The sequence below is a fragment of the Kitasatospora sp. NPDC004723 genome (assembly GCF_040609255.1).
Classification (GTDB): Bacteria; Actinomycetota; Actinomycetes; order Streptomycetales; family Streptomycetaceae; genus Kitasatospora.
Genome location: NZ_JBEXJT010000003.1, coordinates 1 through 115,100 on the forward strand (window position 1 = coordinate 1; position 115,100 = coordinate 115,100).

Annotated in this window: 97 protein-coding genes and 3 pseudogenes (1 of these 100 running past the window's edge); 59 read left to right on the top strand and 41 right to left on the bottom strand. The window is 72.7% G+C overall.

The genetic code is table 11. The features are described from left to right. Nucleotides 1-281: 281 nt before the first annotated feature. Complete coding sequence (gene thpR, locus ABZW10_RS04735) at nt 282-881, bottom strand: RNA 2',3'-cyclic phosphodiesterase (RefSeq protein WP_355359932.1); 600 nt, start codon at nt 879-881, stop codon at nt 282-284. A 46-nt stretch (nt 882-927) separates the two neighbouring features. Here thpR and ABZW10_RS04740 point away from each other — a divergent pair, with 46 nt between their 5' ends. Continuing rightward, a complete protein-coding gene (locus ABZW10_RS04740; RefSeq protein WP_355359935.1) occupies nt 928-1,446 on the top strand; it encodes a GNAT family N-acetyltransferase in 519 nt (172 codons plus the stop codon). A gap of 81 nt (nt 1,447-1,527) precedes the next feature. Here the strand turns inward: ABZW10_RS04740 and ABZW10_RS04745 are convergent, their stop codons facing one another. Together ABZW10_RS04745 and ABZW10_RS04750 are read right to left on the bottom strand one after the other, a co-directional pair. Next, nucleotides 1,528-2,817, bottom strand: coding sequence for an MFS transporter (locus tag ABZW10_RS04745; RefSeq protein ID WP_355360889.1), 1,290 nt, complete (start codon nt 2,815-2,817; stop codon nt 1,528-1,530). 373 nt (nt 2,818-3,190) lie between these two features. After that, nucleotides 3,191-3,625 carry a MarR family transcriptional regulator gene (locus tag ABZW10_RS04750; protein ID WP_355359938.1) on the bottom strand — a complete coding sequence of 145 codons (435 nt, stop codon included), beginning with the start codon at nt 3,623-3,625 and terminating at the stop codon, nt 3,191-3,193. Between the two features lie 325 nt (nt 3,626-3,950). Between ABZW10_RS04750 and ABZW10_RS04755 the strand changes: the two genes are divergently transcribed. Next, entirely contained in the window at nt 3,951-4,376 is a 426-nt protein-coding gene (locus ABZW10_RS04755) for a VOC family protein (RefSeq protein ID WP_355359941.1), read from the top strand. Nucleotides 4,377-4,441: 65 nt separating this feature from the next. Here ABZW10_RS04755 and ABZW10_RS04760 read toward each other — a convergent pair whose 3' ends face one another. Further along, nucleotides 4,442-5,365 carry a DUF4231 domain-containing protein gene (locus ABZW10_RS04760; protein WP_355359944.1) on the bottom strand — a complete coding sequence of 308 codons (924 nt, stop codon included), beginning with the start codon at nt 5,363-5,365 and terminating at the stop codon, nt 4,442-4,444. 119 nt (nt 5,366-5,484) lie between these two features. Here ABZW10_RS04760 and ABZW10_RS04765 point away from each other — a divergent pair, with 119 nt between their 5' ends. From ABZW10_RS04765 to ABZW10_RS04780, 4 genes are all read left to right on the top strand, one after another. Further along, nucleotides 5,485-5,934, top strand: a complete 450-nt coding sequence (locus tag ABZW10_RS04765) for a VOC family protein (protein ID WP_355359947.1) — start codon at nt 5,485-5,487, stop codon at nt 5,932-5,934. A 220-nt stretch (nt 5,935-6,154) separates the two neighbouring features. After that, nucleotides 6,155-6,481 (top strand): hypothetical protein, encoded by a 327-nt coding sequence (locus ABZW10_RS04770; RefSeq protein WP_355359950.1) that lies wholly within the window; start codon nt 6,155-6,157, stop codon nt 6,479-6,481. Beyond that, complete coding sequence (locus ABZW10_RS04775) at nt 6,481-7,821, top strand: putative T7SS-secreted protein (protein WP_355359953.1); 1,341 nt, start codon at nt 6,481-6,483, stop codon at nt 7,819-7,821. The genes ABZW10_RS04770 and ABZW10_RS04775 overlap by 1 nt, the downstream gene beginning before the upstream one ends. A 22-nt stretch (nt 7,822-7,843) precedes the next feature. Further along, nucleotides 7,844-8,329, top strand: a complete 486-nt coding sequence (locus ABZW10_RS04780) for a SitI3 family protein (RefSeq protein ID WP_355359956.1) — start codon at nt 7,844-7,846, stop codon at nt 8,327-8,329. A gap of 76 nt (nt 8,330-8,405) precedes the next feature. Here ABZW10_RS04780 and ABZW10_RS04785 read toward each other — a convergent pair whose 3' ends face one another. From ABZW10_RS04785 to ABZW10_RS04795, 3 genes are all read right to left on the bottom strand, one after another. After that, nucleotides 8,406-8,825 (bottom strand): PIN domain nuclease, encoded by a 420-nt coding sequence (locus ABZW10_RS04785; protein ID WP_355359958.1) that lies wholly within the window; start codon nt 8,823-8,825, stop codon nt 8,406-8,408. After that, entirely contained in the window at nt 8,822-9,022 is a 201-nt protein-coding gene (locus ABZW10_RS04790) for a type II toxin-antitoxin system VapB family antitoxin (protein ID WP_355359961.1), read from the bottom strand. The genes ABZW10_RS04785 and ABZW10_RS04790 overlap by 4 nt, the downstream gene beginning before the upstream one ends. A gap of 121 nt (nt 9,023-9,143) precedes the next feature. After that, nucleotides 9,144-10,607, bottom strand: a complete 1,464-nt coding sequence (locus tag ABZW10_RS04795; protein WP_355359964.1) for an NCS2 family permease — start codon at nt 10,605-10,607, stop codon at nt 9,144-9,146. 250 nt (nt 10,608-10,857) lie between these two features. Between ABZW10_RS04795 and ABZW10_RS04800 the strand changes: the two genes are divergently transcribed. Genes ABZW10_RS04800 through ABZW10_RS04810 form a run of 3 tightly spaced genes read left to right on the top strand, consistent with a single transcriptional unit; the run spans nt 10,858 to nt 13,944 of the window. Beyond that, nucleotides 10,858-11,142 (top strand): DUF2530 domain-containing protein, encoded by a 285-nt coding sequence (locus ABZW10_RS04800; RefSeq protein WP_355359967.1) that lies wholly within the window; start codon nt 10,858-10,860, stop codon nt 11,140-11,142. 52 nt (nt 11,143-11,194) lie between these two features. Then, on the top strand, nt 11,195-13,675 hold the full coding sequence (locus ABZW10_RS04805; RefSeq protein ID WP_355359970.1) for an HAD-IC family P-type ATPase: 2,481 nt from the start codon (nt 11,195-11,197) through the stop codon (nt 13,673-13,675). 32 nt (nt 13,676-13,707) lie between these two features. Further along, nucleotides 13,708-13,944, top strand: a complete 237-nt coding sequence (locus ABZW10_RS04810) for a hypothetical protein (protein WP_355359973.1) — start codon at nt 13,708-13,710, stop codon at nt 13,942-13,944. Between the two features lie 27 nt (nt 13,945-13,971). On the opposite strand, the gene ABZW10_RS04815 is transcribed toward ABZW10_RS04810, so the two are convergent. Then, nucleotides 13,972-17,277 (bottom strand): molecular chaperone Hsp90, encoded by a 3,306-nt coding sequence (locus tag ABZW10_RS04815; RefSeq protein WP_355359975.1) that lies wholly within the window; start codon nt 17,275-17,277, stop codon nt 13,972-13,974. A 164-nt stretch (nt 17,278-17,441) separates the two neighbouring features. Continuing rightward, a complete protein-coding gene (locus tag ABZW10_RS04820) occupies nt 17,442-18,323 on the bottom strand; it encodes a DUF3027 domain-containing protein (RefSeq protein WP_355360892.1) in 882 nt (293 codons plus the stop codon). Nucleotides 18,324-18,955: 632 nt separating this feature from the next. Between ABZW10_RS04820 and ABZW10_RS04825 the strand changes: the two genes are divergently transcribed. From ABZW10_RS04825 to ABZW10_RS04840, 4 genes are all read left to right on the top strand, one after another. Then, nucleotides 18,956-20,290, top strand: coding sequence for an MFS transporter (locus ABZW10_RS04825; protein ID WP_355360894.1), 1,335 nt, complete (start codon nt 18,956-18,958; stop codon nt 20,288-20,290). 74 nt (nt 20,291-20,364) lie between these two features. Beyond that, on the top strand, nt 20,365-20,898 hold the full coding sequence (locus tag ABZW10_RS04830; protein ID WP_355359978.1) for a hypothetical protein: 534 nt from the start codon (nt 20,365-20,367) through the stop codon (nt 20,896-20,898). Nucleotides 20,899-20,908: 10 nt separating this feature from the next. Then, nucleotides 20,909-21,682, top strand: a complete 774-nt coding sequence (locus tag ABZW10_RS04835) for a futalosine hydrolase (protein ID WP_355359981.1) — start codon at nt 20,909-20,911, stop codon at nt 21,680-21,682. Further along, complete coding sequence (locus ABZW10_RS04840) at nt 21,675-22,520, top strand: 1,4-dihydroxy-6-naphthoate synthase (RefSeq protein ID WP_355359984.1); 846 nt, start codon at nt 21,675-21,677, stop codon at nt 22,518-22,520. The genes ABZW10_RS04835 and ABZW10_RS04840 overlap by 8 nt, the downstream gene beginning before the upstream one ends. A gap of 18 nt (nt 22,521-22,538) precedes the next feature. Here ABZW10_RS04840 and ABZW10_RS04845 read toward each other — a convergent pair whose 3' ends face one another. Continuing rightward, nucleotides 22,539-22,922 carry a cold-shock protein gene (locus ABZW10_RS04845; RefSeq protein ID WP_350541364.1) on the bottom strand — a complete coding sequence of 128 codons (384 nt, stop codon included), beginning with the start codon at nt 22,920-22,922 and terminating at the stop codon, nt 22,539-22,541. Between the two features lie 470 nt (nt 22,923-23,392). On the opposite strand from ABZW10_RS04845, the gene ABZW10_RS04850 reads away from it, so the two are divergent. Beyond that, a complete protein-coding gene (locus ABZW10_RS04850) occupies nt 23,393-23,629 on the top strand; it encodes a hypothetical protein (RefSeq protein WP_355359987.1) in 237 nt (78 codons plus the stop codon). On the opposite strand, the gene ABZW10_RS04855 is transcribed toward ABZW10_RS04850, so the two are convergent. After that, on the bottom strand, nt 23,630-24,265 hold the full coding sequence (locus ABZW10_RS04855) for an HAD family hydrolase (protein ID WP_355359990.1): 636 nt from the start codon (nt 24,263-24,265) through the stop codon (nt 23,630-23,632). Nucleotides 24,266-24,365: 100 nt separating this feature from the next. On the opposite strand from ABZW10_RS04855, the gene ABZW10_RS04860 reads away from it, so the two are divergent. The 4 genes from ABZW10_RS04860 to ABZW10_RS04875 all read left to right on the top strand — a co-directional run bounded on the left by ABZW10_RS04860 (nt 24,366) and on the right by ABZW10_RS04875 (nt 28,436). Further along, entirely contained in the window at nt 24,366-25,394 is a 1,029-nt protein-coding gene (locus tag ABZW10_RS04860) for an iron ABC transporter permease (protein ID WP_355359993.1), read from the top strand. After that, nucleotides 25,391-26,443 (top strand): iron ABC transporter permease, encoded by a 1,053-nt coding sequence (locus ABZW10_RS04865; RefSeq protein ID WP_355359996.1) that lies wholly within the window; start codon nt 25,391-25,393, stop codon nt 26,441-26,443. The genes ABZW10_RS04860 and ABZW10_RS04865 overlap by 4 nt, the downstream gene beginning before the upstream one ends. A gap of 15 nt (nt 26,444-26,458) precedes the next feature. Continuing rightward, entirely contained in the window at nt 26,459-27,349 is an 891-nt protein-coding gene (locus ABZW10_RS04870; RefSeq protein ID WP_355359999.1) for an ABC transporter ATP-binding protein, read from the top strand. A gap of 103 nt (nt 27,350-27,452) precedes the next feature. Beyond that, nucleotides 27,453-28,436: an iron-siderophore ABC transporter substrate-binding protein gene (locus ABZW10_RS04875; protein ID WP_355360002.1), complete on the top strand. Its 984-nt coding sequence runs from the start codon at nt 27,453-27,455 to the stop codon at nt 28,434-28,436. 7 nt (nt 28,437-28,443) lie between these two features. Here the strand turns inward: ABZW10_RS04875 and ABZW10_RS04880 are convergent, their stop codons facing one another. The 4 genes from ABZW10_RS04880 to ABZW10_RS04895 form a co-directional block, all read right to left on the bottom strand. Further along, the gene (locus ABZW10_RS04880; protein ID WP_355360005.1) at nt 28,444-28,815 is read right to left on the bottom strand and encodes a hypothetical protein; all 372 of its coding nucleotides are present in this window, start codon (nt 28,813-28,815) and stop codon (nt 28,444-28,446) included. Nucleotides 28,816-28,821: 6 nt separating this feature from the next. After that, complete coding sequence (locus tag ABZW10_RS04885; RefSeq protein ID WP_355360008.1) at nt 28,822-30,369, bottom strand: protein kinase; 1,548 nt, start codon at nt 30,367-30,369, stop codon at nt 28,822-28,824. A 492-nt stretch (nt 30,370-30,861) separates the two neighbouring features. After that, nucleotides 30,862-32,067: a hypothetical protein gene (locus ABZW10_RS04890; RefSeq protein WP_355360011.1), complete on the bottom strand. Its 1,206-nt coding sequence runs from the start codon at nt 32,065-32,067 to the stop codon at nt 30,862-30,864. Then, on the bottom strand, nt 32,064-32,951 hold the full coding sequence (locus ABZW10_RS04895) for an RNA polymerase sigma factor (protein WP_355360897.1): 888 nt from the start codon (nt 32,949-32,951) through the stop codon (nt 32,064-32,066). Before ABZW10_RS04895 ends, ABZW10_RS04890 begins: the two co-directional genes overlap by 4 nt. A 283-nt stretch (nt 32,952-33,234) precedes the next feature. Here ABZW10_RS04895 and ABZW10_RS04900 point away from each other — a divergent pair, with 283 nt between their 5' ends. From ABZW10_RS04900 to ABZW10_RS04925, 6 genes are all read left to right on the top strand, one after another. After that, nucleotides 33,235-33,975 carry a hypothetical protein gene (locus ABZW10_RS04900; RefSeq protein WP_355360014.1) on the top strand — a complete coding sequence of 247 codons (741 nt, stop codon included), beginning with the start codon at nt 33,235-33,237 and terminating at the stop codon, nt 33,973-33,975. 177 nt (nt 33,976-34,152) lie between these two features. Beyond that, nucleotides 34,153-34,824: a VC0807 family protein gene (locus tag ABZW10_RS04905; RefSeq protein ID WP_355360017.1), complete on the top strand. Its 672-nt coding sequence runs from the start codon at nt 34,153-34,155 to the stop codon at nt 34,822-34,824. 129 nt (nt 34,825-34,953) lie between these two features. Continuing rightward, nucleotides 34,954-35,694, top strand: a complete 741-nt coding sequence (locus ABZW10_RS04910) for a tyrosine-protein phosphatase (RefSeq protein WP_355360020.1) — start codon at nt 34,954-34,956, stop codon at nt 35,692-35,694. Between the two features lie 82 nt (nt 35,695-35,776). Continuing rightward, on the top strand, nt 35,777-36,226 hold the full coding sequence (locus ABZW10_RS04915) for a GNAT family N-acetyltransferase (protein WP_355360023.1): 450 nt from the start codon (nt 35,777-35,779) through the stop codon (nt 36,224-36,226). 41 nt (nt 36,227-36,267) lie between these two features. Continuing rightward, complete coding sequence (locus ABZW10_RS04920; RefSeq protein WP_355360026.1) at nt 36,268-36,972, top strand: class I SAM-dependent methyltransferase; 705 nt, start codon at nt 36,268-36,270, stop codon at nt 36,970-36,972. Nucleotides 36,973-37,043: 71 nt separating this feature from the next. Next, the gene (locus ABZW10_RS04925; RefSeq protein ID WP_355360029.1) at nt 37,044-37,802 is read left to right on the top strand and encodes a Clp protease N-terminal domain-containing protein; all 759 of its coding nucleotides are present in this window, start codon (nt 37,044-37,046) and stop codon (nt 37,800-37,802) included. Nucleotides 37,803-37,858: 56 nt separating this feature from the next. Here ABZW10_RS04925 and ABZW10_RS04930 read toward each other — a convergent pair whose 3' ends face one another. Both ABZW10_RS04930 and ABZW10_RS04935 read right to left on the bottom strand, forming a co-directional pair. Then, nucleotides 37,859-38,350 carry an NUDIX hydrolase gene (locus tag ABZW10_RS04930; protein ID WP_355360032.1) on the bottom strand — a complete coding sequence of 164 codons (492 nt, stop codon included), beginning with the start codon at nt 38,348-38,350 and terminating at the stop codon, nt 37,859-37,861. A gap of 60 nt (nt 38,351-38,410) precedes the next feature. Next, the gene (locus tag ABZW10_RS04935; protein WP_355360035.1) at nt 38,411-38,848 is read right to left on the bottom strand and encodes an SRPBCC domain-containing protein; all 438 of its coding nucleotides are present in this window, start codon (nt 38,846-38,848) and stop codon (nt 38,411-38,413) included. A gap of 160 nt (nt 38,849-39,008) precedes the next feature. Here ABZW10_RS04935 and ABZW10_RS04940 point away from each other — a divergent pair, with 160 nt between their 5' ends. Next, the gene (locus ABZW10_RS04940; RefSeq protein ID WP_355360038.1) at nt 39,009-39,365 is read left to right on the top strand and encodes an STAS domain-containing protein; all 357 of its coding nucleotides are present in this window, start codon (nt 39,009-39,011) and stop codon (nt 39,363-39,365) included. Here ABZW10_RS04940 and ABZW10_RS04945 read toward each other — a convergent pair. From ABZW10_RS04945 to ABZW10_RS04955, 3 genes are all read right to left on the bottom strand, one after another. Then, complete coding sequence (locus ABZW10_RS04945; protein WP_355360041.1) at nt 39,270-40,250, bottom strand: sigma-70 family RNA polymerase sigma factor; 981 nt, start codon at nt 40,248-40,250, stop codon at nt 39,270-39,272. The two genes, ABZW10_RS04940 and ABZW10_RS04945, sit on opposite strands and share 96 nt — an antisense overlap. A 128-nt stretch (nt 40,251-40,378) precedes the next feature. Further along, nucleotides 40,379-40,654 (bottom strand): hypothetical protein, encoded by a 276-nt coding sequence (locus ABZW10_RS04950; RefSeq protein WP_355360044.1) that lies wholly within the window; start codon nt 40,652-40,654, stop codon nt 40,379-40,381. Nucleotides 40,655-40,791: 137 nt separating this feature from the next. Further along, nucleotides 40,792-41,058, bottom strand: coding sequence for a UBP-type zinc finger domain-containing protein (locus tag ABZW10_RS04955; RefSeq protein ID WP_355360047.1), 267 nt, complete (start codon nt 41,056-41,058; stop codon nt 40,792-40,794). Between the two features lie 77 nt (nt 41,059-41,135). On the opposite strand from ABZW10_RS04955, the gene ABZW10_RS04960 reads away from it, so the two are divergent. Beyond that, entirely contained in the window at nt 41,136-43,640 is a 2,505-nt protein-coding gene (locus ABZW10_RS04960) for a lysylphosphatidylglycerol synthase transmembrane domain-containing protein (RefSeq protein ID WP_355360050.1), read from the top strand. Nucleotides 43,641-43,668: 28 nt separating this feature from the next. On the opposite strand, the gene ABZW10_RS04965 is transcribed toward ABZW10_RS04960, so the two are convergent. Further along, nucleotides 43,669-43,860: a hypothetical protein gene (locus tag ABZW10_RS04965; RefSeq protein WP_355360053.1), complete on the bottom strand. Its 192-nt coding sequence runs from the start codon at nt 43,858-43,860 to the stop codon at nt 43,669-43,671. A gap of 212 nt (nt 43,861-44,072) precedes the next feature. Here ABZW10_RS04965 and ABZW10_RS04970 point away from each other — a divergent pair, with 212 nt between their 5' ends. The 3 genes from ABZW10_RS04970 (at nt 44,073) to ABZW10_RS04980 (ending at nt 45,877) form a co-directional block, all read left to right on the top strand. After that, nucleotides 44,073-44,543, top strand: coding sequence for a carboxymuconolactone decarboxylase family protein (locus tag ABZW10_RS04970; RefSeq protein WP_355360056.1), 471 nt, complete (start codon nt 44,073-44,075; stop codon nt 44,541-44,543). A gap of 123 nt (nt 44,544-44,666) precedes the next feature. Continuing rightward, a complete protein-coding gene (locus ABZW10_RS04975; RefSeq protein WP_355360058.1) occupies nt 44,667-45,311 on the top strand; it encodes a methyltransferase in 645 nt (214 codons plus the stop codon). Beyond that, nucleotides 45,308-45,877 (top strand): TrmH family RNA methyltransferase, encoded by a 570-nt coding sequence (locus ABZW10_RS04980; protein ID WP_355360061.1) that lies wholly within the window; start codon nt 45,308-45,310, stop codon nt 45,875-45,877. The genes ABZW10_RS04975 and ABZW10_RS04980 overlap by 4 nt, the downstream gene beginning before the upstream one ends. 90 nt (nt 45,878-45,967) lie before the next feature. Here ABZW10_RS04980 and ABZW10_RS04985 read toward each other — a convergent pair whose 3' ends face one another. The 5 genes from ABZW10_RS04985 to ABZW10_RS05005 form a co-directional block, all read right to left on the bottom strand. Continuing rightward, entirely contained in the window at nt 45,968-47,026 is a 1,059-nt protein-coding gene (locus tag ABZW10_RS04985; protein ID WP_355360064.1) for an NADP-dependent oxidoreductase, read from the bottom strand. After that, entirely contained in the window at nt 47,023-48,801 is a 1,779-nt protein-coding gene (locus ABZW10_RS04990; RefSeq protein ID WP_355360067.1) for an NAD(P)/FAD-dependent oxidoreductase, read from the bottom strand. The genes ABZW10_RS04985 and ABZW10_RS04990 overlap by 4 nt, the downstream gene beginning before the upstream one ends. 98 nt (nt 48,802-48,899) lie before the next feature. Further along, on the bottom strand, nt 48,900-50,090 hold the full coding sequence (locus tag ABZW10_RS04995; RefSeq protein WP_355360070.1) for a cytochrome P450: 1,191 nt from the start codon (nt 50,088-50,090) through the stop codon (nt 48,900-48,902). Between the two features lie 58 nt (nt 50,091-50,148). Beyond that, complete coding sequence (locus ABZW10_RS05000) at nt 50,149-59,616, bottom strand: amino acid adenylation domain-containing protein (protein ID WP_355360073.1); 9,468 nt, start codon at nt 59,614-59,616, stop codon at nt 50,149-50,151. A gap of 284 nt (nt 59,617-59,900) precedes the next feature. Beyond that, on the bottom strand, nt 59,901-60,779 hold the full coding sequence (locus tag ABZW10_RS05005) for a sterol desaturase family protein (protein WP_355360076.1): 879 nt from the start codon (nt 60,777-60,779) through the stop codon (nt 59,901-59,903). A gap of 194 nt (nt 60,780-60,973) precedes the next feature. On the opposite strand from ABZW10_RS05005, the gene ABZW10_RS05010 reads away from it, so the two are divergent. Then, nucleotides 60,974-62,260, top strand: a complete 1,287-nt coding sequence (locus tag ABZW10_RS05010) for a hypothetical protein (protein WP_355360079.1) — start codon at nt 60,974-60,976, stop codon at nt 62,258-62,260. 313 nt (nt 62,261-62,573) lie between these two features. Here ABZW10_RS05010 and ABZW10_RS05015 read toward each other — a convergent pair whose 3' ends face one another. The 7 genes from ABZW10_RS05015 to ABZW10_RS05045 form a co-directional block, all read right to left on the bottom strand. After that, complete coding sequence (locus tag ABZW10_RS05015; protein WP_355360082.1) at nt 62,574-63,059, bottom strand: nuclear transport factor 2 family protein; 486 nt, start codon at nt 63,057-63,059, stop codon at nt 62,574-62,576. Between the two features lie 56 nt (nt 63,060-63,115). Further along, entirely contained in the window at nt 63,116-65,305 is a 2,190-nt protein-coding gene (locus tag ABZW10_RS05020) for an MMPL family transporter (RefSeq protein WP_355360085.1), read from the bottom strand. After that, nucleotides 65,302-66,708, bottom strand: coding sequence for an NAD(P)-binding domain-containing protein (locus ABZW10_RS05025; protein ID WP_355360088.1), 1,407 nt, complete (start codon nt 66,706-66,708; stop codon nt 65,302-65,304). The genes ABZW10_RS05020 and ABZW10_RS05025 overlap by 4 nt, the downstream gene beginning before the upstream one ends. 51 nt (nt 66,709-66,759) lie before the next feature. Continuing rightward, nucleotides 66,760-69,294, bottom strand: coding sequence for a KR domain-containing protein (locus ABZW10_RS05030; RefSeq protein WP_355360091.1), 2,535 nt, complete (start codon nt 69,292-69,294; stop codon nt 66,760-66,762). 8 nt (nt 69,295-69,302) lie between these two features. Beyond that, nucleotides 69,303-76,952, bottom strand: coding sequence for a cytochrome P450 (locus tag ABZW10_RS05035; protein WP_355360094.1), 7,650 nt, complete (start codon nt 76,950-76,952; stop codon nt 69,303-69,305). Nucleotides 76,953-76,957: 5 nt separating this feature from the next. Beyond that, nucleotides 76,958-78,418 (bottom strand): acyltransferase domain-containing protein, encoded by a 1,461-nt coding sequence (locus ABZW10_RS05040; RefSeq protein WP_355360097.1) that lies wholly within the window; start codon nt 78,416-78,418, stop codon nt 76,958-76,960. Between the two features lie 675 nt (nt 78,419-79,093). Then, nucleotides 79,094-79,384 (bottom strand): hypothetical protein, encoded by a 291-nt coding sequence (locus ABZW10_RS05045; RefSeq protein WP_355360100.1) that lies wholly within the window; start codon nt 79,382-79,384, stop codon nt 79,094-79,096. 354 nt (nt 79,385-79,738) lie between these two features. Between ABZW10_RS05045 and ABZW10_RS05050 the strand changes: the two genes are divergently transcribed. From ABZW10_RS05050 to ABZW10_RS05060, 3 genes are read left to right on the top strand one after another with little or no spacing between them, the layout of a single operon-like run. Continuing rightward, entirely contained in the window at nt 79,739-81,484 is a 1,746-nt protein-coding gene (locus tag ABZW10_RS05050; protein ID WP_355360103.1) for a class I SAM-dependent DNA methyltransferase, read from the top strand. Beyond that, complete coding sequence (locus ABZW10_RS05055) at nt 81,481-82,758, top strand: restriction endonuclease subunit S (RefSeq protein ID WP_355360106.1); 1,278 nt, start codon at nt 81,481-81,483, stop codon at nt 82,756-82,758. Before ABZW10_RS05050 ends, ABZW10_RS05055 begins: the two co-directional genes overlap by 4 nt. After that, nucleotides 82,758-85,907, top strand: coding sequence for a DEAD/DEAH box helicase family protein (locus tag ABZW10_RS05060; RefSeq protein ID WP_355360109.1), 3,150 nt, complete (start codon nt 82,758-82,760; stop codon nt 85,905-85,907). The genes ABZW10_RS05055 and ABZW10_RS05060 overlap by 1 nt, the downstream gene beginning before the upstream one ends. A gap of 221 nt (nt 85,908-86,128) precedes the next feature. Here ABZW10_RS05060 and ABZW10_RS05065 read toward each other — a convergent pair whose 3' ends face one another. The 4 genes from ABZW10_RS05065 to ABZW10_RS05080 are packed head-to-tail and all read right to left on the bottom strand — an operon-like array spanning nt 86,129 to nt 90,606. Then, nucleotides 86,129-87,265, bottom strand: a complete 1,137-nt coding sequence (locus tag ABZW10_RS05065; protein WP_355360112.1) for a hypothetical protein — start codon at nt 87,263-87,265, stop codon at nt 86,129-86,131. A 9-nt stretch (nt 87,266-87,274) separates the two neighbouring features. Continuing rightward, the gene (locus ABZW10_RS05070) at nt 87,275-87,952 is read right to left on the bottom strand and encodes a histidine phosphatase family protein (protein WP_355360115.1); all 678 of its coding nucleotides are present in this window, start codon (nt 87,950-87,952) and stop codon (nt 87,275-87,277) included. A gap of 10 nt (nt 87,953-87,962) precedes the next feature. After that, nucleotides 87,963-88,958 carry a nucleotidyltransferase domain-containing protein gene (locus ABZW10_RS05075; RefSeq protein ID WP_355360118.1) on the bottom strand — a complete coding sequence of 332 codons (996 nt, stop codon included), beginning with the start codon at nt 88,956-88,958 and terminating at the stop codon, nt 87,963-87,965. A gap of 34 nt (nt 88,959-88,992) precedes the next feature. Then, entirely contained in the window at nt 88,993-90,606 is a 1,614-nt protein-coding gene (locus tag ABZW10_RS05080; protein WP_355360121.1) for an ATP-binding protein, read from the bottom strand. Between the two features lie 529 nt (nt 90,607-91,135). Here ABZW10_RS05080 and ABZW10_RS05085 point away from each other — a divergent pair. The 3 genes and pseudogenes from ABZW10_RS05085 to ABZW10_RS05095 form a co-directional block, all read left to right on the top strand. Further along, nucleotides 91,136-92,410 (top strand): helix-turn-helix transcriptional regulator, encoded by a 1,275-nt coding sequence (locus ABZW10_RS05085; RefSeq protein WP_355360900.1) that lies wholly within the window; start codon nt 91,136-91,138, stop codon nt 92,408-92,410. After that, nucleotides 92,407-92,940, top strand: a pseudogene (locus tag ABZW10_RS05090) (flavoprotein); the annotation flags it as partial. The gene ABZW10_RS05085 and the pseudogene ABZW10_RS05090, both read left to right, overlap by 4 nt. Nucleotides 92,941-93,000: 60 nt before the next feature. Further along, nucleotides 93,001-93,372, top strand: a pseudogene (locus tag ABZW10_RS05095) (NUDIX hydrolase); the annotation flags it as partial. 160 nt (nt 93,373-93,532) lie between these two features. Here ABZW10_RS05095 and ABZW10_RS05100 read toward each other — a convergent pair. Further along, nucleotides 93,533-93,940, bottom strand: a pseudogene (locus tag ABZW10_RS05100) (mobilization protein); the annotation flags it as partial. A gap of 588 nt (nt 93,941-94,528) precedes the next feature. On the opposite strand from ABZW10_RS05100, the gene ABZW10_RS05105 reads away from it, so the two are divergent. Both ABZW10_RS05105 and ABZW10_RS05110 read left to right on the top strand, forming a co-directional pair. Then, nucleotides 94,529-94,963: a GntR family transcriptional regulator gene (locus ABZW10_RS05105; RefSeq protein ID WP_355360124.1), complete on the top strand. Its 435-nt coding sequence runs from the start codon at nt 94,529-94,531 to the stop codon at nt 94,961-94,963. Nucleotides 94,964-94,969: 6 nt separating this feature from the next. Beyond that, complete coding sequence (locus ABZW10_RS05110; RefSeq protein WP_355360127.1) at nt 94,970-95,521, top strand: HD domain-containing protein; 552 nt, start codon at nt 94,970-94,972, stop codon at nt 95,519-95,521. Here the strand turns inward: ABZW10_RS05110 and ABZW10_RS05115 are convergent. Then, nucleotides 95,518-95,991, bottom strand: a complete 474-nt coding sequence (locus ABZW10_RS05115; RefSeq protein ID WP_355360130.1) for an NUDIX domain-containing protein — start codon at nt 95,989-95,991, stop codon at nt 95,518-95,520. The two genes, ABZW10_RS05110 and ABZW10_RS05115, sit on opposite strands and share 4 nt — an antisense overlap. Beyond that, the gene (locus ABZW10_RS05120; protein WP_355360133.1) at nt 95,988-96,758 is read right to left on the bottom strand and encodes a helix-turn-helix domain-containing protein; all 771 of its coding nucleotides are present in this window, start codon (nt 96,756-96,758) and stop codon (nt 95,988-95,990) included. The genes ABZW10_RS05115 and ABZW10_RS05120 overlap by 4 nt, the downstream gene beginning before the upstream one ends. 965 nt (nt 96,759-97,723) lie before the next feature. Between ABZW10_RS05120 and ABZW10_RS05125 the strand changes: the two genes are divergently transcribed. The 14 genes from ABZW10_RS05125 (at nt 97,724) to ABZW10_RS05190 (ending at nt 107,791) form a co-directional block, all read left to right on the top strand. Next, a complete protein-coding gene (locus ABZW10_RS05125; protein WP_355360903.1) occupies nt 97,724-98,008 on the top strand; it encodes a hypothetical protein in 285 nt (94 codons plus the stop codon). 101 nt (nt 98,009-98,109) lie between these two features. Further along, the gene (locus tag ABZW10_RS05130) at nt 98,110-99,609 is read left to right on the top strand and encodes a DUF2637 domain-containing protein (protein ID WP_355360136.1); all 1,500 of its coding nucleotides are present in this window, start codon (nt 98,110-98,112) and stop codon (nt 99,607-99,609) included. A 17-nt stretch (nt 99,610-99,626) separates the two neighbouring features. Next, nucleotides 99,627-100,016 (top strand): RNase adapter RapZ, encoded by a 390-nt coding sequence (locus tag ABZW10_RS05135; RefSeq protein ID WP_355360139.1) that lies wholly within the window; start codon nt 99,627-99,629, stop codon nt 100,014-100,016. Nucleotides 100,017-100,032: 16 nt separating this feature from the next. After that, entirely contained in the window at nt 100,033-100,263 is a 231-nt protein-coding gene (locus ABZW10_RS05140; protein WP_355360142.1) for a hypothetical protein, read from the top strand. Between the two features lie 52 nt (nt 100,264-100,315). Continuing rightward, nucleotides 100,316-100,810 carry a hypothetical protein gene (locus ABZW10_RS05145; protein WP_355360145.1) on the top strand — a complete coding sequence of 165 codons (495 nt, stop codon included), beginning with the start codon at nt 100,316-100,318 and terminating at the stop codon, nt 100,808-100,810. Then, nucleotides 100,811-100,996 carry a hypothetical protein gene (locus ABZW10_RS05150; RefSeq protein WP_355360148.1) on the top strand — a complete coding sequence of 62 codons (186 nt, stop codon included), beginning with the start codon at nt 100,811-100,813 and terminating at the stop codon, nt 100,994-100,996. Between the two features lie 911 nt (nt 100,997-101,907). Further along, nucleotides 101,908-103,185, top strand: coding sequence for a hypothetical protein (locus ABZW10_RS05155; RefSeq protein WP_355360151.1), 1,278 nt, complete (start codon nt 101,908-101,910; stop codon nt 103,183-103,185). A 14-nt stretch (nt 103,186-103,199) separates the two neighbouring features. Further along, the gene (locus tag ABZW10_RS05160; protein WP_355360154.1) at nt 103,200-103,697 is read left to right on the top strand and encodes a hypothetical protein; all 498 of its coding nucleotides are present in this window, start codon (nt 103,200-103,202) and stop codon (nt 103,695-103,697) included. Nucleotides 103,698-103,787: 90 nt separating this feature from the next. Then, the gene (locus ABZW10_RS05165) at nt 103,788-104,621 is read left to right on the top strand and encodes a hypothetical protein (RefSeq protein WP_355360157.1); all 834 of its coding nucleotides are present in this window, start codon (nt 103,788-103,790) and stop codon (nt 104,619-104,621) included. Next, the gene (locus ABZW10_RS05170) at nt 104,618-106,000 is read left to right on the top strand and encodes a transfer protein (protein WP_355360160.1); all 1,383 of its coding nucleotides are present in this window, start codon (nt 104,618-104,620) and stop codon (nt 105,998-106,000) included. The genes ABZW10_RS05165 and ABZW10_RS05170 overlap by 4 nt, the downstream gene beginning before the upstream one ends. A gap of 175 nt (nt 106,001-106,175) precedes the next feature. Beyond that, on the top strand, nt 106,176-106,367 hold the full coding sequence (locus tag ABZW10_RS05175; RefSeq protein ID WP_355360163.1) for a hypothetical protein: 192 nt from the start codon (nt 106,176-106,178) through the stop codon (nt 106,365-106,367). 20 nt (nt 106,368-106,387) lie between these two features. Beyond that, the gene (locus tag ABZW10_RS05180; RefSeq protein WP_355360166.1) at nt 106,388-106,897 is read left to right on the top strand and encodes a hypothetical protein; all 510 of its coding nucleotides are present in this window, start codon (nt 106,388-106,390) and stop codon (nt 106,895-106,897) included. 25 nt (nt 106,898-106,922) lie between these two features. Next, the gene (locus tag ABZW10_RS05185) at nt 106,923-107,075 is read left to right on the top strand and encodes a hypothetical protein (protein ID WP_355360169.1); all 153 of its coding nucleotides are present in this window, start codon (nt 106,923-106,925) and stop codon (nt 107,073-107,075) included. Nucleotides 107,076-107,185: 110 nt separating this feature from the next. Beyond that, nucleotides 107,186-107,791, top strand: coding sequence for a hypothetical protein (locus ABZW10_RS05190; RefSeq protein WP_355360172.1), 606 nt, complete (start codon nt 107,186-107,188; stop codon nt 107,789-107,791). On the opposite strand, the gene ABZW10_RS05195 is transcribed toward ABZW10_RS05190, so the two are convergent. Next, nucleotides 107,781-108,431 (bottom strand): hypothetical protein, encoded by a 651-nt coding sequence (locus tag ABZW10_RS05195; protein WP_355360175.1) that lies wholly within the window; start codon nt 108,429-108,431, stop codon nt 107,781-107,783. The genes ABZW10_RS05190 and ABZW10_RS05195 overlap by 11 nt on opposite strands. A gap of 229 nt (nt 108,432-108,660) precedes the next feature. Here ABZW10_RS05195 and ABZW10_RS05200 point away from each other — a divergent pair, with 229 nt between their 5' ends. The 7 genes from ABZW10_RS05200 to ABZW10_RS05230 form a co-directional block, all read left to right on the top strand. Beyond that, entirely contained in the window at nt 108,661-109,800 is a 1,140-nt protein-coding gene (locus ABZW10_RS05200; RefSeq protein ID WP_355360178.1) for a DNA cytosine methyltransferase, read from the top strand. Further along, complete coding sequence (locus ABZW10_RS05205; protein WP_355360181.1) at nt 109,797-110,048, top strand: hypothetical protein; 252 nt, start codon at nt 109,797-109,799, stop codon at nt 110,046-110,048. The genes ABZW10_RS05200 and ABZW10_RS05205 overlap by 4 nt, the downstream gene beginning before the upstream one ends. Before the next feature lie 13 nt (nt 110,049-110,061). Then, nucleotides 110,062-110,307: a hypothetical protein gene (locus tag ABZW10_RS05210; protein WP_355360184.1), complete on the top strand. Its 246-nt coding sequence runs from the start codon at nt 110,062-110,064 to the stop codon at nt 110,305-110,307. Then, the gene (locus ABZW10_RS05215; protein ID WP_355360187.1) at nt 110,304-112,163 is read left to right on the top strand and encodes a DNA polymerase; all 1,860 of its coding nucleotides are present in this window, start codon (nt 110,304-110,306) and stop codon (nt 112,161-112,163) included. Before ABZW10_RS05210 ends, ABZW10_RS05215 begins: the two co-directional genes overlap by 4 nt. A 10-nt stretch (nt 112,164-112,173) precedes the next feature. Then, nucleotides 112,174-112,659, top strand: coding sequence for a single-stranded DNA-binding protein (gene ssb / locus ABZW10_RS05220; protein WP_355360190.1), 486 nt, complete (start codon nt 112,174-112,176; stop codon nt 112,657-112,659). 83 nt (nt 112,660-112,742) lie between these two features. Next, entirely contained in the window at nt 112,743-113,681 is a 939-nt protein-coding gene (locus tag ABZW10_RS05225; protein ID WP_355360193.1) for a bifunctional DNA primase/polymerase, read from the top strand. Continuing rightward, a protein-coding gene (locus ABZW10_RS05230; RefSeq protein WP_355360196.1) for an ATP-binding protein crosses the window boundary here: on the top strand, nt 113,678-115,100 show its 5' portion. 326 nt of this gene lie beyond the right edge of the window; only the first 1,423 of its 1,749 coding nucleotides appear in the window; it begins with the start codon at nt 113,678-113,680; its stop codon lies off the right edge, out of view. The genes ABZW10_RS05225 and ABZW10_RS05230 overlap by 4 nt, the downstream gene beginning before the upstream one ends.

Sequence of the window (115,100 nt, forward strand, 5' to 3'; positions counted from 1 at the left end):
TTCCGCGGGGGCCGCCCCAACCGGGGGGGGGTGCCGCCCCCCGCCGTTGTTGCCCCCCGCCCCCCCCCCCCCCCGGGCTTTCGCCCCCCCCCCCCGGGGGGGGCCCCCTTCTCCCGTCTCCGTCCTTACCGGTTGACCAGCGAGCTGACCAGCACGGTGACCAGCAGCAGGACCAGCGCGGCGGTCACGATTCGCATTCGAGTCTTGGGATCCACGGTCAACGAGCGTACCCCCGGCCGGTTCGCGGCCGAACGCCGAGGCCGCCGATCCGGCCACCGCCGCTACTGCGGCCCGGCCTCCCAGCGGGCCAGCGGCAAGGAGCACAGCGAGGTGTAGCGGACGGGGCCGCCGCCCTGCTCGCTGCGCATCAGGTGCAGCTCGGCGGCCTCCCACTCCGGCCCCCGGTAGCCGTCCAGCGCCCGGGCCAGCGCGTCCAGCTCGGCGGCCGCCAGCCGCTGCTCCGCCCGCCGGCGACCGCGCGAGGAGCCGGCCCGGGCCAGCGTCAGGTGCGGGTGGAAGCTGAACGCGTCCGTCTCGCCGACCACCTCCGCGGTGGCCCGGTACACCGCCTCGGCGATCCGGCGCAGCGCCCAGTCCTGCCCCTCCACCCCCGCCCAGAGCACCCGGTCCCCGAACCGCCCGCCGCCGGCCAGCCGCAGCGTGTGCGCCGAGTGCGCCTCGGCGACCTCCGCCAGCGCGGCCTCCAGCTCCGGCACCCGGTCGGCCGGCACCTCGCCGAAGAAGGCCAGGGTCAGGTGCCAGGCGTCGGCCGCCGTCCAGCGCAGCCGGTCCGCCCCCGGCAGCCCGCGCACCGGGGCCACCGCGTCGGCCAGGTCCTGCAACGCCTCCACCGGAGGCAGCACCGCCACGAAGAGCCTCATGGGGCCATCTTCCCGCGCGGGACGGTTTGGACTAGAACGGATTCCCATGAAGATCCGTAACGGGGGCCCCGAGGACATCCCCGACATCCTGTCCCTGCTCGACGGCGCCGTGGCCTGGCTGGCCGCCCAGGGCCGCACCCGTCAGTGGGGCGACCGGTCGTTCAGCGGCATCCCCGCCCGCGTCGAGCACATCGGCCAGTACACCGGCGAGGCGTTCCTGATCCGGCTCGCGGTCGACGCCGAGGGGCGCACGGTCGGCTCCTGCGTATTGTCCGAGCAGCGCCCCGACTACGCCACCCCGGTGGACGAGCCCGAGCTGTACATCCGCAACCTGGTGACCGACCGGAGCCGCAAGGGCTCGGGGATCGGCTCGGCGCTGATCGCCGACGCGCTCGACGAGACCCGCCGGCGCGGCATCGGTCTGCTGCGGGTGGACTGCTTCGGCGGTGACGACCGCAAGCTGGTCGGCCAGTACCGGGCGCTCGGCTTCACCGAGACCGAGTCCTTCGAGGTCGAGCAGCCGGCCGGCCCCTGGCCGGGGCAGATCCTGGCGATCCGGCTCTGAGCCGACGGGCCCGGTCCCGGAGCGCCGTCATGGCGTTCCGGGACCGGGCCCGCAGGACATCGACAGACTGCCGGCGGCCCGTCAGCAGGCTGTGGCCAGCTCCGGCTTGGCGCTCGCCGCCGGACGCGGCACCAGCGCCACCACCCGGCCCCGGCGCCCGGGGTGCAGGTCCAGCCGCAGCCGCAGCTCGGCGCTGCGGGCCAGGACCAGGCCGACCGCACCGGCCGCCGCCGCCGAGACCAGGCCGCAGGCCAGCAGTCCCACCCGGGGCCCGTACGAGGCGGTCACCCAGCCCACGATCGGCGCGCCGATCGGCGTCCCGCCGGTGAAGACCAGCATCAGCAGGCCCATCACCCGCCCGCGCATCTCCGGGTCGGTGCCCAGCTGGAGCGAGGCGTTGACCGAGGTGTTGAAGCTCAGCCCGAACACCCCGATCAGGGTGAGCAGCAGCGCGAAGGTCCAGTAGCCGGGCGCGAACGCCGCCACCACCTCCAGCGCGCCGAACGCGAGGGCGGCGCCGACCAGTCTGCGCAGCCGCGGCACACCCCGGCGGGCCGCGATCAGCGCGCCGGTCAGCGATCCGACGGCCATCGCGGTGTTCAGCAGGCCGTACTGCCCGGCGCCGACGTGGAAGGTGTCGGAGGCGAAACCCGCCAGCAGCGTCGGGAAGTTGAAGCCGAAGGTACCGATGAAGCCGGCCAGCACCATCGGCCAGAGCAGCTCGGGCCGCTCCTTGACGTACCGCAGCCCCTCCCGCAGCTGGCCCTTCTCGCGGGCGATCGGCGTGGTCGGGCGCAGTTCGCTCTCCCGCATCGCGAGCAGCCCGCCGATCACGGCGGCGAACGACAGTGCGTTCAGCGCGAACGCCCAGCCGCTGCCGACCGCGGCGATTAGCAGACCCGCGACGGCGGGGCCGACCAGCCGGGCGGTCTGGAAGTTGGCGGCGTTGAGGCTGACCGCGTTGGCGAGGTCCTTCGGCCCGACCATCTCGGAGACGAACGCCTGCCGGGTCGGGTTGTCGACCACCGTGACCAGGCCGAGCAGCAGCGCGAACAGGTACACGTAGTACGGGGTCACCACACCGCCGACGGTCAGCACGGCGAGGCCGGCGGCGAGCAGGCCCATCGCGCCCTGGGTGAGGATCAGCAGCCGGCGCTTGGGCATCCGGTCGGCGAGCACCCCGCCGAACAGGCCGAACAGCAGCATCGGCAGGAACTGCATGGCGGTGGTGATGCCGACCGCGAGCGGGCTGCCGGTGAGGCTGAGGACCAGCCAGTCCTGGGCGATGCGCTGCATCCAGGTGCCGGTGTTGGACACCACCTGGCCGGCGAAGTAGTAGCGGTAGTTGCGAACGCGCAGTGAGGAGAACATCCCCCCGGGCCTGGTGAAGGCGGCGCCGGTCGGCGAGTCCGCCGTGGGGGACGCGGCCGCGCGGGTGCGGCCGGGAGCGGCGGGGTCGTCCGCCGCGGTGCGTTCGTCGGGGTCGTCGTCGCCGTTGCCGGGCAGCCCCGTCGGGGCGGGTGCCTGGGCGTCGGCGGCCACGGCGTTCGCCGCGGCGGGGTCGGTGGTCTGCTCGTCGGTCCGGGTACGGGTGGCGGCGCTGGCTGCGGCCGGCGGTGTCACGGTGGTCTCCCCTCGCGGCGCGACGGCCCGTGGCATGGCCGTCGCGCTCCTGGTGTCGGTCTTCGGTCCTGCGGTGATGCGGTTCTCCTTCGTCCTCCGGCGGCTACCGGATTCGCTGTGCCTAGAGGTGTGCGAGCTTGTAGAGCACGGGCGCGGCCTCGCGGAGCTTCGCCCACTCCTCCTCGTCGAGCCCCTCGGCGAGCTCGGCGAGCCAGGCGTTACGACGCCGGCGGGACTCCGCCAGGATCGCCTCGGCCTGTTCGGTACTGCTGACGACCACCTGCCGGCGGTCCTCCGGGTGCGGTTCGCGCCGCACCAGGCCCTTCTCCTCCAGCATCGCGACGATCCTGGTCATCGAGGGCGGCTGTACGTGCTCCTTCCGGGCGAGCTCGCCCGGCGTGGCCTTCCCGCACCGGGCGAGGGTGCCCAGCACCCCGATCTCGGTGGGACTGAGCGACTCCTCGACCCGCTGGTGGCGCAGTCGACGGGAGAGGCGCATCGCGGACGACCGCAGCTGACTGATGGCTGCGAGGTCCTGCTCGGACATCTCGGGCATGTTCTTTAGCCTACGTCATTACTCTGGCTAAAGAAAATTGGATTCCGACCGTCCGCGGCCCGGCTCCTTCGGCAGGTCCGGCGCCGGGCGTCGGCGCCTTGATCCCGTTCTCCCGGGAGCCGGCCGTCGCCGCGTCAGCGATCCGGAATGCCCCTGACCGATCTGCGCTGGTCAACGGCCCGGGGCCCGCTGCCGAGCGCCTTGCTCCCCCCCGCCCCGCTCCGGCTGGCCGTGCTCTCCGTGACTCCCGGTGCGATGCTGGTCCTGGGACCCGGTCCGCGCGGGCCCCGGCGCCGCAGCACGCTCAGCAGAAGGGTCGACAGCCATGACCGACGTCGCCTCCGAGCAGGCCACCATGGTCGACCCGACCGGGCAGGACGACACCGGCTTCGCCCGCCTCGCGATGGTCACCATCGACTGCGCCGACCCGGTCGCGCTGGCCGCCTTCTACGGCGCGCTGCTCGGCTGGGAGACCCGGCACGTGGACGAGCGGTTCGCCATCCTGGACAACCCGGAGGGCGGCAGCCCGCTCGGCTTCGGCCGGGTCAGCGGGTACCGGCCGGAGCCGTGGACCGAGCCGGACGGCGGCAAGCACTTCCACCTGGACTTCTACGTGGACGACCTGGAGGCGGCCACCGCCCGCGCCCTGGCCCTGGGCGCGACCGAGCCCACCTACCAGCACGGCCGGACGCTCAAGGTGCTGATCGACCCGGCCGGCCACCCGTTCGGCCTGGCCCCGCTGGACGCCTGACCGGGCGGCCGGCCCCGTCCGGCCGGCGCGGGTCGGCCCGGCATCGGCCCGCGATCGGCCCGGTGTCAGCGCGGGAAGGCCCGCCGCGCCCGCCAGGTGGTGTGCTCGCGCGAGACCGCGTCCTCCGCCTCGGCGGCCAGCCGGGCCCAGCGCTGCTCGGCGTCCGGCATCCGCGGGTCGAGGTCGGACAGCTGGTTGCCGACGTTCTCCAGCTCCCGCGCGGCCAGCTGGTACGCGGCCGCCAGCGGACGGAGCTGCTTCAGCTGCGTCCAGGCGATCACCGCCGCGGCCGCCGCCGAGGTGGCCCCGAAGACGTGCACCTGCAGCGCCCCGGTCGCCTGCGCGATCGCCGCCGCCGCGCCGACGATGATCAGCCCCGCCACGCCCAGCCCCCAGGTCACCGCCTGCGACTCGCAGGACTCGGCGCGCGAGCGGTACCACGTCCGCTGCCCCTCCACCCGGGTGCGCAGGTAGAGCGTCCGCCGCGCGGTCAGCGACTCCGCCCGCACCCGGCGCATCTCCGGGGTGATCTCGGCGACCGACTCCGGCGGCACGATCGCCGGATCCTCGAACGCCCGCAGCACGTCCTCCACTTGCAGCAGGTAGCCGCGGTCGACGTCCGCCGACTCCGCGTCACCCTCGAACGGCCGGGCCCGCACCGAGTACTTCCAGGCCAGCGTCTTCACCGACTCGGCCGCCGCCCGCGCCTCGTACCAGCGCCCCTGCGGATTGCTGCGGCGCAGCCGCGCCCAGAAGTAGCCGGCCACCAGCAGCGCCACCACCGAGAACAGCGGCGTGATGTCGGAGGCCCCCTTGTCGTCCGGCCCGGGCAGCGAACCGACCGCCGCCGCGAGCACCAGCATCGAGATGAGCCCCCGGTACCAGCGCAACGTCTGCTGCTGCCCGGACAGTGACGCCTGGTCGGCCGTCCGGAACAGCTCCGGCAGCAGCTGCGCCTCGACCCCCGCGGGTGGATCCTGTCTGACCATCGAACCGCTCCCCTCCCCCGTCTCAGCCCGGAGTATGCCCACCGTCAACTCCCCTACACCGAGGCCCCCTTGACACCCCCACTTGCCACGCCCCACCCGCAACCCCTATAACCGGTTACATGCCCATGCACTGGAAGCTCGTCATCGACGCCACCGATCCGCACCGCCAGGCCGCCTTCTGGGCCGCCGCCCTCGACTACACCGTCGAGGACCACAGCACCCTGATCGCCAACCTGCTCGCGGGCGGCGCGGTCACCCCGGACCAGATCACCGAGGTCGACGGCCGGCACGCCTGGCTGACCCTGGCCGCCGTCCGCCACCCCGAGGACGCGCACGACCCCACCAGCGACACCGGCCTCGGCCGGCGGATCCTCTTCCAGCGCGTCCCCGAGCCGAAGCAGGGCAAGAACCGCCTCCACCTCGACCTCCACCCCGGCCCCGACGCCCGCGCCGCCACCGTCACCCGCCTCACCGCCCTCGGCGCCGCCACCCTGCGCGAGGTCGCCGAGCCGGGCGGCTCCTGGACCGTGATGCAGGACCCGGAGGGCAACGAGTTCTGCGTCCACTGACGCCTCCGCCCACCGGCCGGCCCCGGAATTCCCGCCCCGCCGCGAATTCACTTCCGGCACACCGGCCCCATTCTCCCCAGCCGAAACCGGAGTTCCCGCCGGCAAATCGATTTCCGCCGCCTCCTCCGAAATCGCCGCACCGGAAGCCAATTCGCCGTGCTAGCTTCGGTGGTCCTTGCGGTCGATTCACACCCGGCAAGCCCGGTAGGGGGAGGGGCTCGTGGCGGACGGATTCACGGTGGACCTGGCGGCCTTGGAGAAGGCGGCTTCCGGGATCACCGGCACCGTGGCGAAACTCCAGTTCAGAAAGGTGAGCGATCTCGACCCCAAGAAGAGCGAGATCGGGCACGGGCACCTGGCCGACGTCCTGGAGAAGTTCTGCACCCGCTGGGAGATCGGTGTCGAACACCTGGTGAAGGACGCCGCCCAGGTCTCCCAGCGGCTGACCGCGAGCGTCAAGGCCTACCGCGAGATCGACGGGACACTCTTCGGTCAGCCCGGCGGCACGGTGACCCGGCCGGACGGCAGGGACCCCGGGGCGCAGTAGTGGCCAAGGACCTCGGGCAGACCGCCGACCCCAAGGAACTCGTACCGGGGAGCACCGAGTCGATCGCCTCGACCGTCGCCTGGCTCAAGAGCTACGGCGACACCCTGCACTCGACCGGCGAAGGCCTCAGGCGCATCGACACCGTCGAGGGCTGGTCGGGGAAGGCCGGCGACGCGTTCCGGCACGCCTTCCACGGCGAGCCGAAGAAGTGGCTGGTGGCCGGCGACTGCTTCCACGAGGCCTCCACCGCCCTGGCCGGCTACCAGTCGACACTGGCCTGGGCCCAGGGGCAGGCCGCGGACGCGATCCGGCAGTGGGACGAGGGCCGGGCCGCCACGGGCAAGGCGAAGTCCGAACACCAGGACGCGGAGCGGAACGCCGGGCACGGCCTGCCGTTCACCGATCCCGGCGAGGCCGCGCGGGCGGCCGCCGCCCAGACGCTCAAGGCCGCGCGGGAGCAGCTCAAGAACGCGGGCGACACGGCGGCACGCACGATCGGCAAGGTCCGCGACAAGGCTCCCAAGGAGCCGGGCTGGCTGGACAAGGTCGGCGACTTCTTCTCCGACGCCGGTGACTTCGCCGTGGATCTCGGCAAGACGGCCGTCGAGGACCTGGCGTCGGTGGGCAACGCGATGATCCACGACCCGGGCGCCGTGCTGGAGGTCGCGGGCGGCCTCAGTCTCGCCGCCCTGGGCGCCGGCGGCGAGGTGCTGGGAGCCGGGCTCGACCTCACCGGCGCGGGCGCCGTGATCGGCGTGCCCGTGAACGTCCTGTCCGCCGGAATGATCGCCACCGGTGCGGGCATGGCCGGCATGGGCGCGAGCCAGATCATCGAGGACGCGGCGGGACCGAACCGCGTCCACATGGAGGGCGACGGCGGGGGCGGGGGCGGCGGCGCGGGCGAGGCCCGCACCCAGCCGTCGAGGGGTCCCGACCCCAACGCCACACCGCAGGGGTCCACCACCCGGATCAACCCGGGCGACGCACCCGAGAACCGGCTCGCGCTCCAGCGCGAGAACGAATCGGCGGAGATCCTGGCCAAGCAGGGCTACCACGTGGAACAGAACCCGTCGGTGCCCGGCCCGAAGAATCCCGACTACCGGATCGAGGGCGAGATATTCGACTGCGTTTCACCGTCGAGCAGCAGCGCCCGGAATGTCGGCTCACGGATCGAGGAGAAGATCCAGGAGGGCCAGACCAACCGCATCGTCGTCAATCTCGCGGATTCGCCCGTGGACGTCGCGGCGCTCAAGTCCCAGCTCCACGACTGGCCGATCGAAGGGCTCCACGAGGCCGTCGTGATCGACCGGCAGGGCAATATCCTGCACATCTACCCCTAGCGCGTTCGAACGGATCCCAGCCATGTCGATTTCCCACAGCTTCAGCCTGGCCACATCGATGTCCGTCACCGAGGTGGCCGACACGCTGAACGACGTCGCGCAGGGCGGCAGGCTGTTCGATGCGACCACGCGGGCGGCGGACCTGCTCACCGAAGGCGTCGCCACCAGGTTCGGCACGTGGATCCGGGTGTTCGCCCCCAACCCCAGGCCGTGGAACCCGCTGGTCACGGACCTCCACATCACCGCGACCGTGTCGGTGGTCTTCCGGCTCGACAAGACCACCGATCTGCGGGGGCAGGAGGACGACGTCGTCCGGCTGGTCTCGGGCCTGCTGGAGCGCGTCCCCGGCGACGCGGTGCTGCAGTACCACTACGAGACCGTCTGGCTGCTGCGGCGCGGCGGCGAGCTCAGCCTCAACGAACGGGACGACCTCTGGCCGGCCGACCGCCTGGCCGTCGTCCCCCGGCCCTTCAGCCGCGAGACGCACGAGTTCTCCGACGAGGACTGAGCCCCGCGGCCCGCGCCGACGACACCGGCCCGCACTCCTCGTGGCGGAGTGCGGGCCGGTGAGCCGTCGCCGGAACTCAGTCGGCCGTTCCCGCCGGTACGACCCAGCGGGTCGGCTGCCCGGTGATGGCCGCGATCATGTCATAGTCGCCGTCGTAGTGCAGGACCGTCACCTCGTGCCGCTCAGCGGTGGCGGCGATCAGCATGTCGGCCATGGACAGAGCTCGGTGATTGCCGCGGAACAGGGCGCGGCGCTGAATGTCCTTGGCCCGGTCCCAGACCTCGTCCGTGCACGGCAGGTAGTCGAACCCCCTGAGCAGATGGCTCAGCCGGTCCGCTTCCGCCGCACTCCGGGCGCTGTGCAGTACCTCCATCTCGACCGCCGCGGTCACCGCCAGGAGCGCACGCTGCGAGAGGTCGTCGAGGACGGGCCGCACCGCCGGCTTGCCCCAGCGCGCCAGGGCCGACTTGTCGATCAGGAAGCGCTCTCGGCTCACGCCGCCGCCGACTTGCCCGATTCCTCGAGGAGGTCGAACTCCCCGCCGGCGATGGCATCGGCAAGCTCTATCCGCCTGGCCAGCTTCACGGCCTCCAGCAGCGCAGCGTTGACCGTGGCGACCTTGGTGGTCGTACCGAACAGTTGCTGGGCCTCGGCCAGAAGGTCGTCATCGAGGTCGATCACGGTTCGCGCCATGGCTGTTCCTCCCGCGGGCGACAACAAGAAAGCGATATCAGCTTACGCGAATTCTCGATATCGAGAACGGCCCCGCGCTCCGAGCGGAGCGCGGGGCCATTGGGGTCCCTGGCGGGGGTGGTCAGAGCAGGCCGAGGGCGGGCATCAGGTAGTAGAAGGCGAAGACGGCGGAGACCGCGTACATCGGGAGCGGGACCTCGCGGGCGCGGCCGGTGGCGATGCGCAGGATGCAGAAGGTGATGAAGCCGAAGCCGATGCCGTTGGTGATGGAGTAGGTGAACGGCATCATCGCGATGGTCAGGAAGGCCGGGATCGCGATGGTGTAGTCGGCCCAGTCGATGTCCCGCACCGAGTTGGCGAGGATCAGGAAGCCGACGGTGACCAGGGCGGGGGTGGCGGCCTGGGCGGGGACCATGGTGGCGAGCGGGGTGAGGAAGAGGGCCACCACGAAGAGGCCGCCGGTGACGATGGAGGCGAAGCCGGTGCGGGCGCCCTCGCCGACGCCGGCGGTGGACTCGACGAAGCACGTGTTGGCCGAGGACGAGGTGGCGCCGCCCGCCGCGGTGGCGATGCCGTCGATCATCAGGACCTTGTTGATGCCGGGCAGGTCGCCCTTCTCGTCCAGCAGGTGGGCCTCGTCGGCGACACCGAGGATGGTGCCCATCGCGTCGAAGAAGCAGGACATCAGGACGGTGAAGACGAAGAGCACGCCGGTGAGGACGCCGACCTTCTCGAAACCGCCGAACAGGCTGACCTTGCCGACCAGGCCAAAGTCGGGAGCGGCGACCGGGTTGCCCGGCCAGGCCGGGACGGTCAGGCCCCAGCTGAGGGCGGGGATGTCGGCGAGCTTGTCGATCACCACGGCGACGCCGGTCATCACGGCGATGGAGATCAGGATCGCGCCGGGGACCTTGCGCACCAGCAGGACGAGGGTGAGCAGCAGGCCGAGCACGAAGACCAGGACCGGCCAGCCGTGCAGGTGGCCGCCGACGCCGAGCTGGAGCGGGACGGTGGTGTGGGCGGCGTCGGGGATGCGGGTGACGAAGCCGGAGTCGACCAGGCCGACCAGGGTGATGAACAGACCGATGCCGATCGCGATGGCCTTGCGCAGGCCGAGCGGGACGGCGCTCATGACCCGCTCGCGCAGGCCGGTGGCGACCAGGAGCATGATCGCGAAGCCGGCCAGCACGACCATGCCCATGGCGTCCGGCCAGGTCATCTTGGGTGCGAGCTGGAGGGCGACGATGGTGTTCACGCCGAGGCCGGCGGCCAGGCCGATCGGGACGTTGCCGATGACGCCCATGAGCAGCGTGGTCAGGCCGGCGGTGAGCGCGGTGGCGGTGACCAGCTGGGCGCTGTCCAGGTGGGCGCCGGTCATGTCCGTGGCGCTGGCCAGGATGATCGGGTTCAGCACCAGGATGTACGCCATGGTGAAGAAGGTGGCGACACCACCGCGGATCTCGCGCGGCAGGGAGGAGCCGCGCTCGCTGATCCGGAAGTAGCGGTCCAGCGCGCCGAACGGGGGCTTCGGCGTGTCGGGCTGGGCGGGCTCGGGCGACTCGGTGGTCGGCTGGGCCACGGGCATGCTGCGTCCTCTGTGGGGGGCGGAGGAGAGGGGGACCCGCCCGGGAACGACGGTGGCACCGGGCGCCCCGGTGGGACGGGCACGAAGCACGATGTCCTGAGCATGCCGCGACCGACCGGAAAAACAAGTATGGGTTCCCCGATCGCTCGTACGCTATCTTCGCGCGTAGAACGAATAACCCACGTAACAAGCGCGGCCAGTCCCCGCACAGAATCGATCGGACGTACGGCCGCACCGTACCCTAGGGCCCATGCCCAAGACGCCACTGCACCCCTCGCCCCCGCCGCTGGAGGCCAACGACGTCGCGATCGTCGGCGGCGGCACGGTGCTCTGGTTCGTGGCGTTCGTGGTCCTGCTCCCGTTCTGGGGCACGCTGTCCGACCACGGCCACGGCAGCTGGCCGTGGATCTGCCTGGCCGGCGGCGGGCTCGGACTGATCGGCCTCTGGTACTGCCGGGCCCGCCGGGACGCCATCGCGCGCAGCCGGGCGGCGGCCGCCGAAGAGGCGCAGAATCCAGCCACCCGGTCGGACTGAATAGTCCTTTAGTAGCACGCATCGGACATAAGGCCCCCGTAGAGTCGGTGCCATGACGCAGCCCGCGCAGCCCGCCGAGGACAAGCCCACCGGTGACCAGCCGGACGGTGCCCACCCGCTCGGTCTGCTGCCCGGCCGACGCGGCGGGCTGACCTCCGCCGAGGTGGCCGAGCGGGTCGCCCGCGGCGAGGTCAACGACGTCCCGGTCCGCTCCAGCCGCTCCACCCGGGAGATCGTCCGGGCGAACGTCTTCACCCGGTTCAACGCGATCATCGGCGTGATGTTCGCGATCATCCTGATCGTCGGCCCGCTCCAGGACGGCCTGTTCGGCCTGGTCATCGTCGCCAACACGGCGATCGGCATCATCCAGGAGCTGCGCGCCAAGAAGACCCTGGACAGCCTCGCGCTGATCGGCGAGGCCAGGCCCCAGGTACGCCGCGACGGCGCCGCGACGCAGGTCGCCATCGGCGAGATCGTGCTGGACGACACCGTGCTGCTCGGCATCGGCGACAAGGTGATCGTCGACGGCGAGGTCACCGAGGCGGACGGCCTGGAGATCGACGAGTCGCTGCTCACCGGCGAGCCGGACCCGGTGCTCAAGCACCCCGGCGACGCGGTGATGTCCGGCAGCTTCGTGGTGGCCGGCGCCGGCGCGTTCACCGCCACCAAGGTCGGCCGGGAGGCGTACGCGGCGCAGCTGGCCGAGGAGGCGAGCCGGTTCACCCTGGTGAAGTCGGAGCTGCGCACCGGCATCGACAGCATCCTGCGGTTCATCACCTGGCTGCTGGTGCCGACCGCGATCGGTCTGATCATCAGCCAGCTGGCGGTGGAGGGCCGGGACTGGCGCGAGGCGGTCCGCCGGATGATCGCCGGGATCGTGCCGATGGTGCCCGAGGGCCTGGTGCTGCTGACCTCGGTGGCCTTCGCGATCGGCGTGGTCCGGCTGGGCCGCAAGCAGTGCCTGGTGCAGGAGCTTCCCGCGATCGAGGGACTGGCCCGGGTGGACACCGTCTGCCTGGACAAGACCGGCACCCTGACCGAGGGCGGCATGGACGTCGTCGACCTGCGGATCATCACCGACGGCGGTGACCAGGGCGAGCCGGCGGGCGACGCCCTGGCGGAGAACGGCGCCCTCAAGGAGACGGTCAAGCAGGCGCTCGGCGTGATGGCCGGCGCCGACGCCCGCCCCAACCCGTCGATGCAGGCCGTCATCGACGCCTACGGCGACGGCAGCGGCGAGCGCCGCGACGGCTGGCGGGTGATCGAGGCGATGCCGTTCTCCTCCGCCCGCAAGTGGAGCGGCGTCCAGCTGCTGGAGCCGCGCGGAGAAGAGGCCAGCTGGCTGCTCGGCGCCCCCGACGTGCTGCTGCCCGCCGGCCACCCGGCACTGGCCGAGGTGGACGAGCTGGGCACCCAGGGCCTGCGGGTGCTGCTGCTGGGCCGCTCGCCGGTCCCGCTGGACGCCCCGGACCCGGCCGCCGGGCTGCGGCCGCTCGCCCTGGTGGTGCTGCGGCAGCGGCTGCGCGAGGACGCCGCCGACACCCTGCGCTACTTCGAGGGCCAGCGGGTCCAGGCGAAGGTGATCTCGGGTGACTCGGCCGTCTCGGTCGGCGCGGTCGCCGCCCACCTCGGGCTGCCCGGCGCCGACCACCCGGTGGACGCGCGCACCCTGCCCGGCGATCCGCAGGCCTTCGCCGACACCGCCGAGCGCACCACCGTCTTCGGCCGGGTCACCCCGCAGCAGAAGCGCGAGCTGGTCGGCGCGCTGCAGTCGCGCGGGCGCACCGTGGCGATGACCGGCGACGGCGTCAACGACGTGCTGGCGCTCAAGGACGCGGACATCGGCGTGGCGATGGGCAGCGGCAGCGACGCGACCAAGGCGGTCGCCCAGATCGTGCTGCTGAACAACTCCTTCGCGGTGATGCCCTCGGTGGTCGCCGAGGGCCGCCGGGTGATCGGCAACATCGAGCGGGTGGCCGGGCTGTTCCTGGTCAAGACGGTCTACTCGGTGCTGCTGGCGCTGCTGGTGATCTTCACCCACTCGCCGTACCCGTTCCTGCCCCGGCACTCCACCGTGCTGTCCACCCTGACGATCGGCGTGCCGGCCTTCTTCCTGGCGCTCGCGCCCAACAACGAGCGCGCCCGCACCGGCTTCGTGCGCCGGGTGCTGCGGTTCGCGATCCCCGGCGGTGTGATCGCGGGGACGGCGACCTTCACCGCGTACGCGCTGGCCCGCGCCGACCACGCCACCGACCTGGAGTCGGACACCAGCGTGGCCACCCTGACGCTCTTCCTGGTCGCGATCTGGGTGCTGGCGATCGTGGCCCGCCCGTACAACTGGTGGCGGCTGCTGCTGATCGGGACGATGTGCGGGGCGTTCGCGCTGGTGCTGACGGTGCCCTGGCTCTCCGACTTCTTCCAGCTCTCGCTGTCCGGCACCCGGGACCCGTGGATCGGCGTCGGCATCGCGCTGATCGCCGGAGTGGTGCTGGAGGTGGTCTGGCGGATCATGCGCCGCCGGACCGATCATTGACCCCGGGACCGGGCGACGGGGGGAGTGCCGCGATGGCACGCAGGGGCGGTGAACTGGAGGCCTTCGCGGCCTTCCTGGGCGGGCTGCTGGCCACCGGGCTGCTGGCCCTGGCGATGGCGGGGGTCGGCGCGCTGGCCGGGATCCACCCCGGACCACGGCTGACCAAGGCGGTCGCCGCCGTGCTGACCGCCACCTGGGTGGTGGCCACCCTCACGATCTACCTGCGGCTGATCGCCCGCGGCCGGACCCGCTCCGGCACCCGCTCCTGACCGGGGCGGGCACCGGAGCCAGGCGGCTCAGCCCTCGAAGTCGCGGGCGGCGGACAGCTCGTACGCCCGGTCCGGCTCGCTGAGCGCGGCCAGCACCTCGAACCGGCGGTGCCACTGCCCGACCGACCAGGCCAGCCCGGCGGCCAGCCCCTCCGGCGTGGCCGCGTGCAGCAGCCCGGGCACCGGCGGCACCTCGAACTCGTCGTCCTCGTCCGCCTCCTCGGCCGACTCCGGGTCGTACGGCGCCTCCGGGGTGTCCGCGGCGGCGTCCCAGCGCCAGTCCACGGTGGCCTCCTCGCCGTCCGGGCCGACCACCAGCAGGTCCTCGTGCTCCTCGTACGCGACCGGGCAGCCGGGCAGCAGCTCCCGCACCACGGCCGGCACCCGGTGCAGGGCGCCCTGGGAGAGCACCCGCCCGCCGGCCACCTCGCTGGCCAGCGAGACGTGCAGCCGCTCGGCGAGGTCGGCGGCCAGCGCCGGGGCGACCGGCAGCAGCGGGTGGTCGTGCAGCAGCTCCACCAGGTCGGGGGCGTCCGCGACGACCGCCTCGGCGGCGTCCACCACGATCGTGCGGTCGGGACGGCGGCCGGTGGCCCGGTCCAGCGGCGGCACCGCCCGCACCACGTCCAGCGGTTCGATCCGCTCCACCTCGATCCGGGCCAGCGCGCTGTGGATGCCGTGCAGCTGGCGGTGCCCGACCTCGGCGGCCGGGTCGGTCAGCCGGTCCAGCACCTCGTCCGGCCCGTGCGGCTCGGCGAGCAGCGCGGTCAGCGTGGTGCGCACCCCCAGCGCGTGCAGGAACTGCTCGTCCAGGGTGGTGCGGGCCTCGTCGTACAGGCCGCGCAGCAGCGGGTCGGCGCCGGCCGCGCGCAGCCCGGCGGGCTCGCGGCCGTCCAGCACCGGGTGGTCGCGCAGCCACCAGGCGGTGTACGGCGGCAGGTCGGCGTACGAGCCGTCCGGCAGCAGCGTGCGGACCGGAGTGACGACGGCGTCCCGGTACGGCGGGCGGGCCAGCGCGGCCAGCGCCTGCGGCCAGGCGTCGTCGTCCACCAGGTCCAGGTCGCGGACGGCGAGCAGCTCGGCGGCGACCGGCGGGACGCCCGCGGTGTCCCCGTCGTCGGCGTGCAGCGCCTCCAGCGCGTCCTCGGCCCAGTCGGCCAGGCCGTCCGGCGCCTCGTCGATCAGCCCGGTGGGGTGGCCGCCGGCCGCCCGGTCGGCGGGCACGGTCGGGTCGAGCCGGTCCAGGTCGTCCGGGTCGAGCACCACGTCCTCGGCGCGGACCAGCACGAAGTCGGCCGGTACGCCGACGGCGGCGAGCACCTCCGGGCCCCAGCGCTCCAGCAGGTCGTCGTCCACCCAGGCCGCGTCGTCCTCGCGCGCCAGCTCGGCGAGCGGGCTGTCGGGGAGCAGCAGCTCGCCGGCGCGGGCGGGCTCGCCCTCGTCGTCGAGCAGGGCCAGCCGGGCCAGCCAGGGGTGCTCGCCGGGCGCCGGGGCGGCTGCCTTGACGAGCGCCAGCACCGCCTCGGCGAGGTCGGCGGCGGCGTCCGGGTCGTCCTCGGCCAGCTCGTAGGAGCGGGCGACGGCGGCCCGCACCTCGGGCGTGTCCAGCACCCCGGCCGGGGTGGCCGCGCCGGCGCCGAGCTTGGCGAGCAGCGGGTGGGCGGCCTCCGGGTGGGCGAGCCGCAGGTCGAGCACGGCGAGCGTGTCGGCCAGCGACTCGGGGTAGCCGGGGAAGGCCGCCCAGTCGGCGGCGTCGGAGGGCAGCAGGACCCGGCGCGGGCCGGTCACCGTCCGGCCGTCGGCGAGCGGCACCGGCAGCGCGCCGAGCGCCTCCGGGTCGGCGCCACCGAGCGCCGCGTACAGGTTGCGCCACCAGGCCGGCTCCCGGTCCAGGCCGCCCAGCTGGTCGACCACCTCGGCGAGCGGGACCCGGCGGACGTTGAGCACCCGCAGTTCGGTGCGGCGCTCCAGGCCGGCCGGCAGCAGACCGGGGAAGATCGGCGCCAGCGCCTCGACCACCGAGCCGTCCGCGCCCTCCAGCAGCGTGGCGTCCCGGGGCCGCAGCGCGGGGGTGCCCTCCTCGACCGGCGCCGGGTGCGGCAGGAACGGCGTACCGGGCAGCCGGGAGAGCACGGCGGCGCGCAGCGCGTTGTCCAGCGCGCCCTGGCCGAGCGGGCCGGGCACCAGGCCGAGCGAGCCGAGGTCGCCGCCGCGGGCGCGCAGCAGGTCGGCGTAGGCGTCGGCGGCGCGCTCGGTGAGGAAGTCGGCGAGCGGGCCGGGGGCGACGTGCCGGCGGGTGGAGTCCAGCGGGTAGGAGGCGATCAGCAGCGCGGGCAGGCCGAGCGGCTCGTCGCTGGGGGTGGGCGCGTGCAGCACCGGGTCGATCGCGGGCCGCTGCGGGTCGCCCTCCTCGGAGACCGGCACCGCCCAGGTCACCGTCCAGAAGGGGCGGGCGCGCTCCTCGGTGGGCCGGTCGGCGAGCAGCTCCGCGGCGAGCGCGCCGGCCGCCTCGGCGGTCTGCCAGACGGTGCGCCGGTGCCCCCCGCCGGCGTCGTCGGTGACCGTCACCTCGGCGACGCCGTCGGGACGCGGCTCCACGGCGGAGCGGGTCAGCGTACGGGTGCCCTCCGAGGTCTCCACCACCACCTCGGCCAGGCCCGGCAGGGTGAGCAGCAGCGCGTCGTCGATGCCGGCCAGCAGCCGGCGGGTGAGGTCCTCGGCGGCGGCGTCGCGCAGCGGCAGCACCACCACCGTGTCGTACCCCTCGGGCGCCGGGCCCTCGGCGGCGAACGGCAGGCGCAGCAGCGGCACGTGACCGTCCCGGCGGCGCAGTTCCTCGGCGAGCGCCGGCTGCGTCCCGGCCAGTGCCCGGGCCTCGCCGAGCGACCAGCGCACGCCGCCGGCCGAACCGAGCACGGCGGGCTCGTCGGTGACCGCGAGGACGGCGGCGAAGCCCACGCCGAAGCGGCCGACGGTGGTCTCGTGCTCGCCGCGCTTGGAGGAGGCGCGCAGGGTGGACAGCGACTCGACGGCGGCGGCGTCCAGCGGCGCGCCGGTGTTCGCGGCGGCCAGCACGCCGTCCGCCAGGGTGAGCCGCAGCCGGCCGGGGCCGTGCCCGGCGCGGACGGCGGCGTCGGCGGCGTTCTGCGCCAGCTCGACGACCAGCCGGTCGCGGTAGCCGCCGAGGGCGAGCTCCTCCTCGGCGTTGGCGTCCTCCCGGAACCGGGCCGGGGAGGCGGCCCAGGCGTCCAGCACCCGACGGCGCAGTTCGGCGCTGCCGAAGGGATCCGCGAGGTGCTCGTCCGTGCCGCTGCCGAGAATCCGAGGTTCCACTGGACCTGCCGCCTTCCGCCGCCCTGTTGTGCCCTACGAGGGGCATTCTTCCCTGCCGGAAGGACTGCCCCGGACACGCCCCCGGCCGCGGCCCGCCCGCACGGGGGCGGAAACGGCGGCGGCCCGCCCCACGGGTGGGGCGGGCCGCCGGAGGGCGACGGTGCTCAGGAGTGGCCGAGCTCCTCGGTGGGCGCGTCCGGCTCGACCGAGCCGGAGAGCCGGTCCGGGTGCAGCGGCAGCGGCTCGACCACCAGCTCGTCCAGGATCAGCTCGGCGGGCGCCGGCGGGGCCGGGATGACGGCAGCCTCGGAGTGCCCGCCGCAGCCGTAGGCGAAGGAGACGATCTGGCCGTCGGCCGGGCCGAACTCGTTGCCGCAGACGCCGAAGGCCTGGCCGAGCGTGCCGCCGATCGGGATCAGGAAGCCGCAGCTGACGCAGGAGGCCGGGGCGGACTGCGCCATCGGCGTCTGCGGGCCGTGCGCCTTCTCCCAGCGGTCGGCGGCCAGGTGCATGCCCAGCCGGGAGAGCACCCGGCTGCGGCCCATGCCCAGCTCGTCGGCGACGGCGCTGATCTGGGCGCGACCCGGCGCCGGCTGGACGTCCAGGTCGGAGACCAGCACGTCCTCCTGCGCGGCCTGGGCCACCGCGGAGTTCGGCGCGGGCTCGTCCTCGCCGGTCCAGCCCGGCTCCAGGCGCAGGTCGTCGGCGTCGGTGGGGAGCAGGTCCCCGGGGCCCATGTCGCCCGGGCGCAGCCGCTCGCTCCACGGCACCCACTGCGGGGCGAGGATCGCGTCGGCGCCGGGCAGCAGCACGACCTCGTCCAGCGTCACGTTCTTGGCGCGCGGGGCGCGGGCCACCGTCACGGCCCAGTGCCAGCCCCGGTAGGCCGCGTCCAGGCACTCGAAGGTGTGGGTCACGACCCGGTCGGCCTCGGCCTGGACACCCAGGTGGGCCCCGACGGTCTCGGCGCCGACGGCGTCCTCGGCGGCCTGGCGGGCGAGTTCGACGGCCTCGGCACAGAGCCGATCAGGGGTACGGCTTCGCATCGCAGCACTCACGGCGTCGATTCTCTCCCAGTTCTTCTGTCGCCCACGGCGAGTTGCCTGTTCCGTCGCGGCTCGGTTTCCCTCGTCCATTCTGCGCGACCGCGGGCCGCCGCGGATACCGGCCGCGCCGCTCGTCTGGTCCGCCGGCGCCGGTCGGGCCCTCGGGCAGACCTTGGGCAGGCTACCCGCCGGTCGGCCGCCCGGCACAGTCCGGGGCGTCCGGAGTGGCTCCGGGACGTCCGGAACGGGAACGCGGGCCGTCGGCAGCGCGGCGCGGAGCGGAATCCCGCGTTGTCGTCCCGAATGTGGGGCAGGATGGGCTTGTGGCGGACGAGAACCCGTCGCAGCACGCAGTGCGCGCCTCGCAGACCGACGGTCCGGACGAGGCGAACGCGCTGCCGCGACAGCAGCCTCCGGTCCACTCCGCGAACGAACCGCGGTCGGTGGACCCCTCGTCACTGCCCGCCGCCGAGCCCTCCGAACCATCCGAACCGGCCGAACCGGCCGTGCCGCTCGGCTCGGCCGCACCGCTCGTCGAGGAGGACGCCGAGGAGGACGCCGGGGAGGAGAACGAGCCGCCCCGGCACTTCCTGGTCCGCACCGCCTCCGCGGCCGGCTCCCGCACCGGCAAGGTGGTGCACGGCACCGGCCGCCGGATCCGCCGGGCCACCGCCGCCGAGGGCGCCGGCGAGTCGGGCCTGGCCAAGCTCATCGAACTGCACGCGCTGAACGCCTTCGGCGACATGCTGATCACCGTGGCGCTCGCCTCGACCATCTTCTTCTCGGTGCCCACCGGCGAGGCCCGCGGCCGGGTGGCGCTCTACCTGCTGGTCACCATGGCGCCGTTCGCCCTGCTCGCCCCGGTGATCGGCCCGCTGCTGGACCGTCTGCCGCACGGCCGCCGGGCCGCGGTGGCGACGTCGATGCTGGCCCGCGCGGTGCTCGCCTGGACGATGGCCGGCGTGGTGGCCGGCGGCGGGCTGGCGCTCTACCCGGAGGCGCTCGGCGTGCTGGTCGCCTCCAAGGCGTACGGGGTGGTGCGCAGCGTGGTGGTGCCCCGGCTGCTGCCCAGCCGGCTCTCCCTGGTGAAGGCGAACTCCCGGGTCACCCTGGCCGGGCTGCTGGCCACCATGGTCGCGGCCGGCGTCGGCGGACTGCTGCACCTCATCGGTCCCGGCTGGCCGCTGCGCGGTGCCTTCCTGGTCTTCGTGGCGGGCACCCTGATGGCCTTCCACCTGCCGCACGCGGTGGACTCCGCCAAGGGCGAGCAGCGCGCCGTGCTGCACGCCGAGGAGCACCCGACGGGCCACCACGGCGTGCCGCCCGGCGACGAGGACGGGACGGCGCCCGCCGCGCAGCGGCCCAAGGCCTCGCTGCGCACCGTCGGCCCTTCGGTGATCCTGGCGCTGCGCGCGATGGCGGCGATGCGCTGGCTGGTCGGCTTCCTGGTGCTGTTCCTGGCGTTCCTGCTCCGCGACGAGCCGGTCGGCGGCCTGCGGCCGACCCTCGCGCTCGGCCTGGTGGCACTGGCCGCCGGCACGGGCAACGCGCTCGGCTCGGTGCTCGGCTCCTGGCTGCGGCCCCGCGGCCCGGAGCTGACGGTCACCGCGATGCTGCTGCTGGCCTGCTGCGCCACGGCCGCCGCCGCGCTCTGGTACGGCACGGTGACGGTGGTGGCGGTCGCCGGGACGGCCGGGCTGGCGGCCTCGCTCGGCAAGCTGTCGCTGGACGCGCTGATCCAGCGGGACGTCCCCGAGTCGGTCCGGACCTCCGCCTTCGCCCGCTCGGAGACGGCGCTCCAGCTGTCCTGGGTGGCGGGCGGCGCGGTCGGCATCCTGCTGCCCCTGAACGGCACGCTGGGCCTGTCGGTGGCCGCCGCGGTGGTCGGCGCGGTGCTGCTCTGGACGCTGCGCTCGCTCCTGCGGGTCGGGCTGCGCACCCGCCCGGCCGCGCCCCGGGTGGCCTGAGTCCTGCGCTCCGGAGGCAACACGTTGCCGACCCCCGCGTAGCGTGATCGCGAAAGCCCGGTAGCCTCTGACGCATGAGCCTCAGCACCCGCGCAGTCGCCGGCCTCGGCGCCGTCGTCGTCATCGCCGCCGGCACGGTCGGCGGGTCCATCGCGTACGCGTCGAACCAGCACGAGATCAGCGACCACCGCGCCACCCTGCTGGTGGGCAACTCGTCGCAGGCGCACGACCCGTTCTGCTTCAACGGCGGCCAGCCGCTGACCGACCAGCAGCAGGAGGAGTGCCAGGACAGGGCCGGCAAGGCCCTGGAAGCCGGCACCATCCCCTCGTCCGACGTGGTCGTCAGCGACCGGATCGGCATCGGCGTCAGCCCGGACGTGGCGGACCGCGGCTGGTGGGCCAACACCAACGGCGGCCAGCAGGGCCAGGGCGGCCGGTTCATCCTGGCCTCGGCGGCGCGCAACGCCACCTTCTCGGGCGCCGTCCCGGCCGGCAAGGCGCTGAACGCCTCCGGCAAGACCCTGATCACCGTGGTCGAGACCGACCCGAAGACGCCCGAGTCGATCTACGCCGTGTGGTACTTCCAGCTGAACACCCAGGACAGCTGACGGTCGTCCGGTGACGGCACGACTTCCCGACGAGCAGTCGGACCCCGCGCGGGCCCGGCTGCTCGTCGTCGTCGCGGTGCCGGCCGAGGCCGACGCCGTGCTGCGCGGCCTGGGCGCCGCCGCCGGGGCCCCTGCGGAGCGGGTGGCGCTGCCGGGCGGGGTGCTGGACCGGGTCGCGCACTCCTCGGGCGTGACGGTGGACGTGCTGGCCGGCGGGGTCGGCCCGGGCGCCGCCGCGGCCGCCGCCGCCACCGCGCTCACCGCCGCCCGCTACGACCTGGTCCTCTCGGCCGGGATCGCCGGCGGTTTCGCCCCCCGGGCGCCGATCGGCACGACCGTGGTCGCCACCGGCATCGTCGCCGCCGACCTGGGCGCCGAGACCCCCGAGGGCTTCGCCGACGTGACCGAGCTGGGCTTCGGGACCGTCCGGCACACCCCGCCGCCGGCCGCCGTGGCGCTGGCCGTCGAGACCCTGGCCGCCGAGGCCTCGGGCGCGGTCGCCGGGACGGTGCTGACCGTCTCGACGGTGACCGGCAGCGCGGCGCGCGCCGCCGCCCTGACCGCCCGCCACCCGGACGCGGTGGCCGAGGCGATGGAGGGCTTCGGCGTCGCCGAGGCCGCCGCCCGGCACGGCGTACCGTCGTTCGAGCTGCGGACCGTCTCCAACGCGGTGGGCCCGCGCGACCGGTCCGCCTGGCGGATCGGCGAGGCGCTGGCCGCGCTGGAGCGCGCGTTCGCCGTCCTGCCCCACCCCGCGCTAGTGAAGGAGGCCGGCCGTGGCTGAACGGCTGAGCATCGCGTACTCGCCCTGCCCGAACGACACCTTCGTCTTCCACGCCTGGTCGCACGGTCTGGTCCCGGGCGCGGAGGCCCCCGAGGTCACCTTCGCCGACATCGACGTCACCAACGGCCTGGCCGAGCGCGGCGAGCTGGACGTCCTCAAGGTCAGCTACGCCGCCCTGCCCTGGGTGCTGGACGAGTACACCCTGCTGCCCTGCGGCGGCGCGCTCGGACGCGGCTGCGGCCCGCTGGTGCTGACCGGCCCGGAGAGCGGCGACGACCTGAGCGGCAGGACGGTGGCCGTCCCCTCCGAGCGGTCCACCGCCTACCTGCTGTTCCGGCTCTGGGCGGCCCGGGCGGTGCCCGGCGGCCTGGGCGAGGTCGTGGTGCTGCCGTTCCACGAGATCATGCCCGCCGTCCGGGACGGCCGGGTGGACGCCGGCCTGGTCATCCACGAGGCCCGCTTCACCTACCAGGAGTACGGCCTGCGCTGCCTCGCCGACATGGGCGAGGCCTGGGAGCGGGAGACCGGTCTGCCGATCCCGCTGGGCGCGATCATCGCCCGGCGCTCGCTGGGCGCGGAGCGGCTGCGGGCGCTCACCGAGGCGATCCGCGGCTCCGTCCGGCAGGCCTGGGACGACCCGGAGGCCAGCCGCGGGTACGTGCTGGAGCACGCCCAGGAGATGGACCCGGACGTCGCGGCCCGGCACATCGCGCTGTACGTCAACGAGTTCACCGCGGACCTCGGCGAGGAGGGGCACGCGGCCGTGCGCGCGCTGCTCACCCGGGCCGCCGCGGAGGGACTGGTACCGCCGCTCGGCCCGGGTGCGCTGGACTTCTGAGCCCCGCCGCGAAGGCCCCTACACGTCGAACTGGTCGGCCACCCCGCGCAGCAGCACGGCGAGCTTCTGTCCGGCCGGCTTGGCCGGGTAGCGGCCGTGCTGCAGGCCCGGCAGTACGGCGTCCATCATCGTGATGAGGTCCTGGACGAGCGCCGCCATGTCGTCCGGGCTCTTACGCTGGGCGGCGGCCACCGACGGCAGCGCGTCCAGCAGCTGGACCTGCATCGCCTGGTCGCCGCGGTGCCCCGCGACCACGCCGAACTCGACCCGCTGGCCCGGCTTCAGCGACGTGATCCCGGCGGGCAGCGCCTTGGTGTGGACGAAGACGTCGCCGCCGTCGTCGCGCGACAGGAAGCCGAAGCCCTTCGTCTCGTTGAACCACTTGACCTGGCCGGTGGGCATCTCGAACAGTCCTCGATGTGGGTGTGAGGGATCCCGGCCCTGGCCGGGGATCACTGGGTGGTGGAAGAGCGGGCCGGCCCGGGGGGACACGCCGCGGGGGCGCGCACGGTCAGCACGCTGTAAGGAGCAGACTAACGGTCCGTCACTGTCTCATCCGCGTTCCGCACAAGATCCGTCCGGAACTCCGGCGGCCACGGGCGGCCCGGAACCGGCACGGCCGGGGCGCGGCTCGGCGCTGTCCACAGGCTCGCACCCCCGGTCGGAGAGAACGGGGCGCACTGATCGCGCCCCTCGGCACAGCCTGCATACCCCCGCCCAGCAGGGATCAAAACTCCCAGCGCCCGGAAAACTGCGCAACGTGACGGGACCGCCCGCCCTCGTGGCGGCCGCGCGGGAACGGCCGCCGGCGGCCTCTGCGAGACTGGGACGGCAGCCGAACCCGCCGTCCCGGCCACAGAGGAGCAGACCCCGTGAGCAGCCAGAGCACCGACCGCGGCGAGGCCTGCGTCAAGGCCGGGACGATCGTCTTCGGGCTCGGCGCGCTCGCCACGCTCGTCACCTTCGTCCCGCTGTTCCTGCACCTGACGCCGCTGCCCACGGCCGCGTACTGGCTGAGCATGCTGATGCCGTTGGGCTTCCTGCTCGCCCTCACCGGCCTGCTGCTCTCCGCGCGCTCCCAGCGCCGCCGGGCCCGCGCGAACGCCTAGTCAGGGCCTGGCCGCGGCCAGGTGCCCGGCCAGCCAGGCCGGGAAGGCGGTGAGGTCGGGCAGCACCGCGTCCGCGCCCGCCGCCCGCAGCTCCTCGACGCCGTACGGGCCGGTGGCCACCGCGACCGCGAGGGCGTCCGCGTGCCGGGCGCCCCGGATGTCGCCGAGGTGGTCGCCGACGTAGACGGTGGCACCGTGCTCGCGCAGCGCCTCGCCCTTGGTCTCCGCCCAGCGGTCGCCGGCCACCGCGTCCGCCCGCAGGCCCGCGTGCTCCAGGTGGAGCCGGGCGTTCGGCTCGTACTTGCCGGTGACCACCGTGACCCGGCCGCCGTGCGCGCGGACCGCGTCCAGGGCGGCGTGCGCGCCGGGCAGCGCGACCGTCGGCGCGAACGCGTGGTCCCGGTACAGCGTGCGGTAGCGGTCCGCGACCTCCTCCAGCCGCTCCTCCGGGAACCAGTTGCGCAGCTCGTGGAGGAGCGGCGGCCCGAGCCGGGTGACCGCCAGGTCGGCGTCGATGGCGGTCCCGGTCTCGGCCGACAGCGCCAGGTAGGTGGCGCGGATGCCGGGCCGGGTGTCCAGCAGCGTCATGTCGAGGTCGAAGCCGACGGTGAGCGGGGCGTCCGAGGTCACAGGCATACCGCCAGGCTATCCAACGGCCGGGCCGGACCGAAGGAACGATTTGCCCCGGCTTCGACGGGGAACTTAGGTTTGCCTCAGCTATCTGCGAGAGAGAGCCATGACCGACACCACCGCGCCCGGCAGAGCCCGCCTGCTGCGCCGCCGCATCCTGTGGCTCGCCGCCGCGCTGGCCGTGCTGGCCGCCGCGGTGCTGCTGAGCCTGGCGGTCGGCAGCCGGAACATCCCGTTCGGCGACACCGTCGACGCCCTGCTGCACGGCGGGGACACCACCAACGCCGTCGTGATCCGCGAGCTGCGGGTGCCGCGCACCATCGTCGGCCTCGCGGTCGGCGCGGCGCTCGGCCTGGCCGGCACCGTCATGCAGGGCATCACCCGCAACCCGATCGCCGACCCCGGCATCCTCGGCGTCAGCCAGGGCGCGGCGGCCGGCGTGGTGCTGGCGATCTCCGCGTTCGGGATCTCCACGCTCACCGGGTACGTCTGGTTCGGCTTCGCCGGCGCGGTGATCGCCACCGTGGTGGTGTACGGGCTGGCCGGCCGCGGCCGGGGCGGGGCGACGCCGGTCAAGCTGGCGCTGGCCGGCTCGGCGGTGTCCGCGTTCATCGCCTCGCTCAACACCCTGGTGCTCACCACCGACGCGGCCGCGATGGACCAGTTCCGGTTCTGGCACGTCGGCTCGCTCTCCGGCCGCACCGCGGACGTCGCCTGGCAGCTGCTGCCGTTCCTGGCCGTCGGCACGGTGCTGGTGTTCGCGGTGGCGCGCGGACTGGACGCGCTGGCGCTCGGCGACGACACCGCCAAGGGGCTCGGCGCGAAGACCGGGCTGCTGCGGGCCGTCGGCGCGCTCGGCGCCACCGTGCTGACCGGCTCGGCGGTCGCCGCGGCCGGGCCGGTCGCCTTCGTCGGCCTGGCCGTGCCGCACGCCGCCCGCGCGGTGGCCGGCGCCGACCACCGCTGGGTGCTCACGCTCTCCGCCGTGCTCGGCCCGGCGCTGCTGCTGCTCGCCGACACGCTCGGCCGGGTGCTGTTCCCGCCCTCCGAGGTGCCTGCCGGGGTGATGACCGCGCTGGTCGGCGTGCCGGTGCTGGTCGGGCTGGTCCGGCGGCGGAAGGTGGTGGCGGCGTGACGGCCCCGACGGTTCCGCTGCGCGGCTACACCGTGGTGCGCGCCCGGGGCGCCTCCTTCCTGCTGCACCGGCGCTCGGCGTACGCGGCGCTCGGCCTGCTGGTGGCGCTGGCCGCCACCGTCGTCGCCTCGCTCTGCCTGGGCGAGTCCACGGTGGCGCCCGGCGAGGTGCTGAAGGTGGTGTTCGGGCAGCCGAGCCCGCACGAGCTGGTGGTGGGCGAGTTCCGGCTGCCCCGGGTGGTGGTCGGTCTGCTGGTGGGCACCGCGCTCGGGCTGGCCGGCGCGCTGATCCAGACCGTCGCCCGCAATCCGCTGGCCAGCCCGGACGTGGTCGGCGTCTCCTGGGGCGCCACCGCCACCGTGGTCGGCCTGCTGGCGTACGGCGTGGTCGGCTCCACCGGCCAGGTGCCGTACGCCGCCGTCGCGGGAGGGCTCGCGGCGGGCGTGCTGGTCTACCTGCTGGCCTGGCGGCGCGGACTGCACGCCCAGCGCTTCGTCCTGATCGGCATCGGCATCTCCGTCGCGCTCTCCTCGCTGACCTCGGTGTTCCTCACCAAGGGCGACGGCTTCCAGGCGCAGGCCGCCAAGGTGTGGATGACCGGCAGCCTGAACGGCTCCGGCTACGACCAGGCCGGCTGGCTCGCCTGGGTGCTGCTGGCCGCCGTCCCGGTGGCGCTGTGGGCGGCGCGGGCGCAGCGCTCGATCTCCTTCGACGACGCCACCGCCGTCGGCCTCGGGCTGCGGCTGAACCGGATCCGGCTGGGCATGGCACTGCTCGGCGTGGTGCTCGCCTCCTGCGCGGCCGGGGCGGCCGGGCCGGTGGACTTCGTCGCGCTGATGGCCCCGCAGATCGCCGTGCGGCTGGCCCGCTCGGCGCAGATCCCGCTGTTCTGCTCGGCGCTCACCGGGGCATTGGTGGTCGTGCTGGCCGACCTGCTGGCCCGTCGGCTGCTGGCGCCCACCGAGCTGCCGGTCGGCGTGGTGACCGGGCTGGTCGGCGCGCCGTACCTGATGTGGCTGCTGATCCGCTCCCGCCGTGGAGGTTCCTGAGTCGTGGAGGTCCCGATGCCCGCCGACGCCGAGTCCGTCGATGCCGTCGACACCGAGTCCGCCGGGGCCGCCGGGCGGGCGTCCGCCCACCGCCTGGAAGCCCGGGAGCTGACCCTCGCCTACGAGGCGCGGACCGTCGCCGAGAAGCTCTCGCTGCGGATCCCGGACGGGAAGGTCACGGTGATCGTCGGGCCGAACGCCTGCGGCAAGTCCACCCTGCTGCGTGCGCTGGGCCGGCTGCTGAAGCCGGTTCGCGGCGCGGTGCTGCTGGACGGCGAGGAACTGGCGCGCGTCCCCACCAAGCAGATCGCCCGGCGGATCGGGCTGCTGCCGCAGTCGCCGAGCGCCCCCGAGGGCATCGCGGTGGCCGACCTGGTGGCGCGCGGCCGCCAGCCGCACCAGAGCTGGTGGCAGCAGTGGTCGGCGCAGGACGAGGAGGCGGTCGCGGAGGCGCTGGAGCGCACCTCGACGGCCGAGCTGGCCGAGCGCGGGGTGGACGAGCTGTCCGGCGGGCAGCGGCAGCGGGTGTGGATCGCCATGGCGCTCGCCCAGGGCACCGACATCCTGCTGCTCGACGAGCCGACCACCTTCCTGGACATCGCGCACCAGGTGGAGGTGCTGGACCTGGTGCGCCGGCTGAACGTGGAGCGCGGGCGGACGATCGTCGCGGTGCTGCACGACCTCAACCAGGCCGCCCGGTACGCGGACCACCTGGTGGCGATGCGGGAGGGCCGGATCGTCGCGCAGGGCCCGCCGGCCGAGGTGGTGACGGCGGAGCTGGTGCGCGAGGTGTTCGGGCTGGAGTCGGTGGTGGTGCCGGATTCGGTGACCGGGACGCCGCTGGTGGTGCCGGGCGCGCCGTGGACGGCCGGGGCGCAGACACAACGGGCCGAGGCGGACGCGTAACGGGCCGGGGCGGACGCGTAGCGATGTTTTACGCACCGATTACGCACCAATTCGGACATAATCGACGCGCCGTGCCCGCCCGCCCCCGTCGTCCGAGGTGCCGATGTCCCCGCTCACCCGCCGCACCCTGCTGACCGCGCTCGGCGGGCTCGGCGGCACCGCGCTCACCGGCTGCACCACGCACCGCACCGCGCCCTCGCCGCCCGGGCTCACGGCCGGCGAGACCCCCTCCCCCACCCCGCTGCCGGACGTCACCGTGGCCACCGCCACCGGACCGGTCACCGTGCCCGGCGCGCCGATGCGGGTGGTCACCCTGGACACCGCCGAACTGGACTCCGCGCTCACCCTCGGCATCACCCCGGTCGGCGCGGCCCGGCCCGCGGCGGACCGGGGCTTCCCCGACTACTGGCCCGCCTCCCGGCTCGCCCGGACCGCCTACGTCGGCCCGGCCGGCTCCCCGGACCTCGCCGCGGTCCGCGCCCTGCGGCCCGACCTCATCCTGTCCAACCAGGCCCGCGACGGCGACCGGTACGACGAGCTGCGGGCGATCGCCCCGACCGTGCTCACCCAGACCACCGGCGCGCCCTGGAAGGCCAACGTCCAGACCCACGCCCAGGCGCTGAGCCGCCAGGCCGCGGCGACGGCCTTCGCGACCTCGTACCAGCGGCACGTCAACCAGGTGGTGACCGCGCTGGCGGACGCCAAGGCGGGCGGCCGGAAGGTCAGCCTGCTCCGCTTCGTCGAGGGCGGCGGGATCCGGCTCTTCGGCAAGCAGAACTTCCCGGGATCCGTGCTCACCGACGCCGGCCTCGGCCGCCCGGACGCCCAGAACACCGACCAGTCCGACATCGAGCTCCCGCCCGACCAGCTCGCCAGGGCCGACGGCGACCTGCTCCTCTACGCCGACTACGGCGACCCGGACCGCAACGGCCTCAACGCCACCCTGGCGAGCCCCGCCTGGCAGTCCCTGGAGGCCGTCAGGGCGCACCGCGCCTTCCCCGTCGACGACCAGCTGTGGTTCCAGGGGATCGGCTACACCGGCGCCAACTACGTCCTCCAGCAGCTCCAGCGCTTCCTCGGCGCCTGACCGGGGCTCAGGCGCGCGGGAGGTCCGTCGCCAGGATCAGGCGCTGGACGTCGAGCACCAGGGCGAGCCGGTAGCGGCCGGTGGCGGCGAGGGCGTCGTAGAAGCGGCGGGCCGCGGCCTCCTGGCGGACCAGGTCGCCGTCGACGTCCTTCACGTCGAGGTAGGAGTCGTAGCGCTCGAAGGGGATGCCCTTGTCCTCCTCGAACTCGTGGGAGAACGCCAGCCAGACCTTCGTGCGGTCGAACCCCGCGTACCGGTCGTCGCACTCGTTCCCGCTCGGGAGCAGGGACACGCCGCAGGCGGCCTCGACGTCCGCGACCAGCTGCTCGTGGGAGACGCCTTCGGCGCGCTCGACGAAGACCTCGTGGTGCGTGCTCATGGCGGGTCAGTCCTCCTGGTCGGCGACGGCGTTGAGGGAGGTGATGAGCGAGGAGAGGCCGGAGTTCCAGTTCTGGTACGTCGGACCGTCGATGGCGTGCTTCTTGGCGAGGTCGCGGACGGTCCGCTGGGCGCCCTTCAAACGGGCGGCGGCGTCATCGGGCCGGCCCTCGTTGAGACGGGCGGTGGCCTCGTCGAGGGTGCGCAGCAGGTCGATCTGACGGGCGCGCTCCTTCTCCACCTGGGTCTGCGCGATGCTCTGCCGCAGGGCGTTGATCTGGACCAGCGGCGCCGGGTCGTGCGGGGCCGGGGTGGTGGCGGGCGCCGTCGGGGTCGGCCGGGCCGACGGGGTGGTGGCGGTCGGGGTGGGCGTCGGGGTCGGGGTCGCGGCGGGAGTGGACGGCGGGGCGGCGGGGGCGCTCGAGGTGGGACGGGCGGACGGCGCGGCGGCGGGGGTGGCCGGGTCGTCGAAGGCGGTGAGCGCGAGCACCGCGGCGCCGGCGACACCGGCCAGGCCTAGGGCGCCGAGCACGATCGGCTTGCGGCGGCTCTCCCGCTCGGGCTCCGCCATCGGCGCTGGGGCCGCCGGGATCGGCGCCATCACCGAGGTGGGGGCCGGTGGCGCCGGCTGGGGCGGCAGCAGGGTGGTGTGCTGCTGGTCCGGCCCGGGAGCGGCGAGGTGGGCGGGCGGCAGCGGGGCGGCGGCGAGCAGTTCGGTGGTCGGGTCGGCGGGCACCGACCCCGGGGCGCAGGCCAGCAGCTCGGCCCGCGCCGCGAGGGCGTCCGCCGGACGGCCGGCCGGGTGCTTGGCGAGCAGCCGCAGCACCGCCGCGTCCAGCGCGGGCGGCAGGCCGGGACGCCGGGCCGAGGGCGGCAGCGGCTGCTCGCCGACGTGCTTGTAGGCGATCGCCACCGGCGTCTCGGCGGCGAACGGCGGCGCGCCGGTGAGCATTTCGGTCAGCACGCAGCCGACCGCGTAGAGGTCGGTGCGGCCGTCCAGCGGACTCGCGGTGGCCTGCTCGGGCGACAGGTAGGCGGCCGTGCCGAGCACCGAGGCGGTCTGGGTGAGGTTGTGCGAGGAGCCCGCCCGGGCGATGCCGAAGTCGACGACCTTCACCCCGCCGTCGTCGGTGATCATGATGTTGCCGGGCTTGATGTCCCGGTGCACCAGGCCCGCCGCGTGCGCGTGGGCCAGCCCCTCGCAGACCGCGGCCGCGATCCCGACCGCCTGCTCGACCGGCAGGACCGGCCGCTGGGCCAGCAGCGCGGCCAGTGAGCGGCCGTGCACCAGCTCCATCACGATGTACGGCGAGCCCTGGTCGACCCCGGAGTCGAAGACCATGACGATCCTCGGGTGGACCAGCATCGCGGCGTGCTGCGCCTCGCGGCCGAACCGCTCGGCGAACCGCGGGTCGTCGGCGAGGCCCCCGTTGAGGACCTTGACGGCCACCTGACGGCCCAGCACGTGGTCCACTCCGCGCCAGACCGTGGCCATGCCGCCGACACCGAGTATCTCGACGAGTTCGTAGCGCCCGTTCAGCGCGCGTCCGATCACCTGGAACCGCTCCCCTCAGAGGCCCGCCCGGGGTCCCGGACCGCCTCGTGCACCTGTGCACGATAGCCCCCTGCGACGACCGGCCCCGGGCGGCGGCGGCCTGCCCGGGAGGGTGGGCGGCCGGGGAACCGGGCAGCGGATCCCCGACCGCCGGCTCATGGGTCGTACGGGACGACGGTCACGGTCGGTGCGGGTCGGACTGGTCGAGCGGGTGCCGGCCCGCCCTGACTGCGGGCGGGCGGGCCGGCGGGTTCCGGTCCGGCCGGGCCGGCGGGCGCGTTCCGGGGTGCGCCTGCCGTCCCGGCCGGGGCCGGCCGGGTGGACGGCCGGCACGGGGGGCCGGCCGACCACCCGGAGTCCTCGGGTGGAGCGGGGTACTGCGGTGGTGCGGCTACTGCGGTGGTGCGGTCACTGCGGCGGTGCGGGGTGGAGCGTTCCGGATGAGCGACGGGCCCGGGGGGAGTCACTCGCCGCCCATCCGGAGATCGTGGGTCACCTCGTGTTGTCCGAGGTGATGTCGGGCCGGTCCGTGCGGTCGGTCCTCGGCTGCCCCGGCGGGGCCGCCGTGGTCGCCGCGGGTGGTGCGGGCAGTGCGGTGGCGGCCTTCGACGGCCGGCCCCCGTTGCCGTTGCCGCCGCCGTTCGCGCCGGAACCCGAACTGTTGCCGGAGCCTTGGCCGTTGGAGCCCTGGCCGTTGCTCCCCTGGCCGTTGGAGCCCTGGCCGTTGCTCCCCTGACCGTTCGAGCCCTGACCGTTGCCGCCCCCACCGTTCCCGGAGGTCGCGGCGCCGGACCGGGACGGTGTGGGACCGCCCTGCTGATCGCCGCCACCCGCGCCGGAGAGCAGCCGGGCGCAGTACTCCTCCACCTTGTCCACCCCGCCGGCCGCGGCGGCCAGCCCGCCGAACTGCGGATCGGTGACCAGTGTGTGCGGGCGCTCACCCTTGCCCGCCCGGTCGGAGAACGCCTTGCAGAGCGCCGCGTGGGCCGCCGGGTTCGACGGACCGCGTCCGTCCCCCGGCGTGGAACCGGACGGCTGCGGCGTCGGCGGCCGGGTCGCCTGGGCGGACGGAGCGGCGGTGGCCGGACCGCCCGAGGGGCCGGACGAGGAACCGTCCGAGGGGGCGCCGGAGGTTCCACCGGTCGGAGCGGCCGTGAACGGCCCGGCCGACGGCGCAGCGGAGCGCGCCCCCGCCGTGGCCGTCGCGGTCGTCGCGGCCGACGTCACCGGAGCGACCGCGTGCCGCGGCTCGTCCGGTCCGCCGCCCAGGGCCGAGGGGAAGTTGCCCGTTCCGGCCGCGACCGCGACCCCGCCGAGCGCCGTGGCGCCGAGCATGACGACGGCGGCCTTCGTGCTGAAGGCCCTCGTCAGCGCGGCGGTTGCCATCGAACGTCTCCGGACGGGTGCGGGTGCGGCGGGTACTGCGGGGACAGGCGCGAGACGGACCTCCCGGAACGCGGCCAGGGCCGCTTCCTCCCCGGCCAGTTCGCCCCGCGTCGCCGGCGCCGCGGCGGCGGCGAGCACCCGGGCGACCCGTTCTTCCGGCCCGTGCTCGGGCGGGAGGGTCCCCGTGTGCCCGGTGTTGCCGTCCGGGCCGGTGAGCGAGGCGTCCCGCCCGGCCGACGGGCCGCCCACGGCACCGGCGAGCAGTCGCTCGGCAGTGTCACGGTCGATCCGACGGGATCGGTTGGTGCTCATCTCATGTCCTTCAGCGTCGCGGCCCGGCGTTCTGTCACACCCTGTGGAGAATTTTTTTTCGCGGTCCTCCCCAGCCCCTTCCGGGCGGCCCCGCCGCCGGTCGGCCCCCCGGTCGGACCGCCGGTCGGACCGCCGGTCGGATCCCCGTCCCGGCCCGGCCGCGCCGCCGGGATCCCCGGTCCGCCCGCGCCTGCCCCCGCGCCCGCGGGGAAGGACTGTTCCAGCAGCTTGGCGAGCCGCTTCAGTCCCCGGTGCGCGGCCATCCGGACGGTGCCGGAGCGCTTGCCGAGCACCTGGGCGGCGCTCTCCGCGTCCAGTTCCATCACCACCCGCAGCAGTACCGCCTCGGCCTGGTCCCGGGGCAGCCGGGAGATCAGCGCCAGCGCGTCCGAGGTGCCGACGGCGGCGAGCGCCGCGCCCGCCGTGTCGTCCCCGCCGGCCAGTTCGGCCAGGTACTCGAAGGGCAGGTCGGTGACCGGCCGGCGGCGGCGGGCCCGCAGGTGGTCCAGCGCCCGGTGCCGGGCGACGGTCGCCGCCCAGCCGCGGAAGCCGTCGCCGTCGCCGGTGAACGACCCGAGGTCGCGGGCGATCTGCAGCCAGGTCTCGGAGGCGATGTCCTCGGCGTCCTGGGCGTCCTCGGGCCGGCCCCCGACCAGCACCCGCAGGTAGCGGAGCAGACCCGGCTGGACACTCCGGAACAGCAGCCGGAAGGCCTCCTCGTCCCCGCCCTGCGCGGCCCGGACGGCCTCGGTCAGCTCGACGGGGGTGGTGGCCGCGCCCGTGGGCGGACCGGGTGGCGGGCCTGACGTCGGGACCGGTCCGGACCGGCCGACGGGGCTGTCGGTGCCCGCACCGGGGCGTTCTGCACTCTGCACCCGCCACATCATCCGCCATGCGGACGAACGGCCCGTTCCGGCGGGTCCCGACCGTCGCCCGCCGCCGCACCGGTCGCCCGGGCGTCGTGACACGGGCCGCAAGTCAGCCCCCAAGAAACCTTCAGGTCGAAGGTCCCGAGAGCATCTGGCCTTCGTCTACGGCATTAGAACCGCCACACCACCTACGTTGTAGGTGAACGATCCATTCCGGCCGCTGCGCCGCCGCCCTCGCGCCCTCCCCCTTCCCCGCGCCCCGGGCATCGCCGGCCGCTCCCCCACCCCCAGGAACGCCATGACCTCCGCCGCCCACGAGCTCTTCGAGCGCGGCCTGCGCGACCACCTCGCGCCCGCCCTCCGCCGCCTGGGCCTCACCGGCTGGCGGCGGACCTTCAGCCTCCCCGACCCGACCCACTGGGCGCTGCTCGGCCTGGTCGAGCAGCGCACCGACGGCCGGCTGCGCTACACCTTCGACCTGAGCCTGGTCCACCGCGCCGACTGGACCGCCGCCGCCCTCCCCGGCCCGCGCCCGGACCCGCGCGCCGTCTACGGCATCGAGTCCTGGCGCACCCGGATCGGCGAACTGCTGCCGGTCGGCGAGGACGTCTGGTGGGAGGTGCTGCCCGGACCGCGCTGGCGGGTCACCCTGGACGACTCGGTGGCCGCCGTCCGGCACTACGGGCTGCCCGAGCTGCGCCGCCGGGCCGAACGGGAGCGCGGCGCCGCCACCGGCGAGACCTATCTCTCGGCCGCCGAGCTGGAACAGGTCAACACCGCGCTGCTGGCCGTCCCGGTGGCCCGTATCCAGCGCGCCGAGCTGGTCGACGGTGCGCTCGTCCTCACCGGCGCCTGGACCCGGGCGGACGCGCCCGCCCGCACGGTGCTGCGCGGCGTCGCCCACGGGTTCCTCTCCGCCGAGGAGGAGTCGGCCGAGGGCGTGTCGGCCGGGGAGGAGCCGGCCGGGGACCGGCTCTTCGCCGTGGTGCGCTGCGTGGACACCCTCGGCCGACCGCTCTGGGACTTCGGCCACCCCTGACACCGCACGGCGTTCGCCCTGCTCAACGGCACCGTCACGGTGTGCGCCGTGACAACTGTCATGCGGATCCGGCAACGCACGGCACTGCTGGGCGGGCGGCCCCGCTCGGAAGACTGGAGGCACGACGGAGCGGGCAGCGGCCCGCCGACCGAGCAGCCAGTCCGGGGAGGACCCACCATGAGCCAGATCGCCGCCACCGCCACCACCGGCAGCGCTCCCCACCCCCTCGGCAAGGCCCTCCGCCCGCTCGCCGTCGACATCGCCGGCCCGCTCGCCGGCTTCTACCTCCTCCACTCCGGCCTCGGTCTGAGCGAGTTCGCCGCCCTCGCCTGGAGCAGCGCCTTCCCGATCGCCCGCACCGTGCTCGGCCTGGTCGGGGAGCGCACGCTCAACCGCTTCGCCGCCCTGATGCTCGGCGTCAACCTGGTCGGCCTGGCGCTCACCGCCGTCAGCGGCGACGCCCGGCTGATGCTCGCCAAGGACTCCGTGCTCAGCGGCTTCATGGCGCTGGCGATCCTGGCCTCCGCGCCGACCGCCCGTCCGCTGATGTCCGCCGCGCTGCGCCCCTTCCTCACCAAGGGAGACCCGGCCCGCGACGCCGCCTGGGACCGGCTCGCGACGGGCTCGCGCGCCTTCCGCCGCCACGAGCGGCTGTTCTCCGCCGTCTGGGGCGGCGCGCTGCTCGCCGAGTGCGCGGCCCGGGTGGTCGGCGCCTTCACGCTGCCGGTGGCCACCATGGCGTGGCTGTCGACCGTCCTGCTGGTCGCCGGGCTGGCCGCCGGCTCGGTGCTCGGCCGGGCCGCCGCCGAGCCGATGGCGAAGCTGGTCCGCGCCGAGGCCGCCGCCTGAGCACCACCGCACCACCCCGCACCACCCCGCACTGATCATCCGACCATCCCAGGAACCATCCGGCTCCACCGGAAGTCCACACATCACGAGGGGGTAACGGGACCCCCTCGTCGAGGAAACGGGGAACCGATGAGCCGGGCCGATGCGCAACCCACCACCACCGAGGACCGCACCCTGGTCTGGGACGGCTGCCTCAACGTCCGCGACCTGGGCGGACTGCGCACCACCACCGGCGCCCGCACCACCCGCGGCGCGATCGTCCGCGCCGACAACCTGGACCGGCTCACCGCCGAGGGCTGGGACGCCGTCCTCGACCACGGCGTGCGCACCGTCGTCGACCTGCGCGACATCACGGAGTACAAGCCGCTCCTGCCGCTGCCCGAGGGTGTCGAGCTGATCCGCGTCCCGCTGGACGAACTCGCCGGCCCCGCCTGGTGGAAGAGCTACGGCCACCTCGACGGCACCCCGCTGGCCCTGCGCCCCTACCTCGACCACTGCCCGCACGCCGCCGCCGAACTGATCACCACCATCGCCGGCGCCCGCCCCGGCGGCCTGGTCGTGCACTGCGGCGCCGGCCGCGACCGCACCGGCCTCGCCGCCCTCCTGCTGCTCGCCCTCGCGGACGTCACCCCCGCCGAGATCGTCGCCGACTACCTCCTGAGCGCCCCCAACGTCCGCCCCCTCTACGGCATGCTCGGCCTCCCCGACCAGTACCACCGCATCGACGCCGTCCTCGCCGAGGCCGGCACCACCGCGGAGGCCGCCGTCGCCGCCACCCTCGCCGACTTCGCGCCCACCCCCTACCTGCTGTCCGCCGGCGTCACCCCCGCCGACCTCGCCGCCGTCCGCGCTCGCCTGCTGCCCTTCTGACGGACCGCCACCCGGAGCGGGAGGCCGATCGGTCCGGCCCTCCCGCCCCGGCGGCCGGTCCGCGCTCTGGCAGACTCCGGTCGTGATCTTCCGTACCGCCACCCGCCGGGACCTGCCCGCCGTCATCGCCCTGCTCACCGACGAGGAGGGGGTGACCGATCCCGCCTCGGTCGAGGTCGACGAGACGTACGCCCGCGCCTTCGCCGAGGTGGACGCCGATCCGCGCAACGAGATGCTGGTGCTCGACGAGGGGGACGGCACGGTGGCCGGCTACCTCCAGGTGACGTACATCCCGGGGCTCGGGCGCGGCGGGGCGGAGCGGGCGCTGTTCGAGGGGGTCCGGGTGCGGGCGGACCGGCGCGGGGCCGGGCTGGGGCGGGAGTTGATGATCCGGGCGATCGAGCGGGCCCGGGCCCGCGGGTGCACGCTCGTCCAGCTCACCAGCAACAAGCGGCGGACCGGGGCTCACCGGTTCTACGGGTCGCTGGGCTTCGACCGCAGCCACGACGGGTTCAAGCTGACGCTCCGATAATCGTTCGCGGTCGGCCCGGTGAGCGCTCAATACTGCCGGGCATGGTGGACTTCTCCGACTTCGACACCCGCAACTACCCCACCGTGGACGTCCGGACCGGCTACGCCGGCTGGGTCGACACCTACGAGCAGACCGTCGAGGACGCGATGGACCTCGCCGTCCTCGACCGGCTCGCCCTGCCCGCCTGGCCGGAGGTCCGCCGGGCCGCCGACCTCGGCTGCGGCACCGGCCGGACCGGCGCCTGGCTGCGCGGCCGGGCCGCCGAGGGCCTGCTACTGGACGGTGTGGACCTCACGCCCGAGATGCTGGCCCGCGCCGAGGAGCGCGGCGCCCACGACACCCTCACCGAGGGGGAGGTCGCCGCCACCGGACTCCCCTCCGGCGGCTACGACCTGGTGATCTCCTCACTGATCGACGAGCACCTGGCCGACCTCGGCCCGTACTACCGCGAGGCCTTCCGACTGGCCCGCCCGGGTGGGCGCTGCGTCCTGGTCGGGCTGCACCCGTACTTCATCATGGCGGCCGGCATGCCGACCCACTTCACCGGCGCGGACGGCTCGGACGTCGCCATCACCACCCACGTCCACCTGGTCTCCGACCACCTCACGGCCGGCCTGGCGGCGGGCTGGACGCTGGTCGAGATGCGGGAGGCGGTGGTGGACGAGGGGTGGATCGCGCTCAAGCCGACGTGGGAGAAGTACCGCAGCCGCCCGGTCTCGGCGGCCTACGTCTGGGAGAAGCGGTAGGGAGGCCGGCCGGCCACTCCGGCGTCAACCGATGGTTGACGATGGCGGATCGACAACCTAAGGTTGACGCTATGGAGAATCCGATCGTTCCCAAGACCACTCAGCTGCGCCTCGACGATCTGATCGACGCGATCAAGAAGCTCCACCCCGACGCGCTCGACCAGCTCTCCGACGCCGTCATCGCCGCCGACCACCTCGGCGAGCTCGCCGACCACCTCATCGGCCACTTCGTCGACCAGGCCCGCCGCTCCGGCGCCTCCTGGACCGACATCGGCCGCAGCATGGGCGTCAGCAAGCAGGCCGCCCAGAAGCGCTTCGTCCCCAAGGACCCGGCCACCCCCAACGACCTCGACCCGAGCCAGGGCTTCGGCCGGTTCACCGACCGGGCCCGGCACGTCGTGATGGCCTCGCAGGAGGAGGCCCGCCAGGCCGGCAACGCCGAGATCGGCGCCGAGCACCTGCTGCTCGGCCTGCTCGTCGAGCCCGACGGCCTGGGCGTGCGGGCGCTCGCCACCCAGGGCGTCACCCCCCAGGCGCTGCGCACGGCCGCCACCGCCGTGCTGCCGGCCCCGGACGCCGAGGTGCCGGCGCTCATCCCGTACGACGCCCGGGGCAAGAAGGCACTGGAGCTGACCTTCCGGGAGGCGCTGAAGCTCGGTCACAACTACGTGGGCACCGAGCACATCCTGCTCGCCCTGCTGGAGCTGGAGAACGGTGCCGGGGTACTGAACGACCTCGGCGTCGAGAAGGCGGAGGTCGAGCGCGTCGTCGGCGAACTCCTCGCCGCCTTCATCGCGTCGAACGCGAACGACGACGAGGGCCAGGCCTGACCGGACCGTTCCGGGGCCGCGCGGGACGGGCGCGGCTCCGGGACGCCGTCGGTCGCTCAGAAGCCCGACACATGGGTGGTGACGATCCGGACCCGCCCGTCCGACTGCGCCGCCAGGGCCGCGCGCAGCCGCAACGACCGCGCCGGCCCCAGTAGTTCGAGCGCTTCCTCGTCCTCGACCCAGCGATGGTCGTCGAGTTCGCCGGCCGGGACGGTCACGGGGGTACCGTCCGGGACGGCGCCGAAGTCGAAGAGGAAGTGCTCGGCCGGGTGGTCGAGTTCGTCCGACGGGTGGGTCCAGGAGATGGCCAGCAGCTCCCCGGCCTCCCGGACGATGCCGGTCTCCTCCAACAGCTCCCGGGCCGCGCACTCCGCGGGCCCCTCCCCCAGGTCGATCGTCCCGCCCGGGAACTGCCAGTGCTCCCGGTAGCCCGCCTTGACCAGCAGGATCCGCCCGGAGGCGTCCCGCAGGACGCACCCCGCCGCCGCGTAGATCCGCGGCAGCGAGGCCAACCACTCTTCACGGGACTTCAACGGCTCGACCGGCACGGCTGGGCCTCCTGGGGGGCGGGGACACGATGCGTCCCACTCTGCCAGTCGGCGGAACGGTCAGCTCCGGGTGGCCATGTACTCGACCAGGCGGTCGAAGCTGGAGTTGTGGCCGGCCTCCGCCTCCGGGCCCAGGAACATCGCCGGGACGTTCTCCTGCTCCATGAGCACCTGGGTGCGGCCGTCGCCGAGGTCGCTCAGGGTGATCCGGCCGGTGAGACCGACGCCCTCCTCGAAGAACTCCAGCATCTCGTCCTCGCGGATCGCGGTGAACCGGGCGCGCAGCGGGTAGCGGTCGCCGGTCGCCTCGATCACCATCGTGCTGTCGAAGCGTCCACCGACCTCCGGCTCGATGGTCACGGTGTCCAGCGGGACGTGGGTGCCGACCGGGCCCCAGAAGCGGACGAACTGCGCGGGCTCGACGTACGCCCGGAAGACCTCGGCCGGGGTGGCGCGCAGCTCACGGACGATGGACAGGGTGCCGAGGTTCTCGGTCATGGTGGTGGTTCCTTCGGTTCGGAGGGAGCGCCGCTCGGTGCCGCGCTTTCACAGAGGTAGACCGGAGGCGCATCGGAAACTCATCGCTCTTCGGCGAACTTTTTTCGGGAATCTTCTCCGGCGGCCGATGAGGCCGGCCCGGCGCACCGGTCTGATCTCCGTGGAGACCGAACCGAAGACCGAAGCGACGACCGAAACGACAACCGAAACGAAGGCATCCGCCGACCGGTCGCTGAGCTGCGACCTGGGCGCCCTGACCGCCCCCGACCTGTCCGTCGTCGACGCCCTGGCCCGGCTGCGGCTCGCCGCCGCCCGGCACGGCGTGCGACTCGTCCTGCGCAACGCCGGCGGCCCGCTGCGCGAACTGCTCGCGTTCAGCGGGCTGGCCGGCGTCCTCCTGGTCGAGGAGGACGGCACGACGCTACTCCCCGGCCGCCAGCCGCGGCGGCAGGCCGAAGAGCGGGAACAGCACGTCGGTGTCGAGGAAGTTGGTGAGCCCGGTGATCCGGCCCGCTGACACCTCCAGCACGATCAGCGCCCACGGCTCGTGCCCGCCGTCCGGGCTCGGCCGGTACTGGCCGAACGCCGGGCCGCCGTTGGCCTGCGCGGCGACCAGCCGCGAGCCCCGGCAGCCGTGGCCCGGCCCGAGCATCCACTCCCTGAGGTCCGCGTGCCCGGTCAGCCAGAGCGCGAACGGCGGCATGTTCAGCGTGACGTCCTCGTGCAGCAGCGCCGCCAGGCCGTCCATGTCGTACGCCTCGAAGGCCGCGACGTACCGGGCCAGCAGGGCCCGGTGCTCCTCGTCCAGCGCCGGGGCCGGCCGGGCGGAAGCCGGATCGGCGGCCAGCGCCGCCCGGGCCCGCTGGAGCGCACTGTTCACCGAGGCGACGGTGACGCCGAGCAGCTCGGCGACCTCGTTGGCCCGCCAGCCGAGCACCTCGCGCAGGATCAGCACCGCCCGCTGCCGGGGTGCCAGCCGCTGGAGCGCGGCGACGAAGGCCAGCCGCACCGACTCGCGCTGCGCGGCCACCTCCGCCGGATCACCGCTCTCGGGCAGTACCCGGCCGTCCGGCGCCGGGCCGATCCAGGTGACCTCGGGCAGCTGGGCGTCACTCGCGGTGGCCACCGTGGAGGGGCCCGCCAGGTCCATCGGCCGGGCCCGGGCGTTGCGGCCGTTCAGCGCGTCCAGACAGACGTTGGTGGCGATCCGGTAGAGCCAGGAGCGCAGCGCCGCGCGGCCCTCGAAGCCCCGGTACCCGCGCCAGGCGCGGACCATGGTGTCCTGCACCGCGTCCTCGGCCTCGAAGACCGAGCCGAGCATGCGGTAGCAGTACCCGGTCAGCTCCGTCCGGTACCGCTCCAGCTGGAGCTCGACCGGCTCCTCCGTCATCAGCTCGGCCATCGCCCGCGCCCCCGCTCACCTGCTGTCCTCGATCGCCAGGAAAGGTACCGCAGACCACTGACAACGCCACCGCACGTCCCCGGTCGGCGTCCTGAACACGGATCAGGACACCGACCGGGGCGGGGCGCTCAGTGCGCGCTGTGCTTCTCGGCACCGCGGTGCCGGTGCCCCCGGAGTTCGGCGTGCTGCGCCGGCACGGAATGCGGAACGGCGGTCACCGCGTCCCGGCCGCCGTGCCGGAACGATTCGGCGCCCGCCGCCCCGGCCTCGGCTGCGGCCTGCGGGACGCCGGTGCGCAGCCGGGGCGGGAGCGTGTCCGGCACCGCCGCCATGCCCCGGCGCTCCAGCAGGTCCTGGGCGCCGCGGCGGAGCCTGGGAGAGCTTCCCGCTGTTCGTTCGGTCATCGTCGGCCTCCCTTCGGTGGCCGCCGGCCGGACGGAACCCGACCGGAGGCCGCACGGGCGTTATGTCCCGATTGGTCAGGGATTACACCTCAACCCATGGCGGCCGGAACGTCAACCCGGTCATCCCGTCGGCCCGGTCACCCCATGAGCTCGTGGACGAAGCACCACCGCCAGTCCTCCCCCGGCTCGTAGGACCGGATCACCGGGTGGGAGCTGTTGTGGAAGTGCGCGGTGGCGTGCCGCTGCGGCGAGAAGTCGCAGCAGCCGATGTGGCCGCAGTCCAGGCAGAGCCGCAGGTGCACCCAGTCCCGGCGTCCCTGGGCCAGGCAGTCGGCGCAGCCGTCCACGGGCGGCAGCGGCGCGATGTCCCTGGGTGCGGCGGCGAGGTCTTCGCAGTCGCTCATGGAACGCACAGTAGTGACGCCGGGCCCGCCCCGCTCCCCGGGACACGTACCGGGAGGGCTCATGGGACCATGCACCAGTGGCGGAAGTGACGGGGAACGCGACGATCAGCACGGCCGGCGGCACCGGGGACCCCCCGCCCCCGGGCATATCCGGCACCGGCCGGATCCGGCAGCCCGCGGCACTGATCCGGCTGCTCGCCGGCCTCGCCGTGACCGCCCTCACCCTGCTCGGCGCCGACTACGCCCGGGCCACCACCAACGGCCTCGCCGAGGACGTCGCCGCTCTCGCCGCACTGGTGCCGCACCCGCTGGGCGGCGTCGCCACCGGATTCAGCACCGCCGCGCTGCTGCTCCTGCCCGGCCTCTCGGCCGTCTGCCGGTTGTTCGGCACCGCGACGGACCGGCGACGCGTCCTCCAGCAGCTCGCCGACGGCCTGCTGGCCGCCGTCCTCGCCTACGGTGCCTCGCTCGCCGTCGACCTGTGGATCGACGGGCGCGCGCCGTTCTCCCTGGTCTCCGCGCTCACCCGGCCGCTGCCTGGCGACCCGCTCGCCCGCACCGAGCCGGTGTACGGCTACCTCGCCCCCGTCCTCGCCTTCCTCATCGCCTCCGCGGCCCGCGAACGACGGGTGCCGTGGGCCGTCCTCAGCCTCTCCGCGCTGGCCGGACTCGCCGGCGGGACCGCCACCCCGACCGCCCTGCTGCTGGGCCTGCTGATCGGCTGGACGGCCGCCCACGGCACCCGCTGGGCCGTCGGCACCCCGGACCCGCGGCCCCGGCCCGGCCAGCTCCTGCAGAGCCTGCGCGAGGCCGGACTGCGCCCGGCCGCCGCCACCCCGGCCGGCCCGGACCGCTACCTGGTCCGCCAGCAGGACGGCCGCCCCGAGCTGGACGTCCAGCTGCTCGACCGGCAGGCGGTCACCGCCGCCCTGATCCAGCGGGCCTGGCGGCGGCTGCGGCTGCGCACCGCCCCGCACCCGCGCGCCCTGCGCTCGCTGCGCACCGGGCTGGAGCACGAGGCCCTGGTCTCCTACGCGGCGGTGGCCGCCGGGGTCCGCACCCACCGGATCGCCGCCACCGCCGAGCTCGGCCCGGACACCGCCCTGGTCGCCTACGAGCGGCTGCCCGGCCGCACCCTGGACGAGCTGGCCGACGAGGAGCTCACCGACGCGCTGCTCGCCGACGCCTGGGGCCAGCTGGCCCTGCTCCAGCGGCGGGCGATCGCGCACCGCGCGCTGGTGCCCTCCGCGCTGCTGGTGGACGCGGCCGGCACGGTGCACCTGGTGAACCTCGCGGACGGCGACATCGCGGCGAGCGAGCTGGTGCTGCGCTGCGACGTCGCCCAGCTGCTCACCACCCTCGCGCTGCGCACCGGGGCCGAGCGCTCGGTGCGCGCCGCGCTGGCGGTGCTCGGCCCGGACGCGGTCGCCGCCGCCCTGCCGCTGCTCCAGCCGATCGCGCTGACCCGCGGCACCCGGCTCGCCCTCAAACGGGCCGGACGGACCGCACCGGCCGCCCCGGACGGGCCGCCCGCACCACCCGCACCGTCCGGACCGCCCGCACCGCCCGAGCCCGACCTGCTGGAGCAGATCCGCACCGAGATCCTCCACAGCCGCCCGCAGGCCCCGGTCCGGCCGGTCCGGCTGGAGCGGCTGCGCCCCCGCACCGTGTTCGCCGTCGGCGGCGGCGTGGTGGCCGGCTGGCTGCTGATCCCGCAGTTCTTCGCCACCGAGCGGAACCCGCTCGTCGCCGTCGCCGACGCCGACCCGTTCTGGATCGTCCTCGCCCTGCTCGCCGCGGCCATCAGCCACGTCATGGGGGCGATGGGCTTCATCGGCTTCGTCCCCGAGCGGCTGAACTTCCGCAACGCCGTGCTGGCGCAGGTGGCCGGCTCCTTCGTGAAGCTGGTCTCCCCCGGCGGGGTCGGCGGGGTCGCCCTGAACACCCGCTTCCTCCAGCGGGCCGGCATCCCGACCGCCCAGGCGCTCTCCAGCGTCGGTGTCGGACAACTGCTCGGATTGGTGCTGCACCTGCTGCAGGTCGGCGCCTTCGTCTACCTGACCGGCCTGGAGGCCGGCGGCTCCGAGCTGGAGGTCCTGCCGTTCGTGGTCGGCGGCATCGCGGTGGCGGGCGCCCTGCTGGCCGCGGTGTCCGCCGTGCCGCCGGCCCGGCGCTGGCTGGTCGCCCGGTTGCGTCCGCTGACCGCCGAGGTACTGCCCCGGCTGGTGGAGCTGGCGCGCAACCCGGGGCGGCTGGCGGTCGGCTTCGCCGGGCAGCTGCTGGTGTCGATCACGCTGATCGCCTGCCTGTACTGCTGTGCCCGGGCGGTCGGCTCGGAGCCGGGCTTCGCCGCGGTCGGCGTGGTGTTCCTGGTCGGCAACGCGGCGGGCAACGCCGTGCCGAGCCCGGGCGGGGTCGGCTTCGTGGACACCGCGCTGGCGACCGGTCTGAAAGCGGCCACCGCGATGGATGACGGCGGGATCGCGGCCACCGTCACGCTCTTCCGGCTGCTCACCTTCCTGCTGCCGGTGCTCCCGGGCTGGGCGGCGTTCAGCTGGCTCCAGCGCCGCGGGGCGCTCTGACCCCGGCCGGACCCTTCGCGGTGCGGGCCTACTCCCGGTACTCGTCCTCGTCGAGCTGGACGACCCGGTTCTGCTCGGCGACGTCCGCGACGTCGGTGGCCGGGTCCGCGCCCAGCGACCGCCGCTCGGCCAGCTCGTCGTACTCGTCCTCGGCCGTCTGCTCGTCCGGCTCCGCGGCCTCGTCGGCCTCGTCCAGGTAGTCCTCGTGGTTCTGCGGCATGGCGTCCGTCCTCGTTCCTCGAAGGTTCCTCGGAGGCTTCCTCTGACCCGATGGCCACGGCCCGGTGGGGTACTGGCAGTATCCGTCGGCCGCCGCCGGGGCGCGAAGCGCCGACGGCGTGTCGGCGTGTTGCCGCCTCCCCGGATTGACCCGTCAAAACCGATCGGAAGTGCACCACAGCAGGGGTGCACTTGCTTCCTAGGGTCATAGCCATGACGACGAACGCGAACGCTCCGCAGCACCCCGCCCGCCTCGACTACGCCTGTACCGTCCCCAAGGTCTTCCGCGCGGTGATCGCGCTGGACGCCGCCGCCCGCGAGGGCCTCGACCCGGCGCTCGTCGAGCTGGTGCAGATCCGCGCCTCCCAGCTCAACGGCTGCGCCTACTGCCTGGACATGCACGTCAAGGACGCCCGCAAGGCCGGCGAGAGCGACGAGCGGATCTACCTGCTGCCGGTCTGGCGGGAGGCACCCGAGGGCGTCTACAGCGAGCGCGACCTCGCCGCCCTCGCGCTGGCGGAGCAGATCACCCACATCGGCGGCGGCGTCGACGACGAGGTGTACGGGCGGGCCGCCGAGCTGTTCCCGGAGCAGGAGCTGGCGCAGCTGATCTCGCTCTGCTTCACCATCAACACCTGGAACCGGATCAACGTCGCCACCCGCAAGACCCCCGGCACCCGCTGACCCCCGCGCCGCCCGCCGGGCAGAACGGGCCTCCCGGCCACCGGGGTACGATCGGAGCCGTACCAGCAGGGCTTACCCACACCTCCCGGTGGCCCCGAGGCCCTTACGAACGACGGGGAAATCATGTCCGGCTCGCACTACTTCACCGGTGCACCCGAGGTCGCCAGTGAGCGCCGCCCGATCACGGTCACCCTGCCGGACCTCACCCTGGAGCTCACCACCGACGCGGGCGTCTTCTCCCGCACCCGGCTGGACCCGGGCACCCGGATCCTGCTGGAGCACGCGCCGGTGCCCCGGGCGCGCGGCCCGATCCTGGACGTCGGCTGCGGCTACGGCCCGATCGCGCTGACCTGGGCGACCCGCCGCAAGCGGCTCCCGGTCTGGGCGGTGGACGTCAACGGCCGCGCCCTGGAACTGGTCCGGCACAACGCCGAGTCGCTGGGACTGGGCAACGTCCAGGCCGCGCTGCCTGAGGAGGTCCCCGCCGAACTGCGGTTCGCGGCGATCTACTCCAACCCGCCGATCCGGATCGGCAAGGCGGCGCTGCGCCGGCTGCTGGAGCAGTGGCTCGGCCGGCTGACCCCGGACGGCTCCGCCTTCCTGGTGGTGCAGAAGCACCTCGGCTCGGACTCGCTGCAGAAGTGGCTGAACGAGCAGGGCTGGCCGACCACCCGGCTGACCTCGGTCAACGGGTTCCGGATTCTGGAAGCGCGGCCCCGCCCGACGGCGGGCGAGGGCCCCGAGAGTGGACGAGGGACGACGTCGTGAAGCAGCTCCGCGGGACCGAATTGAAGCGGCTGCACCGCTCGTGGCGGCGTGGCAACGAGTTCCGGCTCGCGATGATCCTGGAGAACCTCCAGTCGCCCTTCAACGTCGGCTCGGTCGTCCGGACCGGTGCCGCGATGGGCGCGGAGAAGCTCTACCTGACCGGTGACACCCCGTCGGTGCGCTCGTCCGGCGCGCAGAAGGCCGCGATGGGCACCGACAAGTACCTGAAGGTGGAGCACTTCCCCACCGTCGCCGAGGCGATCGAGGCCGCCAAGGCCGACGGCTTCAAGGTGGTCGGCCTGGAGCTCGCGGACGACGCGGTGCCGATGTTCGCCGCCGAGCTGACCCCGGCGGTCGCCTTTGTGCTCGGCCACGAGGATCGCGGGGTGACGGCGGACGCGCTCGCCCTCTGCGACCAGGTGGTCTACGTGCCGCAGCTGGGCCGGGTCGGCTCGCTGAACGTCTCCGCCGCCGCCACGGTGGCCTGCTACGAGGCGCGCCGCCAGGGGTACGCGATCACCGGCACCCCGGACGGCTCCGACGCCGGCGGCCCCGACGAGGACTGAGCCCGGCAACCGCCGAGCCCGACGACCGGGCCCGGCAACGGCTGAACCTCGTCCCGGGCGGGGACCGATCCGTCCCCGCCCGGGACCGGGTCACACCTCGACCAGCACCTTGCCCCGGTTGACGTCGCGGTCCAGGTAGAGGCTCCGGTAGGCCTGCGGGATCGCGTCGAACCCCTTGTGCACGGTCTGGTGGTAGCGGATCTCCCCGCTGCCGACCAGCCCGCCCAGCTCCCGGTGCATCTGCGCCAGCAGCGGCTCGGTGAACCACTCCTGGGCGAAGATCCCGCGGATCGTGGTGCGCGGGAACATGATGTACGGCAGCAGCCGCGGCCCGGTCAGCTCGCCGTTCACCGTGGTCGCCCACTGCCAGCAGACCGCCACCCGGCTGTCCACGTTCAGCATGGTGAACACCGCGTCGGTGACGGCCCCGCCCAGGTTGTCGAAGTACCGGTCGACGCCGTCCGGCGCGGCGATCAGCAGCGCCTGCCGGACCTTCTCCGCGTCGTCGCCCTGCGCGTAGCGCACCACCTCGTCGAAGCCCAGCTCGCGCAGGTACTCGGCCTTGCCCGGCGAGCCGGTGGTGCCGACCACCCGGCCGGCGCCGGCCCACTTCGCCAACTGGCCCACCAGGGTGCCGACCGAGCCGGACGCCCCGCTGATCACCACGGTGTCGCCGGGACGGACCTCCAGGAAGCGGGTGAGCGTGCCCCAGGCGGTCATCCCGGGCGCGCCCATGATGCCCAGCGCGGTGGACAGCGGCAGCCGCTCGTCGTACCAGGACGGGTCCAGCCGGCGGTAGGCCGGGAAGACCATCGGGAAGGTGCCGGTCGTCCACAGCTCCTCGGCGCCGTTGTGGACGACGTGGGTGCGCCAGCCGCCGAAGCCCTGCACCAGGTCGCCGACCGCGAACGCCGCCTCCGGTCCGGCCTCGATCACCTCCATGATCGAGTCGGCGCCCATGTGGTGGCCGACCGGCGTCTCCAGCGCCAGGCCGTTCTGGTACGGGTCCACCGAGACGTACCTGGTCCGGAACAGCATCTCGTCCGGCCGCAGGTCGACCGTGACGTCCTCGACGACCTTCTCGTAGATCCGGTTGACGTCGGGCACGCCGTCCAGGTGCTCCCGGACCACCCACTTCTCGATCCTCATGCCAGGGCTCCCGTCTGCACGTTCTCGTTGTCCTCGCTGCCTTCGCCCCGCGCCGCCTCGCCGGCACCCACCGGCGCCGTCCGTCTGGCCGGCTCGGCGGGCCGGCCCACCGGGATGACCAGGTGCGTCGGCAGCGGGGCGCTCCGGTCGATCTCGGCGGTGAAGTCCAGCCCGTCGTCCCGGCAGACGAACTGCATGACGTGCCGCCCGGCGGCGGCCGCCCGGATCAGCCCGCCGATGGTCGCCCAGACCCCGGAGAGGTAGAAGTTCGACAGCCCGGGCAGCACCGGGCCGCTCCGCTTGATCTCCTCCTCAACCGTCTCGGCGCCCTCCACGAAGGGGTTCCAGCCGGGGAAGGTGCCGTCGTAGACGCCGGTGTAGCGGACCTGGGTGAGCGGGGTGGACACGTCGGCGACGGCCACCGCGTCCTTGAAGCCGGGGAAGCGCTCGTCCAGGAAGGAGACGATGCCGTTGCGGACCCGCCGCTTGGCCGCCACGTACTCCCGGCCGTGCTTGACCGGCAGGGTGTGCAGTTCCTCGCCGCGCCGGACCCGCGAGGACCGCTCCGGGCCCTCCGACAGCGCCCGCCAGGGGGCGATGTCGGAGAAGTACGTCGCGAACACCACGGTGGAGTCGGACGGCGCCAGCTCCGGGTAGTGCCGGGTGCGGAACTGGACGTTCATCGAGGGGCAGCGGATCCCGGTCAGCGCGGCCGCCTCCCGCTCGCCCAGCAGGTAGGTGGTGCACGGGTCACCCGCCGGGAAGGGCTTGCGCAGCCCCAGGAAGAGCGCCACGTAGCCCGGCGACAGCTGGCCCGGCTCGTCGATCAGCGAGGTGTAGAGCCGGCGGTAGGTGTCGTTGAGGTACCGGCCCTTGAGCAGCTTCATCACCGTGGTGTGGCCGTCGGCGGCGGACACCACGATGTCGGCCCGGAACTCCCGGCCGTCGCTGAGCCGCACGCCCACCGCGCGGTCCTCCTCGACCAGGATCTCCTCGACCTTGGCGTTGTAGGTGATCTCCCCGCCGAGCCCGCGGTAGCGGTCCTCGATCGACCGGGCCAGCGCGAGCGAACCGCCCTCCGGCACCCCGGCCGCGTGGTTGGCGTGCGAGGCGAGCTGGAAGTAGAACGGCAGCACCGGGAAGGCCGGGTGCTTCTCGTAGAGGATGAAGTTGAACGCCTCGCGCAGCAGCGGGTCGCGGAACCGCTGCGAGAAGTCCGTCATCAGCACCGCGATCGACTTGCGGATGGTGTTGAAGTACGGCGTGAAGGAGGCCAGCATCCGCCAGCGCTCCAGTCGGCCCATCAGACCGACCGGCTTGAGGAACGGGTAGGCCGCGAGCGCCCTGCGGAAGGTCCGGATCCCCGCGCAGAACTCCCGGATCGGCGCCGCGTCGACCGGCGAGAGGCCCAGCAGGTGCGCCTCCAGCCGGTCCGGGTCGGAGTAGAAGTAGACCGCCCGGCCGTCCCGGCCCCGGACGATGTTGAAGACGTCGAAGTGCCGCATCTCCTTGCCCTGGAGCGCGCCCAGTTCGAGCCAGATCTGGTACATCTCGTTGCCCGGGCCGTTGCCGAGCAGCCAGCTGATGCACCAGTCGAAGGTGAAGTCGCTGCGGTCCCAGCCGGTGCAGGACCCGCCGGGGATCTCGTGCATCTCGAAGATCCTGGTGCGGTAGCCGTTCATCCGGGCGTAGCACCCGGTGGACAGGCCGCCGAGACCGCCGCCGACGATGATCATCGACTCCCGCCGGCGTGCGGTGTCTGTCTGCCGTGCCATTACTGGCCTTCCTCGTCGTCCTTGCCTTGTCCGGCCGAGCCTTGTCCGGCCGTGCTTTGCCGTGCCCTGCCTTGCCGTGGCGTCAGTGGGGGGCGCGTTCACCAGGCGACCGGGAGCGCCTGCAGACCGTTCACCATCGCGTCCTCCTTCCAGCGCAGCTCGCGCTCGGGCACGGCCAGCCGCAGCCCCGGCAACCGGGTCAGCACCTGCTCGATCGCCACCTGGAGCTCCAGCCGGGCGAGGTGCGCGCCGATGCAGTAGTGCACGCCGTGGCCGAAGCCGATGTGCGGGTTGGCCGGCCGGTCCAGCACCAGCCGCTCGGGCTCCTCGAACACCTCCGGGTCCCGGTTGGCGGCGGCGGTCGCGATCATCACCGCCTCGCCGGACCGGATCACCACCCCGCCCAGCTCGACGTCCTCGGTGGCGTACCGGGGCAGACTGAAGCCGGTGAGCAGCGGCACGTAGCGCATCAGCTCCTCGACGGCCTTCGGGATCAGCCCGGGGTGCTCCCGCAGCCTCGCCGACTCCTCCGGGTTCACCAGCAGCTGGTGGAAGAAGTTGCCGATCTGGTTGGTGGTGGAGACGAAGCCGGCGATCAGCAGGTCGCAGGCGATGGAGAGCAGCTCCTCCTCGCTGATCAGCCGCTGCTCGCGGCAGGCCCGGACCAGCGTGGTGAGCAGGTCGTCGCCGGGCTCGCGGCCGCGCAGCTCCAGCACCCCGGCCATGTAGTCGATGAACGCCTGCCCGTCGACGGCCAGCACCTCGCCCGGGGTGACGGCGGAGAGCACCGTCTCCGCCCACCGCCAGAGCATCCGGTGGTCCTCGGCCGGGATGCCGAGCACCTCGCAGATGATGGTGGTCGGCATCGGGATCGCGAAGTCCTCGACCAGCTCGGCGGGCTGGCCCTTGGCGAGGATGCCGTCGAGCAGCTCGTCGGCCAGCTCCCGGGCCCGCACGCGCAGCCCCTCGACCCGACGGGCGCTGAACTCCTTGGCCACCAGCGAGCGCAGCCGGGTGTGCTCGGGCGGTTCGGTGGAGAACAGGCCGGCGCCGGTGCGGGCCACCGGGCGCATCCGCGGCTGGTCCTCGCCCATCGCGGCGGCCAGGCTGAACCGCGGGTCGCCGAGCACCGCCCGGACGTCCTCGTACCGGGTGGCCAGCCAGGCGCCGTCGCCGTACGGCATCCGGATCCTGACCAGCGGCTGATCGCGCAACTCGGCGTAGCGGGGGTCGAGTTCGAGGCCGTTCGGCTCGAAGGGGTAGCTCAGCGGCGGGTGCTGGCGGAGCATGGGCGGATCCGTCTCTCGTGCGGGGGCGGGAAGACTCGGGGCTCGGCCCCGGACCGTCTCAGGACGCATGGGGGGCGGCTCCGGTGAGGATCGACCGGGCGAGCCCGGCGTTGTGGGCGATGAAGTCGCGGTCGAGCATCTCGGCGTGGGTGCCGAAGCCCTTGAAGACCGCCGTCCGGGTGGCCGAGCTGCCGTGCCAGGCGCCGTGCTGCCCGGCCTCGTACAGCGCCACCTTCTCGTCGTCGGAGATCACGCTGAGCGCGGCGGTGACCACCCCGAGGTTGGGCGTGCGGCTGCAGAACCGCAGGTAGTCCCGGGCCTGTTCGCGGGTCTCCTGGGCGACCGCGGCGGAGCCGGTGTGCCGCTGGAGGTGCTCGGCCAGCTCCCGCTCGAAGGCCTGGAGGTGCTCGTCACCGAGGTCGAAGGACTCCGGGATCCGGTGCGAGTCCATGATCACCACATTGGGCACCGCCCGGCCGCGCCGCTCCAGCTCCTTGGCCACCTCGAAGGCGAGGTTGCCGCCGAGCGAGTAGCCGAGCAGGGCGCACGGGCCCTCCGGCTGGAGCACCTCGACGAGGTCCGCGTAGCGGTCGACCTTGTCGTCCCCCGACACGTAGTTGAAGGCGACCGTCCGGTACTCCGGCAGGTGCGCCGCGAACTGCCGGTACACCAGCCCGTGGCCGCCGGCCGGCGGGAAGCAGAACAGCGTCTGCTGCTGGTCCTGGTTGAACCAGAGGTACGGCTGGGCGCCCTCGATCCGGCCGGTGATGATGTGCTCGACGGTCTTGGCCATCCCGTGCAGGGTGGTGACCTTGAAGAGCTGGCTGACCGGGATGCTGATGTTGAACTCGGCCTGCAGGCCGTGGATCAGCTCGATCAGCTTGATCGAGGAGCCGCCCGACTCGAAGAAGTCGTGCTGGAGGCCGGGCTCCTCGACCCCCAGCAGCGCCCGCCAGTGCTCGGCCATCCGGACCTCGTAGAGGGTGACCGGCGGCTCGGCGGCCTCCGCGGCGTCGGTGCGGGGCTCGGGCAGCGCGGCCGTGTCCACCTTGCCGTTGGCGGTGAGCGGCAGCGCGGGCAGCTCGACGAAGTGCGTCGGGATCATGAAGGTCGGCAGGTAGCCGGCCAGGTGGCGGCGCAGCTCCCGGTGGTCGAAGGTCCGTCCGGGGGCGGGCACGCAGTAGGCGCAGAGCACGTGCTCGCCGTCGCGGTCCGGCCGGACGGTGACCACCGCCCGCTCCAGCTCGGGCCAGTCGGCGAGCTGGGTCTCGATCTCGCCCAGCTCGATCCGGTGGCCGCGGACCTTGATCTGCGAGTCGGCCCGGCCGAGCAGGTGCACCCCGCCCTCGGCGTCCCAGCGGGCGAGGTCCCCGGTGCGGTAGAGCCGCAGGGGCTCGCCGCCGTCGGCGCCGCCGAGCGGCAGGGTGGCGAACCGGCCGGCGGTCTGCTCCTCGTCGCCGAGGTAGCCGAGCGCGACGCCGGAGCCGCCGATCCACAGCTCCCCGGTGACGCCGGGCGGCACCGGGCGGCCCTGCGCGTCGAGCAGGTAGAAGGCGCTGTTGGGGAACGGCCGCCCGATCGGGACCATCCGGCTGGGCTCCAGGCCGTCCGCCGGGCCCTCGAAGTAGGCGCTGTCGATGGTGGCCTCGGTCAGGCCGTAGGAGTTGACCAGCCGCGTCCGGGGCCCGCACAGGGCGCCCAGCCGCTGGTACTCCTCGACCTTCCAGACGTCCGAGCCGACCACCAGCAGCCGCATGAACGCCAGGTCCTGCCCGGTGCGTTCGCAGTGGTCCAGGACGGTGCGGACCACCGCCGGGACGAACTCGGCGGCGTCCACCCGCTCGGTGCGCATCACCTCGTACAGCCGGGCGGTGTTGAACAGCAGCTCCCGGCCGATCAGCACCAGGGCGCCGCCGGAGCAGAGCGCGCGGACCACGTCCCCGGTGAAGACGTCGAAGGCCGGGCCGGCCATCTGGAGGTGGACCCGGGCGTCGGTGTCCAGCCGGTACTCGGCCTCCCAGGCCCGGTAGGCCGAGGCGAGGTTGCCGTGGGAGACCCGCACCGCCTTGGGCCGGCCGGTGGAGCCGGAGGTGTAGATGACGTACGCCGGGTCGTCGTGGCTCACCATCGCGTCGGTGAACCCGTCGTCGTCCGCGTCGAGTTCGGCGGTGGTGACCAGTCGGGCGGGCAGCGCGCCGAGCCGCTCGGCGTCGTCGCCGACCAGCAGCGCGGCGCCCGCGTGCTCCACCATGTACGCCAGCCGGTCCACCGGGTGGCCCGGGTCCAGCGGCAGGTAGGCGGCGCCGGTGCGGAGCACCGCCAGCAGGGTGGTGATCAGCTCCGGCGACTTGGGCAGGCAGATCGCCACCACGCCGCCCGGCCCGGCGCCCAGCGCGCGCAGCCGGGCGGCGGCCCGCCGGGAGCGCTCGGCCAGCTCGCCGTAGGACAGCCGGGCGGTCGGGCCGGACTCGGCCGGCGCGGCCACCGCGGGCGCCGCCGGGTCCGCCGCCGCCGCGCGCAGCACCAGCTGGTGCACCGGCTCACCGAACGGGACCCGCCGGTCGGCACCGCTCCACCGGCGGAGCACCACCGCGCGCTCCTCGGTGCCGAGAAGTTCGAGACCGGTGGCGGCGCGCTGCGGACCGGCCGCGGTCAGCGCGTCCAGCAGATTGACGTAGTGGCCGGCCATCCGGGCCATCGTCGCGGGCAGGAAGAGGTCGGTGTTGTACTTGAAGACGCAGTGGAAGCGGCGCTCGGCCTCGTCCTCGTAGGCGGACAGGGTGATGTCGAACTGCCCCTCCTCCTCCGGGAGTTCGATGTACTCCAGGTGGTAGCCGTACTTCTCGGTGGCCACCTTGTGGTGGAGCAGGATGAACATCGCCTGGAAGACCGCCGAGCGGCTCGGGTCGTGCTGCAGCCCGAGCTTCTCCACCAGCAGCACGAACGGGTACTCCTGGTGGTCGAGCCCGCCCAGCACGGTGGTCCGCACCCGGTCCAGCAGCTCGGCGACGGTCGGGGCGCCGGCCAGCGAGACGTGCAGCGGCAGCGGGTTGACGAAGTAGCCGTAGACGCCGGCGAACTCCTCGTCGGTGCGGCCGGTCACCGGGCTTCCGACGATGATGTCGTCCTGGCCGGCGTAGGCGTGCAGCAGCAGGTAGTAGGCGCTGAGCAGCACCATGAAGACGGTCACGCCGTGCTCCCGGGCCAGCGCGTGCACGCGGGCGCTGAGCTCCTCGTCCAGGACGAAGAACTCGGAGGCGCCGTTGTGAGTCTGCACCGCCGGGCGCGGCCGGTCGGTGGGCAGGTTGAGGATCGGCACCTCGGCGGGCAGGTGCGAGCGCCAGTACTCCAGCATCTTCGGCGCCTCGCGGCCGGCCAGGAAGGCGTTCTGCCGGTTGAGGAAGTCCAGGTAGCGGGCGGCCACCGGGGGCAGTTCGGGCACCCGGCCGCGGCGCAGCCCCTCGTAGACGGCGAGCAGTTCCTCGATGAAGGTGAAGGTGGAGATCGCGTCCGAGATGATGTGGTGGACGGCCTTCATGATCACCCAGCGGGCCGGTCCGCGCCGGAACAGCCGGAACCGCACCAGCGGGTCCCGCTCCAGGTCGTACGGCTTGCGGTACTCGCGGACGATCATCGCGTGGATGTCGTCCCAGGCCAGGCCCTCGACGTCGAAGACCCCGAAGTCCGGCTCCACCGCGGCGGAGATCCGCTGCACGGCCCGGCCGGCGTCCAGCACGAAGTTGGCCCGCAGGCTCGGGTGGCGCTCGACCATGGCCCGGAAGGCCAGCGCCATCAGCTCGGGCTCCAGCTCCACCCGGACCTCGACGGCGCCGCCGATGTTGTAGGCGAAGCCGTCCGGGTTGAGCTGCTTGAGGAACCAGAGCGCCTTCTGGTTCTGGGTCAGCGGGTAGGCCGACTCGTCCTCGTGGCGCTCGGCCACGACCGCGCCCGCGCCGTCCGGATCCTCGTCCAGCAGCTCGGCCAGCGACTCGTGCAGCCGGGCGACCAGCTCGGCCACCGGGGTGTTGCCGAGCAGCGCCACCACCGGGAGGGTGGCGCCGAGTTCGCTGCCCAGGCGGGCCCGCAGCTCCATCGCGAGCAGCGAGTCCAGGCCGAGGCCGCCGAGGCCCGCGGCGGGGTCGATCTGCTCGACCGGCACCCGCAGCACGGTCGCGGCCAGCGCGGTGAACCGCTCGGTGAGCAGCACCCGCCGCTCCTCCTCGCCGGCCGCCCGCAGGGCGTCCAGCAGGCCGGTCTGCCCGGCCGCCGGCGCGGTCTCCCGGGCCGCGGCGGCGAGTTCGGCGACCAGCGGCGGCGGGGCCGGGTACCAGGAGAGGAACACCGGCCAGTCGACGACGGTGGCGACCAGCAGCTGGGCGCGGTCCTGGCCGAGCACCCGCTCCAGCACGGCCATCCCGGTCTCCGGGGCGAGCGAGCTCATGCCCCGGCTGTACCGGTAGTGGTCGATGAGGCCGAGCTCCTCGATCATGCCGGTGGCCCACGGACCCCAGTCGAGGCTGAGCGCGGGCAGGCCGAGGGCGCGGCGGTGGTGTGCCAGGGCGTCCAGGAAGGCGTTGCCGGCGGCGTAGTTGGTCTGTCCGGCGGTGGTCAGCAGCGAGGCGATCGAGGCGAACAGGACGAAGTGGTCCAGCGGCTCGCCAGCCAGCTGCCGGTGCAGGGCGAAGGCGCCGAGCACCTTGGGGCCGTAGACGGTCTCGAAGGTCTCCCGGTCCAGCTCGCCGACCAGGGTGTCCCTGACCTGCCCGGCGAGGTGGAAGACGCCCCGGATCGGCGGGCGGTCCAGCCGTCGGTACTCGGCCAGCCAGGCGGCCAGCGCCGCCTCGTCGGTGACGTCCAGCGGTGCCGGGACCGGCTCGGCCCCGAGCGCCTCCAGCTCGCGCAGGAACGCCGCGCGCTCCCCGGCCGGGCTCGCCGGATCGAGCGCGCGCCACTGCTCGCGCGGCGGCAGCGGGCTGCGGCCGACCAGGATCAGCCGCCGTGCCCCGCGCTTCACCAGGGTGCGGCAGAGCAGCCGCCCGAGCGCCCCGAAGGCCCCGGTCACCAGGTACGCGGCGTCCGGCCGCAGCCGCGGCGCGAGCGGCCGGCTCAGCCCCTCGGCCGTCCGCAGCCGGCTGGTCAGCCGGCGCCCGCCGCGCAGCGCGATCTCGTCCTCGTCCGCGAGCGCGAACTCCCGCAGCAGCGCCTCGGCCTCGACGGCGGCCTCGGTCTCGACAGTGGCCCCGGTCTCCGCGGACGGGCCGAGGTCGACCAGCTTGCCCTGGTGGGACGGGAGTTCCTGGTGGCGCAGCACCCGGGTGATGCCCCAGGCCGGGGCGGCGAGCGGTTCCACGAGCTCGCCGGGGCCGGTGCACTGGGCGGAGCGGGTGACCACGTGCAACCGGCTGTCGGGGAGTTCGGCGGCCAGCAGCGCGGCGAGGGTGATCAGGCTGTAGGCGCCCTCGGCGGTGTGGCCGGCGACGACGGCGTGGTCGGCCCCCGCCAGCCCGGGCCGGTCGAGGTTCCACAGGTGGACCACGGCGGCCGGGTCGGGGGCTCCGACGGCCCGGCGGTCGGCCAGCAGCCGGGCGAGGTCCTCGGCGGAACCTGGGTCGACGGTGGCCGGACGGTCGCCCTCGGCGGGCCGGTAGCCGCCACCGGGGCGGACCCGCAGACAGCTGCCGCCGCGGGCGGCGATCCGCTCGGCCAGCGCGTCGGCGACCCCGCCGCGGTCGGCGAACAGCAGCCAGTGGTCGGGGTGTTCGGCGAGCAGGTCGGTGGTGTCCTCGGCGGCCGGCAGCTCCGACCAGGACGGTTCGGCGAGCCAGCCGTCGATGGTGCCCAGGCCGACGGCGGTGGCCGCCCGCTCGACGTCGGCGGCCCGGAAGCCGGTGATCCCGCCGAGCGGCGCACCGTTCTCGTCGTGCACCGCGAGGTCGCCGACGAGCTCGCCGCCGACGTCCCGGGTGACGGTGGCGTGCACCCACAGCGGGCGTTCGCCGACCGCGTCCAGCCGGACCTCCGCGATCGCCACCGGCAGCCGGATGCCGGTGGACTCGGTTCGGCCGTCCAGCAGCTGGGGTGTCAGCAGGGTCTGGAAGAACGCGTCCATCACCACCGGGTGCACCTGGTGCCGCTCGCCCTGCCCGGCGACCGGCGCCGTCGGGCGGATCCGGGCCAGCGCCTCGCCGGGCCCGATCCAGACCTCCTCGATGCCCTGGAAGGCGGGGCCGTAGTGGTAGCCCAGTGCGGCGAGTTCGGTGTAGCAGTCGGGCCCGGCGAGCCGGCGCAGGGCCCGCCCGCGCACCGCCTCGACGTCCAGCGGCCGGGCGGACCGGCGGCGCTGGGCGGGGCGGACGGTGCCGACCGTGTGCACGGTGCGCTCGGCGCCCTCGCCGGTGGCGACGGTGAACGAGCCGTGCTCGGCGCTGAGGGTGAGCCGGACGGCACGGCTCTCCTCGTCCGGCAGGAACAGCGCCTTGCGCAGTTCGATGTCGGCCAGCGCGGCGTCCGTGCCGCCGGTGAGCGCGCGGACCGCCTGGACGGCCATCTCCAGGTAGCCGGCGGCCGGGAACAGCACGTCGCCCTGGATCCGGTGGTCCTCCAGGTAGGGCAGGGCCTCGGCGTCCAGCCGGGCCTCCCAGGCCGGTTCGGCACCGGGCAGCCGACGGCCGAGCAGCGGGTGGTCGACCTGCCCGCGCCGGACCTGCTCGACCGGCTTCGGCTCCACCCAGTGGCGGTCGCGCCGGAACGGGTAGCGCGGCAGCGGGACGATCCGGCCGGCGGGCTGGAGCGCCGACCAGTCGAGCGCCACCCCGAGGTTGTGCAGCGCGGCCAGCGAGGCGGTGAAGACGGCCCGCTCGTCCTCCTGGCGGCGGATCGAGGGCAGGGTCCGCACCTCGGGCCGGTCCGCCGTGCCCGGGTGGGCCTCGACGGTCTCCTGGATCGAGCGGCCGAGCACCGGGTGCGGGCCGATCTCCAGGAACAGGCTGTAGCCGTCGTCGGCCAGCCGCTCCACGGCCTGCCGGAAGCGGACGCTGTCGCGGACGTTGTGCCACCAGTACCCGGCGTCGAGCTCGGTGCCGTGCGCGGTGCCCTCACGGCCGGTGAGGTAGAGCGGGACCTGCGCCGGGCGGGCCTTGAGGTCGGCCAGCGACTCCAGTAGCTCGTCCTTGATCAGCTCCATCCGGGCGCTGTGGTACGGGACTTCGACGGTCAGCGGCCGGGCGAAGGCCTGCTCGGCGGTGAGCGCCGCGGCGAGCTCGGCCAGCGCCGCCTCGTCGCCGGCGAGGGTGAGCGAGCCGGGGCTGTTGACGGCCGCGACCGAGACGGCGTCCCCGTACGGGCGGAGCCGGCGCAGCGCCTCGGCCTCGGTGAGCGCGACGGCGAGCATGCCGCCGGTGCCGGCGAGCTTCTGCTGGAGGCGGCTGCGGTGGACCACCACCTTGACCGCGTCGGCCAGGTCGTAGACGCCGGCCTCGTGGAAGGCGGCGACCTCGCCGGTGGAGTGGCCGACGATCGCGTCCGGCCGCACGCCCCGGCTGCGCCAGAGCGCGGCGAGGCCGATCTGGACGGCGAAGTTGGCCGGCTGGGCGAGCCAGGTCTCGGCCATCCGGGAGACCGGCTCGTCGGCGGCGAGTTCGTCGATCAGCGACCAGCCGGTGAGGTCGGCGAGGTGCGCGGCGCACTGTTCGACGGCTTCCCGGTAGACGGGTTCGGCGGCGAACAGCTGGCGGCCCATCGCCCACCACTGCGGGCCCATCCCGGTGAAGACCCAGGCCAGCCGGCGGTGCCGGGCCTCGCGGCGGTGGTCGGCCAGCACCCGGGGGTGTGGCTCGCCGCGCAGGTGGGCGGTGAGCGCCTCGTCCAGGGAGGTCCGGGCGGTGTGCTCGCGGGCGTCGTAGACGATCGAGAGCCGGGCGTCGTGGTGCTGGCGGCGGTGGGCGAGGGTGTGGCCGAGGTCGGCCGGGCGGGCCGGGCTGCCGCCGCGGACGCCGGCCAGTTCGGCCCGGACGCCGGCGGCCAGTTCGGGCAGCGCGGTGGCCTCCCGGGCGGTGAGCGGCAGCACCGTCCAGGCGGGGACGTCGGCGGGCTGCGCGGCGCCGATGTCGCTGCCGATGTCGCTGCCGGCGTGGGGGCCGGCGTCGGCGGAGGGCACGGGCTCCGGCGCGGCCTCCAGCAGGACGTGCGCATTGGTGCCGCCGAAGCCGAAGGAGTTGACCCCGGCCCTGGCCGGTCCCTCGTGGGCCGGCCACGGGGTCGGCTCGGTGGGGATCCGGTAGGGCAGGGTGTCCGGGTCGATCGCCGGGTTGAGCCGTTCCAGGTTGATGTGCGGCGGGATGGTCCGGTGCTTCAGGGCGAGCGCGGACTTGATCAGCCCGGCCAGTCCGGAGGCGGACTCGGTGTGCCCGATGTTGGTCTTGACCGAGCCGACGTAGCAGGCGTCACCGGGGCGCCGGCCGACGGCGAGCGCCCGGGCCAGCGCGTTCGCCTCGATCGGGTCGCCGACCGGGGTGGAGGTGCCGTGCGCCTCGACGTACTGGAGGCCGCCGGGGGTGATCCCGGCCTCGGCGCAGACCCGCTCGATCAGGGCGACCTGGGCGTCCGGGTTGGGCACCGTGATGCCGTTGGTCCGGCCGTCCTGGTTGACGCCGCTGCCGATGACCACGGCGTGCACCGGGTCGCCGTCGCGCAGGGCGTCGGAGAGCCGCTTGAGCGCCACCACGGCGACGCCCTCGGCCCGGACGTAGCCGTCGGCGGCGGCGTCGAAGGTGCGCGAGCGGCCCTGCGGGGAGAGGAAGCCGCCCTTGGTCTCGGCGATGGTGTACTGCGGGGCGATGTGCAGCAGGGTGCCACCCGCCAGCGCCAGGTCGGTCTCGCCGCGCTGCAGGCTCTGTGCGGCGAGGTGGACGGCGACCAGCGAGGAGGAGCAGGCGGTGTCGATGGAGACGCTGGGACCCCGGAAGTCGAAGCAGTGCGAGATCCGGTTCGACACCATCGTCATCATGGTGCCGGTGGCGGTGTGCGCGGCGAGCGTGTCGAAGGAGAGGTCGGAGAACTGGACGATCTTGTAGTCCAGCGTGAACGCGCCGACGTAGACGCCGACCTCGCGGCCGGCCAGCTCGGCCGGCTTCTGCCCGCCGTCCTCCAGCGCCTCCCAGGCCACCTCCAGCAGCTTCCGCTGCTGCGGGTCCATGTGGTCGGCCTCGCGGCCGCTGATGCCGAAGAACGCCGGGTCGAACTCGTCGAAGCCGTCGATGTAGCCGCCCCGGCCGCCGACCAGCCGGCCGGGCTTGGCCTTGTCGCGGCTGCCGAGGGTGGCCACGTCGTAGCGGCTGCGCGGGGTGGGGGTGATGCAGTCCTTGCCGTCGACCAGGTTCTGCCAGAACGCCCGGTGGTCGCAGGCCCCGCCGGGCAGGCGGAGGCCGATCCCGATGATCGCGATCTTCTCCCGCCCGGCGGCGGACGGGCCGGCGGGTGCGGGGCGTTCGGAGAGTTCCGGGGAGGTGACGAAGCGGGAATCCGTCATGCGAGTCGAGTCCTTGGGTCGCTGCGTTCGCGCGTGCGGGCGGGGTGCGGGAGCGCCGCGCGCGCCGGGGGACACGGGCCGTGCGCCGGTTCCGGGCAGGCCGGACGTCGGGTCGGCCGAAGGGGACGAGCCAGTGGTGAGGAGGGTCGGTCGATGCCAGAGCGTCAGGTGCGGGAGCGTCGGGTACGGACCGCTTCGAGTGCGGGCGGGTCGGACGCGGGAGGGGCAGGGATGAACGGGTCGGACGCGCGAGGCGAGGTGCGGGATGGTCAGGTGCGGGAGGGTCAGGTCGAGCCGGTCGGGGAGCCCTCGGCCCGGGCTGGTCGGCGCCAGGCCTGGAGGTGGCTGGCCACCACCCGGCCCGTGGCGGGGAAACCGCCCGGATCGGCCAGCCCCACCGCGGCCGGACGGCGCCCCGGCCGCCAGGTGAAGCTGCCGAAGGCGTGGTCCCACACCGAGAGGTCGGAGCCGTAGTGGCCGGCCTCCGACAGGTCGGTGCTGTGGTGCAGCCGGTGCTGCTCGGGCCCGGCCAGCACATGGTTGAGCGGGCCGAGCCGGACGTCGATGTTGGCGTGCACGAAGTAGCCCTGGGCCACGACGAACAGGCCCACCACGAACACCGCCGGCTCCGAGAACCCGGCCAGGGCCAGCGAGAACTGGACACAGCCCTGGGTGAGCAGGACGTCCAGCAGGTGGTTGACCCCGTTGTTGCCGACGTTCACCTTGTCGGGCACGTGGTGCACCCCGTGCAGCCGCCAGAGCCTCGGATTGGTGTGGCACCAGCGGTGGACCAGGTAGTTGGCCAGCGAGCCGAGCAGCAGCGCGCCCGGGATCTCCGCCCAGAGCGGCAGCACCCCGTGGGCCGGCGCCGCCCAGCCGACGAGGGCGGAAACGGGCACCTGGGACAGGGCCCCGCCGATCATCGTCAGCACGAAGTACACGCCGTACCACCCCCACTCACGCGCGTTCGGAACCCAGTCCGGTTCGTACGGAATCAGCCGTTCGAGCAGCGCCATGTACCCGATCGTCCCGAGCAGGAAGAGCTGATTCGCCCGGCCGAGATCCCAGCGCAGCCGCAGGGTGGCGGCCGATATCACGACCAGTCCGACCAGCAGGAACGGGTAGGCGCCATGACGCACAGCGGTTCGAAGCTGCTCCCCCATGACATCCCCCTTCGCGGCCGACAGTCGAACGATCACCGAAAGTGTTCGTTCAGATACTAATGGCGCCTGGAACCCATGGCGAGGCATTTTCGAGGGGAATCATGGAATTCTCGATTTGTCCGATGATCTACAGACAAACAATATGTCAGGATGCCTAGAAATTGAGCCACCTACGGAATACGGCAGGTTATTTGATGAAGGAATCATCATTCCGGAGCTCTGCCGACGGCTACTGGGACCCGCTGCCCACGGCCCGGCGGCTGCTCGCCGAGCAGCCGTTCCTGGACCAGTTCGAAGGCCTCTGGCGGGAACGCAACTGGCGGAACGTCCCCGGGCCGTTCTACGGCGCCCGTACGGACACCTTGGAGATGGGCCGGCAGGACGCGCCCTTCCACATCGCCTACGACGACGACGGCCGGGAGTTCGTCTACCGCCAGCCGACCGACCCGGCACAGGTCCGCGACCTCCTGTACGGCTGCGTCATCGGCCACGGCGGCCACGCGATGGACGGCGACGACCACTGGACCGTCCCGGGCGTCCGCGAGTGGTGGCACGACCGCAGCCGGGTCCGGCAGTGGGCCGCCATCACCTCCGACGGGCTCGCGCGGCTCGGCGGCCGGTACCGGGAGCACCACCGGGACGCCGCGCAGGGTCTGCGCGACTACATCGCCTATCGCGACGGCGGCCTGGACGACTACCTGCGCGCCTACCTCTTCTGGCTCGCCGAGCGCCGCCCGCCCCGCCCGGGCGAGGCCCGGCCCGACCTGCTACTGCCCCACCGCCGTGCTCCCGCACCGCCCGCCACTCCGGCGGTTCCGGCTGTTCCGGCCGGCGGCGATCCGCTGCTCGCGGGCTACTTCGTGACGGCCCCCGAACCGCTGACCGGCCTGGACGTCCCGCACGAGCGGCTGACCACGGCCTGCGACTGCCTGCTCGACCGGCTGCCGGTGGACGGCTGCTGGTTCGACACCCCGCAGGAGGCCCTGGACGCCTGCGCGACGATCCAGCTGCCCGCCGGAGCCCGGCTGTTCGCGCTGCTGGTGCCCCCCGAGCACGCCGACGGCCTCGTCCGCGCCATCCGCGCGTCCGCGGTGTACGAGCCGGTGCTGCTCGCCCACCTGGACCGCCCGGCCGGCGCCGGCCCCGCCCCCGAAGTGGCCTCCGGCGGACGCCGGATCGGCTGGGAGGTACTCGGCCACGAGGACGGCATCCTCCACAGCTGGCTCTGCAACGACCTCTACCAGGACGCCGTGCGCGACCTCGGGGTGACCACCGACGAGCGCGGGCTCCTCCCGTCCCGCGAGCCCGCCGACCGCCTCGCCGCCTGGGCCAACGCCCGCGACGACACCAAGCCGGTCACCTGGTTCCCGGCCGCCCTCGTCGAGTGGGACACCCCGATCGAGAGCCGCTTCGTACCGATCGTCCCCGCGCCGCCCGTCCCCACGCCCATCCGCTGGTGGGAGCGCTTCCTCGAGCTGTGAACCCCGAGACCGGTGACCCCCCGGACCCGTGCACCCCGAGCCCTGTGCCCCGAGCCCTGTGCCCCGACCGGGTCGGCCTCACCCGCCGGGTCGGCCCAGGGTGTGCCGCAGCCGGTGCGGGACGGCGGTGGAGGAGCCCCGGAGGGCCGACCGGAACATTGGCGACGGCCCAGCCCGGCGGGCGGCGGGCCGGATCGGCGGTGCCCCGGTGGTCGGCGGCGGGCGACCGGCCGAAAACCTGCCGCGGGCGGCCCGGGGCGGGAGCCGGACCACCCCCGTCCACGCCCGCGCACCCGCGCCCCGCGCACGCCCGTCACCGGCCGACGCGCGCCTCACGGAACGGACCCGGGTCGCCGACCGGCTCGGCGACGGCCTCCTCGACGCCCTGCCCGCCGAGCTTCTCCAGGACCGTCTCCAGCAGTTCGGTGTCGCAGTAGATGTGCAGCTCGGTGATCCTGCCCCACTTGATCCGGACCACGTGCACCCCCTGGTTGGAGTAGTGGTTGCCCTCCCGGTCGGTGAGGTGGTCGACCCACTCGGCGAAGGCCACGGTGTCCCAGGGCCAGCCCTTGGCGACCACCTTCTTGAGCTCGAAGCGCAGGTCGGGCATGACCTCGGCCAGCCGGTCGTACCACCGCTGGATCTGCTCGGCGCTGTGCCGCCCGCCGGACAGCGCGTGCCGTCCGGAGAACCAGTGCTCCGCGTCGGGGGTGAACTGCCGCACGATGGCCCCGTAGTCGCCGCGGTCGACCGCGGCGAAGGAGTTGCGGAGGTTGCGCCGGACGATGGCGTGATACACGTTTCCACCTCGGGTCTCAGTGTGACGGTCGCGCGTGGTGACGGTTCGTCAACACCCTACGACTTCTCGACGACCAGCGGCGGTGCCCCACCCTCGCGCAGCCCGAAGCGCTCGTGGAGCCAACGCAGCGGGGCGGGCGCCCACCAGTTCCAGCGGCCGAGCAGCCGCATCAGCGAGGGCACCAGCAGGGCCCGGACGATGGTGGCGTCCAGCAGCACGCCCAGCGCGGTGCCCAGGCCCAACTCCTTGATGAACACGATCCGCGAGGTGGCCAGCGCGCCCAGCGCCACGCAGAACAGCACGGCGGCGGCCGTCACCACCCGCCCGGTGCGGCCGAGTCCCTGGGCGACCGACTCGGTCTCGTCGGCCCCGGCGTCGCGCGCCTCCTTGATCCGGGCGAGCAGGAAGACGCCGTAGTCGGTGGAGAGCCCGAACACCATCGCGAACAGCAGCACCGGCTGGGTGGCGTCCAGCGCGTTCTGCGCGTCGGCACCGAACAGCCCGGCGCCATGGCCCCGTTGGAAGACGAGGACCAGGATGCCGAAGGTCGCGGCGAGGGTGAGCAGGTTCATCAGCACGGCCTTGAGCGGCAGCACCAGCGAGCCGGTCATCAGCAGCAGCACCAGCACGCTGGTGAGGAGGACGATCAGCGCGGCGGCCGGGAGCCGGCCGGTGAGGCTGTCCTTGAGGTCGACGTAGCCGGCGGTCTGCCCGCCGACCAGGACCTCGTCCGGCCCGGGGAGCGCGCGCACATCCTTGACCAGGGCCTGGCTCCGCCCGCTGAGGCCGGGCTGCTCGGGGGTGACCTGGAGCAGCCAGGTGCCGCCGTCCAGCTGCGCGGCCGGGGTGACCGAGGCGGCGCCGGGCAGGGCGGCGATGCCGGCGCGCAGCGCGTCCACCCGCTGCCGCGCGACGTCCCGATCCCCGGCCCCGCCCTCGCCCCCGGCCCCGGCGGTGGCGACGACGACCTGCACGGACTCCAGCGGGTCGGCGGGGAAGTCGGCGCGCAGGGTGTCGTCGACCACCCGGCTGCTCGCGCCGGCCGGCAGCGAGGCGGGGCCGACCGTGGTGAAGGCGACCTTCAGGAACGGCAGGCCGAGCACCACCAGCAGCGCGCTCGCGCCGATCGCGACCAGCGGGGCGCGCCGCATCACGCCGCGGGCCAGCGCGAACCAGCCGCCGTCGGTGTTCTCCGGAGCCTCCAGCGAACGGCGCAGGCGGGCCGGGGCGAGGGCGTCGATGTGCCGGCCGAGCAGCCGCAGCACCGCGGGCAGCACCAGCAGCGCCACCAGCAGCGCGGACGCCGATACCAGCAGGCCGCCGACCGCCATCGAGTAGAGGAAGCGCTGGCGGAAGACGAACAGCGAGGCCATCGCGGCGCTCACGGTCAGCGAACTGAACAGGATGGTGCGGCCCGCGGTGCGCAGGGTGGCCTCGATCGCCCGGCCGACGTCCGGGTCGGCCGCCAGCTCGCTCCGGAAGCGGGAGACGATCAGCAGGCTGTAGTCGATGGCGAGGCCGAGGCCGAGCGCGGTCACCAGGTTGAGCGAGAAGATCGACAGCGGGGCGACCAGCCGGTCGACCAGCCGCAGGCCGAGCAGGGTGAGGACGACGTTCAGTCCGCCGATGACCAGGGGCAGCGCGGAGGCCACCAGGCTGCGGAAGATCCACAGCGAGAGCACGAACAGCACCGGGAAGGCCAGGAGTTCGGCCCGCTCCAGGTCGTGCTGGACGGTGCTGACGACCTGGTTGCCGACCACCTCGCTGCCGCCCAGCCGGACGCCCGGGTCGCCGTCCAGCGCAGCGGACAGCCGGTCGACGGTGTCCTGGTAGTGATCCCCGGCGCCGTCCTTGAGCCGGCCGACCACGATCGTCCGGGTGCCGTCCCGGGAGACCAGTGCCCGGTCCTGCGCCTGGTAGTACGTCAGGACATCGGCGAAGACCGGGTCGCCGGACATCAGGTCGGCGACCTTCGCGACCTCGTCACGGGTGCGTAGGTCGTCCACCGGGGCGCCGGTGTCGACGAGGGCGATGATGCCGCCGTCGCTCCGGATGCCGGTGGCCGCACCGATCCGTTCCTCGGCCCGGGCGCTGCCCGATCCCGGGGTGACGAAGTCCGGGTTGCCGCCGGTCAGCGAGGTGATGACGGGGGCGCCGAAGAAGGCCGCCGCCGCGGCCACCGCGACGGCGCCCAGCAGCATCAGCCGGGCGTGCCGGTTCGCCACCCGTGCGATCAGGTCCATCATGCGTGGCTCCTCGGCCGGGTCGCCGCCTGCGGGTCGGCCTTCTCCGCGGGGACCCCGCCGCGCTCGGTGGCCGGCGGTCCGGCGTTCATCCGGCGGACGAGCCTGCGCAGCAGCGCCCGGTAGGAGAAGTGCTCGACCTGGAGCCAGTGCCGCTCGGAGTCGTAGTACCGGAGGCCGCCGTTCAACTGCGCCGCCGCCATCGGCGTGGCCTTGGCCCGCCTGAACCGGGCGGCCCGCTGCGGGTCGGTCCGCAGCAGGTGCAGATAGCGGGCCATGAGCTGCGACTGGTAATCCATGATCGGCCAATTGCCGGTGGAGGTCTGGAAATATCCGATGACGAAAAGGTTGTCGTATTCTGGATGGAAGGCGCCGAGGTGCAATTGCGGGGTGCGCCCGTTCCAGTTCAGATGCCTGCGGTCGATGAAGGGGAATTCAGCCATCCGGTATCCGGTGGCGTAGACGATGACGTCGTACGCCTCCTCGCTTCCGTCGGTGAACTTCACCCGATCGCCCAGGAGTTCGGCGATGTCGGGCTTGGCGACGAGGTCGCCGTGACCCAGCTGGTAGAGCAGCGTCGAGTTGATGACGAAATGCTCCTCGAGCAACTTGTGGGACGGCTTGGGAAGCCCGTACCGCTCCGGCCGTCCGGCGCTGTTGAGCCGCAGCAGGAGACTACCGAAGAAGCGCACCACGGGCCGGGGCATCCGCCACTTCAGTACGCCCTCGTACAGTACGTCCGTCGGCATGCCGAACAGGTATTTCGGCCAGTAGTAGCAGCCACGGCGGATGCTCAGCGCGGTCGACGCGGCGTTCTGCGAGGACTCCACGGCGATGTCACAGCCCGACGTCCCGCCGCCGACCACCAGCACCCGCTTGCCGCGCAGCGGCTCCGGGTCGCGGTACTCGCAGGAGTGGAACGCCTCGCCGTCGAACGTCCCGGGGTAATCCGGGTACCGGGGGCTCCAGTTGTGGCCGTTGGCGATCACCACCCCGGCGTACCGGCGCACTTCGCCCCCGTCGAGGGTGACGAACCAGTCGGGGGAGCCGTCCCGGCGCTCGATCCATTCCACCGTTCGGCTGAACTCGACGCGCTCGTGGACGCCGAAGTGCTCGGCGTAGGAACGCAGATAGGCGTGCGCGTGCTCGCGGCCGAGGTAGGTCGGGTAGTGCGCCGGGATCGGGAAGTCGTCGTACTGGATGTAGGGCTTGGAGGTGATGAGGTGGACCGAGTCGTAGGCGGCGCTGTGGGTGTTGCCGCCGTACCAGGTGCCGCCGACGTCGTCCGCGCGCTCGATCACGTCGAACTCGAACCCGAACTCCCGCAGGTTCTTTCCGGCGGCCAGGCCACCCGCCCCGGCGCCCACGACGCAGTAGGCGTCGGAGCGGTCGACGATCGTGGTCAACGGTCCCCCTGGTGGTGTCCCCCGCGCCTCGGGCACGGTGAGTGGTCGGCGTCAGCGGTAGCGCAGGCCCGTCACCCGGAGCACGGGCTGGCGCGGCCGGAGATCCTCGGTGACGCCCCGGCCGGTCCGGTCGTGGCCGGTCCGGTCGTGCCCGGTCCAGTCCCGGCCGTCCGGGCTGCCGGTCAGCAGGACGGCGGCGCCGACGGCCGACGGCTCGGCGCGCAGCCGCTCCACGGTGAGCCGTCGCGCGTCCGCACCCGCCCCGCCCTGGACGAGCCAGCCGGCCCGCAGCACGTTCTCCACCTGGTTGAGTGGGAGCGCCGCACCCGGGGCCGGCGAGGCGAGCAGCAGATCGGCCGTCCGGCCCGGCTCCGCCCGGGCGTACGGGCGGCCGGTGGCCCCGTCCCGCCGCCAGGCGGCCAGCCGGAAGGCCTGCCCGGTCCAGCCGAGCGCACCGCCGCGCGGGAACGGGAGCACCTCCTCGGCGCCGCTCGCACCCGGCGGCGCCGACAGGTCCCCTTCGACGGCCGACTCGCCTTCCCGGTACACCAGTTCGGCGGAGGCGAGCCGTCGGCCGTCCCGCTCCAGCGTCACCGAGACCCGCCAGCCGCCGTCCTCGGACCGGCCGCCCTCGGCATGCCGCACCAGCTCGGCCCTCGGCCGCCCGGGGCCCACTCCCAGCAGCGGCAACTCCACCTCCAGACCGCGCAGTTCGACCAGGCGCAGCCCGTCGCCCGGCTCCGGCAGCACCCAGTCGCCGGCCGCCCGCAGGTACTCCAGGCAGAGCGAGACCGGCAGCGCCGGCTCGCCGGCCACCCGGAAGTCGTCGCAGCAGGGCAGCTCCCCGGCCCGCAGCACATGCGCCGTGGTGAGCGACCCGTGCGGCCGGAAGCGCACCGGCTCGCCCAGGAAGTGCCGGGCGGCGGCCAGCCGTTCGATGCCCGGCAGCCCGGTGTCCTGCCGGTAGCCGCGCAGGACGGACGGCAGCATCGCCGGGCCGACGTCGCCGATGAACGTCGACTCACCGGTGCCGCCGGAGAACAGCTCGCGCTTCCAGTGGTACAGGCCCTCGCGGACGTCCACCGCCGACATGTAGCGCAGGGTGGCCTCGTAGTTGGTGACCATGCCGAGGCGTTCCCAGGTCGGCCAGCAGACCGTGGAGACCGGCGTGCGGCGCGCCCGGCCGGACTGCTCGCCGTCCTGCGAGGCCCACAGCCCGAGCCGGCTGAGCGCCTCGTTGGCGGCGCCGTAGTCGAGCTGGCCGACCATGCCGCCCCAGCGGCCGGTCAGCGAGCCGACGCTGCAGAAGAACACCGACGGCGGCCGGCCCTCGACCGCCCGCAGCAGGTTGAGGAAGCCCCCGACCTTGACCCGGACCACCAGTGAGACGATCTGCCCGGTCTTGCCCGGCAGCCGGACCGGGACGTCCACGCCCGCGTTGTGCACGACACCCGCCAGCCGGTCGCCGGCCTCGTCGACCAGCCGGGCGGCCTGCTCCGGGTCGGTGATGTCGCACCGCACGTAGTCGATCCGCAAGCCGTCCGCGCGGGCCGAGGCGAGGTTCGTCCACAGCTCGCGCCGTCGGGCCAGCTCCTCCAGTTCGGCGCGGACCCGCGGCACCCGGCGCCCGGCCACCGCCTCGCGCAGCCGCTCGTCCCGGTACCGCCGGAACTCCCGGTCGTCCAGCGCCAGCGCCGGGGTGGCCCCGGCGTCGGGCGGCGCGCCTCGGCCGCTCACCACGACCCGGGCGCCGAAGTCCTCGGCGAGCGAGCGGGCGAGGGCGAAGCCGATGCCGCGCCCGCCGCCGGACATCACCACGGTGTCGCCGGGCCGCAGCGCGCGCACCGCTGGGCCGGGCCGCTCGTGGCGGGCCCGCAGGCTGTAGCGCCGCCCGTCGCAGTGGCCGATCTCGAACGCGCCCCAGCGGTAGAGCTCCCGGCTCACCAGGTCGCCGACCTGCTCCGCCGCGTGCTCGGCGGTGAGGTCGAGGATCCGGATGTTGCAGTTGGGCACCTCCCGGGGCAGGCCCTTGGCGAGCCCCGCCCACAGGCCGCCGAGCGGCTGCTCGACCCGGTCCGGGCCGAAGCCCATCCGGCCGCCCAGCCGGGTGACCGGCAGGTAGAACAGCCGCTCGGCGTCGGTCTCGGCCACCCAGTCCGCGCAGCAGGCCCGGAGCAGCGCGAAGGTCTGCCGCAGCGGCCCCTCCCAGGCGTCCGTCCCACCCCCGTCGAAGGGCTCCTCCAGATTGAGGTCGACGATGCCGTCGATCCGCCCGGCCGCGGTGTGCAGCGCCTCGGCGGCCTCGGTGAAGCCGTCCCGCTGCCCCTCCGCGGGCGGGGCGAGCCGGTGCACGGCCGCCCCGGCGGCGGTCAGCGCCGCGCCGACCGCGGCGGCGGTGGCCTCCCGGCCGCCGACCACCGCGATCGAGCGTCCGCGCAGCCCGGGGGCGGCGCCCGGCGGGAGCGCGGCGGTCTCCACCGGCTCCCACACATGGCGCCGCACCGGGCGCACCGATCCGTCCTGGGGGTACTCCACCACCGGCGCGGCCAGGGCCCGCGCCGGGGCGGCCGGTTCCTCGATCGTCATCGGGCGGGTCACCGCTTCCTCGGCTCCACGACCAGGCGGATGCCGTCGACCGGGCGGAGGGAGACCAGCGTGCCCGGCGTCGGCCGGTGGTCGGGGACCGGCCGCAGCCGGAAGCGCTGGGCGACCATGGCGAGCGTCAGGTGCGTCTGCACCAGCGCCATCCGGTTGCCGACGCACTTGCGCTGCCCGCCGCCGAACGGGAAGTAGGCGTACCGGGGCTGCCGGGCGCGGTTCTGCTCGGTGAAGCGCTCCGGGTCGAAGCGCTCCGGGTCGACCCAGAAGTCCGGGTGCCGGTGGGTGACGTACGGGACCATGAAGACGCTGCCGCCGGCCGGGACGTGCCAGCCGTTGACGTCGTCCTCCCCGACGGCGTCGCGCGGGTACACCCAGATCGGCGGGTGCAGCCGCAGCGTCTCGGCGGCGACCATCCGGGTGTACGGGAGGTTCTCGAGGTCCGCGATGCCGGGCACGCGCCCGCCGAGCACCCGCTCGACCTCCTCGTGCAGCCGCTCCTGCGCCTCCGGGTTCCCGGCCAGCTCGTACAGCGCCCAGGCCAGGCCGGTGCCGGTGGTCTCGTGGCCCGCCATGAAGACGGTCATGATCTCGTCCCGGAGCTGCTGCGCGGTCCACTCGCCGCCGCTCTCGTCGCGTGCCCGCAGCAGCAGGGTGACCAGGTCGGTCAGCCCCTCGTGCCGGCCCGCTCGGTGGGCCTCGACGATGCCGTCCACGACCTCGTGCAGCACCCGGCGGGCCCGGCGGATCCGCCGGGTGTACGGGGTCGGCACGAACTCGGGGGTCAGCTGGTCGAGGGTGCCGCGGAAGACCATGGCCTCGACGGCGGTGACCATCGCCGGCCCCACCCGGTCGCTGACCGGGTGGAGGTCGGTGTCGAACATGACCTTGCCGAGGGCGCCGAGGGTGAGGTCCATCATCTCCGGCACCACGTCGATGCCGGTGCCGTCCGGCGCGCTCCGCTCCCACCGGTCGAGGACGAGTGCGGTGGAGTCGGTCATGGTGCTCGCCATGCCGTCGACGGCGGCCTGGTGGAACAGCGGGTTGACCACCCGGCGGTGCTGCTTCCACTCCTCGCCGTCGAGGGTGAGCAGGCCCGTGCCCATGAAGATCCTGAAGGCGTCGTAGCCCTTGCCGCGGACGTAGTTCCGGCTGTTGTCCTGGAGGACGTACCGGATGTTGTCCGGGTGGTAGTTGAGGTGGACGGTGAAGTAGCCGAGCGGCAGCCTGACCATGTCGCCGTAGGTCCGGTTCAGCTCGGTGAACAGGGCGGGCGCGTTGCGCTGGAACCTCCGCAGGTTGCCGGGGACGGTCCACGGGCCGCGCGGCCCCGGGGCGGGGCGGGCGGGGCGTGGGGCCGCGGGCGGCGCGGGGCCGCGGGGCGGGCGGGGCACCCGCTCCGTGACCGTGGCCGCGTCCGGGTTCGTGGTGCGCCGGGGGTCGGTGGTCACCGGCGTCGGCCCACCGGCCGCGCCGGCCTCAGCTTTTCCCGTCGGAGCCACCACCTCGTCGCACTCGGTCGCGGGGGACGCCCCGGCCGCCTCCGCCGTGGTCAGGAACCTGCCGGTCCGGCGGTCCAGATAGCCCATCAGCGTCCAGTCCAGGTCCTTCATCTGGAGCAGCACCCGCGCGTCCGGCCGGACCGCGACGAAGCGGTTGCCCCGGCCCGCGTCCCGCCCGTCGGCCTGACCGCCGGCCCGCCCGTCGGCCCGCCCGTCGGCCTGCGCGTCGGGCAGCACCGCGTACAGGTCGAGCCGTCCGTAGCGCCGCGCGACCTCGCCGTCGCCGCCGTGCTCGTAGACGTCGATCCGGCCGATGCCCAGCGGGGCGGCCAGCGGGACCAGGTCGCCGTCGACCAGGGCGAGCACCCCGGTGCGGGCGAGGCCGTCGAGGAGCAGCACCGGGATCCCGAAGCTCCCGAACACCCGGTGGTCGGCGGGAAGTTCGAGGTTGTAGGTGGCCCGCCTGCCGTCCGGGTGCAGCCGGGTGTCGGTGGTCGATACGAACAGGTCGGTCAGCCGCACCGGCGAGCCCTGGACGTGGTACGGATCGGGGACCGGCGTCTCCGCCGCCGGGTGCCACGCCCGCCAGTGCGGCGCCTGCGGCAGATCACCGGCCAGCAGTACCCGCACCTCGAAGTGCGGCCGGTCCTCGACCAGCACGGTGCCGTTGGGCGCCACCACGTCCTGGGTGATCCGCACCGCCACCACCGCCTGGCCGAGGTCGGCCCGGCGCTCCACGACCTCGGCGCGGATCTTCTTGCGCAGCCCGGCCCGGTCCGTCTCGCGGACCTTGAGGAAGTGCCGGAAGCGCAGGTCCTCGAAGGCGTACACCTTGAGCTCCGGCACCAGCCAGGAGGCCGCCTCGAAGGCGATCTCGGTGACGAAGGCGCCCGGCAGGGTGGGTGTGTCGCCGACCCGGTGGTGGCGCAGGTAGTCGTCCCGCTCCAGGTCGAAGACCCGCTCGAAGAGGACCGCGTCCGCCGTTCGCTCCAGGACCTCGCCGAGGTAGAACGGCAGCGCCGGCTCCGCCCCGTCGGCCGGCCGCTCGCCGGGCGCGTCCACCGGCGAAACCGCTTGCGGCGCCCCCGGGTCGAGGAGTCCGGGCAGCAGCCGCCGCACCGCCCCGCGCTCCGCCGCACCGAGGTGCACGGTGTACGGCGAGGCCTTGGCCAGGTTCAGCTCGCGGATGAAGTGGTGCACGCCCTCGGCGGTGCTCATCACGGAGTACAGCCCGCTCTTCTCGAAGTAGGCCTTGGTCAACTCATCCGCTCCCAGGCCGGCTTCGCCCCACAGCGTCCAGCCCACGGTGAACTCGTGGCTGCCCAGCACCTGGTGGTGGTAGATCGCGGCGGAGCCGAGGAAGTCGTTGCCCGAGGCGTAGTCGGCCTCGCCCACCTGACCGGTCAGGCCCAGCAGCGAACCGAAGTTGCACCAGGCGCGCGGCGGCCGGCCCCGCAGGGCGTGCTTGAGGTTGGCGTAGCCCAGCACCTTCAGGTCGCGCACCTGTCGGAACTCCGCCGGGCTCTTGGTCGCGATCGGCGCCGAGCGGTTCAGCCCCGCCGCGTTGACCAGCAGGTCGATCCGCCCGGCCTCGGCGTGGATCCGGTCCATCGCGGCCGTCACCTGCGCGCGGTCGGTCACGTCGCAGGGCACGTAGTGCACCGCGTCCGCGCCGCTGTGCCCGGCGATCCGGCGCAGGTTGGCCCGGACCACCCGCGCCTGGCCGATCCGCTCGTACGCGCGGCTGAGCTGCGCGGGGTTGCGGCCGGTCCGCAGCGCGAGCTGCTTGCGGATGTAGTCGGCGCGGCCCTTGGCGAAGGCCTCGTCGTCGAGCTCCAGGTACTCGGCCGGGTGGGAGTCCACCGGGTTGCTGCCGAGCACGTACACCCGGGGGCGGAAGTGCCGGGCGAGCTCGGTGAGCACCTCCGCGGTGATGCCGCGCCCGCCGCCGACCGCGACCACGACGCCGTCCGGCCCGAGCACCGCCTCCCCCGGCGGCACCAGCTCACCGGGTTCCTCGGCCAGGGTGACGGTCAGCCGCCGCCCGTCGGCGTAGAAGACCGACGGCGCCCCGCGCCGGTACGCGGACTCCCGGCCCGCCTGGGCGACCCCGGTGGCGGCCTCCCGCGCGCCGGTGACCAGTGCGTACGTCAGGCAGTGCGGCGCGTACTCCAGGTGGATCACCTTGAACAGGCCGGTGAACATGCCCGTGAACGGGTGCGGGGTATGGTCGGTCATCGCCCCGAGGAACAGCCCGACGCAGCTCGCGCCTCCGGCCCCGCCGACCCCGCCGACCCCGCCGACCCCGCCGACCCCGCCGACCCCGCCGACCCCGCCGACCCCGCCGACCAGCGTCGCGTGCCGCTGCCGCACCGTCAGGAACACCAGCTCGTGCAGGGCGCCGAGCGCCGCCGCCTCCGCCGGGCCGACCGTCCGCGCACCGGACAGGTCGGTGATCACCCTGATGTGCCGGATCCGCCGCTGCGGATCCGCCCCATCCAGCAGCCCCTGGAGCGCCTCGCCGTCCGGCACGTGGCGGACCCCGGGACCGCCGGGCACCGTGGACAGCACCAGGGTGCCCGGCGGGGCTCCGGCCGCCGCCACCGTCCGCGGCCGGTCGGTCAGCACCACGGTGGGCTCCGCGGGCCAGAACGCCACCTCGGCGCGGACCGGCTCGCCCGGCGTCGCGGTCAGCCCCGGCACGTACCGGGTGATCAGCAGCGGGTGCCGGTCGCCGTAGTGCCGCTCGCCGTAGAAGGCGGACGGCACCCGGGCAGCGGCCTCGGCCGGACGGGCGGGCACCGGGTCGGCGGTCGCCTCGGGGGCGGAGACCCGGACGGTGAGACCGGGCGCGCCGCTCTCACCGCGGCAGACCACCAGCGCGTCCCGCTCGGCCGGCTCCCTCCCCAGCACCTGCAGGATGCCGATCGCCCCCTCGGCGCCCAGGTAGCAGGCATCACGGCCGGTACGCGCTGCGCCGCACTCGACGGTCGGCACGGACGGCGCCGAGGGCTCCTCCGCGGACGGCGTGTCCAGGTAGCCGAGCACCTCCAGCCCGGCCGCCGCCGCGGTCTCCTCGGTCACCAGGGCGAACAGGACGGCGCCCTCGGCCAGGACGCTGCGTCCGTCGAGGGCCTCGTCCAGCAGCCGGCGCACCTCGTCGGTGCTGTTGCCGTTGATGCCGCCGACCAGCGCCATCGTCAGCTCGCCCTGCCGCAGGTAGCGGATGGCCACGTCGATCGCGCTCAGGGTCGAGGTGAACCCCGTGTCGACCGTCATGTTGAGACCCTTGAGGTCGAAGTAGTTGGCGACCCGGGCCGGGATCACGTTCGGCATCATGCCGGGGAAGGAGTCCTCGCTGGACGGCGGGACCAGCCGCCGCACCTCGGCCCCGAGCCGCTCCAGCACCTGCGGCAGCCACGGCGCCGCGGCCGGCGCGGGGTCTGCCCCGAGCGCGACGGTGAGGTCGTCCAGGTAGCAGCGCATCGCGTAGAGCGTCGCGTTGCGGGTCGCCCCCAGGTGGCCGAGCACCACGCCCGTGGTCTCGCGGTTGTCCTCCCAGAACGAGCCCAGGCCGTCGCGCAGCCGGTGGGCGCACTCGAGGATCATCAGCTGGCAGCGGTCGATGCCCCGCATCGTGCCGGGGGGCATCCGGACCTGCCGGAACGACGGCAGCGGGTAGGCCTCTCCGAAGGACAGGTCCTCCGGCCCCGCCTCGCCCAGTCGGCCGGCCAGGTCGTCGGCGCTCCCGCTGCCCGGCACGTGCGCGGTCCGCGCCACGATCGCGATCCGCTGCGGCGGCTGCCGGCGCGCCTGCCGCGGCTCCGGCCGCACGGTCCTCGCCGCTCCCGCGACCGGCGGCTCCTGGACCACCAGGTGCGCGTTGGTGCCGCCGAAGCCGAAGCCGGAGACGGCGGCGGTCCGGCGGCGCCCGCCGCGCGGCCACGGCACCGGTTCGGTCGGCACCACCAGGGTGGAGCCGCCGATCGCGAAGTCCGCCGGGGTCCCGGTGAACCGGTGCTGCGGCGGGATCACCTCGTGCCGGAAGCCCAGCACGACCTCGATCAACGAGGCCACGCCGGCGGCCCAACCGGTGTGCCCGATCACGGACTTGTTCGAGGTGACCACCACCGGGCCGCGCCCGGACTCGGGATCGCCCAGCGTCTCGCGCAGCGTGGTGAACTCCGCCAGGTCACCGGCCGGGGTACCGGTGGCGTGCGCGACGATCCAGTCCGGCCGCACCCCGTCCATGCCCGGGCGGTCGAGCGCGCGCCGGATCGCCAGCTGCTGGCCGGCCGCGCTCGGGGCGTAGACGGCCTTGCCCTTGCCGTCCGAGGACGAGCCGAAGCCGCGCAGGGTGGCCAGCACCCGGTCGCCGTCCCGGCGCGCCCGGCTCAGCCGCTTGAGCACGACGGTGGCGGCGCCGTCCGAGAACAGCACCCCGTCGCTGTCCTTGTCGAGCGAGCGGACCTCGCCGCTCACCGACAGGCCGTTGAGCTTGGCGAACAGGACCGAACCGCGCGGGCCCACGGCGAACGAACCGCCGCAGACCGCGATGTCGTGCCGCCCCTCCAGCAGCCCCTTGAGGCCGAGGTCCACCGCGTAGAGCGAGGACGAGCAGGCGGTGTCCACGAGCAGCAGCTCGGCGGACGGCGGCAGCACGCCGCGCATCGCGTTGAGCCCGACCCGGTGCGGGAAGAACCGCAGCGGGTCGGGCCCGCTGCGCGGGTAGTGCTCGGCCAGCCGACGCTCGACGGTGGCGAGCGCGGCGGCGCGGTCCGCCTCCGACAGGCCCAGCCCGTCCAGGATCGGCGCCATCCGGCCGAGCACACCGGCCCGGACGGTCGCCTCCTCCAGGTGCTGGCTGCCGTCGGCGGTGTAGCCGACCAGGAACGAGCACCGGTCCCCGGGACGGCGTCCGACGCCTTCCATGGCCTGCAGCAGCGAGTGCCGCAGCCACAGCGTGGTCGACTCGACCGCGTCCGGGCCGGTCCCCGCCTCGGCCAGCTCGCGGGCCAGTCGGGGGTGCGGCACGAAGTCGGTGATGAAGGCGGAGCGCTTGGAGTAGGTCTTGTCCTCGTCGCGCCGGTCGGCCGAGTGGAACCTGTCGTTGTCCCACCGGTCGGCCGGGATCTCGACGAACCGCTCGGCGCCGTGCATCAGTTCGTGCCAGTACTCGTCGAGGTCGTTGGCGCCGGGCACCACGATGCCCATGCCGACGATGGCGATCTCGTCGTCGTCCTCCTCGGCCCGCCCCGGCCCCTGCCCCGGCTCCACGGCCCTCTCTGTCTCCCTCTCTGTCTCCCTCTCCGCTTCCTCCTCCGCCACCGGGACCGTCGGCGGGACCGGGTCCACCAGCGCGCGCGGCGGCGACAGCAGCGCCTGTCCCGTGGACAGCCCGCCGTCCGCCAGGATCACCTGGCCGGTGATCCAGCTCGACCGCGGCGAGGCCAGGAAGGCCACCACCTCGGCCAGCTCCTCCGGGTGGCCGAGCCGCCCCATCGGGGTGGCCTCGATGGTGGCGCGCTGCATCCGCTCGGCATCCGGGAACAGCCCGACGACCTCGCTGCGGAGCAGGCCGGCCGCCGCCGTGTTGACCCGGATCCCGTCGCGGGCGTAGTCGACGGCCAGATAGCGGGTCATCGCCTCCACCGCGGCCTTCGCCGGCCCGCAGGCCAGGTAGTTGGCCATCACGAACCGGCCGCCGCCCAGCGTGGAGACGTTGACGATGCTGCCCCCGCCCCGCCGCGCCATCAGCGCGGCGGCCCGCCGGGCGCACGCCAGCCCGCCCTTGAGGTTGGTGTTCAGCGCCCGGTCGAGCAGCTGCTCGGTGACCTCCTCGCCCGGCACCAGCGCGCCGTCGGCAGCGTTGTTGACGAGGACGTCGAGCCCGCCGAAGCGCTGCTCGATCTCGTCGAACATGCGGTCGACCTGGCCGCGGACGGCGACCGACGCACGGATGACGTGCGCCCGGCCGCCGGCCCGCTCGATCTCCGCGGCGCTCTCCCGGGCGGGCCCGGGAGAGTGCAGGTGGTTGATGACGACCAGCGCGCCGTCGGCGGCGAGCCGCTTGGCGATCGCCTTGCCGACGTTCCGCGCCCCTCCGGTGACCAGGGCGATCTTTCCCTCGAGTTCCCCGGACACCGGCATCACACCGATCCGCCCGAAGCGAGGATCAGGTCGGCGATCTTGCCGAGGGTGTTGTACGCGGCCGGCCGCACGTCCGAGGGCCGCGGCGGCAGCTCGTAGCGGCGGCCCACCCGCACCAGCAGCTCGGTCTGCTTCACCGAGTCCACGCCCAGCTCGGCCTCCAGGTCGGTGCCCTCCTCGAAGACCTCGGCCGGGTACTCCAGCGCCTCGGCGTAGATGTCGGCGAGCTGACGCACCAGCACCTCGCGGTCCACCTTCGCCACCGCGTCCTTCGCCTTCCCCTTCGCCCCTTCCCTCCCGTCCCCCCTCGCGCCCAGGTACGTCAGGTACGCCTCCCTGGCGAACGCCCGCACGTCCCCGCCGCGCCCGTCCCAGAACGCCTCGAAGTCCTCGGCCGGCACGTCGGACAGCAGCGCGGCCCGCAGCTGGTCGGCCGTCGAGACGCCGCCCGCGCCCGCCCGGACCGCACCCATCAGGGCGAGCCGGTCGAGCGCCCGCCGCAGCGGCGCGGCGCCGCCCGCCTCGGGCAGCAGGGTCGGCACGGTGGTGACCGGGGTCGCGACGATGCGGCCGGTGATCCGGCTCAGCGCGTCCAGTGCCCCGCTCTCGACGAACACGGACACCCCGCCGGCCGCCAGCTCCCGCACCGTGTCGGCGAACCGCACCCGGGTGGTGAAGTGCCCGGCCAGCAGCTCGGTCAGCCGGTCGCCGTCCTCGTAGGCGCGGCCGAGGATCGGCGAGTGGACGGCGGTCCGCAGGGGTCGCTGACGGATGTCCGCGATGCGCTCGGCGAACTTCTCCGCCGCCGGCCCGAGCAGCGGGCTGTGGAAGGCGTAGGGCGACTTGAGCCGTGCGAAGTCGATCCTCAGCACGGCGGCGAGCCGGCCGATGGCGTCCAGCGCCTCGGCCCGCCCGGACAGTACGGTCTGCCCGTCGTGGTTCTCGACCGCGATGCCGCTCAGCGGGTCGCCGACGAGGTCGACCAGCTTCTGCGCCCGGTCGGCGTCGGTGCCGACGGCGGCCATGTAGGCGTCGCCCGACCCGGCCTCGCCCGACCCGGCCTCGCGCAGCGCGATGCTCCGGTGGCAGACGATCTCGGCCCCCTCGGCGGGGCTGAACGCACCGGCGGCGACCAGTGCGGCGATCTCCCCGAGACTGTGGCCGACCAGGACCTTCGGACACAGTCCCCGAGCACGCAGAACGCCGTAGGCGGCGGTGGAAGCCGCGTAGATGGCGAGCTGAAGAGCCTCCGGCGCATCCCGGAGCAACTGCTCGGTGTCCGGCGTCCGCACCGCGAGGAGCTGCTCCACCGCGTGGTCGCCGAGCAGCGGACGGGCGGCGTCACCGATCTCGGCGAGGACCGGTCCGACCTCGGGGAACTCGTCCCGCAGGTCCGCGAGGGCACGGCCGTAGAAAGCGCCCTGCCCAGGAAAGAGAACGGCAATCGAGGTTTCAGGCATGATGCACAATTCCCCCAGACTCATTTGCGCGATCTGCTGCATTCGGCGACTCGCGCCGCAATTCCTCATTTCAGACGCCGGCGCCCGAAAACGCACCAGGAGACCCGGCCCGGCCGGCACACCTTGACAGCGCAACCCGAGAAGCCGGGCAACCGGCACGCAGGACACGGCCGTTGGGATCCGTCGACACCACACGACACCAGGGCGGCCGTCGCCACCCCCTACCACTGCACACCGGTCGAACACGGTGGAATGACCGACCCCGACTCCACGGCCGCCGGCCACCGCCACATTCGAAATCATCGCCCCGCACAGCCGAACGCCGAAGCCCGGCGGCCGGACACATTCACCCTAGGAATCCGTCCGACGGGAAGTCAAGAACTTTCTTGAGCCACTCTCCGGAGGCCATTCCCGACCTGCAAAGAAACCTCTCCACGGCTTCACCGAAAGGCTTGTTTCACCGGCCCCCATCAAGTCGTATCTCATGAAAAGCGTGATAGCAGAAACGCTTCCGCGCACTCTCCCGCAGCCGCCCCGACCGCACCCGGTGCATCGAGGCAGAACCCCGCTCACCCGCACGGCCCACGCCCGCCCGCGCTCCCGCACGCCCGCCGGGGCGCATTCCGAAGGGCCGGCCCGGAAGCCCCATGCTCCCGAAACCGGCCCTTCCCGCCCTCACGGTTGGTAGCGCCCGGCCCCGACCAGGAGGCCATCGGCCGCCCCCAGGATCCTGGCCATCTCCTTGCACAGGCGCATGAGATGGACGCAGAAGGCCTCCTTGGCGGTGGGCGGCGGCACTTCGTCCCACAGGCAGGTCATCAGGTCCGAGGCCGGAACGCCGTTCCCCGCCCGCAGCATGAGCCTGGCCAGGATCACCCTGCGCTTGCCGGCCGTCGGCCGCAGAACCCTCCCCATGCCGAACACGAACCGTGACCGGCCAATCCCGACCATGGGCACCTCAGGCACGGCAAGCCCTCTCCCGCTACCCGACAGAACGCGAAAACCCCAGGTCAGAGGAATGACCTGGGGTTTATCTTGGAGCCGCCTGCGGGATTCGAACCCGCGACCTACGCATTACGAGCCCGAGAGTGATCATGGCGGCTGCTGCCAGCACCGATCACTTGGTGCCAAACCCGCAGGTCAGAACGTTGCGCCATGATCTCCGATCCCGCCCGAACCGGCACGTGTTGCCCCGTCCGCTCACGCATCGCTCACGCAGATCAGCCCTGGCCGAGGTCACGGAACGCTGAACCTTGGGACGCAGGCTGCTGCCTCTGGCAGAGTTGTCGTCTCTGCTAGACGATTCTCGTGAGGAACCTTGTGAGCGCGCTCGGTAGCTTCATCTGGTCAATCGCTGACCAGCTTCGAGGCCCCTACCGTCCCAACCAGTACGGGACAGTGATCCTCCCGTTCACGATCCTGCGACGGCTCGACTGCGTACTCGAGCCGGACCGCACGGCGGTAAGGGAGCTAGCTGCGAGGTTCGAGAACCCGAACCGGCTCAAGGTCGAGGTCAAGAAGGTCACGGGGCGGACGTTCTACAACACCTCCAACTACGAGTTCGCGAACCTGCTGGCCGATGCGGACGGGCTGGCGGACAACCTCGCCGACTACATCGACCGGTTCTCCTCCGACGTGGACGTGTTCGAGTACTTCGACTTCAAGAAGGAGATCCAGGCCCTGGAGAAGGCTGGGCTCCTGCGCGAGATCGTCAAGTCCTTCGGCGCCATCGACCTGCATCCCGACGTGGTGTCCAACGCAGACATGGGGGATGCGTTCGAGTACATCATCCGCAAGTTCAACGAGGCCGCGAACGAGACCTCTGGAGACCACTACACCCCGCGCGACGCGATCCGGCTGCTGGTCGACCTGCTCTTCGCGGAGAAGGACGTCGACCTCACCGAGGGCAGCATCATCCGCTCGCTGTACGACCCCACCGCTGGCACCGGCGGCATGCTCTCCCTAGCAGAGGAGCACCTGCTCACCCAGAACCCCGAGGCCAAGCTGAGCCTGTACGGCCAGGAGTACAACCCGCAGTCGTACGCCATCTGCAAGTCCGACCTGCTCGCCAAGGGCCACGACGCGACCAACATCGCCTTCGGCAACACGCTCACCGACGACGCCTTCAAGGGCCGCCAGTTTGACTATTGCATGTCCAACCCGCCCTACGGGGTGGACTGGAAGCAGTACGCCAAGGCGATCAAGGAGGAGCGGGACTCCGCCGGCCCATACGGCCGCTTCGCGCCGGGACTCCCCGCGACCTCAGACGGTCAGATGCTCTTCCTGCTCCACTTGACCCACAAGATGCGCGCACCCCAGGACGGCGGCGGCCGCGTCGGCATCGTCATGAACGGTTCGCCGCTCTTCAACGGCGGCGCCGAATCCGGCCCCTCCAACATCCGCAAGTGGCTACTGGAGAACGACCTCGTCGAGGCGATCGTCGCCCTGCCGACCAACATGTTCTTCAACACCGGCATCGCCACCTACATCTGGATCCTCGACAACACCAAGCACCCCGACCGCCAGGACAAGGTCCAGCTCATCGACGGCACGTCGTTCTGGACCAAGATGCGCAAGAACCTCGGGGCCAAGGGACGCGAGATCAGCGACAATGACCGCGCCAAGGTCGTGCGGTTGTACGCCGACTTCGAGGACGCTGACTCCGACCTCTCCAAGGTGCTGCGCAACGACGAGTTCGGCTACTGGACCATCACCGTCGAGCGTCCCCTACTCGATGAGGACGGGAGCTCTGTCGTCGACCGTAAGGGCAACCCGAAGCCCGACTCGAAAAAGCGTGACACCGAAAACGTGCCCTTCACCTACGGCGGCTCAACCGCCGGCGGGGCAGGGGAGCGCGAAGTCATCCAGACGTACTTCGACGCGGAGGTGAAGCCGCACGTTCCTGACGCCTGGATCGACTGGGCCAAGACCAAGACCGGCTACGAGATCCCCTTCACCCGCCACTTCTACAAGTACGTTCCGCCCCGTCCGCTCGCCGAGATCGACGCCGACCTGGAGAAGCAGGTCGCGAAGATCCTCGACCTCTTGAAGGAGGTGGAGGGGTGACACAATCACGGTTTGATCTTGAACAGGCTTGGGCTGGAAATGTCCCGCCCCACTGGCGCTGGGCCAGGAACAAGGAGCTTCTGGCCGAGTCACTGTCTGTCTCAGCCGATGGCACCGAGGAACTTCTCAGCGTGTCGCATCTGACTGGCATCACTCCGAAGTCAGAGAAAAACGTGACGATGACTGCAGCCGAGAACCTTGATGGCTACCGCCTCGTGAACACGGGTGATCTCGTCATCAACACGATGTGGGCATGGATGGGGGCGCTCGGCGTCTCGAAGCAGCCCGGGATCGTGAGCCCCGCGTACGGCGTCTACAGCCCTCGCCCGAACGCACCGTTCAACCCTGGGTTCTACGACTACCTCTACCGATCGACCCCCTACGTGATGGAGATGACTCGTCTCTCCCGCGGCATCTGGACCTCGCGCCTTCGGCTCTACCCCGATGTCTTCCTCAGCATGGCGATCCCAGTGCCCCCACTGGAGGAACAGCGAGCCATCGCCGACTACCTCGACTGCGAGACGGCTCGCATCGACACACTCATCGAGGAGCAGCAGCGGCTGATCGAGATGCTCCGTGAGCGGCGGTCCGCCGTTATCACGCATGCAGCGACCCGTGGGCTCGACGACGTTTCGCTCATTGACAGTCACAACATCTACCTTGCGGATGTTCCTGCGCATTGGACGGTTAGCCGCTTCAGCCGAGAGATCGATGTGAACGGTGGACAGGTCGACCCACAGGAAGAGCCATGGTCTGAAATGATCTTGGTCGCGCCGAACCATATTCAATCAGGCACGGGGCGAATCATCGGCCGCGAAACCGCGCGCGAGCAGGGGGCCGACAGCGGAAAGTACGTGGCTGACGCCGGGCAGATCCTCTACTCGAAGATCAGGCCGGCACTCAACAAGGTTGCGGTTGCCGTTGAAGATTGCCTGACCAGCGCCGACATGTATGCCATGTCGAGCAGGCACGATGACGATCACAGATACCTCATGTACTTCATGCTCGCCCATCCCTTCCACGAATTTGCCACGCTGGCGTCACTGCGAGTCAAGATGCCCAAGATCAATCGCGACGAGCTGGGTGAAGCGCCCTTGCTACGTCCGCCGGTCGATGAGCAGCGGCGCATCGCTGCATATCTGGATGAGCAGACCATGAAGATCGACACGCTCATCGCCGAGACCGAGCGATTCATCGAGCTCGCTCGCGAGCGCCGGTCCGCGTTGATCACTGCTGCCGTAACGGGGCAGATCGACGTACGAGAGGTGGCGTGATGGCCGACCACAACGAGGTGGCCTTCGAGACGGAGATCTGTGAGTACCTCGAGGCTCACGGTTGGCTGTACTCGGAGAACGACCATGACGGTGGCGAGTACGACCGGGAGCGAGCGCTGTTCCCTGCAGACCTGTTCGCGTGGCTGAAGGAAACCCAGAAGTCGGCGTACGAGAAGGCGTTAAAGGCAGCGGGCTCGCAGGCGAAGTTCCTCGACGTGCTAACCGCGGCGCTCGACCGGCCGCTGGAACACGGCGGTGGGACGCTGAACATCCTGCGCAACGGGGTGCAGTACATCGGCGGTGGTCGGTTGAAGATGGCGCAGTTCCGTCCGGAGACATCGCTCAACGAGACCACCTCGGCGCACTACGAGCAGATGCGGGTGCGGGTGGTGCGGCAGGTGCACTTCTCGACCGCTGACCAGCGCAGCATCGATCTGGTGTTCTTCGTCAACGGGCTCCCGGTGGCCACGGTGGAGCTGAAGACCGACTTCACCCAGTCGCTGGACGAGGCGGTCAACCAGTACAAGCAGAAACGCAACCCGTTGACGAACGGGCGGCCGGAGCCGTTGCTGTCGTTCGGTCACCGGGCACTGGTGCACTTCGCGGTCTCGAACGGCCTAGCGGCGATGACCACGAGGCTTGAGGGAGAGAAGACCCACTTCTTGCCGTTCAACGTCGGCTTCGACAGCGGCGCCGGCAACCCGCCCGGCGCAGACGGACGATCGTCGACGGCGTACCTGTGGGAGCGGGTATGGGAGAAGCATGCCTGGCTGAACATCATCGGGCGGCTGATGATCGTGCAGGCCAAGGAGGAGTGGGACGTCAGTACCGGCACCTCGGTGCGGCGTACGAGCATGCTCTTCCCGCGATTCCACCAGTGGGAGGCCGTCACGAACATTGTCGACGCGGTGAAGGAGGAGGGCGTCGGGCAGCGGTACCTGATTGAGCACTCGGCCGGGTCGGGGAAGACGAACACCATCGCGTGGACGGCCCACCGGCTGGCACGGCTGCATGTCGATGATCGGAAGGTCTTCGACTCGGTCCTAGTGGTCGTGGACCGCACCGTGCTCGACTCTCAGTTGCAAGATGCGATCCGGCAGATCGACGGCACCGGCAAGATCGTCGCCACTATCAGCCCCGAGGACGTCCGCAAGGCTGGCGCAAAGTCTAAGTCGGGCCTGCTGGCGCAGGCGCTGAAGAACGGTGAGCTGATCATCGTGGTGACGCTGCAGACGTTCCCGCACGCGCTGGACGAGATCCGCACTGACGCCGGCCTGAAGGGCAAGCGGTTCGCCGTCATCGCCGATGAGGCGCACTCCTCCCAGTCAGGTCAGATCTCCGCGAAACTGAAGCAGGTGCTGACCGCTGAGGAGATCAAGGAGATCGAGGACGGCGGCGAGGTCGATGTGGAGTCGATCCTCGCGTCGGAGATGACGGAGCGGGCCGAGTCGGAGAACATCTCCTACTTCGCCTTCACCGCGACGCCGAAGAGCAAGACCCTCGAACTGTTCGGCCGCAAGGGCGCCGACGGGAAGCCGTGCGAGTTCCACCTGTACTCGATGAAGCAGGCGATCGAAGAGGGCTACATCCTCGACGTACTCAAGGGCTATCAGCACTACGACACCGCGCTGAAAATCGCGGGCAAGGCCGGGAAGGGCGATGGAGACGGGGACGAGGTCGAGGAGGCCACCGCTCGCAAGGGTCTGATGCGGTGGGTGCAGCTCCACCCGACGAACATTAGCCAGAAGGTGCAGATCATCGTCGAGCACTTCCACACCAACGTCGCCTACCTCCTCGAAGGTAAGGCGAAGGCGATGGTGGTGACCGATTCGCGCAAGTCCGCGGTGAAGTACAAGCTGGCCATAGACGCCTACATCGCCAAGCGTCGCGCCGAGGACTCCTCGTACAACTACCGCACCCTGGTCGCCTTCTCCGGCGGGGTGACGATGCCCGAGGACGAGACCTGGCACGACGACTGGGGACCGCAGCCGTCGAAGGACGACGAGTTCACTGAGACCAACATGAACCCCGGCGCCGGGGCTGATCTGGCAGCCGCGTTCAAGGGCGACACTTACAAGATCATGCTGGTCGCCAACAAGTTCCAGACCGGCTTTGACCAGCCCCTGCTCTCGGCGATGTACGTCGACAAGAAGCTGCCGGGGATCACCGCGGTGCAGACGCTCTCGCGGCTGAACCGCATCCACCGCACCGCTGGTGGGGAGCAGAAGCGCAAGACGTTCGTCATTGACTTCAAGAACAAGCCCGAGGACATCAAGACGGCCTTCGAGCCGTACTTCAAGAACGCCACCCTGGAGACCGAGACCGACCCGTACGTCGTCGTCCACCTGGCGAACAAGCTCGCCCAAGCCGGAATCTACACCGAGGACGACGTCCGCAAGGTCGCCGAACTGTGGGTGACCCGGAAGGGTAACAACGCGCTCTCGGCAGCGATCAGCCCGGCGCAGCACGACTTCCGGCGCCGCTACGCGAGGGCGATCGAGGAAGAGGACAAGGTCACGCTCAATGCGCTCGACCTGTTCCGCAAGGATGTCTCCACCTACGTACGCCTCTATGACTTCATGTCCCAGATCGTCGATTACGGCGACCCCTACATGGAGATGCTCTCAATCTTCCTGCGTCTCCTGGAGAAGGTCATCGCCGAGTCCGCCTGGGCCGCCGACGTCGACCTCTCCGACGTGGTGCTGGTCGGGGTCAAGCACAACAAGGCGATCCCGGTCGACATCTCACTCGTGGGCGACGGGCAGCTGAAGGGCATCAGCGCCGCTGGCACGGGAACGAAGAAGGATCCGAAGTACGTCGCGCTCCAGGTCGTCATAGACAAGATGAACGACCTCTTCGGCGCCGAATCATTCGCCGAGTTCCAGGTCCGGGAGTTCGTGCAGGGGCTCGTCCAGCGGTTGCTCGCCGACCCGAACCTGGTCAAACAAACCAAGGTGAACTCCAAGAAGCAGTTCCTGGAGTCACAAGACTTCCAAGCAGCCGTTACGGAAGCGGTTGCAGACAACCAGGACGCTCACAACACAATGGCTGACTACTTCTTCACCGACGGGCCAGCTATCAACGCGATCATCGTCGCCCTCGCGGATGCCTTCTACGAAGCCGCGGTCGATCAGCAGGTGGATTCTTAGGTACGGCAGCACACATCGCGTGTCCCAGCAGACCACCCGCTGCAGAGATGTGGCACGCAGGAGCAGAAGCAAGGCAGCGCCCTGGCCGTGGACAACGGGCAGGGCGCTGGCCGGAATGAGGATGTTCGCCCATGGCGGCGATCCCCTCCTGGTCGCGCGTCCAGGAGGGACATTCCCGACAGCATTGAAGCCGAGTGCACGGGGCACGCCGGGCCTGCTTGTCAGATCTCCACAGGGGCAGCCAGCGCGATCTCCCGGGCAGCCATCACGTTTGCCAGCGCCTGCTTGTTCGTGATCCATTCCGTGTCACCAGCGGAGACCGAGCGCTGAACGGCTTCGAAGGCGGCCTCATCGAGCGCCACAGGCTTGGCCAGGTGTGCCCGCATGAAGTGCTTGAAGAGCGCGGGCAACTGTTCCGGCCCGGTTACGGCCTTGGTCCTCAGGGAGAAGAGCGGCAGGAACCACGTTTCGAAGTCGTCCTTGATCTCCTGCGCGGCTCGGTATGTCTCGTGCAACGGCTGGAGACTTGTCATGTGGTCATACGGGAGGTGGCCGTGCAGCGCGTACTGAAGCCGAGTGCCATCGTGTTGGCGGAAGTGCTGGCCGTGGGCGGCGATGTGGTTGGCCGCGTTCTCGGTGATGGTCATGACGGCCGTGGCCGCTTCGTGCCGCCGGGCCGCGGCGAGGACCGTGGCGTGGATGCCGACCCGTGGGTCGAGGACGAGGCCGTTGAGGCCGAGGGGCGAGAGGTCAATGCCGTGGTCGCGGGTTCGAGAGAGGATCAGGCGCTCGGCGACGTTGGCGGCGGTGTGCTGGAGGTGCTTGGGCTGCTGGCGGTGTCTGGCGTGGATGTCCGAGCGGTCGAGGACGGGGCGGTCCTGCGCGAGTTCGGCGACGAGGTGGAGGCCAGCGCGGTCCTGGGTCTTGGTGCTGCCACAGGCGTTGCAGGGATGGCCGCCAGCGCCGGTCATGTGACCGCAGGCCCGGCACGTGGGGACGGTCTCGCGGCTGATGGTGAGGGTGCCGGCGCGGAGGTTGTTCTCGATCATCTCCAGCGCGAGGCAAGCGACCTCGGCGTCTGTGTCGGTCATGATGCCGCCCACCGGGAACTGTCCGGGCGGGTACCTGTCGGCTATCAGGTCGGCCTCGAACCGCTGGCGGGGGATCGTCGGGCCGCCAGCCTCGCGGTGGCGAAGATCTCCGGCGAGGGTGACGGTGTTCCACAGGTGGGGTGCGGACGGTAAGCCGAGGATGGCGTTGAGGGCGGCAGCGAGGCGGATGCCGACGGCCTTGCCAGGGCGGGTGTCGAAGGTGAAGGGCCCGTTCTGGACGGGCCCATTGAGGAACAGGTGTCGCACGGGCTCCTCCTAGATCGGCGGGGTGGTGGTTCCTGTCCGGGTGAACCGGTCGTCGTGCAGCTCGTAGTGGAGGATCGCGGCGTTGGGCATCTTGCCCTTCCGCTCCTCGGCGAGGATCTCGGGCAGCGTGCGGAGTTCGAGTAGGGATCGCAGCGCCACCGCGGCGGTCTGGTGAGTGAAGGCGACGACGGTGCACGCTCCCTGGAGCTCCGCCTGGGCGAGGGTGGCGAACTCAGCGGCCCGCTTGAGCACGCCCTCGGCGAGCGACTCGCCGCCGCCCGGCGCGGTCCAGATGTGCTTGCGCAGGCGGCGGTCCTCGGCGAGTGCGGGGTAGCTGTCGTAGAGCTCGCGCTTGGTCATGTAGGTGGCGTCGCCGTAGTGCTGCTCGTCCAGGAGCGCGGTCTGCCGGGGCCAGCCATCGGGGAGGGCCGGCAGGGCAATCGCGGCGGTGTCGATCGCCCTGCGGTAGGTCGAGGTGTAGACGTGCAGCAGCTCGGAGCCCGCGAGCTGCGGGAGGACCTCGGCGAGCCACTGGGCCTGCCGGAAGCCGCGCGGGGTCAGGCCGACGATGGTGCGGGAGATGGCGTGCGCGGCGGTTCCGCTGTAGGGGCGGGGGTCCTGGTAAAAGCCGTTGTACTTGTCGGCGTTCTCGACGGACTCGGCGTGTCGGATGACGAGCAGGGGCAAGACGAGGCTCCTATCCGGCGAGGTTGGCGACGTAGGAGCCGCTGACGGTCCAGGGGGTGAGTTCGATGCCGAAGCCGCTGTGGTCGCCGTCCTGGGTGTGGACGAGCTTGCCGGCCAGATGCACGGTGTCACCGGATCGGAACGCTCCGGTGTAGGCGCCGAGGTACGAGCGCATGTGAGTGATCCGGCGGGCGAAGGAGTCGGCCTCGTCGATGGTCGAGCTGAGGATGGTCTTGACCTTGATCCCGTAGACGGCCGGGGTGGTGAGACCCTCGGCGTGGTCGGTGATCTTGGCGAGGAGGGAGATCTCGCCGATCTCCTTGGAGGAGATCCGGGCGAAGGTCTTGTCGCGGTCGGAGCGGATGGGTTCGCAGTTGATGTGCGCGTCGGCGTTGGCGGTGAGTCCTTGGAGCTTGCGGCGTTCCTGCTTGATGAGGGCGTCGAACGAGCTGCCCTCCATGTACTTGGCCCGGCGGATGTACAGCCGGGTGAGGTCCTCTCCGTCGTACGGCCGGATTAGCTCGGTCTGCTGGAAGATCTCCTGTGCGGCCTGGTAGCCCTCGGGTCCGTAGCAGACGAGGTCGATGTCGGAGCGCTCGTTGAAGCAGCCGACGAGGAAGGAGCCGGTGACGCCGATCAGGCCCTGGGCGCCGTTCGCGGTGATCCACTCGGTGATGGCCAGGAGGTCCTTGCCTGCCGGGTTGTCGGCGACCGCGCCAGGCTCCTCGTGGATGGCGGCGAGGGCCTGGCGGCAGGAGTAGTGGACGGCCACGTCCTCGCGCGGGATGCCGGTGATGACGCAGCCGAGGGTGTCGGAGTAGACGTAGCACTCTGGCTGGCCGGCGAGGATGCCGAAGGACTTCGACACAACGCTGTTCTGCCGGTAGGTCCGGTCGAAGAGCCGCCGGTCGCCCTTCTCGTCTGGGTGGTACTTGACGTAGCCGAGGTAGTGGCTGCCGGGGTGGCTGTCGCCGATGACCTTGAAGACGACGCCGTGGTGGTCCATCAGGTAGTCGCGGTCGCGAACGGTGGGAACCGGCCTACCGGTGTTCAGCGGTGAACCGTTCCAGAGTGGGGAAGGTGCCGGTGTCGATCGTGTTGGACGACTCATACTGATCAAGTCCCATCGTGAAGAGGGTGCGGCGGTACTGCCACTTGATGTGCTTGTCGTGCCGCGTGGGTTCGGTGGGCCGCATGAGGGCCAGGAAGAAGAAGCACTTGACGAGCAGGAAATCGCCCAGGTGCTCGCTCACCCGCTGCCCGATCAGGGACGCTGTGGTCTCGTCGAGTGCGCCGGTGTAAGCGGCGCGCTGTTCCGGGGTGATGCTGTAGCCCTTGCCTCCGCCCTTGAAGGCCACGATGTCGAGCGCGGGGTAGACGTCGTAGCCGAGCGGGACCGGTCCGTGGTGCTGCCAGTCGATGACGCCAGCCTGAAGGACGTTGGGCAGGCCATAGTCGAGATGTCCGTGCACCATCGGGAGCTGGGCCAGCCGGTCGAGGGCGTGCTTGACCGCTTCGTGGACGCGCGGGGTGTCGAAGTCCGGGTTCTCCTCGAAGACCTCGGCCGCGAAGGCCGCCTTCTCGAACCACGGTGTGGCCGGGAGGGGGTGCCTCGCCTGGGCCTGCATGAGCTTCGATGCGACGGCCACCGCCGTGCTGACCACCTGGTAGCTGACCTGACCGTCCTGCCGGGCGTCGGCCAGCGCCTCCTCGTGCAGCGAGCTGTCGCCGATGGCGCGCTCGACGACGAAGTAGCGCCCGCCCTCCGAGCCTCTGTCAACGATCTCCGGCACCGGGTAGCTGAGGCCTGCGGCCAGCTGCTGGAACTCGGTCTCCGCCCGCAGATCCTCGCCACCGGTCCGCTTGTAGAGCAGGCCATCGACCGACCTCCACACCGCGCCTTCGGTGGCGGTTCTGTCCTTCACGAACTCCCAGTCACTCATCCATCCATCCTTCCGTAGCGCCGAGTTGGGGTGGAGCAGATACGGCTGTGTCGGGCAGGTCACCTGGAGTTGGGCCGGCCGCCCCGGGGGAAGGGCGACCGGCCCCGTCACCGCCCGGCCGGTGTGCCTGCATCGGTACGAGCGGAGTCGTTGGGCACGCGGCGAGCGGTCCCGCGAGAACCACCTGTACGCGCTGGCGCTGAGCCAGGAAGGCGCGTGGGGACGGGGCCTGGGACGGTCGGTGCGGACGAGGCTGGCGATGAGTGCCGCCCTGCGGCGGGCCGAGTGAGGGTGCTCGGAGACCGCGACAGCGGGCACTGCCAGTTCGGCCCAGACCTTCTTGCCATGGGTCGTCGGCTCCGCGCCCCAGGTCTCCGACAGGCCCTCGATCAGCAACATGCCTCGTCCGGTGGTCAGTTCGTCGTTGCCGAAGTTGGCGGCCCCGGTGGGCATCCGGCGCGACGGGTCGTAGACCTCGATCACCACACGGTCGCCGTCAGGGGAGAGGTAGATGCCGACCAGCAGTCTTCCTGGCGCGTGAATGACCGCGTTGGCGAGCAGCTCGTCGGCGACCAGCGCGATGTCTCCCAACGAAGTCGGGTCGATCCCCCACGAGCGGGCGACTCGGACGACTGCGTCCCGGGCCGGCGGGACGTGGTCGCGCCTGGTGCCGATGAACGAGATACGTCGGGCGTGCGTGAAGGCGATCACTGGTCACCGTCGCAGGCTTGGACTGCGTCGACAACGCTGTTGCACGGCCAGGGGCCGCAGCCGTCGCTGCACCGGCCGTCCTCGAACTGGTGGCGGCCGACTCTCGGGCGTGGGTGCTGGCGGTGGCGAGGCGCGCGCGACGCTCAGCGGCGCGATCTGAGGGGCTTGCGGTTGTGTTCGACGCCCGGCCCTCTTCCGAAGCGAGAGGAACAGCCACCGTGTCCGCGTCCCGCTGATGCGTGGTGGCGCCTCTCTGGGCGTCCGAGCGGAGGGTCATCGGCGCTTCTCCTTAGCCACTGGGTAGAGCCGAGCATGCGAGAGTCCGCAGATGGGTCTCGGTCATGCGGGAGCGGGGAACCGCAAGCTGCGAGGTGGTCGAGCTGCTGACGACCACACAACTCCATCTCGATGCACCACGGTTAGGGCATGGGCTCCGCGTGCATGATCCATGCAGATCGTGCATGACGGGTTGTCCTGGTGCGGCTACGCTCGGCTCGCCAGGGCAGGATCAGCATTGGCAGGAGAAGCCATGTCGCGGACGGCCAAAGGACACTCCGCTGCGGGTGAGATCGGAGAGGTGATCCGCCGCGCGCGAGTGCTGAGCGGCCGGTCGCAGGCGGACGTGGCCACCGAACTTGGCTACCACCAGTCGAAGATCAGCCGGTTGGAGAGCGGCAAGGGGACGCAGGACATCGACGTCCTGCGCGCTGTCGCAGCCGTGCTCGACATCCCACTGGAAAGCCTCGGCCTGTCCTCCCATACCAGTGCGGACAGCAGGACGGACGACATGCACCGTCGCAACTTTCTGGCCGCGAGCGTCGCCGCGCTCGCGACCCCGACGCCCCGTCCCCACGTGGGGATAGAGCTGGTCCGGGCGCTGCTGCCTGGACCTGTTCCAGCCGATCACGCGCCACAACCCCAGGCCGCACTCGCGGCCCGGCTCTCCCAGGCCCGGAGGCTCTTCTACACCTGCCGGTACGCCGAACTCGAAGGCGCGCTGCCCTCGCTGATCGCCGACCTTCGCCAGGCCCAGGACACCTCCCGCGGCGGCGATCAGGCCCTATCCGGCCTCCTCGCGACGACGTACCAGACCGCGGTCAGCCTGCTGCTCAAGCTCGGCGACCACGGCAACGCGTGGCTGGCGGTCGGCCGTGCCATGGCCGAGGCCGAACGGAGCGCCGACCCCGTCGTGATGGCCTCCAGCGTCCGTGTCCAGGCACACGTCCTCGCGCGCGACCGGCACACCGCGCCCGCCGTCACCCTCGTCCGGCATACCGCCGACCAGCTCTCGGGAAGCTACGACCGGCGCCCGCCCGAGTACCTCGCCGCACTGGGGCTCATGCTCCTTCGAGGGGTGACGGCCGCAAGCGCCGGCGGCGACCGCGCCACGACCACCGAGTTCCTCGCCGAGGCCCAGGAGGTCGCGCGCTACGTCGACCTCGACAGCCCCGAAGCCTGGGCGAACTTCAGTCCGACCAACGTCGCGCTCCACTCGGTGAGCGCCTCGGTCGTCCTCGGCGACGCCGGAACGGCGCTGGAAGCCGCCCAGCCCCTGATGCGCAGGCGCATCCCGGTCCCCGAGCGCCGGGCAGCACTGTGGGTGGAGGCTGCACGGGCCTACAGCCAGCAGGGCAGACTGGCGGAGGGATACAAAGCGCTCAGGATCGCGGAGAGCTGTGCCTCGGAGGACATCCGCCGACGGCCCAGCGTGCTCGAGCTGGCCGGTGACATGGCCGCTCGCGACCGGCGTGGCGCCGTCCCGGAGCTTCGCCGTTTCTGCCAGGAGTTGGGAGTCCAGGTTTGACCGAGCACCGCGGGCCGTTCCTCTATGTCGTCGTCTGCGCTTCAGGTATTGCCGACGGAGTGGGCGAGCTGATCATCGCTGCCCACGCCGAGGGCTGGGGAGTCGGCGTGATCGCGACCCCGAACGGACTCGGGTTCATAGACCAGGGAGCCATCGAGGCCCAGACCGGCTACCCGATCCGCTCCGCCTGGCGCACGCCCAGCATCCCCCAGCCGCTGCCCCCGGCCGACGCCATCGCGGTCGCCCCTGCCACGTTCAACACCATCAACAAGTGGGCCGCCGGCATCTCCGACACCCTCGCGCTCGGCATCCTCTGCGAGGCGTACGGCCTCGGCATCCCCGTCGCCGTCCAGCCCTATGTCAACTCTGCCCAGGCTGCCCACCCCGCGTACGGGGAGAGCCTGGCCCGGCTCCGGTCGATGGGCGTCCTGATCGGTGACTACGTCCCCCACAAGCCCAAGGCCGGCGGGGGTCGCGACAGGTACAACTGGACCCACGTCCTCGACCTGCTCCGCCCCGTGGCGGCCTCAGCGGCGGAGAGGGATTCACCGATGCTCCCGCCTTCAGGCGGGCCGCCAGGTGTCGCTGCCGCGATCGTGATCCGGGAGGGTCGGGCGCTGATGGTCCGGCGCCGAGTCAGCGAGGGCCAGCTCTCGTGGCAGTTCCCGGCAGGCAAGATCGAGCCCGGCGAGTCTCCCGAGCAAGCGGCTGTCCGCGAGACCGCGGAGGAGACGGGGCTGAACGTGGCCGCCATCAAGGTCCTCGGCGAGCGCGTCCACCCGGAGACTGGCCGATGGATGTCGTACATGGTCTGCGAGATCGTCAGCGGCACCGCTGCCGTCGGTGTCCCACGAGAACTGGACGCACTGGCGTGGGTGGCGCTTGCAGAGATCCCCGAATACGTCCCGTACGGGATGTTCGAACCAGTGCAGGCATACCTGGATATCGCGCTCAAGGACTGAGCGAACAGCCGTGGGCGACCACCAACTGGTGGCCGCCCACAGCGGCAGCAGAATTCCGGTCGCTGGTGCTCAGCGGTGTCAGAGTTGGGTGTCGGGGCGCTGCAGGGCAGTCGTGGGCGGATGACGGGTCGGTCGTGGGGTGGCGGACGGTCGGGGCGGCAGACGCGCGCAGGAGTGCCGCCTCGACGGTGCGGTTGGGTGCGGGGTTGCAGCTGGTGTGCTGGATACGGGCGATGAGGACCTTGGCGGGCAGGCGAGTGCTGCCGAGTTCGCGGCGGGCGGCGGCCTCCGTGAGGAGCTGGTGGGGTACGTAGCCGCCGGCCTCGGTGTCGGCGAGCACGGTGGCGAGGGCGGGCCAGTTGGGGTCGGCGAGGATTCGTGTCGCGTGGTCGGGGATGGCGGCGCGGATGTCGCTGGCGAGGGTGTTGCGGGTCTGCTCCCTGGGCTGGCGTTGGGCGAGGAAGGCGAGCTGGTCGGCGGCGGCGTGGTCGTAGGCGGCCTGGAGGCGCTGGATGGTTCGGCGCGCGGCTTCGGACTGCTGAGCATGGCCCTTGGCGGTGTGCCAGCGCTGCTATCAAGATCACCTCGGACATCTACACCAGCGTCCTGCCCGAGATCGCCAAGGATGCCGCGAAGCTCGTCCCTTCCAGCGGAAGACCGAAGCCGAGGCCCGCGCCAAGGCGGCAGCCGAAGCGGAGAAGGCCAAGCGGAAGGCGGCGAAGAAGGCAAAGTCCAAGGCCAAGAAGGCCAAGGGCTAACTCGAGATCAACAGCAGCGCTCACGCAAGCGATCTTGTAGCGCGTCGCTGACGCCTGCTCACACGTAAAGGAATGGCAAAAGGCCCAGGTCACTGGCTATTGACCTGGGCCTTCACTGAGCCGCCTGCGGGATTCGAACCCGCGACCTACGCATTACGAGTTTGCCCAATCACCGTCCGTGGTCGTCCACGCTCGTCCGGACCACAGGTCAGCGGACTGCGTGGGACCGAAGCGGATCGCCATGGACGCAGTGGACTGAGACCAGAACTGAGACCGGGTGCCTGACCAGCCCAGCCAGCCTCCAGGCCGCCGCGACGGGCAGACGGCCTGGAGGCTGGCAGCCCTCCCCCGGAATCGTTCATCCTGTCTAGGTATCGACCTAGAGAAGGGAGCGGCCAGTGCCCGAGCGGAGCCCGCGCGGTACCTACCTGCGGATCGCCGATGCGCTACGGACCAAGATCAGCGGAGACTCCACGGTGACGGTACTTCCCTCCGAGGCGAAGCTGATGGAGGAGCACGGCGTCGCCCGCACCACGGTGAAGCGCGCTCTCGACGTCCTCGCGGAAGAGGGCCTGATTCGGTCGCAGCCCGGCGTCGGATGGGTTGTCGGACGCGCCGAGCCCAAGGTTCCGGTGCTCGACCAGCTAACCGCCCTCGCCCGAACGCTCGACGTCGGGGCCGTCTTCCCCTCGGAGAAGGAACTCACCGAGCACACCGGTGCAGCGAGAGGTACCGTCCGGCGCGCCCTCGCGCAGTTGGAGGGCGCCGGGGTCCTCGAAGTGCGCCACGGGAAGGGCCGAACCATCCGCGCCCTGCCCGCCAATCACACCTAGGAGCAGATGCCCGTGTGGGCCTACGACCTTGCCGAGTCCCTGCTGTCCACCGACCTCCCCCGCCGCTGGGCCCACTCCAAGGGGGTGGCCGGTAAGGCGCGCACCCTGGCTGGGATCCTCGGCCCGGACGCCGAGCTACTGGAGTCCGCGGCCGTCCTGCATGACGTCGGCTACTCGCCGCGGATCGTAGACACCGGGTTCCACCCGCTCGACGGCGCCCGGTTCCTCCGCGCGGAGAACGTGGACGAGCGCGTCGTGCGCCTGGTCGCCCACCACTCCTGTGCCCTGCTCGAAGCCGAGGAACGGGGCCTTCGCCGGGAGCTGGAGGCGGAGTTCCCGCTGGAGGAACCCCACTTGGTCGACGCGCTGATCTACTGCGACATGACCACCACGCCGGATGGCACGCCGACGACGACGCCCGACCGGATCGCCGAGATCGTGGGCCGGTACGGACCCGACAGCGTCGTCGGCCGGTTCATCCGGCGCGCCGAGCCGGAGATCGATGGGGCAGCGCGGCGGGTCGAGGGCCGACTGCTCCAGATCGGCACGTCGGCCTAGCCGATGTACGGCTCCGTGCGGTCCGATGCCAAGCCGTGCCGGATCCGCAGCCGCATGGACGGGTGAATGTCCAGGTCGTCGAGGTCCGCTGGGTTCACCCAGCGGACCTCTTTCGACTCCGAACTCGTCCGCAGGACGCCACCGACAGGGCGCGCCCGGAAGCAGATGGAGAACTGCTGCCGGACCTCCCCGTCGTCGTAGGCCATGACGTGACCAGGGTCCGTGTAGAGGCCGACGACCGCAGCCACCTCGACGTCGATCCCCGTTTCCTCCCGGACCTCACGGACCACGGTGTCCGCCACGGACTCCCCGATGTCGTGCCCGCCGCCGGGGAGGGCCCACAGGTTGTTGTCCGTCTTGTGGATCAGCAGCAGCCGCCCATCGGTGTCCGTCACGACGGCGGTAACGGAGGGCACAACGGAGTTCGCCGGCGGGGCGGCCGGGTCATGGAAGTAGTCGATGCGGCTCATGCGGCCTCACTTTCAAGATGTGGCGAGGTGATGGCCCGGGAACTCTCCCAGATCCGTTCGATGCTCGCCGCGTACGTGCTGAACAGCTCGCCACCAGGCACTTGGGCGAGGTGCAGCACTGGGGCCAGGTAGGCGCCGACACCGTAGACGTGGCCATTCACGAGCAGGTCGTCGTCGGCTCGGTAGAGCGAGTTGTATAGCGTGGTCGAGTGGAGTCGGAACTCGACTCCCGGGACACCGAACAGCGAGGCGTAGTTGGCCAACGCGTTGCGGATCTTGCCCGCCATCGCAGGCCCGATGCCCTCGTCCGCGCCTCGTTGGGCCACCTCGACACAGTCGGGGTCGCCCAACATGAGTCGCACGGGCACGCCGGCTTGGGCTTTCTCCCGAATAAGCCGGGCGAACAACGGGTCCTCCGAGAGCCAGAAGCCGGAGTAGACCACCAGGTCGAAATGCCGCGTTGCCTTCGCGTAGAGCGACGTCCACAGCTCCTTCGGCACAACCGCACGATGCGGGTACAGCCGGACCAGCTCCGCCTGCCCAGCCTCCGCGGCCGCACTGCTGGTCTGCTCATCTGGCCACAGGTCCGACAGGTCCCTGGTCAGCAGGTTGGCAAGCGCGTACTGGAAACGCCGATGCGGCCGGCGCCCGTCCTTCGCCTCCACCCAGCGCTCGACAGTTCGAGTGCTCACGCCCAGCCGCTCGGCGATCTTCTCAAGCGGCAGATTGCTCGCGAGGATCGCGCCTCGCAGCCTCTCATTAGCCATCTCGCCCTCCCCTGGACGAAGTCGCGGCGCTTGGACGATTCAGGACGCTTTGACGGTAGCGAATCCGGACCGCAACCGTCCAGGCGCGCCGTGTTCTGACAGGACGCCAGGCCCGAATCTAGTGATGCGCGGTCGGGACTCCCCAACCGAACCAAACGAAGGACTTGACGAAGCGCCAGCTTCTCGGCATCGTAAGAGACATGTTCAACATGTCTCGCATGGCGAGGCCGGACGAACTGATGGCCCTTCTTTGGGCTGCTCTGAACTGCGCGAATGCGACCGGCGGTTGCCGGGGGAAGGCGGCTCAGCCGCTCGCCCTACGGACTGCTCTGATCGCGTCTCCTTGAGAACTGAACAGTGATCGTGCGGGACCGACGCGAGGGCGGCAACGCCCTCCCCCTACGCAGTGGCATGCCATCCCTTCGGGGATGTGGGGCCGAACGGGACGCTGACCAGGCCGATTCGTACGGCTGGATGGCAAAACCGGGAGTACAGCGGAGTCCCAACGCACGTGGCGGGATGAGACAGACCGCCTCCGAGGCGACCGGGTGATGTCGCCGGCGGCAGCGGACCACGCAGCGCCCCTACTAACTGGGCGCGCCGCCCTGCTGGTGCTGAGCAGAGATGAAGCACCGGACCAGGCCCGAAAGACCTGACGCCCGCAGGACGGGCAACCCCAACAGCCAGCCCCACAAGGGGCTTTGACCTGAGGAGCCTGCCATGAGCAAGCCTCAAACCCATACTCGGCCCCGCCGCTGACCTGCGGGCGGGGCGCACAGCTTCTGGACGCCCTACCAGCGACCACGGCTCCCGGCGCGTACCAACCGCCCGCACGGGCGGCGGGCTCGCGCCGGGTTCCGCGGCTGCTCGTCGAGCGCCGATTCCCATACGGCCGCGGCCCCGGTGGTGATGCACCGGGGCCGCTCAGGGCCGTCGAACCGGAAGGAAAACGACCCGTGAAGGACATGATTGCAGGCCAGACGGCCCTTGACGATGACGAGTTCGCGGAGCTGGCGCTCGGTCTCGCCGTGGATTCGGAGTTCACCCGGCTGTTCACCGGGGTGCCCGGCGAGAGCGAGACCGAGCGCGAGGCCCGGATGGACGCCGCGGCCGACATCGTGGCGGACCTGCGCCGGGAGGACCCGGTGCTGGCCGCCTACGCCGAGCGGCTGCTGAGCATCGCGCCGGTGCCGCTGCGGCGCCCGGCCGTCATCTACCGCACGTCGAGCGTCGAGCGGGTGGCCGCGTGACCACCATGGCCGCGCCGGCGGCCGTTTCAACCCCGCCCCCGGCCGCTTCAACCACGCGGCCCACCGCTTCAACCGCACGGGCGGGGGCTTCGGGCTGGCTCATGGTGGGCCTGACGGTGCTCGCCGCGGTCGGCGGTGCGGTGCTCGCCGGTATCGGCTTCAGCGGCTCCTACAACGCACTGAAGGACCTCGGTTTCAGGCACAGCTTCGGGGACTTCAGCTACGCCTTCCCCGTCGGTGTCGACGCCGGGATCGTGGCCCTGTACGCCATGGACCTGCACCTGATCCGCAAGGGCGCCCCGGCACCGTGGCTGCGGTTGCTGGCCCACGGTTTCACGGCCGCGACGATCTATTTCAATGCCGCGTCCGCCGGACCGCTGCTGAAGGATCCGACCGGCACGCTCATGCACGCGGCCATTCCGATCATGTTCGTCGCCTCGGTCGAGGCCGGACGGCGCCTGATCGTCCGGATCACCCGGATCGAGGCCGGCCACCAGAACGACGGCGTACCGCTGCACCGCTGGATCCTCGCCCCGATCCGTACCCCGCGGATGTACCGGCAGATGCGCCTGTACCGCATCCCCTCCTATGCCCGCGCGGTCGAGCTGGCGCAGGAGCGGATCGTCTACCGGGTGATGCTGGAGCGCGAGTACGGCAAGAAGCTGAAGGACGCGCCCTCTGACCTGCTGCTTCCGCTCACCATGGAGGAGTTCGGGCTGAGCGTGGACGAGGCCCTGGCCCTGCCGCAGCAGGCCGAGGAGCGCGCCCGGCTGCGGGCCGAGCGCAAGGCCGCGTTCGAGGCCGAGGCCGCCCTCCGGGACGAGGCCCGGGCCGCCGAAGTCCAGATCTCCAGCCTGCGCACGGCCGGCCGGGTCGAGGCCGCCGGGTATGAGGTCGGCGCCGAAACCGCCGCCGCCCGCGCCCAGGCCCAGGCCCGAACCCTCGCCGCCGGCCGCGAGGCGGAAGCCGCCGAACGGCTCGACCAGGCGACGGAGGAACTGGCCGCCGCCGAGGCCGAGCAGGCCGCCGCCGAGGCCCGCCGCCGCGCCGCTGAAACCGACCGCACCGCTGCTGAAACGGAGCAGGCCGCCGCTGAAACCCGTCGTCACGCCGCTGAAACCGACCGCGAAACCGCCGCCCTCGAACGCGCCCAGGCCGAGGACGAGCAGGCCACCCAGGACGCCCGGCTGCACGCCGCTGAAACGGCCAAGGCCGCCGCTGAAACCGAGGAGGCCACGGCTGAAACGGGCAAGCGCACGGCTGAAGCCGAGCGCGACGCCGCTACCGCCAGGCGCACTCTCGCCGACGAGGAAGAGGCCGCCCAGGACGCCCGCCTGCGGGCCGCTGAAACCCGCGAGCGTGCCGCTGAAGCGGAGCTGCGCGCGGTTGAAGCGGAGGACGCGGCGAAGCTGACCCCCGCCGCCCGCGCCACCCGCCGCGTCGCCCGGATGATCCTCGCCGCCGGCGGCAACCCCGAGGCCGTCACCCTCCAGTCCATCGCCGACGCCCTCGACGTCTCCCTCGCCACCGCCTCCGGGCGCCGCGCCGAGGCCGCCGAGCTGCTCGCCTCCGGCTACAACCCCCACGCCCTCACCGCGTAGAACCGGGAGACCTGATCATGGCCCTGACCAGCGTCGATGTCGTCTCGTTCGGGTACCTCCACGGCACCCCGCCGCCGGCGGGCGTCATCCTCGACCTGCGGCTCCACTTCAAGGACCCGCACGTCGACCCGTCCCTGCGCGACCTGACCGCGGACGACCTGCCCGTGCGGCGGGCGGTCCTGACGACCCCGGGCATCCGGGAGCTGATCGCCGCCACCGCGCTGGTGGCCGACGCCTACGAGGCCGGGCCCATCGAGGCGCCGCTGACCATCGCCGTCGGCTGCGCGGGCGGGCGCCACCGCGCCGCCACCGTCGCCATGGCCCTCGCCAACCGCCTGTCCAAGACCGGCGTGCCGGTCCGCCTCACCCACCGCGACCTCGACAAGCCCGACGCCGACCGCCCCTGAGATCTGGAGACACCGCATGCCGAACACCACCCCGGCCGGCGAGCCCACCCACTCGTGGCTGATCACCCTGCAGTTCCCCATCCGCAACGGCTTCGCCGTCGTGACCCGCCATGGCAGCTCCGTCCTCCAGCCCGGCAGCTCCCGCGAGCGCGCCTACCTCGGCATCCGGGACTACCTGGCGCGGCGCGAGCCCGAACTCGCCGACGCCGACGTCCTGTTCTTCTCCCTGGAGTCCTACCGGCTCTGACCCCACGCCCGACCGCCCCTCACCAGCACGTCAAGGAACAGGAGGACGAACCATGACCAACGCGAACAGGTGGACGTCGGACCACCTCACGGCACCTGGTGGGACGGCCATCTACGCCGCCCAGCAGCGCGAGCGGCTGCGGCAGATGGCGGACGAGGTCCAGGCCCTGCTGCGCGAGTACCGCGCCGACCTGGAGTCGGTGCGCCTGGACGGCGACAAGCCGCTGGAGCCCAAGGTGCGCGCGTTCCTCGCCACCCGCCCGCTGGCCAAGCTGGAAAGCCACCTGCGGGAGGCCGTGAACGCCGCCGGGAAGCTCGACGCGGAATACAACCGCCGCTACGTCGAGCTACCGAAGAAGCGCGCCAAGCGCGCGGCCGAAAAGGCCTTGGAGAAGTCCCGGAAGAAGGGCCTCCAGGTCGCGCAGGACACGCGGTCGGTGAACACCGCGGCGAACCTCCACGGTATTTCCTCCGGCCTCGCCGGGAATCCGGGCGGAAACGCCGAGCAGGCGCCCGCTTTCCTGGATTTCCTGAAGGAGAGCGCCTAAATGCCGGCGCTGTCCCCGGGGCAGGTCGCGTATTGGCAGAGGCGGCTGGCCGCGACGGCGACCAACGCCGCCCGCGCCGCGGTGCTGTGGGACCTGGCCCGCACGCTGTCCGCCGCCGACGAGGAGAAGCAGGCCGACCTGGTGCGGATGCTCAGCGCCTGGACCCAGCAGTACGCCGCGTCCTGACCCGGCCCGCGGGGTGGTGACACTTCGCGCTCACTTTCATCACGCCGCTCCGTGCGTCCGGGGGTCCCACCTACGCGTACACGCGTACGCGTGAAGGGCCCCCGGGCCGTGACGGAGCGTGACATCCGATTGGAGGCCCGATGGCCGACGACGACGCGGGGATCGTGCTCGGGTTCCCGCGGCTGACCGTCCCGGGGACCGTGGAGGAGGACCGCCCGCCCGACAGCACCCCGGTGCTGGTCCCGCTGGCAACCGCCCTCGCCCCGCCCGCGTCCCTGTCCGTCCCCGACAACCCCGAACTGGCTCGGGAAAGCGAATCCCCCTCACCGGATACGCCCCGGGCCAGTGAGGAAGGGTCTTTCACAGGCGTCGCCGCGATGTCGACCGTCATGATGGCCGGTATCACGGTGGCCGCCCTGCGCGGGGCCGCCCATTTCGTCGAATACCTCAGGGCGCGCGCCGAGCACCGCCAAACCGTGGAGCGGCAGCGCAAATCCCTGCCAGGCGCCCCGGATTCGCACTCGGGAAGCCCCTCCGCGGGCTTCAGCGGAGGCGCGCCGCGGGGGCGTATTCAGTCCGGCCCGGAATTCGGCCGGACAATGCGGAACCCGCACGTGAATAGCGGCCGGAACGCCCCGGGGATCCCCTCGACCTTCCGCCAGCCGCCCGGAACCCCGACCGGCGGCAGCACGGGCAGGACGCCCGACAAGCCCCGCAGCGGCCACTCTGACGGCCGTTCAGGAGGTGGCCGCAGTCCTGGGCCGGACAGGGTGCGTGATGCCCGTAGGAGGGCCCTGGAGGCTTCCGGGGGCCAGGGGCCCTCGGGGCGGAGTTCCGGGGCGAGGAATTCCGACCGTCGTGGTGACCCGGATTCGCCCGGCAGCACGCGGGAGCGGGGCGGCGGGCGGTCGTTGCGGCAGAGCGCCGGGCCGGACACGGTCCGCGGGGCGGCCCGCCGCAGGATCGCCGACCGGATCACCAACGGCCCCCGGGACAGCTCCAGGCCGGACCGCTCCCCAGCCGGGCCGGACACGGTCCGCGGGGCGGCCCGGCAGCGGATGGCCGACCGGATCACCACCGGGTCCTGGAAGCCCGCCGGCAGCGACAAGAGCCCCGGCGGGGCGACACCGACGACCATCCGCAGCGCGCTGCGGGCCCGTGCCGTCGAGCGGATCCGCAACGGCCGCAAGCCCAAGGCCGCCCCGGACGGCACGGGCCAGCAGGCCCCGACGGGGCCGGACGCCGAGCCCGGCACGGACCCCGCCGTCCGACCGGACCCGTCCGCCCGTACCGCACCCGGTGAGGGACCGCCGCCCCCGGCTGGCTCGAAGGGCCGGAAGGCGAAGCGCCGGCGGAAGACCCGCCGGGTGGTGACGCCTGGCGGGGCGCCGGGCGCCCGGCCGTGGCGGAGCCGTCCCGGACGCGGCCGGGCCAGCCGGGAACGTAAGCGGCGCAGGCCCTGGTGGGACCGCACCGAACGAGCCCGCAACCGCCGCCAACGGCCCCGGAACGAGCCCGGCGGCGGGGGCACCCGGACCAGCACCCACGGCCAAACCGCCGGGCCCGCTGACGGCGGGTTCGGCCCGCCGCCGGGCTGGGCGTGGTCGGAGGGCGAGACGCACACCGTCCACCGCGCGGACCGCCCCGGCCCCCACACCGCCGGGGCCATCGGCCGCAGCCAGGCCGCCCTGCCCCGCGCCCCCTACCGGTCGGGCCACGCCCGGCCCGGCACCACCGCACCCCCGCCCCCGTCACCCGCTGGAGGAATACCCGTGACCATCCCCGCGCCGCGCACCGCGCGCGGCACGCAGTACGCCGACTCGGACCTGACGATCTACGACGTCATCGAGGCGGATGCCGACATGGGCGAGGAGATCGCCCAGGGCGCCGAGGAGGCCAAGGAGACCGTGAAGGGCTGCGACCTGCTGACCGGCCGTCTGGAGGCCCTGCACGCCAAGGTCGTCGAACTCCGGGTGCCGGGCGTCCTGGAGCGCCTGGTCGTCGGTCTGATCGACAAGACCGGGCGGGTCAAGAGCCGCGCCGAGGCGATCGCCGAGAAGATCCCGGCCGCCGCCGAGGCCATCACCACCGCCGGCGACAACGCCGCCGACCGCCACAAGGGCCTGGCGGACGCCGTGCGCGACGCCGGGCACACCGCCCCCGCCGAGCGCGACTACCACAACGAGTAGAAAGCAGGCCGCCCATGTCCGACGCCACCCACCAGCCCGTCACCAGCCACCAGCCGGTCACCACCAGCGCGGCCCCCTCCCACGGGGCGGGCCTCGCGGCCAGGACCGGGTCGGTCATCGCCGCCACCGGCGAGGTCCTCACCGAGGCCGTGCGCTACGGCATCGTCATCGCCCAGCTCACCGCGGCCGGGCTCAAGCTCGCCCTGCTCTCCGACCGCGTCACCAGCACCTACCGGTACGTCGAGAAGTGCGCCGCCTCGGTCGACCGCCTCGCCGACCAGGCCGAGGCCCTGGCCGTCGACCGCGACACCGTCGGCGAGCACCGCGACGCCGCCACCGTCATGCGCTCCGTGCTCGCCGAGGCCGAGGCCATGGCCGCCGACCTCGCCGACCTGAGCGTGTCGTTCCAGGCCGCCGCCGACGCGCACGAGGCCGACTACGGATCGGTCGCCGAGGCCGCCAACTCCATGCCGGTCGAGATGGCCGACCGCACCTTCTACAGCAACCGCTGACCCGAACGGGGCGGCGGTGCCGCCCCGTTCGGCCGCACCGCCGCCCCTTCGCCCCCTGCTGACCTGCCGGTATGCGAAGGAGAGCCCCTGATGATGTCCCTCGGTCCGACACGCGGGCGCGTCGCCGCCGCCCGCGGCCGCCTCGGCCGCGCCGCCACCCTCGCCGGAGCCACCGGGCTGGCCGTCGGCGCGTTCACCGGCGAGTTCGGCCTCGTCACGGTCGTCGGCGCCGGAACCTCGATCCTCTACGGCCTGCTCTGGTCCGCGACCCTGCCCGCCGGGCCGGTGCGCGACACCGCCACCGCCCTCTACCTCGCCCCCTCCGCCACGATGGCCGGGCTGTTCGTCACCGAGCGCGTGGTGCCCGGCGTGCACTGGTGGGAGCTGGCCGCGGACGCCGCCTGGGCCGCCGCCGTGTGGTTCGTGCGCCCGGCCCGCATGGCCCGCGTCCTGGCCGGCCGCGAGCGCTCCCTCACCCCCGAGGCCGTGCAGGAGGCCCGGGACCAGGCGCCGACGGGCCTGGTCCCGGACGGTGACCAGCACCCGATGGCCGCGTGGTGGTCCGAGCACGCGGCCGTCGAGGGCGGGATCGCCCCCGGCACGGTCCTGGAGCAGATCGAACTCACCGGCCCGAAGTCCATGAAGGCGGTCATCCGCTCCGCCCGCCCCGGCACCCCGGTGCCGACGATCTCGCTGACCGCCCTGTCCGCTCTGCTGGACTGGGACGAGGAGGAGATCACGGTCGCCAAGATGGCCGGCCGGGGCGCCGGCGTCCGCCGCCTCACGGTCGGCCGGGCCCCGCAGGACGCCGCCGACCTCTACGCGCACTGGGCCCAGAACATCGCCCCCAAGGGCATGCCCGGCACCACCATCACCGGCATCCGCGTCGTCGATGTCGAGGCCGGACGGGAGATCGACGCGTGAGCCGCGTCTACGAACTCACCCTGGAGGCCCCACCCGGCGACCTCATCACCTACGACCCCGAGCGCCTCGCCGACGCCATGCGCATCGACGACCCCTCCCGCCTGGCCATCGAGGCCCGGGGCAGCCAGGCCCTGGTCACCATCTACCCCACCGACCCGCTCGCCGACGTCCAGCTCCCCGGCCCCGTGTCCCTGGAGATGGACGAGCGCGGCCGGATCTGGATCGGCCTCTACCACAACGGCCGCAAGGTCTACGTCCAGCTCTACGACCCCAAGTCCGGAAGCGCCCAGCGCCTGCTGGTGTTCGGCACCACCGGCGCGGGGAAGTCCACGCTCGGCCAGATCATCCTGGCCGCGATGAAGCGCTCCGGCATCGCCACGTTCTACGGCGACCTGAAAGAGGGCCAGTCCGCCCCCGAAGCACGCGGGAACGTCGACTGGGCGGTGTACTCGCAGGAGGGCGTCATGGCCCAACTGCACACCGCCTGGTGCGTCATGAAGGACCGCGCCACCCGGTACGCGGCAGCTGGCCGCTCCAAGTTCCTCCTGGACAGGCCGGACCCGCTGCTCTACGTCATCATCGACGAGGCCAACCGCCTGCTGGAGAAGGGCGCCCCTTACCGGGACGAGGCCGCCTTCTACATCAAGGACATCGGCCGCACCGGCCGCTCCCTCGGCGTCGGCATCGGCCTGTTCGCCCAGGCCGGGCACCTCGACGAGCTCGGCGGGTCCGACACCATGCGCGCCATGCTCAAAGAGGGCGAAGTGGTCCTCCTGCGCTGGACCTCCAGCATGATGCAGCAGCTCGTCTCCGACGGCCTCCTGCCCGCCGGGCAGAAGCTCGCCCCCATCCCGAGGAAAGCCGGAGCCACCCGCCTGGTCTCCCAGTTCGAGACGGAGACCGACGACGACCGCCCCGGCACCCAGGGCACCGGCTACCACCTCTCCGGCCCCTACCCCGGCGCCAAGATGCGCGCCTTCAACGTCGGCTCCAAGGTCCCCACCGAGGGCCTCGACCCCGAGATGCTCGCCCTGTACGGCGACGGACCGCACGCCGTCGTGGAGAAGGCCGCCTGGCCGATCGCCGGCCGGGCCTACGTCGACAAGCTGGACGGTGAAGCCGCCTACACCGCCGCCTTCCCCCCGAAGGACGACGAGGAAGGCGGCAGCAGGGCCCGCCGCCGGACCAACCCCGCCGCCACCCCCGCGATGCCGCGGCAGTCCCCGCGGCTGACCATCACCGACCGGGTCATGGCCGCCCTGGAGACGGTCGACGGCGACATGGACGACCACGCCCTGCTGACCGCCGTCAACGCCGACGGAGGCCGCACCGTCGCCCTCGGCAGCATCCGCAACGCCCGCCGGAGCCAGCGCGGCTGACCCCCGTCTCCAGAGATTGCCCGCAAAACAGCGTCCGCAGCGTCCTAAGCGTCCGCAACACCCCCTGACCTGCACGAATCTGCGGACGCTGAACCGCGGACCAGCGTCCGCACACCCGTGAATCAGCGTCCGCAGAACCCCGTTCCCGCCTTCACCGGCCCCAAGGAGTACGCCCGTGATCGTCTCCGTCTCGCTGGCCGTCGCCGCCGGCGCCCTCCTCTTCTTCCTCCTGCGCCACGGCTACCTGCGCCTCGGATCCGCCGTGGTCGCCGTCCTCTTCGGCTACGCGCTCGCCTCCACCGGCCTGCGCACCGCCATCGACCACATCATCGCCACCGTCGCCGCCGCGGCCGGCTCCCTCCACTGACCGAGAAGGAGAACGACCCCATGGACCCCCGCACCGAGTTCTCCAACGCCACCCCGGTGGACCCCAGCGTCTACCTGATGCCGCCCGGCTACATCGCCGCGATGGTCGACGGCCGCATCGTCGCCGTCCCCGAACACGCCACCACGGCAGCACCCGCGCCCCCGGCCACGGCGGCCGAACCGCCTACCCCGCAGGTGCCCGCCGCCGACGAGGGCCTGTCGCTGGCGGTGCGCCAGTACGTCCTCTACGGCTCGATCGCCACGCTCGCGGCGGGCGGTGCGGTGTGGATGATCGGCGCCGGGATCGGGGCCGTCGCCGCGCACGCCGACGGCCTGGTCGCCGCCCTCAAATGGATGGCGATCATCGTCGGCGTCGTCGTCGCCGGGGTCTTCGCCGTGAAGGCCAAGGTCCGCAGCGCCGGCGAGGGTGGGTCCACGACCGTCGCGCTGATCCACCGCGAGCGGCACACCACCATCGGCCGCCAGCGCCAGACCGTCATGGGCCGCGGCTCCATCAACAACCAGTACTGACCGCCCGCTCGACGAGGAGAGCCCCGTGTCCTACTGCGACGACTGCGCGTCCCCGTACTGCCCCGGCCACCAGTGGTGCGAGGAGTGCGGCGAGACGCTCTGCAACGACTGCGCCGGCTGCGACTGCCCCGACTCGTACTGCCCCGGCTACATCGCCCACCAGACCGGCGAGTTCTGACCGGCCCAGCGCACCACCCCGAACAGCACGAAGCCCTGCGGCCGCCGGACGTTCATGGCAGAGAACCGGCTGCTGCGGGGCCGTGCATCCCAACAGAGACGGGACCAAGCATGCCCGAGTTCACCCTCCACACGCTCGCCCTGTGCGACGACACCGACGACCGCGGGCGCGCCTCCAACGGCCGCTCCCGCTATGGCGCCTACCTCGCCCAGCGCACCGGCCGCTTCCACGACGACGAACCGCTCCGCCCTGCCCACTTCGCCGCCGAGGCGTGGACCGTGGCCACCAGCCCGGTCATGTCCCCCGGCTACGTCCGCCTCCGTCCCGACATCGCCGACGTGCGGCCCGGGTTCGACTACGACGGCGGCCTGCTGCTGCGCATCGAGGTGCGGCTCCGGCAGCGGGCGCTGGCCGACAGCCTCGGCCCCAGCGGACGGTTCGGCGACTGGTGGCAGCACCGGCCGCTCGGCGACGACGGCCACTGGCCCCGCCTGATCGAGCCCGAGGAGTACGACCGCCTGGCCGTCCTGCTCACCGCCACGCTGGTCGTCCCGGTCGCGGACCACCTCCTGCCCGTCCCCACCGCGACCCGCGGACCCGAGCTGACGGAGCAGGCCCGACAGGCGGTCCGCGCCCTCACCGACGTCCTCAACGCCTGCGCCCAGCCGGTCAACCACCTCCGGGCCATCGGCGCCCGGTGCGGCGTCACCGGTTGAAGGATTGCCGCTCGGCGTGGGCGACGATCCGGGCGGCGAGGTCCATGAGGTTGCTGATCGACGGCGCTTCCAGGATTAGCAACCTGCCCCGCTCGCTGCCGTCCGCGAAACCACAGCCGGTGTCGCGGACAAGCGGTGTGAGCCATTGGACAGTCGCGCGTTCGGCAGCGAAGAAGACGACCGGCCGGTCCGTCCAAGGGCGCTCCCCGATGTGGCTGCGGCAGCTCGCGGCAGGAAAGCACCCGATGGAGGACAGGGCGTAGGACAGGCCCGCCACGCCGATGTCCAGCGCCTCCACCACGCTTTCGTCCCTGTCGCCGTCTCCGACGATCGCGAGGATCTCGCTCCCGGGATGCCGCTCCGCGAACCCGGGCGGCAGGTTCCCGGGATCTCCCTGCTCCATGGCGGCGGCGACGGCTTCGAACTCTTCCCGCGTCGTGGTCACCTGGTTCAGCAGGTCGACCAAGCGTCGTTCCTCCTCGATCACCGCTGCGGCGTCGGCGCGGCTGAAGCCGCTGATGTCCCAGGTGTCGCGGAAGTACCCGTAGCCCTCCTCGCTGATCTCGTCCTCGGGTGGCATTCCCATGGCGACGCCGGCCGGGAACGACGGGTCGACCTCGATGTCGATGTGTGGGATCACGAGAACCTCCAGGTCACTGCCGCCGGAAACGTCATGTGCGGCCGCTGCCCGCTGCCTCGGCGGAGGAGCTTTCCGCGGCTGGCAGCGCCGAACGGCCGCCGCTCAACCTACTCGGGCACCGCCACCGCCGGCGGCGCTTGTCCGATACCCGTCCTCCGACAGAAAAGGGGATGTACGTGAACCACCCGAAGAGTCACCACACCCGCTACGACCGGGGAGGTGGTCCGGCATGAGCGCCTTGCGCGTCGCGGCGTTGTGCGCCGGATACGGCGGTCTGGAGACCGCTCTGGAGTGGGGCCTGGGAGCCCGCACGGTGGTGTTCGCGGAGAACGACCCGTTCGCCGCCGCGGTGTTCGCCGCGCACCACCCCGGGGTGCCGAATCTCGGGGACATCACCCGCGCCGACTGGCGCGCGGTGCGCGACCTGTACGCGCCCGAGGTGATCGTGGCGGGCTTCCCCTGCCGCAACATCAGCAACGCCGGACGAAGGGATGGGATCCATGGCCAGTGGTCGAAGGTCTGGAAGGACGTCGCTAAGGCTGTTCGCGTCCTTGGACCGCGTTTCGTGTTCCTGGAGAACGTGGCGGCGATCCGGTCACGGGGGCTGGACGTCGTCGCCCAGGACCTGGCCCAGGTCGGGTATGACGCGCGGTGGACATGCGTACGAGCTGGTGACCCCGAAATCGGCGCCCCGCACCCGCGGGACCGCTGGTTCTGCGTCGCCCATCCCGCTGATGCCGACCCCGACGACCTCGGACGGCACTGGCGGCCCGGGTGTCTCCCCGAAGCGGACCGGCGGGATGAACCTCCGCACCCTGGTGACCCGACTGCCGGGTCCGCCGCAGCGCTGAGGTTGCTGCCCACCCCCGTGGTGGCCGACAGCCGTGGAACGCGGAACTTCACCGCGAACCGTCGCCCCGGCGCCGCGTCCAACGGCGGCAAGACCCTCACCGACGTGGCGTGGCTGCTCCCGACCCCGAAGGCCTCCGACGGGCCGCACGGCGGGCCGAACCAGCGCGACACATCGGGCCGGTACTACCTGCCCGGCCAGGCCGTGCGCCTGGACGAGCGGTGGGTGGCGCACGACGGCACCGACTACGCCCCCGCGATCCACCGCTGGGAGGCCATCACCGGCCGCGAGGCACCGTGCCCGACCGAGGCCGGTACGCGCGGGAACCGCCGGCTGACCTCGCCGTTCGTCGAGTGGATGATGGGCCTGCCAGCCGGGCACGTCACCGGCCTCGGGCTGCCTCGCACAGAGGAGTTGAAAATCCTCGGCAACGGGGTCGTCCCGCAGCAGGCCCACCACGCGTACGGCCTGCTCCTCCGGGCCGACGAGGCCCGCCCGGACGTCCTGGACACGGCGTGAACGAATCCGCCGACCAGGAAGCCCTGTTCACCACGGACACCGCCCCGGAGCCCATGCCCGGGGCGGTGCCGTACCTGGCCGCCGACACGAGCGGCTTCGACGCGGCGGTGGCGGGCGACGGCTACGGCTGGCTCGCCCGCCTCCTGCCGCCGCCCGTCCCGCTGACCTGCCCGCGCTGCCGCCGGCCGATGCGCCTGCCCGCCGTGCCGCTGCTGTGGCAGTGCCCCGCCTGCGACACCGACTCGTGAGAGGAGGACGCCCGTGAGCAGCACCGACGAGCCCACCACGCCGCCCTCGGGAACCCTGTTCGACGACACCCCCGACGACGACCCCGACCCCGGCCGCTGCCCGGCCTGCCGCCAGCCCCGCCCGCTGTTCCCCACCACCGAGCGGACCCACCGCGGGCCCTGGGCGGCCCTGTGCGCGCGCTGCTGGTCCGAGCACCACCGGCCTACCGGCAAGCGCCCGAGCGGGCCGTCGTCGCCGGATCAGGAGGCGCTGTGGTGACCTACACCCGCACCCACGCCGGCCGCACCATGACCGTCCACGCCCCCACCGGTGAGGGGGACTTCGACCTGGCGGCGTTCGAGGCGTTCACCGTCTCGGACCCGGTGCTCGGTCTGGACGTGGAGGGCCGGGCGATCGTCGAGGGCGGCCCCGGCCACTTCGGGCCGGACGCGGGCCTGCGCCTCGTCCAGTTCGGCACCGTCGACACCGCGTGGGTCCTCAACCCGCTGATCCCGGCCCAGCGGTGGGCGATCGAGCGCACGCTCGCCCACCCGGACCTGCGGTTCACCACCCACACCAACTACGACGTCCTCGCGATCTGGTCCGCGTTCGGCATCGCGCTCGGCCAGCGGGTCGTGGACACCCACCTGCTGTCCAAGCTCGTCCAGCCGGACGAGCGCGCCGGCCACGGCCTCAAGGACCTGTCCCTGCGCTACCTGGACGACGGCCTCGTCCAGGCCCAACAGGCCCTCTACGAGCGCATGCGGCACCTGGCACCGACCGGGCAGCGGGCGGGCAACAACCCGCTGACCTGGGGCTGGAACCACATCCCCGCCACCGACGAGGCCTACACCGTCTACGCCGGGCTCGACGCCGTGTACGTGCGGCGGCTGCTGCCCGTCCTGCTGGCCGCGTGCGCGCCGTTCTCCCACCTGGTGCGCATGGAACAGTGGCTCGCCGCCCAGTCCACCGGCATCACCGTGCGCGGCCTGCTCCTGGACCGCCCCTACACCGAAGGCCTCCTGGCCGACGTCCAGGGGGAGTTCGAGCAGGCCTCGGCGGCGATCCAGGACGCGCTGGGGTTCTCCGGCACCAGCCCCAGGTTCGCGCACTGGCTCGACTCCCAGATCACCGGCAGCCCGCTCCCCCGCACCGCCAGCGGCCGGCCGCAGGTCACCGCCGACACCCTCACCCAGCTCGCCCAGGACTTGGCCGGCGGCGCCGCGACGATCACGGCGGAGGGTGCCGCGATGCTGGCGGCGCGGCGGGCGATGGCCGCCACCACCAACACCCGCACCAACCTGCGCTCCTTCCTCGCGACGGCGGACGCCGAGGGGCGGGTGCACCCGCAGGTCAGCACCCTGCGAGCCCGCACAGGACGTATGGCCATCACCGCCCCGGCCCTCCAGACCCTGAAGAAGCATGACCCGCGGTTGCGGCACTGCTTCCGGGCCGAGGACGGCCACGTCCTGGTGGGCTGCGACTTCTCCGCCGTCGAGGTCCGCGTGGCCGCCGCCCTGTCCCGCGACGCCACGCTGATGCGGGTCATCGCCTCCGGAGTCGACATCCACGACGCCACCGCCGAGCTGATGTACGGCAAGGACTTCACCAAAGAGCAGCGCACCGTGGGCAAGCGGGCCACCTTCGGCACCATCTACGGCGGCGGAGCCAAGGCCCTTGCCGCCCAGACCGGCGTGCCGATCTCGGTCGCCCGGCAGGTGATCCAGCGGTGGCAGCGCACCTACCCTGACGTGATCCGCTTCGGCAAGACCATCGCCGAGGCCCCGGTCGTGGTCACCGGCTCCGGCCGGCGCATCCCGCCCGACCCCCAGCGTCCCTACGCCAACAGCAACTACGCCATCCAGTCCACCGCCCGCGACCTGCTCGTCGCCTCCGTCCACGAGTTGGCGGTGGTTCACGGCATGGCCTCGCGGCTGTGGCTCTTCGTCCACGACGAGGTCATCGTCCACGTCCCCGAACACGACGCCGAGAAGGTCCGCGACCTGCTCACCGAGGTCATGACCACCCAGTTCCGGGGCGTGCCCATCGCCGCCGAGGCCGAGATCCTCGGCACCCACTGGGGCCGCCTGCCCGAACCGCCGTCCAGCACCGCCACCGCTCCTGCCGCTGCCTGAGGAGGCCGCCGTGCCCATCGGAGAGACCGTCATCACCGTCACCGGCAACCTGACCGCCGACCCCGAACTGCGCCACACCGGCGAGGGCGTGCCGTGGCTGACGTTCAACGTCGCCTCCAACTCCCGCAACTGGGACAAGACCACCGCCACCTGGGGCGAGGGCCGCACCCTCTTCCTGCGCTGCACCGCCTGGCGCTGGCTCGCCGAGAACGCCGAAAAGACCCTGACCAAGGGCACCAGGGTCGTCGTCACCGGGGCCCTGCGGCAGTTCGACTACACCAGCGCCGACGGCATCCAGCGCACCGGATATGGCATCGACGTCGAGGACGTCGCCGTCTCCCTGCGCTACGCCACCGCCACCGTCCAGCGCACCACCCGCGGCAACAGCGACCGGCAGCCGGGTGACGACCCGTGGGCCGACGCCCGGCCCGCCAAGGGCAAGGCCACCCCCTGGCCCGGCAGCGACCAGGCCTCCGGCGACACGCCGCCCTTCTAGCAGCACCCGTCGGGGCCGCCGCACAAGCTTCCAGGCCCGCGGCGGCCCCGCTTCCCGTCCCTCGACAGAACGGAGACCCCAGCATGCACCGACCCGCCTCCGCCGTACAGCACCGCCCGGGACCGTGGTGGGCCCCGGCCCGCGCCCACGCCCTCACCGCCGCCACCCTCTACAACCTCCCGGTCATGCCCCTCACCCGCTCCAAGCTCCCCGCCCTCCCCGGCGCCCACGGCGACGACGTCCACAGCCTGTGCACGGGCCAGTGCGGCACCCTCGGCCACGGCGTCCACGACGCCAGCAGCGACCCCGACCAGGTCAAGGCCCTGTTCGCCGCCGCCCCGTGGGCCGCTGGCTACGGCATCGCCTGCGGACGCCCGCCGCACCACCTGTTCGGCCTCGACCTCGACCGTAAGAACGGCACCGACGGCGTCGCCAACATCCGGGCGCTCGCCGACCGCCACGGCTTCACCCTGCCGGAAACCGCCACGATCGCCACCCAGTCCCGCGGCCTCCACCTCTGGCTCACCGCCCCCGCCGACATCGTCGTGCCCAACACGGCCGGGCTGCTGGCCCGCGGGGTGGACACCCGCGGCACCGGCGGCTACCTCGTCGGCCCCGGCTCCCTCGGGCCCAAGGGCCGCTACGCCTTCGCCCCGGGCTCCGGCCCGCAGGTCATCGCCCCGGCCCCGGAGGCGCTCCTGCGCCTGCTGACCGCCCCTCAACGGGCCCGACAGGAGCACCCCGGAGGGCCCGACCGGCCGATGGCGGGCAGCCCGAAGCGGCGCCTGGAGGCCCTCGTCCGGGTCGTGGCCGAGGCCGACCCCGACGGTGGCGAGCGGAACAGCCGCCTCTACTGGGCCGCCCGCACCGCCTTCACCGTCCCCGGCATCGACCCGGCCACCGCCGGCGCCGACCTGCTGATCGCCGCCGTGGCCGTCGGCCTGCCCGAGGACGAGGCCCAGCGCGTCCTGCGCAACGCCCAGCGGGGCGCGGCCCGAGACCGAGAGGAGAGCAGCCGTTGAGCACCGAGAAGGGACCCTCCCAGGCCTCCCAGGTCGTCTCGCTCGCCAAGGCCGCCTACGACTTCCTCGTCTCCGAGGACGGCCGCCCCTACGGCGTGCGCCGCAACGGCCCCAACGTCGTCCTGCCTCTGCGCGGCAAGGCCGGGCTGCGCTCCCAGCTCGCCCGCCGGTTCGTCGAGAACAACGGCGGGCAGGTCCCCTCCCAGTCCGCGCTGGCCGACGCCATGACCGTGTTGGAGGGCATCGCCGCCAACACCGACCCCGTCCCCGTCCACCTTCGCGTAGCCGGCGACTCCCACCGGGTCGTCGTCGACCTCGGCACCGCCGACGGCCGCTGCGTCACCGTCACCCCCGAGGGCTGGAGCGTCGAGGGCCGCTCCCCTGTGCTGTTCCGCCGCTCCGGCGCCATGTCCCCCATGCCCACCCCCGAACCCGGCGAGGACGGCCTCGGCGCCCTGCGGGGGCTGCTGAACATGGACGACCGCTCGTTCCACCAGCTCATCGCCTGGCTCGTCGCCGCGTGGATCCCCCATATCCCCCACCCGGTCCTCACCTTCAAGGGCGAGCAGGGCACCGGGAAGTCCAAGACGGCGCAGATGGTGATCAACCTGGTCGACCCGTCCGCCGCCACCAAGCGGAGCCAGCCCCGCGACGTGAAGACCTGGGCCACCCAGGCGTTCAACTCCTGGGCCCTGTGCCTGGACAACGTCTCGACGATCCCGCCGTGGTTCTCCGACACCCTGTGCAAGGCCGTCACCGGTGACGGTATCGTCGACCGCGCGCTCTACACCGACGATGACGTCGTCGTCCTCACGTTCCGCCGGGTCCTGGCGATGACCACCATCGACGCCGGGGCCCTGGCCGGCGACCTCGCCGAGCGCATCATGATGCTCGACCTCCAGCTCATCCCCGAGGACCGCCGCCGCACCGAGGAGGAACTCGACACCGCCTACAACACCGCCCGCCCGGCCATCCTCGCCGCCCTCTTCGACCTCCTCGCCAAGGTCCTCAAGGCCCTCCCGGAGGTGAACCTGGCGAAGATGCCCCGCATGGCCGACTTCGCCCGCGTCCTGGCCGCCGTCGACCAAGTCCAGGGGTGGGACACCCTCGGCGACTACCTCCAGGCCGCCGAGACCGTCGCGATCGAGGCCCTCGAAGCCGACCCGTTCGCCGCCGCGATCGTCGCCTTCGTCGAGACCCACGGCGCCTTCACCGGCACCATGACCCAGTTCCTCAACCTCCTCCCGCCCCCTGAGGTCCCCACCAAGAAGTGGCCCAGCACGGCCCACCACGCCAGCGGACAGCTCCGGCGCTTCGCCCCCGCCCTGCGCGCCGCCGGCATCGCCTTCAACGACGGCCGCACCGGCCACAACCGCGACCGGACCATCACCCTCACCCCGTCACCGGAGATGGCCCGCA

Excerpts from the sequence above, each read along its gene's own strand:
- ABZW10_RS04935 (WP_355360035.1), bottom strand. The coding sequence starts at position 38,848 with ATGACCGAGAACCTCGGCACCCTGTCCATCGTCCGTGAGCTGCGCGCC.
- ABZW10_RS04860 (WP_355359993.1), top strand. The coding sequence starts at position 24,366 with ATGACCGACACCACCGCGCCCGGCAGAGCCCGCCTGCTGCGCCGCCGC.
- ABZW10_RS05010 (WP_355360079.1), top strand. The coding sequence starts at position 60,974 with ATGAAGGAATCATCATTCCGGAGCTCTGCCGACGGCTACTGGGACCCG.
- ABZW10_RS04795 (WP_355359964.1), bottom strand. The coding sequence starts at position 10,607 with ATGCCCGTGGCCCAGCCGACCACCGAGTCGCCCGAGCCCGCCCAGCCC.
- ABZW10_RS04765 (WP_355359947.1), top strand. The coding sequence starts at position 5,485 with ATGCCCATGCACTGGAAGCTCGTCATCGACGCCACCGATCCGCACCGC.
- ABZW10_RS05005 (WP_355360076.1), bottom strand. The coding sequence starts at position 60,779 with ATGGGGGAGCAGCTTCGAACCGCTGTGCGTCATGGCGCCTACCCGTTC.
- ABZW10_RS04760 (WP_355359944.1), bottom strand. The coding sequence starts at position 5,365 with ATGGTCAGACAGGATCCACCCGCGGGGGTCGAGGCGCAGCTGCTGCCG.
- ABZW10_RS05190 (WP_355360172.1), top strand. The coding sequence starts at position 107,186 with ATGCCCGAGTTCACCCTCCACACGCTCGCCCTGTGCGACGACACCGAC.
- ABZW10_RS04880 (WP_355360005.1), bottom strand. The coding sequence starts at position 28,815 with ATGAGCACGCACCACGAGGTCTTCGTCGAGCGCGCCGAAGGCGTCTCC.
- ABZW10_RS04970 (WP_355360056.1), top strand. The coding sequence starts at position 44,073 with ATGACGACGAACGCGAACGCTCCGCAGCACCCCGCCCGCCTCGACTAC.
- ABZW10_RS05110 (WP_355360127.1), top strand. The coding sequence starts at position 94,970 with ATGCCCGTGTGGGCCTACGACCTTGCCGAGTCCCTGCTGTCCACCGAC.
- ABZW10_RS05150 (WP_355360148.1), top strand. The coding sequence starts at position 100,811 with ATGCCGGCGCTGTCCCCGGGGCAGGTCGCGTATTGGCAGAGGCGGCTG.
- ABZW10_RS05085 (WP_355360900.1), top strand. The coding sequence starts at position 91,136 with ATGTCGCGGACGGCCAAAGGACACTCCGCTGCGGGTGAGATCGGAGAG.
- ABZW10_RS05000 (WP_355360073.1), bottom strand. The coding sequence starts at position 59,616 with ATGACGGATTCCCGCTTCGTCACCTCCCCGGAACTCTCCGAACGCCCC.
- ABZW10_RS04910 (WP_355360020.1), top strand. The coding sequence starts at position 34,954 with ATGAGCCGGGCCGATGCGCAACCCACCACCACCGAGGACCGCACCCTG.
- ABZW10_RS05225 (WP_355360193.1), top strand. The coding sequence starts at position 112,743 with ATGCACCGACCCGCCTCCGCCGTACAGCACCGCCCGGGACCGTGGTGG.
- ABZW10_RS05040 (WP_355360097.1), bottom strand. The coding sequence starts at position 78,418 with ATGCCTGAAACCTCGATTGCCGTTCTCTTTCCTGGGCAGGGCGCTTTC.
- ABZW10_RS04740 (WP_355359935.1), top strand. The coding sequence starts at position 928 with ATGAAGATCCGTAACGGGGGCCCCGAGGACATCCCCGACATCCTGTCC.
- ABZW10_RS04755 (WP_355359941.1), top strand. The coding sequence starts at position 3,951 with ATGACCGACGTCGCCTCCGAGCAGGCCACCATGGTCGACCCGACCGGG.
- ABZW10_RS04950 (WP_355360044.1), bottom strand. The coding sequence starts at position 40,654 with ATGACCGAACGAACAGCGGGAAGCTCTCCCAGGCTCCGCCGCGGCGCC.
- ABZW10_RS04750 (WP_355359938.1), bottom strand. The coding sequence starts at position 3,625 with ATGCCCGAGATGTCCGAGCAGGACCTCGCAGCCATCAGTCAGCTGCGG.
- ABZW10_RS05075 (WP_355360118.1), bottom strand. The coding sequence starts at position 88,958 with ATGGACCACCACGGCGTCGTCTTCAAGGTCATCGGCGACAGCCACCCC.
- ABZW10_RS05160 (WP_355360154.1), top strand. The coding sequence starts at position 103,200 with ATGTCCGACGCCACCCACCAGCCCGTCACCAGCCACCAGCCGGTCACC.
- ABZW10_RS05030 (WP_355360091.1), bottom strand. The coding sequence starts at position 69,294 with ATGACGATCGAGGAACCGGCCGCCCCGGCGCGGGCCCTGGCCGCGCCG.
- ABZW10_RS04975 (WP_355360058.1), top strand. The coding sequence starts at position 44,667 with ATGTCCGGCTCGCACTACTTCACCGGTGCACCCGAGGTCGCCAGTGAG.
- ABZW10_RS04855 (WP_355359990.1), bottom strand. The coding sequence starts at position 24,265 with ATGCCTGTGACCTCGGACGCCCCGCTCACCGTCGGCTTCGACCTCGAC.
- ABZW10_RS05200 (WP_355360178.1), top strand. The coding sequence starts at position 108,661 with ATGAGCGCCTTGCGCGTCGCGGCGTTGTGCGCCGGATACGGCGGTCTG.
- ABZW10_RS04985 (WP_355360064.1), bottom strand. The coding sequence starts at position 47,026 with ATGAGGATCGAGAAGTGGGTGGTCCGGGAGCACCTGGACGGCGTGCCC.
- ABZW10_RS04920 (WP_355360026.1), top strand. The coding sequence starts at position 36,268 with ATGGTGGACTTCTCCGACTTCGACACCCGCAACTACCCCACCGTGGAC.
- ABZW10_RS04790 (WP_355359961.1), bottom strand. The coding sequence starts at position 9,022 with ATGGCGCGAACCGTGATCGACCTCGATGACGACCTTCTGGCCGAGGCC.
- ABZW10_RS04820 (WP_355360892.1), bottom strand. The coding sequence starts at position 18,323 with ATGCGAAGCCGTACCCCTGATCGGCTCTGTGCCGAGGCCGTCGAACTC.
- ABZW10_RS04830 (WP_355359978.1), top strand. The coding sequence starts at position 20,365 with ATGAGCCTCAGCACCCGCGCAGTCGCCGGCCTCGGCGCCGTCGTCGTC.
- ABZW10_RS05165 (WP_355360157.1), top strand. The coding sequence starts at position 103,788 with ATGATGTCCCTCGGTCCGACACGCGGGCGCGTCGCCGCCGCCCGCGGC.
- ABZW10_RS04875 (WP_355360002.1), top strand. The coding sequence starts at position 27,453 with ATGTCCCCGCTCACCCGCCGCACCCTGCTGACCGCGCTCGGCGGGCTC.
- ABZW10_RS04925 (WP_355360029.1), top strand. The coding sequence starts at position 37,044 with ATGGAGAATCCGATCGTTCCCAAGACCACTCAGCTGCGCCTCGACGAT.
- ABZW10_RS04945 (WP_355360041.1), bottom strand. The coding sequence starts at position 40,250 with ATGGCCGAGCTGATGACGGAGGAGCCGGTCGAGCTCCAGCTGGAGCGG.
- ABZW10_RS05115 (WP_355360130.1), bottom strand. The coding sequence starts at position 95,991 with ATGAGCCGCATCGACTACTTCCATGACCCGGCCGCCCCGCCGGCGAAC.
- ABZW10_RS05130 (WP_355360136.1), top strand. The coding sequence starts at position 98,110 with ATGGTGGGCCTGACGGTGCTCGCCGCGGTCGGCGGTGCGGTGCTCGCC.
- ABZW10_RS04895 (WP_355360897.1), bottom strand. The coding sequence starts at position 32,951 with ATGTGGCGGGTGCAGAGTGCAGAACGCCCCGGTGCGGGCACCGACAGC.
- ABZW10_RS05120 (WP_355360133.1), bottom strand. The coding sequence starts at position 96,758 with ATGGCTAATGAGAGGCTGCGAGGCGCGATCCTCGCGAGCAATCTGCCG.
- ABZW10_RS05180 (WP_355360166.1), top strand. The coding sequence starts at position 106,388 with ATGGACCCCCGCACCGAGTTCTCCAACGCCACCCCGGTGGACCCCAGC.
- ABZW10_RS04870 (WP_355359999.1), top strand. The coding sequence starts at position 26,459 with ATGCCCGCCGACGCCGAGTCCGTCGATGCCGTCGACACCGAGTCCGCC.
- ABZW10_RS04810 (WP_355359973.1), top strand. The coding sequence starts at position 13,708 with ATGGCACGCAGGGGCGGTGAACTGGAGGCCTTCGCGGCCTTCCTGGGC.
- ABZW10_RS05140 (WP_355360142.1), top strand. The coding sequence starts at position 100,033 with ATGCCGAACACCACCCCGGCCGGCGAGCCCACCCACTCGTGGCTGATC.
- ABZW10_RS04890 (WP_355360011.1), bottom strand. The coding sequence starts at position 32,067 with ATGAGCACCAACCGATCCCGTCGGATCGACCGTGACACTGCCGAGCGA.
- ABZW10_RS04905 (WP_355360017.1), top strand. The coding sequence starts at position 34,153 with ATGAGCCAGATCGCCGCCACCGCCACCACCGGCAGCGCTCCCCACCCC.
- ABZW10_RS04800 (WP_355359967.1), top strand. The coding sequence starts at position 10,858 with ATGCCCAAGACGCCACTGCACCCCTCGCCCCCGCCGCTGGAGGCCAAC.
- ABZW10_RS05135 (WP_355360139.1), top strand. The coding sequence starts at position 99,627 with ATGGCCCTGACCAGCGTCGATGTCGTCTCGTTCGGGTACCTCCACGGC.
- ABZW10_RS04780 (WP_355359956.1), top strand. The coding sequence starts at position 7,844 with ATGTCGATTTCCCACAGCTTCAGCCTGGCCACATCGATGTCCGTCACC.
- ABZW10_RS05060 (WP_355360109.1), top strand. The coding sequence starts at position 82,758 with ATGGCCGACCACAACGAGGTGGCCTTCGAGACGGAGATCTGTGAGTAC.
- ABZW10_RS04900 (WP_355360014.1), top strand. The coding sequence starts at position 33,235 with ATGACCTCCGCCGCCCACGAGCTCTTCGAGCGCGGCCTGCGCGACCAC.
- thpR (WP_355359932.1), bottom strand. The coding sequence starts at position 881 with ATGAGGCTCTTCGTGGCGGTGCTGCCTCCGGTGGAGGCGTTGCAGGAC.
- ABZW10_RS04805 (WP_355359970.1), top strand. The coding sequence starts at position 11,195 with ATGACGCAGCCCGCGCAGCCCGCCGAGGACAAGCCCACCGGTGACCAG.
- ABZW10_RS05020 (WP_355360085.1), bottom strand. The coding sequence starts at position 65,305 with ATGATGGACCTGATCGCACGGGTGGCGAACCGGCACGCCCGGCTGATG.
- ABZW10_RS05125 (WP_355360903.1), top strand. The coding sequence starts at position 97,724 with ATGATTGCAGGCCAGACGGCCCTTGACGATGACGAGTTCGCGGAGCTG.
- ABZW10_RS04995 (WP_355360070.1), bottom strand. The coding sequence starts at position 50,090 with ATGCTCCGCCAGCACCCGCCGCTGAGCTACCCCTTCGAGCCGAACGGC.
- ABZW10_RS04845 (WP_350541364.1), bottom strand. The coding sequence starts at position 22,922 with ATGCCCACCGGCCAGGTCAAGTGGTTCAACGAGACGAAGGGCTTCGGC.
- ABZW10_RS04745 (WP_355360889.1), bottom strand. The coding sequence starts at position 2,817 with ATGTTCTCCTCACTGCGCGTTCGCAACTACCGCTACTACTTCGCCGGC.
- ABZW10_RS04965 (WP_355360053.1), bottom strand. The coding sequence starts at position 43,860 with ATGCCGCAGAACCACGAGGACTACCTGGACGAGGCCGACGAGGCCGCG.
- ABZW10_RS05145 (WP_355360145.1), top strand. The coding sequence starts at position 100,316 with ATGACCAACGCGAACAGGTGGACGTCGGACCACCTCACGGCACCTGGT.
- ABZW10_RS04990 (WP_355360067.1), bottom strand. The coding sequence starts at position 48,801 with ATGGCACGGCAGACAGACACCGCACGCCGGCGGGAGTCGATGATCATC.
- ABZW10_RS04955 (WP_355360047.1), bottom strand. The coding sequence starts at position 41,058 with ATGAGCGACTGCGAAGACCTCGCCGCCGCACCCAGGGACATCGCGCCG.